Annotated in this window: 105 protein-coding genes and 1 tRNA gene (2 of these 106 only partly in view); 60 read left to right on the top strand and 46 right to left on the bottom strand. The window is 69.9% G+C overall.

From position 1 onward, the window contains the following. The 4 genes from gltX to ACMV_RS14890 form a co-directional block, all read left to right on the top strand. Positions 1 to 963, top strand: partial view of a glutamate--tRNA ligase gene (gene gltX, locus ACMV_RS14910; protein ID WP_013640949.1) — the 3' portion only. Its footprint begins 372 nt before the window's first position; only the last 963 of its 1,335 coding nucleotides appear in the window; its start codon lies off the left edge, out of view; its stop codon occupies positions 961 to 963. A gap of 930 nt (positions 964 to 1,893) precedes the next feature. After that, positions 1,894 to 2,355 carry a putative adhesin gene (locus ACMV_RS14900; protein ID WP_154653548.1) on the top strand — a complete coding sequence of 154 codons (462 nt, stop codon included), beginning with the start codon at positions 1,894 to 1,896 and terminating at the stop codon, positions 2,353 to 2,355. After that, positions 2,336 to 3,352 carry an IS1595-like element ISAcr1 family transposase gene (locus tag ACMV_RS14895; protein WP_007421341.1) on the top strand — a complete coding sequence of 339 codons (1,017 nt, stop codon included), beginning with the start codon at positions 2,336 to 2,338 and terminating at the stop codon, positions 3,350 to 3,352. Before ACMV_RS14900 ends, ACMV_RS14895 begins: the two co-directional genes overlap by 20 nt. Positions 3,353 to 3,374: 22 nt before the next feature. Beyond that, the gene (locus ACMV_RS14890) at positions 3,375 to 3,632 is read left to right on the top strand and encodes a hypothetical protein (protein ID WP_013640946.1); all 258 of its coding nucleotides are present in this window, start codon (positions 3,375 to 3,377) and stop codon (positions 3,630 to 3,632) included. On the opposite strand, the gene ACMV_RS14885 is transcribed toward ACMV_RS14890, so the two are convergent. The 3 genes from ACMV_RS14885 to ACMV_RS14875 all read right to left on the bottom strand — a co-directional run bounded on the left by ACMV_RS14885 (position 3,627) and on the right by ACMV_RS14875 (position 6,413). Continuing rightward, positions 3,627 to 3,947 (bottom strand): YdhR family protein, encoded by a 321-nt coding sequence (locus ACMV_RS14885; RefSeq protein ID WP_013640945.1) that lies wholly within the window; start codon positions 3,945 to 3,947, stop codon positions 3,627 to 3,629. The genes ACMV_RS14890 and ACMV_RS14885 overlap by 6 nt on opposite strands. Before the next feature lie 26 nt (positions 3,948 to 3,973). After that, on the bottom strand, positions 3,974 to 4,627 hold the full coding sequence (locus ACMV_RS14880) for a MarC family protein (protein ID WP_013640944.1): 654 nt from the start codon (positions 4,625 to 4,627) through the stop codon (positions 3,974 to 3,976). Positions 4,628 to 4,742: 115 nt separating this feature from the next. Beyond that, a complete protein-coding gene (locus ACMV_RS14875) occupies positions 4,743 to 6,413 on the bottom strand; it encodes a flavin monoamine oxidase family protein (RefSeq protein ID WP_013640943.1) in 1,671 nt (556 codons plus the stop codon). 163 nt (positions 6,414 to 6,576) lie between these two features. Here ACMV_RS14875 and pyc point away from each other — a divergent pair, with 163 nt between their 5' ends. Beyond that, a complete protein-coding gene (pyc, locus tag ACMV_RS14870; RefSeq protein ID WP_013640942.1) occupies positions 6,577 to 10,020 on the top strand; it encodes a pyruvate carboxylase in 3,444 nt (1,147 codons plus the stop codon). 5 nt (positions 10,021 to 10,025) lie between these two features. Here pyc and ACMV_RS14865 read toward each other — a convergent pair whose 3' ends face one another. The 7 genes from ACMV_RS14865 to ACMV_RS14835 form a co-directional block, all read right to left on the bottom strand. Further along, positions 10,026 to 11,225: a glycosyltransferase gene (locus ACMV_RS14865; RefSeq protein ID WP_012040220.1), complete on the bottom strand. Its 1,200-nt coding sequence runs from the start codon at positions 11,223 to 11,225 to the stop codon at positions 10,026 to 10,028. A 50-nt stretch (positions 11,226 to 11,275) separates the two neighbouring features. Beyond that, positions 11,276 to 11,623, bottom strand: coding sequence for a Grx4 family monothiol glutaredoxin (gene grxD, locus ACMV_RS14860; RefSeq protein WP_007423627.1), 348 nt, complete (start codon positions 11,621 to 11,623; stop codon positions 11,276 to 11,278). A gap of 33 nt (positions 11,624 to 11,656) precedes the next feature. Further along, positions 11,657 to 11,890 carry a BolA family protein gene (locus ACMV_RS14855; RefSeq protein ID WP_007423628.1) on the bottom strand — a complete coding sequence of 78 codons (234 nt, stop codon included), beginning with the start codon at positions 11,888 to 11,890 and terminating at the stop codon, positions 11,657 to 11,659. Positions 11,891 to 11,908: 18 nt separating this feature from the next. After that, positions 11,909 to 14,092, bottom strand: coding sequence for a phosphoribosylformylglycinamidine synthase subunit PurL (gene purL, locus ACMV_RS14850; protein WP_013640941.1), 2,184 nt, complete (start codon positions 14,090 to 14,092; stop codon positions 11,909 to 11,911). Next, complete coding sequence (gene purQ / locus ACMV_RS14845; protein ID WP_007423630.1) at positions 14,089 to 14,784, bottom strand: phosphoribosylformylglycinamidine synthase subunit PurQ; 696 nt, start codon at positions 14,782 to 14,784, stop codon at positions 14,089 to 14,091. Before purQ ends, purL begins: the two co-directional genes overlap by 4 nt. A gap of 67 nt (positions 14,785 to 14,851) precedes the next feature. Beyond that, complete coding sequence (locus tag ACMV_RS14840) at positions 14,852 to 15,730, bottom strand: 4-(cytidine 5'-diphospho)-2-C-methyl-D-erythritol kinase (RefSeq protein WP_013640940.1); 879 nt, start codon at positions 15,728 to 15,730, stop codon at positions 14,852 to 14,854. A 10-nt stretch (positions 15,731 to 15,740) separates the two neighbouring features. After that, the gene (locus ACMV_RS14835; RefSeq protein ID WP_013640939.1) at positions 15,741 to 17,414 is read right to left on the bottom strand and encodes a tetratricopeptide repeat protein; all 1,674 of its coding nucleotides are present in this window, start codon (positions 17,412 to 17,414) and stop codon (positions 15,741 to 15,743) included. Between the two features lie 130 nt (positions 17,415 to 17,544). On the opposite strand from ACMV_RS14835, the gene apaG reads away from it, so the two are divergent. Next, entirely contained in the window at positions 17,545 to 17,973 is a 429-nt protein-coding gene (apaG, locus tag ACMV_RS14830) for a Co2+/Mg2+ efflux protein ApaG (protein ID WP_007423598.1), read from the top strand. Positions 17,974 to 18,073: 100 nt separating this feature from the next. Next, positions 18,074 to 18,712, top strand: coding sequence for a GTP cyclohydrolase I FolE (gene folE, locus ACMV_RS14825; protein ID WP_007423597.1), 639 nt, complete (start codon positions 18,074 to 18,076; stop codon positions 18,710 to 18,712). A gap of 107 nt (positions 18,713 to 18,819) precedes the next feature. Here folE and ACMV_RS14820 read toward each other — a convergent pair whose 3' ends face one another. Both ACMV_RS14820 and ACMV_RS14815 read right to left on the bottom strand, forming a co-directional pair. Further along, the gene (locus tag ACMV_RS14820) at positions 18,820 to 19,803 is read right to left on the bottom strand and encodes an aldo/keto reductase (protein WP_013640938.1); all 984 of its coding nucleotides are present in this window, start codon (positions 19,801 to 19,803) and stop codon (positions 18,820 to 18,822) included. 84 nt (positions 19,804 to 19,887) lie between these two features. Next, complete coding sequence (locus ACMV_RS14815; RefSeq protein WP_041665427.1) at positions 19,888 to 20,220, bottom strand: hypothetical protein; 333 nt, start codon at positions 20,218 to 20,220, stop codon at positions 19,888 to 19,890. A 239-nt stretch (positions 20,221 to 20,459) separates the two neighbouring features. On the opposite strand from ACMV_RS14815, the gene ACMV_RS14810 reads away from it, so the two are divergent. Continuing rightward, positions 20,460 to 21,767, top strand: a complete 1,308-nt coding sequence (locus ACMV_RS14810) for a lytic transglycosylase domain-containing protein (protein ID WP_013640936.1) — start codon at positions 20,460 to 20,462, stop codon at positions 21,765 to 21,767. A gap of 124 nt (positions 21,768 to 21,891) precedes the next feature. On the opposite strand, the gene folD is transcribed toward ACMV_RS14810, so the two are convergent. Together folD and ACMV_RS14800 are read right to left on the bottom strand one after the other, a co-directional pair. Further along, entirely contained in the window at positions 21,892 to 22,731 is an 840-nt protein-coding gene (gene folD / locus ACMV_RS14805) for a bifunctional methylenetetrahydrofolate dehydrogenase/methenyltetrahydrofolate cyclohydrolase FolD (protein WP_013640935.1), read from the bottom strand. An 8-nt stretch (positions 22,732 to 22,739) separates the two neighbouring features. Further along, entirely contained in the window at positions 22,740 to 23,045 is a 306-nt protein-coding gene (locus ACMV_RS14800) for a YggT family protein (protein ID WP_007423795.1), read from the bottom strand. Positions 23,046 to 23,162: 117 nt separating this feature from the next. Here ACMV_RS14800 and ACMV_RS14795 point away from each other — a divergent pair. The 12 genes from ACMV_RS14795 to ACMV_RS14740 all read left to right on the top strand — a co-directional run bounded on the left by ACMV_RS14795 (position 23,163) and on the right by ACMV_RS14740 (position 39,364). Beyond that, positions 23,163 to 23,238: transfer RNA gene (locus tag ACMV_RS14795), tRNA-Ala, on the top strand. A 32-nt stretch (positions 23,239 to 23,270) separates the two neighbouring features. Then, positions 23,271 to 24,518 carry a transcription antitermination factor NusB gene (locus tag ACMV_RS14790; protein ID WP_012040211.1) on the top strand — a complete coding sequence of 416 codons (1,248 nt, stop codon included), beginning with the start codon at positions 23,271 to 23,273 and terminating at the stop codon, positions 24,516 to 24,518. Between the two features lie 279 nt (positions 24,519 to 24,797). Beyond that, a complete protein-coding gene (locus ACMV_RS14785) occupies positions 24,798 to 25,130 on the top strand; it encodes a helix-turn-helix domain-containing protein (protein WP_012040210.1) in 333 nt (110 codons plus the stop codon). Between the two features lie 7 nt (positions 25,131 to 25,137). Then, positions 25,138 to 25,881 (top strand): TlyA family RNA methyltransferase, encoded by a 744-nt coding sequence (locus ACMV_RS14780; protein WP_013640933.1) that lies wholly within the window; start codon positions 25,138 to 25,140, stop codon positions 25,879 to 25,881. A gap of 105 nt (positions 25,882 to 25,986) precedes the next feature. Next, positions 25,987 to 27,177, top strand: a complete 1,191-nt coding sequence (locus ACMV_RS14775) for a phosphoserine transaminase (RefSeq protein ID WP_013640932.1) — start codon at positions 25,987 to 25,989, stop codon at positions 27,175 to 27,177. Positions 27,178 to 27,180: 3 nt separating this feature from the next. Further along, on the top strand, positions 27,181 to 28,767 hold the full coding sequence (serA, locus tag ACMV_RS14770; protein ID WP_012040207.1) for a phosphoglycerate dehydrogenase: 1,587 nt from the start codon (positions 27,181 to 27,183) through the stop codon (positions 28,765 to 28,767). 213 nt (positions 28,768 to 28,980) lie between these two features. Beyond that, positions 28,981 to 30,141, top strand: a complete 1,161-nt coding sequence (locus tag ACMV_RS14765) for an efflux RND transporter periplasmic adaptor subunit (protein ID WP_013640931.1) — start codon at positions 28,981 to 28,983, stop codon at positions 30,139 to 30,141. A gap of 4 nt (positions 30,142 to 30,145) precedes the next feature. Further along, positions 30,146 to 33,295 (top strand): efflux RND transporter permease subunit, encoded by a 3,150-nt coding sequence (locus tag ACMV_RS14760; RefSeq protein WP_013640930.1) that lies wholly within the window; start codon positions 30,146 to 30,148, stop codon positions 33,293 to 33,295. A gap of 74 nt (positions 33,296 to 33,369) precedes the next feature. Next, positions 33,370 to 34,806: a pyridoxal phosphate-dependent decarboxylase family protein gene (locus ACMV_RS14755; RefSeq protein ID WP_013640929.1), complete on the top strand. Its 1,437-nt coding sequence runs from the start codon at positions 33,370 to 33,372 to the stop codon at positions 34,804 to 34,806. 75 nt (positions 34,807 to 34,881) lie between these two features. Then, complete coding sequence (locus tag ACMV_RS14750; RefSeq protein WP_013640928.1) at positions 34,882 to 37,689, top strand: molybdopterin oxidoreductase family protein; 2,808 nt, start codon at positions 34,882 to 34,884, stop codon at positions 37,687 to 37,689. After that, positions 37,686 to 38,429, top strand: a complete 744-nt coding sequence (locus ACMV_RS14745) for a 4Fe-4S dicluster domain-containing protein (RefSeq protein WP_013640927.1) — start codon at positions 37,686 to 37,688, stop codon at positions 38,427 to 38,429. The genes ACMV_RS14750 and ACMV_RS14745 overlap by 4 nt, the downstream gene beginning before the upstream one ends. Further along, positions 38,426 to 39,364, top strand: a complete 939-nt coding sequence (locus ACMV_RS14740) for a dimethyl sulfoxide reductase anchor subunit family protein (RefSeq protein ID WP_012040203.1) — start codon at positions 38,426 to 38,428, stop codon at positions 39,362 to 39,364. Before ACMV_RS14745 ends, ACMV_RS14740 begins: the two co-directional genes overlap by 4 nt. Here the strand turns inward: ACMV_RS14740 and ACMV_RS14735 are convergent. From ACMV_RS14735 to ACMV_RS14725, 3 genes are read right to left on the bottom strand one after another with little or no spacing between them, the layout of a single operon-like run. Next, on the bottom strand, positions 39,346 to 40,122 hold the full coding sequence (locus ACMV_RS14735; protein ID WP_231295290.1) for a metal-sulfur cluster assembly factor: 777 nt from the start codon (positions 40,120 to 40,122) through the stop codon (positions 39,346 to 39,348). The two genes, ACMV_RS14740 and ACMV_RS14735, sit on opposite strands and share 19 nt — an antisense overlap. Beyond that, positions 40,122 to 41,138 carry an amidohydrolase family protein gene (locus tag ACMV_RS14730; RefSeq protein ID WP_007422390.1) on the bottom strand — a complete coding sequence of 339 codons (1,017 nt, stop codon included), beginning with the start codon at positions 41,136 to 41,138 and terminating at the stop codon, positions 40,122 to 40,124. Before ACMV_RS14730 ends, ACMV_RS14735 begins: the two co-directional genes overlap by 1 nt. Before the next feature lie 58 nt (positions 41,139 to 41,196). Then, positions 41,197 to 42,240, bottom strand: coding sequence for an NAD(P)-dependent alcohol dehydrogenase (locus ACMV_RS14725; RefSeq protein ID WP_012040201.1), 1,044 nt, complete (start codon positions 42,238 to 42,240; stop codon positions 41,197 to 41,199). 260 nt (positions 42,241 to 42,500) lie between these two features. Here ACMV_RS14725 and ACMV_RS14720 point away from each other — a divergent pair, with 260 nt between their 5' ends. Then, positions 42,501 to 44,351, top strand: a complete 1,851-nt coding sequence (locus ACMV_RS14720) for a sigma-54-dependent Fis family transcriptional regulator (protein ID WP_013640926.1) — start codon at positions 42,501 to 42,503, stop codon at positions 44,349 to 44,351. Here the strand turns inward: ACMV_RS14720 and ACMV_RS14715 are convergent. Beyond that, the gene (locus tag ACMV_RS14715; RefSeq protein ID WP_013640925.1) at positions 44,295 to 45,707 is read right to left on the bottom strand and encodes a DEAD/DEAH box helicase; all 1,413 of its coding nucleotides are present in this window, start codon (positions 45,705 to 45,707) and stop codon (positions 44,295 to 44,297) included. The genes ACMV_RS14720 and ACMV_RS14715 overlap by 57 nt on opposite strands. A gap of 236 nt (positions 45,708 to 45,943) precedes the next feature. Further along, positions 45,944 to 46,171: a hypothetical protein gene (locus ACMV_RS14710; RefSeq protein ID WP_012040198.1), complete on the bottom strand. Its 228-nt coding sequence runs from the start codon at positions 46,169 to 46,171 to the stop codon at positions 45,944 to 45,946. 172 nt (positions 46,172 to 46,343) lie between these two features. Here ACMV_RS14710 and ACMV_RS14705 point away from each other — a divergent pair, with 172 nt between their 5' ends. Genes ACMV_RS14705 through ACMV_RS14695 form a run of 3 tightly spaced genes read left to right on the top strand, consistent with a single transcriptional unit; the run spans position 46,344 to position 49,565 of the window. Further along, entirely contained in the window at positions 46,344 to 48,293 is a 1,950-nt protein-coding gene (locus ACMV_RS14705; protein ID WP_013640923.1) for a DUF6600 domain-containing protein, read from the top strand. Positions 48,294 to 48,334: 41 nt separating this feature from the next. After that, positions 48,335 to 48,925, top strand: a complete 591-nt coding sequence (locus ACMV_RS14700; RefSeq protein ID WP_007423419.1) for a hypothetical protein — start codon at positions 48,335 to 48,337, stop codon at positions 48,923 to 48,925. Positions 48,926 to 48,935: 10 nt separating this feature from the next. After that, positions 48,936 to 49,565 carry a DNA-3-methyladenine glycosylase family protein gene (locus ACMV_RS14695; protein WP_013640922.1) on the top strand — a complete coding sequence of 210 codons (630 nt, stop codon included), beginning with the start codon at positions 48,936 to 48,938 and terminating at the stop codon, positions 49,563 to 49,565. On the opposite strand, the gene ACMV_RS14690 is transcribed toward ACMV_RS14695, so the two are convergent. Further along, entirely contained in the window at positions 49,549 to 50,184 is a 636-nt protein-coding gene (locus ACMV_RS14690) for a class I SAM-dependent methyltransferase (RefSeq protein ID WP_013640921.1), read from the bottom strand. The genes ACMV_RS14695 and ACMV_RS14690 overlap by 17 nt on opposite strands. A gap of 110 nt (positions 50,185 to 50,294) precedes the next feature. Here ACMV_RS14690 and rpmE point away from each other — a divergent pair, with 110 nt between their 5' ends. The 10 genes from rpmE (at position 50,295) to rsmA (ending at position 60,254) form a co-directional block, all read left to right on the top strand. Next, positions 50,295 to 50,522, top strand: coding sequence for a 50S ribosomal protein L31 (gene rpmE / locus ACMV_RS14685; RefSeq protein WP_007422773.1), 228 nt, complete (start codon positions 50,295 to 50,297; stop codon positions 50,520 to 50,522). 202 nt (positions 50,523 to 50,724) lie between these two features. Next, complete coding sequence (locus ACMV_RS14680; RefSeq protein WP_007422774.1) at positions 50,725 to 51,186, top strand: Hsp20 family protein; 462 nt, start codon at positions 50,725 to 50,727, stop codon at positions 51,184 to 51,186. 106 nt (positions 51,187 to 51,292) lie between these two features. Continuing rightward, entirely contained in the window at positions 51,293 to 51,922 is a 630-nt protein-coding gene (locus ACMV_RS14675) for a flavin reductase family protein (protein WP_007422775.1), read from the top strand. 4 nt (positions 51,923 to 51,926) lie between these two features. Further along, a complete protein-coding gene (gene pdxA / locus ACMV_RS14670) occupies positions 51,927 to 52,904 on the top strand; it encodes a 4-hydroxythreonine-4-phosphate dehydrogenase PdxA (protein ID WP_013640920.1) in 978 nt (325 codons plus the stop codon). Beyond that, positions 52,901 to 53,626 carry a pyridoxine 5'-phosphate synthase gene (locus tag ACMV_RS14665; RefSeq protein WP_013640919.1) on the top strand — a complete coding sequence of 242 codons (726 nt, stop codon included), beginning with the start codon at positions 52,901 to 52,903 and terminating at the stop codon, positions 53,624 to 53,626. The genes pdxA and ACMV_RS14665 overlap by 4 nt, the downstream gene beginning before the upstream one ends. 37 nt (positions 53,627 to 53,663) lie before the next feature. Then, positions 53,664 to 54,788, top strand: coding sequence for an LPS export ABC transporter permease LptF (gene lptF, locus ACMV_RS14660; RefSeq protein ID WP_007422778.1), 1,125 nt, complete (start codon positions 53,664 to 53,666; stop codon positions 54,786 to 54,788). Then, positions 54,785 to 55,915 carry an LPS export ABC transporter permease LptG gene (gene lptG, locus ACMV_RS14655; protein ID WP_012040191.1) on the top strand — a complete coding sequence of 377 codons (1,131 nt, stop codon included), beginning with the start codon at positions 54,785 to 54,787 and terminating at the stop codon, positions 55,913 to 55,915. Before lptF ends, lptG begins: the two co-directional genes overlap by 4 nt. Before the next feature lie 3 nt (positions 55,916 to 55,918). Continuing rightward, complete coding sequence (locus tag ACMV_RS14650) at positions 55,919 to 58,159, top strand: LPS-assembly protein LptD (protein WP_012040190.1); 2,241 nt, start codon at positions 55,919 to 55,921, stop codon at positions 58,157 to 58,159. Continuing rightward, positions 58,156 to 59,439 carry a peptidylprolyl isomerase gene (locus ACMV_RS14645; RefSeq protein WP_013640918.1) on the top strand — a complete coding sequence of 428 codons (1,284 nt, stop codon included), beginning with the start codon at positions 58,156 to 58,158 and terminating at the stop codon, positions 59,437 to 59,439. Before ACMV_RS14650 ends, ACMV_RS14645 begins: the two co-directional genes overlap by 4 nt. Next, positions 59,436 to 60,254, top strand: a complete 819-nt coding sequence (gene rsmA / locus ACMV_RS14640; protein WP_013640917.1) for a 16S rRNA (adenine(1518)-N(6)/adenine(1519)-N(6))-dimethyltransferase RsmA — start codon at positions 59,436 to 59,438, stop codon at positions 60,252 to 60,254. The genes ACMV_RS14645 and rsmA overlap by 4 nt, the downstream gene beginning before the upstream one ends. Positions 60,255 to 60,266: 12 nt before the next feature. Here the strand turns inward: rsmA and ACMV_RS21570 are convergent, their stop codons facing one another. After that, positions 60,267 to 60,824 carry a CHAP domain-containing protein gene (locus ACMV_RS21570; RefSeq protein ID WP_231844433.1) on the bottom strand — a complete coding sequence of 186 codons (558 nt, stop codon included), beginning with the start codon at positions 60,822 to 60,824 and terminating at the stop codon, positions 60,267 to 60,269. Here ACMV_RS21570 and ACMV_RS21565 point away from each other — a divergent pair. After that, positions 60,798 to 61,121: a hypothetical protein gene (locus tag ACMV_RS21565; protein ID WP_231844432.1), complete on the top strand. Its 324-nt coding sequence runs from the start codon at positions 60,798 to 60,800 to the stop codon at positions 61,119 to 61,121. The genes ACMV_RS21570 and ACMV_RS21565 overlap by 27 nt on opposite strands. Positions 61,122 to 61,487: 366 nt before the next feature. On the opposite strand, the gene ACMV_RS14630 is transcribed toward ACMV_RS21565, so the two are convergent. Next, positions 61,488 to 61,838 (bottom strand): RidA family protein, encoded by a 351-nt coding sequence (locus tag ACMV_RS14630; protein WP_007422784.1) that lies wholly within the window; start codon positions 61,836 to 61,838, stop codon positions 61,488 to 61,490. 246 nt (positions 61,839 to 62,084) lie between these two features. Between ACMV_RS14630 and radC the strand changes: the two genes are divergently transcribed. The 3 genes from radC to ACMV_RS14615 all read left to right on the top strand — a co-directional run bounded on the left by radC (position 62,085) and on the right by ACMV_RS14615 (position 66,007). Then, positions 62,085 to 62,825, top strand: a complete 741-nt coding sequence (radC, locus tag ACMV_RS14625) for a RadC family protein (protein WP_138919177.1) — start codon at positions 62,085 to 62,087, stop codon at positions 62,823 to 62,825. Further along, entirely contained in the window at positions 62,822 to 64,354 is a 1,533-nt protein-coding gene (locus ACMV_RS14620) for a YifB family Mg chelatase-like AAA ATPase (RefSeq protein WP_013640913.1), read from the top strand. Before radC ends, ACMV_RS14620 begins: the two co-directional genes overlap by 4 nt. A 282-nt stretch (positions 64,355 to 64,636) precedes the next feature. Further along, positions 64,637 to 66,007 carry a Hint domain-containing protein gene (locus ACMV_RS14615; protein WP_013640912.1) on the top strand — a complete coding sequence of 457 codons (1,371 nt, stop codon included), beginning with the start codon at positions 64,637 to 64,639 and terminating at the stop codon, positions 66,005 to 66,007. Positions 66,008 to 66,082: 75 nt separating this feature from the next. Here the strand turns inward: ACMV_RS14615 and dhaM are convergent, their stop codons facing one another. The 4 genes from dhaM to ACMV_RS14595 form a co-directional block, all read right to left on the bottom strand. Next, the gene (gene dhaM, locus ACMV_RS14610; RefSeq protein ID WP_013640911.1) at positions 66,083 to 68,329 is read right to left on the bottom strand and encodes a dihydroxyacetone kinase phosphoryl donor subunit DhaM; all 2,247 of its coding nucleotides are present in this window, start codon (positions 68,327 to 68,329) and stop codon (positions 66,083 to 66,085) included. Between the two features lie 21 nt (positions 68,330 to 68,350). Then, entirely contained in the window at positions 68,351 to 68,968 is a 618-nt protein-coding gene (gene dhaL / locus ACMV_RS14605; protein ID WP_013640910.1) for a dihydroxyacetone kinase subunit DhaL, read from the bottom strand. 21 nt (positions 68,969 to 68,989) lie between these two features. Continuing rightward, the gene (gene dhaK, locus ACMV_RS14600) at positions 68,990 to 69,991 is read right to left on the bottom strand and encodes a dihydroxyacetone kinase subunit DhaK (RefSeq protein WP_007423916.1); all 1,002 of its coding nucleotides are present in this window, start codon (positions 69,989 to 69,991) and stop codon (positions 68,990 to 68,992) included. A gap of 168 nt (positions 69,992 to 70,159) precedes the next feature. Next, positions 70,160 to 71,320 (bottom strand): TDT family transporter, encoded by a 1,161-nt coding sequence (locus ACMV_RS14595; protein ID WP_013640909.1) that lies wholly within the window; start codon positions 71,318 to 71,320, stop codon positions 70,160 to 70,162. Positions 71,321 to 71,580: 260 nt separating this feature from the next. On the opposite strand from ACMV_RS14595, the gene ACMV_RS14590 reads away from it, so the two are divergent. Further along, positions 71,581 to 72,216: a DUF5671 domain-containing protein gene (locus tag ACMV_RS14590; protein ID WP_013640908.1), complete on the top strand. Its 636-nt coding sequence runs from the start codon at positions 71,581 to 71,583 to the stop codon at positions 72,214 to 72,216. Next, the gene (locus tag ACMV_RS14585) at positions 72,213 to 72,653 is read left to right on the top strand and encodes a hypothetical protein (protein WP_007423913.1); all 441 of its coding nucleotides are present in this window, start codon (positions 72,213 to 72,215) and stop codon (positions 72,651 to 72,653) included. Before ACMV_RS14590 ends, ACMV_RS14585 begins: the two co-directional genes overlap by 4 nt. Before the next feature lie 7 nt (positions 72,654 to 72,660). Here ACMV_RS14585 and paaE read toward each other — a convergent pair whose 3' ends face one another. The 9 genes from paaE to ACMV_RS14540 all read right to left on the bottom strand — a co-directional run bounded on the left by paaE (position 72,661) and on the right by ACMV_RS14540 (position 80,710). After that, positions 72,661 to 73,755, bottom strand: a complete 1,095-nt coding sequence (paaE, locus tag ACMV_RS14580) for a 1,2-phenylacetyl-CoA epoxidase subunit PaaE (protein WP_013640907.1) — start codon at positions 73,753 to 73,755, stop codon at positions 72,661 to 72,663. After that, positions 73,746 to 74,237 carry a 1,2-phenylacetyl-CoA epoxidase subunit PaaD gene (paaD, locus tag ACMV_RS21325; RefSeq protein ID WP_012040178.1) on the bottom strand — a complete coding sequence of 164 codons (492 nt, stop codon included), beginning with the start codon at positions 74,235 to 74,237 and terminating at the stop codon, positions 73,746 to 73,748. Before paaD ends, paaE begins: the two co-directional genes overlap by 10 nt. Next, positions 74,234 to 75,010: a 1,2-phenylacetyl-CoA epoxidase subunit PaaC gene (gene paaC, locus ACMV_RS21320; RefSeq protein WP_007423427.1), complete on the bottom strand. Its 777-nt coding sequence runs from the start codon at positions 75,008 to 75,010 to the stop codon at positions 74,234 to 74,236. Before paaC ends, paaD begins: the two co-directional genes overlap by 4 nt. A 30-nt stretch (positions 75,011 to 75,040) precedes the next feature. Continuing rightward, positions 75,041 to 75,328 carry a 1,2-phenylacetyl-CoA epoxidase subunit PaaB gene (gene paaB / locus ACMV_RS14565; protein WP_007423426.1) on the bottom strand — a complete coding sequence of 96 codons (288 nt, stop codon included), beginning with the start codon at positions 75,326 to 75,328 and terminating at the stop codon, positions 75,041 to 75,043. 10 nt (positions 75,329 to 75,338) lie between these two features. Beyond that, positions 75,339 to 76,325, bottom strand: coding sequence for a 1,2-phenylacetyl-CoA epoxidase subunit PaaA (gene paaA / locus ACMV_RS14560; RefSeq protein ID WP_041665421.1), 987 nt, complete (start codon positions 76,323 to 76,325; stop codon positions 75,339 to 75,341). A 102-nt stretch (positions 76,326 to 76,427) separates the two neighbouring features. After that, positions 76,428 to 77,207, bottom strand: a complete 780-nt coding sequence (locus ACMV_RS14555) for an ATP-binding cassette domain-containing protein (protein WP_013640904.1) — start codon at positions 77,205 to 77,207, stop codon at positions 76,428 to 76,430. Next, on the bottom strand, positions 77,207 to 78,289 hold the full coding sequence (locus tag ACMV_RS14550) for an ABC transporter permease (RefSeq protein ID WP_013640903.1): 1,083 nt from the start codon (positions 78,287 to 78,289) through the stop codon (positions 77,207 to 77,209). The genes ACMV_RS14555 and ACMV_RS14550 overlap by 1 nt, the downstream gene beginning before the upstream one ends. A gap of 91 nt (positions 78,290 to 78,380) precedes the next feature. Further along, positions 78,381 to 79,421 (bottom strand): substrate-binding domain-containing protein, encoded by a 1,041-nt coding sequence (locus ACMV_RS14545; RefSeq protein WP_007423421.1) that lies wholly within the window; start codon positions 79,419 to 79,421, stop codon positions 78,381 to 78,383. Positions 79,422 to 79,891: 470 nt separating this feature from the next. Beyond that, positions 79,892 to 80,710 carry an SDR family oxidoreductase gene (locus ACMV_RS14540; protein ID WP_013640902.1) on the bottom strand — a complete coding sequence of 273 codons (819 nt, stop codon included), beginning with the start codon at positions 80,708 to 80,710 and terminating at the stop codon, positions 79,892 to 79,894. 221 nt (positions 80,711 to 80,931) lie between these two features. Between ACMV_RS14540 and ACMV_RS14535 the strand changes: the two genes are divergently transcribed. From ACMV_RS14535 to ACMV_RS14480, 12 genes are all read left to right on the top strand, one after another. Beyond that, positions 80,932 to 82,023, top strand: a complete 1,092-nt coding sequence (locus ACMV_RS14535) for a sugar ABC transporter substrate-binding protein (protein ID WP_012040173.1) — start codon at positions 80,932 to 80,934, stop codon at positions 82,021 to 82,023. 124 nt (positions 82,024 to 82,147) lie between these two features. Continuing rightward, positions 82,148 to 83,122: an ABC transporter permease gene (locus ACMV_RS14530; RefSeq protein ID WP_007423379.1), complete on the top strand. Its 975-nt coding sequence runs from the start codon at positions 82,148 to 82,150 to the stop codon at positions 83,120 to 83,122. After that, the gene (locus tag ACMV_RS14525) at positions 83,119 to 83,892 is read left to right on the top strand and encodes an ATP-binding cassette domain-containing protein (protein WP_007423380.1); all 774 of its coding nucleotides are present in this window, start codon (positions 83,119 to 83,121) and stop codon (positions 83,890 to 83,892) included. Before ACMV_RS14530 ends, ACMV_RS14525 begins: the two co-directional genes overlap by 4 nt. Before the next feature lie 45 nt (positions 83,893 to 83,937). Beyond that, positions 83,938 to 84,711, top strand: coding sequence for an SDR family NAD(P)-dependent oxidoreductase (locus tag ACMV_RS14520; protein WP_007423378.1), 774 nt, complete (start codon positions 83,938 to 83,940; stop codon positions 84,709 to 84,711). Between the two features lie 27 nt (positions 84,712 to 84,738). Continuing rightward, positions 84,739 to 85,629 carry a 2-dehydro-3-deoxygalactonokinase gene (locus ACMV_RS14515; protein ID WP_007423377.1) on the top strand — a complete coding sequence of 297 codons (891 nt, stop codon included), beginning with the start codon at positions 84,739 to 84,741 and terminating at the stop codon, positions 85,627 to 85,629. Continuing rightward, positions 85,617 to 86,237 carry a 2-dehydro-3-deoxy-6-phosphogalactonate aldolase gene (locus ACMV_RS14510; RefSeq protein ID WP_013640901.1) on the top strand — a complete coding sequence of 207 codons (621 nt, stop codon included), beginning with the start codon at positions 85,617 to 85,619 and terminating at the stop codon, positions 86,235 to 86,237. The genes ACMV_RS14515 and ACMV_RS14510 overlap by 13 nt, the downstream gene beginning before the upstream one ends. Before the next feature lie 102 nt (positions 86,238 to 86,339). After that, positions 86,340 to 87,254 (top strand): SMP-30/gluconolactonase/LRE family protein, encoded by a 915-nt coding sequence (locus ACMV_RS14505; protein WP_007423375.1) that lies wholly within the window; start codon positions 86,340 to 86,342, stop codon positions 87,252 to 87,254. 84 nt (positions 87,255 to 87,338) lie between these two features. Further along, positions 87,339 to 88,463 (top strand): sugar ABC transporter substrate-binding protein, encoded by a 1,125-nt coding sequence (locus tag ACMV_RS14500; protein WP_012040168.1) that lies wholly within the window; start codon positions 87,339 to 87,341, stop codon positions 88,461 to 88,463. Beyond that, complete coding sequence (locus tag ACMV_RS14495; protein WP_013640900.1) at positions 88,460 to 89,941, top strand: sugar ABC transporter ATP-binding protein; 1,482 nt, start codon at positions 88,460 to 88,462, stop codon at positions 89,939 to 89,941. Before ACMV_RS14500 ends, ACMV_RS14495 begins: the two co-directional genes overlap by 4 nt. Next, positions 89,931 to 90,929, top strand: a complete 999-nt coding sequence (locus ACMV_RS14490; protein WP_012040166.1) for an ABC transporter permease — start codon at positions 89,931 to 89,933, stop codon at positions 90,927 to 90,929. The genes ACMV_RS14495 and ACMV_RS14490 overlap by 11 nt, the downstream gene beginning before the upstream one ends. Next, positions 90,926 to 91,876, top strand: a complete 951-nt coding sequence (locus ACMV_RS14485; protein WP_007424627.1) for an ABC transporter permease — start codon at positions 90,926 to 90,928, stop codon at positions 91,874 to 91,876. The genes ACMV_RS14490 and ACMV_RS14485 overlap by 4 nt, the downstream gene beginning before the upstream one ends. After that, a complete protein-coding gene (locus ACMV_RS14480; protein ID WP_013640899.1) occupies positions 91,873 to 92,820 on the top strand; it encodes an SMP-30/gluconolactonase/LRE family protein in 948 nt (315 codons plus the stop codon). The genes ACMV_RS14485 and ACMV_RS14480 overlap by 4 nt, the downstream gene beginning before the upstream one ends. Positions 92,821 to 92,859: 39 nt before the next feature. On the opposite strand, the gene ACMV_RS14475 is transcribed toward ACMV_RS14480, so the two are convergent. Then, the gene (locus ACMV_RS14475) at positions 92,860 to 94,788 is read right to left on the bottom strand and encodes a methyl-accepting chemotaxis protein (protein WP_012040165.1); all 1,929 of its coding nucleotides are present in this window, start codon (positions 94,786 to 94,788) and stop codon (positions 92,860 to 92,862) included. Between the two features lie 379 nt (positions 94,789 to 95,167). Between ACMV_RS14475 and ACMV_RS14470 the strand changes: the two genes are divergently transcribed. The 7 genes from ACMV_RS14470 to ACMV_RS14440 all read left to right on the top strand — a co-directional run bounded on the left by ACMV_RS14470 (position 95,168) and on the right by ACMV_RS14440 (position 100,702). Further along, positions 95,168 to 96,223: a sigma-54 interaction domain-containing protein gene (locus ACMV_RS14470; RefSeq protein WP_041665126.1), complete on the top strand. Its 1,056-nt coding sequence runs from the start codon at positions 95,168 to 95,170 to the stop codon at positions 96,221 to 96,223. Next, positions 96,213 to 97,562 (top strand): hypothetical protein, encoded by a 1,350-nt coding sequence (locus tag ACMV_RS14465; protein WP_012040162.1) that lies wholly within the window; start codon positions 96,213 to 96,215, stop codon positions 97,560 to 97,562. The genes ACMV_RS14470 and ACMV_RS14465 overlap by 11 nt, the downstream gene beginning before the upstream one ends. A gap of 250 nt (positions 97,563 to 97,812) precedes the next feature. Next, complete coding sequence (locus tag ACMV_RS14460) at positions 97,813 to 98,409, top strand: hypothetical protein (RefSeq protein WP_013640897.1); 597 nt, start codon at positions 97,813 to 97,815, stop codon at positions 98,407 to 98,409. A 93-nt stretch (positions 98,410 to 98,502) separates the two neighbouring features. Then, positions 98,503 to 98,898, top strand: coding sequence for a hypothetical protein (locus ACMV_RS14455; RefSeq protein WP_007422629.1), 396 nt, complete (start codon positions 98,503 to 98,505; stop codon positions 98,896 to 98,898). 57 nt (positions 98,899 to 98,955) lie between these two features. After that, complete coding sequence (locus ACMV_RS14450) at positions 98,956 to 99,711, top strand: C39 family peptidase (RefSeq protein WP_007422630.1); 756 nt, start codon at positions 98,956 to 98,958, stop codon at positions 99,709 to 99,711. A gap of 39 nt (positions 99,712 to 99,750) precedes the next feature. After that, complete coding sequence (locus ACMV_RS14445; protein WP_007422631.1) at positions 99,751 to 100,404, top strand: hypothetical protein; 654 nt, start codon at positions 99,751 to 99,753, stop codon at positions 100,402 to 100,404. Further along, positions 100,382 to 100,702, top strand: a complete 321-nt coding sequence (locus ACMV_RS14440) for a hypothetical protein (RefSeq protein ID WP_013640895.1) — start codon at positions 100,382 to 100,384, stop codon at positions 100,700 to 100,702. The genes ACMV_RS14445 and ACMV_RS14440 overlap by 23 nt, the downstream gene beginning before the upstream one ends. A gap of 69 nt (positions 100,703 to 100,771) precedes the next feature. Here the strand turns inward: ACMV_RS14440 and ACMV_RS14435 are convergent, their stop codons facing one another. The 6 genes from ACMV_RS14435 to ACMV_RS14415 all read right to left on the bottom strand — a co-directional run bounded on the left by ACMV_RS14435 (position 100,772) and on the right by ACMV_RS14415 (position 106,365). Further along, a complete protein-coding gene (locus tag ACMV_RS14435) occupies positions 100,772 to 101,701 on the bottom strand; it encodes an SDR family oxidoreductase (RefSeq protein WP_013640894.1) in 930 nt (309 codons plus the stop codon). Positions 101,702 to 101,752: 51 nt separating this feature from the next. Continuing rightward, positions 101,753 to 101,923, bottom strand: a complete 171-nt coding sequence (locus tag ACMV_RS20915) for a hypothetical protein (protein ID WP_013640893.1) — start codon at positions 101,921 to 101,923, stop codon at positions 101,753 to 101,755. Next, positions 101,920 to 102,789: a MaoC/PaaZ C-terminal domain-containing protein gene (locus ACMV_RS14430; protein WP_007422634.1), complete on the bottom strand. Its 870-nt coding sequence runs from the start codon at positions 102,787 to 102,789 to the stop codon at positions 101,920 to 101,922. Before ACMV_RS14430 ends, ACMV_RS20915 begins: the two co-directional genes overlap by 4 nt. A 374-nt stretch (positions 102,790 to 103,163) precedes the next feature. Continuing rightward, positions 103,164 to 104,021 (bottom strand): FAS1-like dehydratase domain-containing protein, encoded by an 858-nt coding sequence (locus ACMV_RS14425; RefSeq protein WP_013640892.1) that lies wholly within the window; start codon positions 104,019 to 104,021, stop codon positions 103,164 to 103,166. After that, a complete protein-coding gene (locus ACMV_RS14420) occupies positions 104,018 to 105,166 on the bottom strand; it encodes a CaiB/BaiF CoA transferase family protein (RefSeq protein WP_012040154.1) in 1,149 nt (382 codons plus the stop codon). Before ACMV_RS14420 ends, ACMV_RS14425 begins: the two co-directional genes overlap by 4 nt. Beyond that, positions 105,166 to 106,365, bottom strand: coding sequence for an acyl-CoA dehydrogenase family protein (locus ACMV_RS14415; protein WP_013640891.1), 1,200 nt, complete (start codon positions 106,363 to 106,365; stop codon positions 105,166 to 105,168). The genes ACMV_RS14420 and ACMV_RS14415 overlap by 1 nt, the downstream gene beginning before the upstream one ends. A 162-nt stretch (positions 106,366 to 106,527) precedes the next feature. On the opposite strand from ACMV_RS14415, the gene ACMV_RS14410 reads away from it, so the two are divergent. Then, complete coding sequence (locus ACMV_RS14410; RefSeq protein ID WP_007422638.1) at positions 106,528 to 107,151, top strand: trimeric intracellular cation channel family protein; 624 nt, start codon at positions 106,528 to 106,530, stop codon at positions 107,149 to 107,151. Between the two features lie 8 nt (positions 107,152 to 107,159). Here ACMV_RS14410 and ACMV_RS14405 read toward each other — a convergent pair whose 3' ends face one another. The 4 genes in view from ACMV_RS14405 to ACMV_RS14390 are tightly spaced (at most 39 nt apart) and all read right to left on the bottom strand, a layout consistent with a single transcriptional unit that may run on beyond the window. Beyond that, positions 107,160 to 108,152 carry a class II aldolase/adducin family protein gene (locus tag ACMV_RS14405; protein WP_013640890.1) on the bottom strand — a complete coding sequence of 331 codons (993 nt, stop codon included), beginning with the start codon at positions 108,150 to 108,152 and terminating at the stop codon, positions 107,160 to 107,162. Next, entirely contained in the window at positions 108,149 to 109,636 is a 1,488-nt protein-coding gene (locus tag ACMV_RS14400; protein WP_013640889.1) for a glycerol-3-phosphate dehydrogenase, read from the bottom strand. The genes ACMV_RS14405 and ACMV_RS14400 overlap by 4 nt, the downstream gene beginning before the upstream one ends. Beyond that, a complete protein-coding gene (locus ACMV_RS14395) occupies positions 109,633 to 110,301 on the bottom strand; it encodes a class II aldolase/adducin family protein (RefSeq protein ID WP_007422608.1) in 669 nt (222 codons plus the stop codon). Before ACMV_RS14395 ends, ACMV_RS14400 begins: the two co-directional genes overlap by 4 nt. Positions 110,302 to 110,340: 39 nt before the next feature. Further along, positions 110,341 to 111,239, bottom strand: the 3' portion of a protein-coding gene (locus ACMV_RS14390) for a 2-hydroxyacid dehydrogenase (RefSeq protein ID WP_007422609.1). 151 nt of this gene lie beyond the right edge of the window; 899 of the gene's 1,050 nt are visible here — the last part of the coding sequence; its start codon lies beyond the right edge, outside the window — the gene reads right to left on this strand; its stop codon occupies positions 110,341 to 110,343.

Genomic DNA, 111,239 nt, shown 5'->3' with positions numbered 1-111,239 from the left:
AGCCTGACGGCCGAGCAGCGCGCGGCGGCGGAGGCGGGCGGCAAGCGGCCCTATTTCCGGTTCAAGCTGTCGGACGGGGCGGTGGCGTGGAACGACCTGGTGCTGGGCCGGCGGGAGGTGGTGCTCGGCACCGTGTCCGACCCGGTGCTGATCCGCGCCGACGGTACGCCGCTCTATACGTTCACCTCGGTGGTGGACGATCTGGAGCTGGGGGTGACGCATGTGATCCGCGGCGAGGATCATGTGACCAACACGGCGGTGCAGATCGACCTGATGCGCGCGCTGGAGCCGCGGCGGGCGGTGCCGGCGTTCGGGCATCTACCGCTGATTTCGGACGTGACGGGCGAAAAACTGTCGAAGCGGGCGGGGAGCGTTTCGGTGCGGCAGTTCCGGCGCGACGGGATCGAGGCGATGGCGCTGGTCTCTTACCTGGCGAGGCTGGGCAGCCGGCGCGACCCGGAGCCGCTGACGCTGGAGGAGCTGGCGGGGACGTTCGACCTTGGCGATTTCTCGCGCGGGGCGCCGCGCTTCGATCCGAAGCAGTTGCTGGCGCTGAACCGGCGGGTGCTGCATGGGCTGCCTTTCGAGGCGGTGGCCGAGCGCCTGCCCGAGGGGTGCGGAGCAGAATTCTGGATGGCGGTGCGGGGGAACCTGGACCTGCTGTCGGAGGCGCGGCTGTGGCGGGAGGTGGTGAGCGGCGAGATCGAGACGCCGTCGCTGCCGGAGGCGGCTTCGCTGCTGCGCGCCGCGTTGGAGGCGTTGCCGCCGGAGCCGTGGGACGAGACGACCTGGAAGGGATGGACCGGGGCGGTGGCGGCGGCGAGCGGGGCGCGGGGCAAGGCGCTGTATCTGCCGTTGCGGCTGGCGCTGACCGGGGAGAGCCACGGGCCGGAACTGGCGGCGCTGCTGCCGCTGATCGGCCGGGCGCGGGCGGCGGCGCGACTGGAACGCGCCGCGGGGTAATCGGCGCGCGCGGATGCGTCCGGCGGCGGGGCCGTCGGGCGGGCGGAAAACGGATGGCTTGCCCGGTCAGGCGGGCGCGGGCGGGGCGCGCGGGCGGCGGAGCGGATACGTGCCGGGCCGGGCGGTGCGGCCGGGTCGGCGGGTCGGCGGCGACCGGGGCGCCGGGTGCGCGGGGGCGGCGGGCGCGAGATTGCGGTGCGGGGAGCAAAATCCCGAGGGTGCGGCAGAGCGGGCGGAGGATGCGGCCGAGCCGGGGTTCGGCGGCGATGAGGGCGCGGGTTTCGGGTTCGGCGAGGAAGGCGCGGAGTTGCGAGGCGGCGGCGGTGGCTTCGGGCACCGGGGCGAGCAGCCAGCCCCGGCGGCGCGGCAGGTCCGGCGCGCTGCGGGCGCGGGCCGGGCGCGGGGTGTGCGGGCGCGGGCGCGGCGGCGGGGCGCCGGCGGCGAGGCGGGCGAAGCGGGCGACGGCGCGTTGCAGGCGGGACCAGAGCAGGACGGTCAGGGCGTGCGGGTCGGCGAAGGCCGAGCCGCGACGCGACGTTTCGCGCACGAACGCCCCGTTAGCGCCGCGCCTCGCGACTGCGGCGCAGAGGCCTTGGATGATCGCGGCGAAGCGGGCGGCCAGGTTCATGCGGCGCAGAAGACCATGGAGGGGCGGGGGTGGGCAATCGTTTTTTCTCCGCATCGGTTGTGTGACGCGGGACACTTGTCGGCACTGCGGGTCAAGGTAAAAATCATATGTGCGATGAACCCGTTTCGCTGTCGCTACCATCGGCCGCTCGGCGCGAACGAGTGCTCCGGCCGTCACCACCCGGCTTTTGGTTTCGCGAATAGCCTAGATAAAGGCGTCAGATTTTCAATATTCGTTCAATTTCTGCCGGCTTGACCGGAAGGGAGTTTCAGATCGTGGGCATTTTTGATTCGAAGACGAAGATGACCAAAGTCACCGAGCGGGGAGGGCTCGACATCTACGAACTCGGCGATCAGCTATATTATTTCAAGCCCAAGATCGGGACGAATACGTGCATCATCACCGCCCATGGCGGACATACGGTGCTGACGAAGACCAACATTTTCACCGTACCCAGCAATACGGTGCTGCGGTTTTACTCCGAAGATACATATTCGGTTGTCGACCCCGGATTCAGCAGCTTCTACCACAGCGTCGGCGCCGTGAAAGAACTCGTTAGCGAGGGCGAATCATGTTTCGACTACATCCTGACCAAATATCAGGGCAAGGGCAACAACGAGATGGGGGAGACATATGACTCCATCGCCCAAACCATCAATCAAAATTTTAAAGACTATAATTTTTTGGACGATCGAATCTTGCCTATCCGGTTGACTCCCATACCTACTAGATCTAGTGTTGGGCATGGATGTCCTGGCCCGTGAAGACCTGCCGTTCCCGCAGTCTCTGCCGGAATTCCAGCGTATTTTCCCGAACGACGCGGCCTGTGCCGCCTATCTCGAAAGCGCCCGCTGGAATGGAGGGTTCGCCTGCCCAAGGTGCGGCGTCGTTGGCGAGCCGTTCCGTTTCGAGGCGCGCCCGGGCGTTCTGCGCTGCCGGGCCTGTCGCAAAGACGTAAGCCTGATGGCTGGGACCGTTATGGAACGCAGTCACACGCCGCTGTCGACTTGGTTCTGGGCGGCTTACTTGATCGCCAGCCAGACGCCCGGAATGTCGGCCGTCCAATTTCAGCGGCAACTCGGCCTGTCGCGCTACGAGACCGCCTTCGGCATCCTTCATAAGCTGCGCGCCGGGATGGTGCGCCCCGAGCGCGACAAGATTGGCGACACGCCGCAAGAACACGTCGAAGTGGATGAAACGTGGGTTGGAGGACGAACCCGAGGCGATGGACGGGGTGTCCATCACAAGGTTCTCGTCGCCTGTGCCGTGGAGGTGCGCCACCGGAAACCGGGAACCAAGCTCGACAATCGGAAAGACGGTCGCTACGCGGGACGCGTTCGTCTCGCTGTTGTCCCCGACCGTAGCGCCAATTCGCTCTGCGGATTCGTCGAAAACGCCGTTGCTCCCGGATCGCTGATCGTTACCGACGACTGGAGCGGCTATGCCGGTCTCGGAAGGCGCGGGTTCGACCACCATGCAATCGCCGAATGCGGCGACCCGGAGGTGGCAGAAGAATTCCTGCCGATCGTCCACTTGGTCTTTACCAACCTGAAGACCTGGATCAACGGCATCCATCACGGGGTCAGCGCCAAACATCTACAAGCCTACCTCAATGAATTCACGTTTCGGTTCAACCGGCGCCTCTATCCCTTCAACGCGTTCCGCTCGCTGCTCGGAATCGCGGGTAGGGCAGCCGCACCAACCTTTGACGAGCTTTATTCCGGGGAATGGACACACCCTACATTTAGTGGGTGTGGGTAACAACCGGATAGGCAAGGATCGAATGAAGGTGGCGGACAAATCTTCTTCCGCATATGCCAAAATGCATAAGAGCAAATACAGCCACAAGTTTTCGTCCGTCCTGACCGTCAGAAACCGCATGTTCAAGTCGGACATGACACTGTCGACCGCGCTCGCCGAGGTGAAGAAGATCGATCCCGAAATCCTCGTGTTCGACTGCCTTTTCTGTCGTTCGACAATGTTCGGCGGCAAACAGCACGTGAACCTGGTTAGCAACACGGCCAAGTCACAAAATCTATGACGGCTCCGCCCTCGGCGCCCCGGCGCTCTGCGCCTGCACGAGGTTGACCAGATCGAAAATTTCCCGGCGGATCTCCGTCGCCGCGTAGGCGGCGGGGATCGAGGTGGCGAGGGGGCTGGCGCGGTAGGCTTCGAGGGCGGCGCGGGTTTCGAAGATGTAGATGCCGCAGATGTCGCCGCTGAGCGGGTCGAGGCCGAAGGATTTCTGGACGAGGCCGGGCACGGCGGCGAAGTCCGCGGCGCGGGCGTTCATGCGGCGGACGAGTTCGTCGGCCGGCAGGGGCGAGGAAATCCGGACGGAGAGGATGGCGCGCATGGGGCTCCTGTGCGGTTCGCGGGGCCTCAGGTGAGGCCGGGGAGCAGGATCTTCAGGCCGGCGGTGACCATGCCGACGGCGATGGCGGCGAGGATCATGCCCATCAGGCGGGTCATGACCACGCGCATCCGGGCGGAGAGCAGCCGGCCGATCGAGGCGGCGAAGTAGAGGACGACGATCAGCACCGCGAGCAGCAGCGCGGTGATCAGCCCGAGGGCGACGTATTCCGGCACACCGCGGGCCTGCCCGGCATAGATGATCAGGGTGGCGATGGTGCCGGGGCCGACCACGAGGGGGAAGGTCATCGGGTAGAAGGCGATGCCGCCCTCGGCGTCGTCCGCCGCATCGGCGGCGGAGTCGGCGGATTTCTCGTGGTCGCCGCGCTCGTGCGCGGTGATCGGGTGGCCGTTCAGCATCGAGAAGGCGATGCCGAGCAGGACCAGGCCGCCGGCGACGCGGAAGGCGTCGATCGAAATGCCGAAGAAGCCGATGATCGCGTTGCCGGCGACGGCGATGACGATGCACATCACCGTGCTGTAGGTGCCGACCTGCAGGGCGATCGACCGCTGTTCGGCGACGGTGCGGTCCGCCGTCATCGACAGGAAGATCGGCAGGGTGACGAAGGGGTTCATGATGGCGAAGAACGCCCCCAGGAACCGCGCGGCGAAGGCCAGATCCATGTTTTTGCTCCGTTCTCCGTGGCGCGCCGGCCCCTGATGCCGGGCGCGGAGCGTCACGTAGGGGCGGCGGGAGCTTATGTCAGCGGCGGATGACGGGATGGTGAGCGGGGCGGCGTCATTCGGGGAGCTCGACGGGGGCGAGGGCGGCGAAGGATTCGGCGGGGCCGGGATTCGCCGCCGGTGCGGCGCCGCCGAGATGACGGACGATGCCGCCGACGGCGTTGAGCGCGGTCTGCACCGCCCCCTCGGCCCAGGCCGGGGTGAAGGAGATTTCGTCGCCGGCGAGGAAGAGGCCGCGCTGCTCGGGCGGCAGGTCGTCCTGCATGAAGTGGCAGTACATGCGGCGGTTGTAGCGGTAATGGCCGGGGAGCGCGCCCTTGAAGGCGCCGAGGAAGCCGGGGTCGGCCTCCCATGAGATGGTGACGGGATCGCCGATGATGCGGGCGGGCAGGTCGACATCCGGGTAGATGGCGGAGAGGGCGCGGAGCATGAGGGCGACGCGGCGCTCCGGCGGCAGGGGAAGGACCTTCAGCGCATCGCTCATCCAGGAATAGGAGAGGCAGATGACGGCCGGGCGGTCCGGCCCGTTGTCGAACAGGTAGGTGCCGCGGGTCAGACGGTCCGACAGGGTGCAGGACATGCGATAGCGGTTGGTGACGGGGTCGCGGTCGCGCCAGAAGGGGCGGTCGACCATCACGAAGGTTTTCGAGGACTGCATGTAGCGGGTGCGGTCGAGCGCCATCCACAGTTTCTGGGAGAACAGGCGCTCGTCGGTCTCGATCGCGGTGGTGAGCAGCCAGGTCTGGCAGGTGGAGAGGACGGCGGCGTAGCGGCGCTCGTGGCCCCAGCGGTCGGTGACGGCGATGGCGCCGTCGGGCGCGCGGGCGAGGCGGGCGACGCCGGGGCGCGGCGCGCCGTTGTGCAGCGCCGACAGCGTGGTGCCGGCGGGCCAGTGGACGAGGCGCGACGGCGCGTGGGCCCAGAGGCGGCGGGGCAGCTGCTCGACACCGCCGATGACGAGGCGCTGGTCGTCCTCGAGCTCGGTGAGGACGACGCGGAGGATTTCGAGCATGGAATTCGGGAAGTCGGAATCCCAGCCGCCGGTGCCGAAGCCGACCTGGCCGAAGACCTCGCGGTGGTGGAAGGACAGGCGGGCGAAGGCGGGGCTGGAGGCGACGAAATCGTAGAAGGTGCGTTCGTCCCAGGCGGCGACGATGGGGTTCCACAGCGATTTCAGGGCGGCGACGTCGCGCGCGCGGAGGGCCGCCTGCAGGGCGGCGAAGCCGGATTGCTGCTCCAAAGCCTCGGCCCAGGCGGATTGCACCTCGGCGAAGAAGGGCGGCAGCGGGCCGGTGCCCTCGATATAGGTCGTGGTGCCCTCGAGGTCGATCACGGTGCTCGGCGAGGCCGGCGAGAGCGGGTTCGGGAAGGGCGCGGTGTCGAGCCCGACGAGGTCGAGATAGTGGTAGAAGCCGCGCGACGAGGTGGGGAAGCGCATGCCGCCGAGTTCGGCGATGACATCCTCGGCGCCGGCGAAACGCTCGGAGCGGAGGCGGCCGCCGAGACGGCCCTGCTCGTAGAGGACGGGGCGGAGGCCGAGCTTCATCAGCTCGTAGGCGGCGACGATGCCGGCGATGCCGGCGCCGATGATCGCGACCTCGGCGCCGTGCGCGGCTTCGGGCAGCGCGCCGAGGCCGGCGGGGTGGGACAGCCAGTCGTCATAGGCGAAAGGGAAATCGGGGCCGAAACAGGTAACGGCGGGTGCGGTCGTGCGCGGCTGGCTCATGGACTCCTCTTCCCTCGCGGTGATCGGGCCGGTTGTCGCGCAGAACGGGCGCGGGGTGAAGCGGGGGGCGATTTTTGCCGCAGCGCACAAAAAGCCTTGCCCTCGCGGCGAGGTGACCATAGGGTCCGGGGGTCAAAAAAAGTTACAAAGGGGGTACAGGGCGGTGCAGACATTCAGGCGGCTGCTGGTGGCGAACCGGTCGGAGATCGCGATCCGGGTGTTCCGGGCGGCGACCGAGCTCGGGATTACCACGATCGGCATCTATGCCGAGCAGGACAAGCTCTCGCTGCACCGCTTCAAGGCGGACGAGGCCTATCTGATCGGCGAGGGGATGGGGCCGATCGAGGCGTATCTGTCGATCGAGGAGGTGCTGCGCGTCGCCGAGGAGGCGAAGGCGGACGCGATCCATCCGGGCTACGGGTTCCTGTCGGAAAATCCGGAGTTCGCCGAGGCCTGCGCGGCGCGGGGGATCGCGTTCATCGGGCCGGCGCCGCGGACGATGCGCACGCTGGGCAACAAGGTGGCGGCCAGGCAGCTCGCGGAGAGCGTCGGCGTGCCGGTGATGCCGGCCTCGGCGCCGCTGCCGCGGGATGCGGCGGAGATCGGGCGGATCGCCGCGGAGATCGGCTATCCGGTGATGCTCAAGGCCTCCTGGGGCGGCGGCGGGCGCGGGATGCGGCCGATCGAGGGCGCGGAGGGGCTGGCCGAGCAGGTGGAGACGGCGCGGCGCGAGGCGCTGGCGGCGTTCGGCAATGACGAGGTGTATTTCGAGAAGCTGGTGCGGCGGGCGCGGCATGTCGAGGTGCAGATCCTCGGCGATTCGCACGGCAATCTCGTGCACCTGTTCGAGCGGGACTGCACGATCCAGCGGCGGCACCAGAAGGTGATCGAGCGGGCGCCGGCGCCGTATCTCGACGCCGCGACGCGCGAGGGGCTGTGCGCGGCGGCGCTGGCGATCGGCCGGGCGACCGATTACCGCAACGCCGGGACGGTGGAGTTCCTGCTCGACCGCGAGACCGGGCGGTTCTATTTCATCGAGGTCAATCCGCGCATCCAGGTGGAGCACACGGTGACCGAGGTGGTGACCGGGCTCGATATCGTGAAGGCGCAGATCCGCATCGCCGAGGGCGGGCGGATCGGGCGGCCGGACGAGACCGGGATTCCGGCGCAGGAGGCCATCGTGCTCGACGGGCACGCGCTGCAATGCCGGATCACCACGGAAAACCCGGAGAACAATTTCATTCCGGATTACGGACGGATTTCCGCCTATCGCGGGGCGTTCGGATTCGGCATCCGCCTCGATGGCGGGACGGCCTATTCGGGCGCGGTGGTGACACGCTTCTACGACGCGCTGCTGGAGAAGGTGACGGCCTGGGCGCCGACGCCGGAGGAGGCGATCGCGCGGATGGTGCGGGCGATCCGCGAGTATCGCATCCGCGGGGTGAGCACCAACCTGCCCTTCCTGGAGGCGCTGCTGACGCATCCCGCGTTCCGCGCCGGGGATTACACCACGCGGTTCATCGACACCACGCCGGAGCTGTTCGCCCTGCCCCGCCGGCGCGACCGGGCGACGCGGCTGCTGCGCTACATCGCCGACGTGACGGTGAACGGGCACCCGGAGACGCGGGGGCGGCGGCGGCCGGCGGCGAGCGCGCGGCGGCCGGAGGTGCCGCGGCTGGCGGCGGCGCCAATCGAGGGGACGAAGCAGGTGCTGGAGCGGCTCGGCCCCGAGGGGTTCGCGCAATGGATGCGCGAGCAGACCCGGGTGCTGGTGACCGACACGACGATGCGCGACGCCCACCAGTCGCTGCTGGCGACGCGGATGCGCAGTTACGACATCGTCGCCGCCTCGCCCGCCTATGCCGCCGGGCTGCCGGGGCTGTTCTCGCTGGAATGCTGGGGCGGGGCGACGTTCGACGTCGCCATGCGGTTCCTGACCGAGAGCCCGTGGGAGCGGCTGCGCGAGATCCGCGAAGCGGTGCCGAACATCCTGTTGCAGATGCTGCTGCGCGGGGCGAACGGGGTGGGCTACACCAACTATCCCGACAACGTGGTGCGGCATTTCGTGCGGCGCGCGGCGGCGGGCGGGATCGACCTGTTCCGGATCTTCGACTGCCTGAACTGGGTGGAGAACATGCGCGTCGCCATCGATGCGGTGCGCGAGAGCGGGCGGCTCGCCGAGGGGGCGATCTGCTATACCGGCGACATTCTCGACCCGGAGCGGGCGAAATATTCGCTGAACTACTATGTGGGGCTGGCGAAGGAGCTGGAGGCGGCGGGCTGCCACATCCTCGCGATCAAGGACATGGCGGGGGTGCTGAAACCCTCGGCGGCGGGCGTGCTGGTGCGGGCGCTGAAGGAGGCGGTGGGGCTGCCGATCCATCTGCATACGCATGACACGTCGGGGATTTCGGCGGCGACGGTGCTGGCCGCGGTGGAGGCCGGGGTGGACGCGGTGGACGCGGCGATGGACCCGATGTCCGGCCTGACCTCGCAGCCCTGCCTCGGCTCGCTGGTGGAGGCGTGGCGGCATACCGGGCGCGACGCCGGGCTCGACCCGGTGGCGATCCGCCAGCTCTCGTTCTACTGGGAGGCGGTGCGGGCGCAGTATGCCGCGTTCGAGAGCGACCTGCAGTCCGGCGCGTCGGAAGTGTATCTGCACGAGATGCCGGGCGGGCAGTTCACCAACCTGCGCGAGCAGGCGGCCTCGATGGGGCTGGCCGAGCGCTGGCACGAGATCGCCCGCGCCTATCGCGACGTGAACATGATGTTCGGCGACATCGTGAAGGTGACGCCGTCGTCGAAGGTGGTGGGCGACATGGCGCTGATGATGGTCAGCCAGGGGCTGTCGGTGGGCGACGTGCTCGACCCGACGCGGGAGATCGCGTTTCCGGCCTCGACCATCGAGATGCTGCGCGGCGATCTCGGCCAGCCGCCGGGCGGATGGCCGGAGGCGTTGCAGGCGAAGGCGCTGCGCGACGAGGCGGCCTATACCGTCCGCCCCGGCTCGCTGCTGCCGCCGGCCGATCTCGACGCGATGCGCGCCGAGGCGGAGAAGCGCTGCGGCGCCAAGATCGACGAGGACGAACTCGCCGCCTATGCGATGTATCCCGACGTGTATGCCGCCTATCGCAAGGCGCGGGGGCATTACGGGCCGGTGGCGGTGCTGCCGACGCCGGTGTTCTTCTACGGGATGGAGCCGGGCGAGGACATCGCCGTGGATATCGAGCCGGGCAAGCGGCTGGTGATCCGGCTGCAGACGCTGACCGAGACCGACGATGACGGCGATGTGCGGGTGTTCTTCGAGCTGAACGGCCAGCCGCGCATGGTCAAGGTGCCGAACCGGGCGGCGACGCCGACCCGCGCGCACCGGCGCAAGGCGCAGGACCAGGCCGAGGGCGAGATCGGCGCGCCGATGCCCGGCGTGATCGCCAGCGTGCTGGTGGCGGAGGGCCAGGCGGTGACGCAGGGCGAGGCGCTGGTCGCGATCGAGGCGATGAAGATGCAGACGCGGATTTCCGCACCGCGCGACGGGCGGGTGAAGGCGCTGCACGTCAAGCCGGGCGACGCGGTGGACGCGAAGGACCTGCTGGTCGAGATCGGGTAGTTCCCTCAGACGGTCAGCAGCGCGTCCAGCGGCGCGAAGACGGTGGCCGGGGCGTAGTGGCGGCTTATGTAGCCGAGCGCGTCGGCATCCTCGCCGCCCTGGGCGAGGGCGGCGAGGATGGTGGCGCCGAAATTCGCCGCCGTGTCGGCCACGTGAACCGGCAGCACGTCATCCGGCGCGAGGCCGGCGCGGGCCTCCTGGGTGGCGACCGTCCAGAGTCCGTGGCGGGCATAGTCGAGCAGCTTGACCTTGAGACCGGAGCCGGTGCGCAGCGGGGCGATGGCGAGGGCGGCCTCGTGCAGCACCGGCGCGAGGTCGGGCACGCGGCCGAGGCGGCGGATGCCGGCCGGCAGGCGGCCGAGGGCGGCGCCGCAATCGCCCGCGAGATCGAGACGCAGGCGCGGCCGCGCGCCGCGCAGCCCGGGCCAGACATCGCGCAGGAACCAGCGCAGCCCGTCGAGATTCGGCAGGTTGTCGGAGCCGACGAAGACCAGCCGGTCGGGCGCGCGGGCGATGCCGGGCGGGCGGGGCTGCGGGGTTGCCGGCATCGGCACGGTGAGGACGCGGCGCGAGGGGCACATGCGGCGGAGCAGGGCGGCTTCCTCGGGCTGGATCGCGACCAGGGTGCCGGCGCGGGCGAGCAGCGCGGCCTCGTCGTCGCGGCCGAGTTCGGCGGGGGCGACGCGGTAGCCGGCGAGGCGAAGCGCGGCGTGGCGGCGGTGGAACAGGTCGTGCGTCAGCAGCACCGAGGGGATGCCGGCGAGGGCCGGTTCGTCGAGCAGGCGGGCGCGGAAGATGGTGTCGATCAGGATCGCGTCGGGCCTGGCGGCGGCGAGGCGCGCGGCGATCCAGCCGGCTTCCGCCGGGGTGATGGCGGCACCGAGCACGACATCGTTGGCGCGGCGGCGCGGGACGGCGGCGGGGGCGAGGCGGCGCATCAGGGCGGCGGCGGCGGCGCGCGGCTCGGCGGCGAGGAGGGTGCGGCCGAGGCGCACGAGGCGCGGGCCGGACACGGCGCCGGCGCCGGGCGGCAGGCGCATCACCGGCCAGGGCAGGCGCGGCCGGGTGAGATAGAGATCGACCGTGTGCCCGGCCTCGCGCAGATGGGCGATCAGCGCGTGATTGTAGGCGAGATGGCCGGCGGCACCCGCGCGCGGCCACTCGTCGGTGACGAAGCCGAAGCGGCGGCGGCCTTCACGCGGCATGGCCGCAACCTCCCGGTCGGCGCGGGAGAGTCACGCCCCGCCGCAAGCGGTCAGGCGCCGGTCCTGGCGATCCCGTTCTGGTCGAACAGCGTCTGCAGCTCGCCGGACTGGAACATCTCGGTCACGATGTCGCAGCCGCCGACGAACTCGCCCTTGACGTAGAGCTGCGGGATCGTCGGCCAGTTGGAGAACTGCTTGATGCCGTCGCGCAGCTCGGGGTCCTCGAGCACGTTCGCGGTCTTGAAGGGCACGCCCATGTGGGTGAGGATCTGCACCACGCGGGCGGAGAAGCCGCATTGCGGGAACATCGCCGTGCCCTTCATGAAGAGCATGACGGGGTTTTCCTCGACGGCGGTCTTGATGCTGGCGAAGGCCGGATTTTCGGTGGCCTGGCTCATGGGATGTCTCCTGGGGAAAAAGGGCGCCGGGCGTTACTCGGGCGCCGAGGTCTGCAGCGCGAGGGCGTGCAGCACGCCGCCCATCCGCCCTTGCAGGGCGGCATAGACGAGCTGGTGCTGGCGCACCCGCGAGAGGCCGCGGAACTGCTCGCTGACGACGGTGGCGGCATAGTGCTCGCCATCGCCGGCGAGGTCTTCCACGGTAATCCGCGCGTCCGGCAGGGCGGACTTGATCATGTCCTCGATTTCGGCGGCCGACATGGCCATGGGGAGTGTCCTCGTCGTTCAGGCGAACCAGCGCGCGAAGAAGGCTTCGTGCGCGGCACGGATTTCCGACAGTGATATGGCGATGCCGTCCGGGCCTGTCAAATGATCGCCACCGCTGCGGCCGAGGGGGCGGGCGGGGATGCCGGCGGCGGCGGCGGCGGCGATCAGGGCGGCGCCATCCGCCGTCGCCGCGACGTAGCGGGCCTGGTCCTCGCCGAACCAGAACGCGTGCGGGGCGATGCCCGCGGGGATCGCGGCCAGGGCGATGCCGGTGTCGCCGGCGAGGGCCATTTCGGCGAGGGCGACGAGCAGGCCGCCATCCGACACGTCGTGGCAGGCGGCGATGGCGCCGGCGCGGATTCTGCCCCGGATGAAATCGCCGTTGCGCTTCTCGGCCGCGAGGTCGAGCGCGGGCGGCGCGCCATCCTCGCGGCCAAGGATTTCGCGGAGGAAGAGCGAGGCGCCGAGTTCGCCGCTCGTCTCGCCGATCAGCACGAGGTCGAGGCCGGGGGCGAGGGCGATGCCGGTGGCGGCGGCGCCGTCGTCGATCACGCCGAGGCCGCCGATCGCCGGGGTGGGCAGGATCGCGGTGCCCTCGGTCTCGTTGTAGAGGGAGACGTTGCCGGAGACGATCGGGTAGTCGAGCGCGCGGCAGGCTTCGCCCATGCCGCGGATGGCGGCGACGATCTGCCCCATGATCGCGGGCTTTTCCGGGTTGCCGAAATTCAGGTTGTCGGTCACCGCGAGGGGGGTGGCGCCGGTCGCGGTGATGTTGCGCCAGGATTCGACGACGGCCTGGGCGCCGCCGGTCTCGGGGTCGGCGGCGCAGTAGCGCGGCGTGCAGTCGGTGGTCAGCGCCAGGGCGCGGCGGCTGCCCTCGATGCGGACGATGGCGGCGTCGGCCTGGCCGGGGCGGCGCAGCGTCTGCCCGCCGACGGTGCCGTCATACTGGTTCCAGATCCAGGCGCGGGAGGCGAGGTCGGGGCAGCCGATCAGGGCGAGCAGGGCGGCGCCCGGCGGGAGCGGGCTGTCGACCGGGCCGAGCGGGGCGGGTTTCGCGGGTTCCACCCAGGGGCGCTCGTAGAGCGGCGCCTGGTCGGCCAGCGGGGCGAGCTCGATATCGGCCTCGACCCGGCCCTGGTGCTTCACCACGATGCGGCCGGTGTCGGTGATGCGGCCGATGACGGCGAAGTCGAGCTCCCATTTCTCGAAGATGGCGCGGGCCATGGCCTCGCGGCCGGGCTTGAGGACGATGAGCATGCGCTCCTGGCTTTCGGAGAGCATCATCTCGTAGGCGGACATGCCGGCCTCGCGCTGGGGGACGGAATCGAGGTCGAGCTCGATGCCGACGCCGCCCTTCCCCGCCATCTCGACCGAGGAGGAGGTGAGGCCGGCGGCGCCCATGTCCTGGATCGCGACGATGGCGTCGGTCGCCATCAGTTCGAGGCAGGCCTCGATCAGCAGCTTCTCGATGAAGGGATCGCCGACCTGCACGGTGGGGCGCTTTTCCTCGGCGTCGGCGCCGAATTCGGCGGAGGCCATGGTGGCGCCGTGGATGCCGTCGCGCCCCGTCTTCGAGCCGACATAGACGACCGGGTTGCCGATGCCGGCGGCCGCCGAGAGGAAGATGCGGTCCTGCGCCGCGATGCCGACGGTCATCGCGTTGACCAGCGGATTGCCGTTGTAGGAGGGGTGGAAATTGGTCTCGCCGCCGACGGTGGGCACGCCGACGCAATTGCCGTAGCCGCCGATGCCGCGGACCACGCCATCGACCACCCGCTTCGTCACCGGCAGCGACGGATCGCCGAAGCGCAGCGCGTTGAGGTTGGCGACGGGGCGCGCACCCATGGTGAAGACGTCGCGCAGGATGCCGCCGACGCCGGTCGCCGCCCCCTGGTAGGGTTCGATGAAGCTCGGGTGGTTGTGGCTCTCCATCTTGAAGATCGCCGCCCTGCCCTCGCCGATATCGACCACGCCGGCATTCTCGCCGGGGCCGTGGATGACCCAGGGGGCGGTGGTCGGCAGCGTTTTCAGCCAGATGCGGGAGGATTTGTAGGAGCAGTGCTCGGACCACATGACCGAGAAGATGCCGAGCTCGGTGAGCGTCGGCACCCGACCCATGATGGCGAGGACGCGGTCGTATTCCTCGGCGGCCAGACCGAAGGAGCGGGCCAGCGCGGCGTCGATCACGGTGGGGTTCATGCCGCCCTCCCGATGGCGTTGAGACTGTCGAACAGGGGTTTGCCGTCGGTGCCGCCGGTGGCCGGGTCGACCAGGTTTTCCGGGTGCGGCATCAGGCCGAGAATGCGCAGGCCGGGCGCGTAGATGCCGGCGATGTTGCGGGCGGAGCCGTTGAGATTGGCGGCCTCGGTCGCCGCACCGGTCGCATCGACATAGCGGAAGGCGACCAGCCCCTCGCCTTCCAGGCGGTCGAGCGTTTCGGGATCGGCGATGTAGTTGCCGTCGCCATGCGCCATCGGGGCGCGGAAGACGGCGCCTTTTTCGTATCGGCCGGCGAAGACGGTGTCGTTGCGCTCGACGCGGAGGCGGCAGTCCATCGAGAGGAAGCGCAGCCCGGCATTGCGCAGCAGCGCGCCGGGGAGGAGCTGCGCCTCGGTGAGGATCTGGAAGCCGTTGCAGACGCCGAGCACGTAGCCGCCGCGCTTCGCGTGCTCGACCACCGCGCGCATCACCGGGGACTGCGCCGCCATCGCGCCGCAGCGCAGGTAGTCGCCATAGGAGAAGCCGCCGGGGATCACCACGAGGTCGAGCCCGGCGAGGTCGGTCTCGCGGTGCCAGACGAGGCGCGGCCTGGCGCCGAGGCTCGCCTCCAGGGCGATGGCGATGTCGCGTTCGCGGTTGATGCCGGGGAAGAGGATGATGCCTGCGCGCATGGTTCGTGCTCCGTCTTGCCGCGTCTTGCCCGTCCCCGCCGGGGGATGCAACCGGGGCGGCGCGGGTTCAGCCCTGCGCCGGCGCCATCTGCCCGGCCCCGCCCCAGCACCACCAGCCGTCGCGGGCGAGGCCGGCGGCGGCGCGGCGGGCGGCCTCGGCATCGGGGAACAGGCCGAAACAGGTGGCCCCCGAGCCGCTCATCCGCGCCAGCAGGCAGGAGTCGGCGGCCGCGATCGCGGCGAGGACATCGGCGATGACGGGGGCGAGGGCGATGGCGGGGGTTTGCAGATCGTTGCCGAGGCGGGCGAGGTCGGCGGCCATGCGCCCGGCGGTGGGCCAGGCCGGGGGCAGGTCGGCTTGCGGGGAAAATTCGCCGGCGCGGGCGCGGAAGATCGCCGGGGTGGAGACCGCGACGCCGGGATTGACCAGCACGAGGCCGAATTCCGGCAGGTCGGGCGCGGGGGCGAGGATTTCGCCGATGCCGGACATCCGCACCGGGCGGCGGGCGAGGCAGACCGGGACGTCGGCGCCGAGGGCGAGGGCGAGATCGGGCGGGATGGGAAGGTTCCAGCGCGCCGCGAGCAGGCGCAGCGCCGCCGCGGCATCCGCCGAGCCGCCGCCGATGCCGGAGGCGACGGGCAGGGTCTTGACGAGGCGGAAGGCGGCCTCCGGCGCGCGGCCGGCATGGGCGGCGAAGCGGGCGGCGGCGCGGAGGACGAGATTGTCCCCCTCGCCCGACAGCGCCGGCGCAAAAGGGCCGTCGACGGCGAGGGACAGGCCGGCGGCGGGGGCGAGCGACAGCGTGTCGCCCACGGGCGGGAAGACCACCAGGCTGTCGAGCAGGTGGTAGCCATCGGCGCGGCGGCCGGTGACGTGCAGATGGAGGTTCACCTTCGCGCAGGCGAAGCCGGGCGCGCAGGCGAAGCCGGGGGAAGCGTCGGTCATGTCCGGTCTCTCAGCGGGCGGCGGCGGCCTTCAGCCGTGCCTCGATCCGCGCGCGCTGCTTCGCGTCGGGGTGCAGGGAGAGCGCGCGCTCCCACTGGTGCTCGGCGGCGAGGCGGTGGCCGGCGGCGGCGAAGATGTCGGCGAGGTGGGCGTTCACCTCGGCATCGTCCGGGGCGAGATGGACGGCGTGGATCTGCGTCTTCATCGCCTCGGCGATCTTGCCCTCGCGCAGGAGGACGTAGCCGAGACTGTCGACGATGGCGCCCTCGTTGGGATCGACGGTGAGGGCCTGGCGGAGCATCCGCTCGGCCTCGGCGAGGTGCTCGCCGCGCAGCGCCCAGGAATAGGCGAGGTAGTTGAGCACGTAGGGCTGGCCGGGCGCGAGGGCGAGCGCCTCGCGCAGGTCGGACTGGGCGGCCTTCCACTGCTTCGCGTGGTCCTCGGCGATGGCGCGGGCGTAGAACAGCGCCCAGGCCGAGGCGGGCAGCGGCATGCCGGCGCGGCCAATCGCCGCGGTGGAGAGGCGGATGGCGGCCGCGTTGTCGCCGGCGGCGCGCTCGATGTCGGCGGCGAGGGCGAGCGGCTCGGTGGCGCGCGGATGCGCCTTCGCCAGGGCGGCGAGCGCGGGCAGCAGCGACTTGCCCTTGCCGAGGCCGATCAGGATGCCGGTGCGTTGCAGCAGCGCGGGGGCGTAGAGCGGATCGTCCGGCGCGATGCCGGCGAGCAGGGCGGCGGCCGCCTCGGGGCGCTTGTCCTGCATCGCATCGGTCGCGGCAAGCATGCGGGCGGCGGTGAGGTCGGGCCGCAGATCGAGCGCGAAGCGGAGCAGGATGCGGCGCAGCAGCGGGTCCTGCCGGCCGCCGACGGTGCCGGCGAGGGTGAGATAGGCCTCGGCGATGCCCTGGCGGGGGGTGTCGACGACCGGGCGGCGGGCGGCGCGTTCGAGCGCCGGCAGGGCGATGCGCAGCTCGGGGTGGGAGGCGACCAGTTGCAGCAGCAGGGCGCGGGCGTGGCCGGGATGGCCGGCGCGGTCGGCGAAGCTGGCCAGGGCGAGGGCGAGACGCAGGTTGGGCTGGCCGATGCCGAGCGTGGCGAGGGCGTAGAAGCGGGCGGCCTGGGCCTCGCGCCCGGCCATGTCGGCGATCAGCGCGGCGTTGAGCCGGTAGATCGGCGCGAAGGGGCCGGGGTGCGCGGCGGCGCGGTCGAGCCGGCCGATCGCGGCGCCGTATTCGGCGTCGCCGGCCTCGCACCAGGCGAGCAGGACCGGGCGGATCAGGCCGGTGAGCCCCTCGGCCGGCAGCGCGGCGAAACGGGTGGCGGCCTGCTTCCAGTCCCCCGCCTTCGCCGCCGCGTCGCCCAGCGTCATGACGGCGAGCGGATCGCCGGGCAGGCGGGCGGCGAGGCGCGCGGCGTCGGCCTTGCCGGCGAGCAGGGCGCTGAGGAAGCTCTGGCCGGCGAGGCGGGCATTGTCAGGGTCGGCGGCGAGGGCGGCGGCGAAGTAATGCGCGGCGGCCGCGTTGTCGCCGGTCTGGGCGGCATAGGCGCCGGCCATGGCGGCGCCATAGGGCGCGGAGACCGGCGGCAGCGCGGCGGCGGCCGGCGCGGCGGCGGCGAGGCACAGGGCGAGCGCGCCGAGGGCGCGGCGCGGCGCGCGGCGGAGGGCCGCGATGGGAAGCCTTCTCATGCGGCCTTCCTACTCCCGATCCGGCGCGCGGTCACGCCCGCCGGGCGGCCGGCTTGTCGTCGGGGATGGCGGGGACTACAAAAACGTGAAGAGGGGCCGGAACCGGCCCGCAACGACGAGACGTCCACGCATGACCAGCCACCGCCCCGACCCGACCGGCGCCCTGTTCGTCAACGAGGATGCACGCATCAGGGTGAGCATCCGGGCGATCTTCCTCGAGGACCAGTCCCGTCCGGAGGAGCGGCATTTCGTCTGGGCGTATCAGGTGCGGATCGAGAATGTCGGCCAGGTGACGGCGCAGCTCATGATGCGGACCTGGACGATCACCGACGGCAACGGCCATGTCCAGCACGTTCACGGCCCCGGCGTGGTCGGCGAGCAGCCGGTGCTCGACCCCGGCGACGCCTTCGAATACACCTCCGGCACGCCGCTGGAGACGCCCTCGGGCTTCATGACCGGGATCTTCCACATGGTGGCGGTGGACAGCGGCGAGGAATTCGACGTGCCGACGCCGGGCTTCAGCCTCGACAGCCCACACGCGGACCAGCGGCGGCACTGAGCCCGCCGGCGGGTTGCCAGTTTCGCACCCCCGACCATATCAGCGTCGAGGCGGGTGGCCGGGCGACGGCCGGATCCGCGCAGGACATGGAGACACGCACGTGGACATTCGCACGCCGCCGGACCAGCTCGACACCACCCTGGAGGACGGCCGCCCCAGCCGCGAGGACGCGGAGGCGGCGATCCGCACGCTGATCCGCTGGGCCGGGGACGACGCCGACCGCGAGGGGGTGCGGGACACGCCGGCCCGCGTCGCCCGCGCCTACGAGGATTTCTTCCGCGGCTATGGCGAGGACCCGGAGGCCATTCTCTCCCGCACCTTCGAGGAAACCGAGGGCTATGACGAGATGGTGCTGCTGCGCGACATCCGCGTGGAATCGCATTGCGAGCACCACATGGTGCCGATCATCGGGGTCGCCCATGTCGCCTACCTGCCGAACCGGCGGGTGGTGGGGATCAGCAAGCTCGCCCGCGTGGTGGACGCCTATGCGCGGCGGCTGCAGATCCAGGAGAAGCTGACGGCGCAGATCGCCAACACGATCAACGAGGTGCTGCAGCCGCGCGGCGTCGCCGTGGTGATCGAGGCGGGGCACGAATGCATGTCGACCCGCGGGGTGCACAAGCCGGGCGTGTCGATGGTGACCAGCCGGATGCTCGGCGCGTTCCGCGACGACCCCTCGACGCGGCGGGAGTTCCTCGCGATGATCCAGGGACGGCGCTGCACCGGCTTCGAGACCTGACCCCGTCGCGCCGCCGCAGGGGCGGCGCGCTTGCCTGACCCCCTCGCGCCGCCGCATGGGCGGCGCGCTAATCTGATCCTGTCGCGGCGCCGCCGGGCGGCGCGCGCTCAGTGGCCGAGGGTCGCCATCTGCTCGGGGACGTGGCGGGCGCCGGCGGCGGCGCCGGGCGGGACCGCGCGGGCGAGCCGGCCGAGATCCTCGGCGGAGAGCGGCACGTCGAGCGCGCGGATGTTCTCGTCGAACTCGGCGAGGCCGGTCGGGCCGGGAATCGGCACCACGTCGCTGCCCTGGGCGAGCAGGAAGGCGAGCGCGAGCTGGGCCGGGCTGCAGCGCAGGCGGTGCGCCATGTCCTCGACGATGCGGACGAGGGCGACGTTGCGGTCGAAATTCCCGGCGAAGAAGCGCGGCTGGTTGCGGCGGACGTCGCCTTCGGGCAGGTCGTCCGGCTCGTGCAGGGTGCCGGTGAGCAGGCCGCGGGCGAGCGGCGAGGCGGCGATGAAGCCGATGTTGAGCTCGCGCAGGCAGGCCAGCGTGCCGGCCTCGGGGTCGCGGGTGAGGAGCGAGTATTCGCTCTCGACCGCGGCGAGCCGGTGGGTGGCGTGGGCGCGGCGGATCGAGTCGGGCGACGCCTCGGACAGGCCGAGGAAGCGCACCTTGCCCTCGGCGACGAGGCGGGACATCTCGCCCACCGAATCCTCGACCGGGATGGCGGGATCGACGCGGTGGAGGATCAGCAGGTCGATCACCGGGGTGGCGAGGCGGCGGAGGCTGGCCTCGACGCCGGCGCGCAGATGGGCGGGCGAGCCGTCGATGCCGAGAAAGGCGCCGTCGGCGCCGCGGCGGATACCGGACTTGGTGGCGAGGACGACACGGTCGCGCACCGGGGCGAGGGCGCGGCCGACCAGGCGCTCGTTGGCGCCGAGACCATAGACATCGGCGGTGTCGAAGAAGGTGACGCCGCGATCGACCGCGTGGCGGAGCAGCGCCTCGGCGGCGGCGGAATCGGGTGCCGCGGCGGACTCGGTCAGCCCCATGCAGCCGAAGCCCATGGCCGAGACCACCAGCGATCTGCCCAGCCTGCGTTCGTTCATCGCCTGTCCCCGAGGGTTGCGGCCGCCGCGGCGCTCCGGTGAGAGTGTGGGGAGAGCGGACCGGCTTGGCAAGCGGAAACGCGCTCAGCGCGAGGCGGGCACCAGGCGCGCCGGATGGCGGAGGACGCGCACGCGGGCGCCGCGCCGCAGGGTGGGCGGACCCGGCTCGACCACCGAGACCACGCTGCCATCGGCGAGGCGGACGATGTATTCGGCGGCCGGCGCGGCGGAGGGGGCGGTATCGACGCCCAGCGCGCCGAGCACGATGCGGCGGGCGCCGGGCGCGACCGGGCGGACCGCGACCACCGTGCCGGCGAGGCCGGCGGCGCGCGGCGGCGCGGGCGGCGGCGGCGCGGCGCAGCCGGCGAGCAGGAGAAAAAGGCCGATCGCACGGGCGGGTGGCGGGAGACGGGTCATCGCGGGATCTCCGATGCGCGGATGCGCGGTGATTTGCAGAATCATGTTGCCTTGAAATCGCCGATAAGTTAAGCGGTTATGAGACGAATTTCATGTGCCGGGCGAGGCTGCCGGCGCAACGGAGCGGCTGGCCGCCCCAACCCCCCCGGGCGGATGCCACGCGCCGCGCCGAACTGCGATGGGAGACACGTGTTGAACGCTGCGTTCCACCCCGCCCCGCTCCGCGCGAGCCGTCCGCGATGACCGCGAAGCTGCGACACGCCTGGCGATTCGCCGGACTCTCCGCCCTCGCCCTGCTGGCCGCCTGTTCGACCCGGCAGACCAATCTGAGCCCGAGCCAGCTCGCGGCGCGCTATGCCGCCAACGCGCCGGCCGATTACCGCCCGCCGGGACCGCCCGGCGACCCGTGGGGGCCGTATATCGAGCAGGCCTCGGCGCGGTTCGACGTGCCGGCGAAATGGATCCGCGCGGTGATGCATGTCGAGTCGGGCGGGCACGAATACATGAACGGGCATCTCACCGTCTCCAGCGCCGGGGCGATGGGGCTGATGCAGCTGGAGCCCGAGACCTACCAGGAGATGGCGGCGCGCTACGGGCTGGGGCCGGACCCGTTCAACCCGCTCGACAACATCATGGCGGGGACGGCGTATATCCACCAGATGTACGAGATCTACGGCTCGCCGGGCTTCCTCGCCGCGTATAACGCGGGGCCGGGGCGGCTCGACGACTATCTCGACTACCGCCAGCCGCTGCCGGCGCAGACGCGGCACTATGTGGCGATGATCGCGCCGCAGATCGCCGGCGTGTATCCGGCCGGGCCGTCCGAGGCGGAGGCGGTGGCGATGAACCAGCTGCCGACGCGGATTCCGGCGGGCATCCGCCCGGCGGACGATGGCGGCGAGACCTCGCGGCTGAACCAGGCGCAGATCGCGATGCGGCAGACGGCGCCGACGCTGCCCGCGCCATCGCCGGCGCCGGCGCCGGTGCGCGTGGCCGCGCTCGCGCCGCCCGCCGCGGTGGAGCCGCAGGCCGTGCCGGTGGCGGTGGCCACGCGGTCCATGCCGCCGGTTCGCCGGCCGCACGGGTTCGGCGGGTTCTCGCTGATTCCCTCGGCCGAGGCGGCGACGCCGGTGATGGACGGGCCGCCGGTGACCCGGCAGGCGACGCCTTCCATCCGCACCGCGAGCGCGCTGGCGCCGCGCGCGGTGGCGGCGCCGCGCCCGGCGACGATGCGCCTCGCGGCAGCGCGGGCGCCGGTTGCCGCAGCACCGCAGCCGACGCGGCAGCTCGGCGGCGGGCGCTGGAGCATCCAGGTCGGCGCCTACGACACCCCGGCGCACGCCAAGGCGGCGCTCGGCATCGCCGAGCTGAGCGCGGTGGCCATGCTGATGAAGGGGCAGCCGGTGGTCGAGCCGATCTCGACCGCGCGGGGCCGGTTCTACCGGGCGCGGTTCGTCAACCTGCCGCACAGCGCCGCGGTGAGCGCCTGCCGGCAGTTGCAGGGCGGGCCGACCGGCTGCGCGGTGCTGTCGCCCGACGCGGGATAACCGCGTCCTACAGATCGAGGGTTAACCGCGTCCTACAGATCGAGGGATAACCGCGTCCGGCACGACGCGGGGTGAGGCGCCCTCGCCCGTTCGCGGGTGGCCGCGCCGGCGCCGGAGCAAAAACTCAGCGGCGGGCGGCGGCGGCGATCAGGGTGTTTTCGAGCAGGCAGGCGATGGTCATCGGCCCGACGCCGCCGGGGACCGGGGTGATCGCGCCGGCGACGGCGGCGGCCTCCGCGTAGGCGACGTCGCCGACCAGCCCGCCCGCCGCCGTGCGGTTGATGCCGACATCGATGACCGTGGCGCCGGGGGAAACCCAGTCGCCCTTCACCATTTCGGCGCGGCCGACCGCGGCGATCAGGATTTCGGCGCGGCGGCATTCGGCGGCGAGGTCGCGCGTGCGGGAATGGGCGATGGTGACGGTGGCGTCGGCGGCGAGCAGCAGGGCGGCCATCGGGCGGCCGACGATGTTGGAGCGGCCGAGCACGAGGGCGCGGGCGCCGCGCGGGGCGATGCCGGCGGCGGCGAGCAGCTTCATCACGCCGCGCGGGGTGCAGGGCACGAGGAAGGGCGTGCCGAGCGCGAGGGCGGCGACATTGTCGGGGTGGAAGCCGTCGACATCCTTGGCCGGGTCGATCGCGCGGATCACCGCCTGCGGGTCGATGCCGGCCGGCAGGGGCAGCTGGACGAGGATGCCGTCGACCGCGGGATCGCGGTTGAGGCGGGCGATCAGGGCGAGCAGCTCGGCCTGGCTCGCGCTCGCGGGCAGGCGGATGGTCTCGCTGGCGAAGCCGGCCGCCTTCGCGGCGCGCTCCTTGTTGCGGACATAGACCTGGCTCGCCGGGTCCTCGCCGACGAGGACGACGGCGAGGCCGGGCGCGTAGGGCAAGGTGGCGGCGCGGGCGGCCACCTCGGCGCGCAGGGCGGCGGCGACCGCCTTGCCGTCGATGACGCGGGCCGCCATCGGGGCGCTCACTGGTAGCCCATCGCGGCGAGGTGGCCGTAGAGCCCGCCGAGGAAGATCTGCAGCGCGCGCAGCAGCAGGAAGCCGACGATGAAGGAAATGTCGATGCCGCCGATCGCGGGGATGAAGCGGCGGAACGGCGCGAGGAAGGGCTCGGTCGCGCGGAAGAGGAAATCCTCGATCCGGTAGACGATGTGGTTGCGGGTGTCGAGCACGCCGAACGCCATGAGCCAGCTGAAGATCGCCGCCGCGATCATGATGTAGATGTAGATCTGGATGGCCTCGTCGAGGAACCAGAAAACCGCTCCGAGCATCGTAACCCTCCTTGGCTGGTGCCCGGGTTAGCGAAGCACGGCGTTTCGCGCAACGTGACAAGGCGGACGAGGTGGCTTGACTTCCGGCTCAGGGTGCGCGATTGGCCGCGCAGGGATGGGGCTGTAGCTCAGTTGGGAGAGCGCCTCGTTCGCAATGAGGAGGTCAGGGGTTCGATTCCCCTCAGCTCCACCATCCCGCTTCTTTCCCCAGGTTGAATGGTGCGCATGACGAAGACAGGGGGCGATCCGACCCGCGATGCGGCGTTCGCGCTGCTGTCCGCCGTGCTGGACCGGCGCGCGCCGCTGGACGCGGCGCTGGCCGGGCTCGCGGACATCGCACCGCGCGACCGGGCGGCGGCGCACCGGATCGCGGCCGCGGTGCTGCGGCGGCTCGGCAGCCTCGACGCCATTCTCGAACCCCATCTGCGGCGCGCGCCGCCGGCGCCGGTGCGGCATATCCTGCGGATCGGCGCGGCGCAGCTCGCGCTGCTCGGCGCGCCGGCGCACGCGGCGGTGAGCACGGCGGTGGGGCTCGCGCATGCGCGCGGGCTCGGCAAGTTCGCGGGGCTGGTGAACGCGGTGCTGCGCAAGGTGAGCGCCGACGGGGCGGCGGCGCTGGAGGCGCTCGATTCGCCGCGGCTGGACACGCCGGCCTGGCTCTGGGCCTCGTGGGGGGCGGCGGCGCGGGCGATCGCCACCACGCACCAGGGCGAGGCGCCGCTCGATCTCACGCTGAAGGACGGGGCGGCGGTGCCGGAGGGCGGCGAGCGGCTGCCGACCGGATCGGTGCGGCTGCCGGCGGGCACCGACGTGACCCAGCTTTACGGCTATGCCGCCGGCACGCTCTGGGTGCAGGACGCGGCGGCCGCCCTGCCCGCGCGGCTGCTCGGCGACGTGGCCGGGCGGCGGGTGCTCGATCTCTGCGCGGCGCCGGGCGGCAAGACCGCGCAGCTCGCCGCCGCCGGCGCGGCGGTGACCGCGCTCGACCGCGACGCGCGCCGGCTGGCGCGGCTGCGGGAGAATCTCGACCGGCTCGGCCTCGCGGCGGAGACGGTGGCGGCGGACGCGCTGGACTGGCGGCCGGCGCAACGCTTCGACGCGATCCTGCTGGATGCGCCGTGCTCGGCGACCGGGACGATCCGCCGGCACCCGGAGATCCTGCATCTGCGGCGGCCACGCGACATCGAGACCTGCGCCGCATTGCAGGACCGGCTGCTCGACGCCGCGGCGGCGATGCTCGCGCCGGGCGGGACGCTGGTCTACGCCGTCTGCTCGCTGCAGCCGGAGGAAGGCGCCCGGCGCATCGAGGCGGCGTGCGGGCGGCTCGGGCTGCGGCGCGCGCCGCTCGGCGCGGCGGAATTGCCGGGGCTGGCCGAGGCGGTGACGCCGGCGGGCGACCTTGCCACCCATCCCGGAATGTGGGCGGAGCGCGGCGGCATGGACGGGTTTTTCGCGGCAAGGTTGCAAGGCTGAGTCTGTCAGCCTGACTACCAGCGCAGGTTGCTTTTTCGCCCGACGAAGTTTCTTCATTTGTTAACGCGGCGGCCAGACGCGCGTCATGATCCGGCATGTGTTGCGGAGCAACATGTCATTGCCTCGGAAAATCTCAATTTTTGATTTTTGAGACAGATGAGACATGATAACGGACCCATCAGGAGGCCTGACAAAAAAAGTTATTATTCGTCACGTTTTTTTTGTCAAATCCCTTAACGGCGGCTGGCGCGACTCCCGGCACGTCTTTATGTTGACACCATGGCACCGAAGAAACAGACGCCCCCGGAATCGGTCGGGCAACGAATCCGCGCCTTGCGCCTTGCGAACAATCTCACCCAGGACGAGTTTGCCGCGCAGCTCGGCGTGTCGCGCTCGGCGATCGCGCAGTGGGAAACCGACCGGGCCGGGCAGGTCCGGGAAAATCTCGAACGGATTTCGAAGGTGCTCGGCACCTCGATCGCCTATCTGGTCTCGGGGGAGACCGGGTCGCTGCAGGGCGACGAGCTGGCGCTGATGCGGCTGTACCGCGCCTGCGCTGCGGAGGACCGGCAGATCCTGCTGCGCACCGCGAAGCGGCTCGCCCGCGGCTGAGACCGGCGTGGCGCGCGGCCGGGCCGATCTCGCCCTCGTCGCGCGCGGGCATTTCGCGAGCCGGGCGCGGGCGCAGGAGGCGATCCGGCGCGGCCTGGTGAGCGCGGGCGGACGGACGATCGGCAAGCCGGGCGAACTGGTGGGCGACGACGAGGCGCTGAGCGTGGCCGATGCCGGCGCCGCCTGGGTCTCGCGCGGGGCGCTGAAGCTGATCGCCGCCCTCGATCATTTCGGATTGTCACCGGAAAACCGGATCTGCCTCGATATCGGCGCCTCGACCGGCGGGTTCACCGAGGTGCTGCTCGCGCGCGGCGCGGCGCTGGTGCACGCGGTGGATGTGGGCCACGGGCAGATGGCCCCTGCCCTGCGCGAAGATGCGCGGGTGCGTCTGCATGAGGGGGTGAACGCGCGCGACCTGTCGGCCACGGGGATACCGGGCGGACTCGGTGCGGTTGTGTGCGACGTGAGCTTCATCGGGCTGCGCAAGGTGCTGCCCGCGGGCCTCGCGCTGTGCGGGAAGGACGCCTTCGCGGTGGCGCTGATCAAGCCGCAATTCGAGGCGGGGCCGGAGGCGGTCGGCAAGGGCGGGATCGTGCGCGATGCCGCTGTGCATGAACGTGTGTGCGGCGAGATCGGCGACTGGTTCGCGCAGATTCCCGGCTGGCGGGGGCTCGGCATCATCCCCAGCCCGATCGAGGGCGGGGATGGCAATCGCGAATTCCTGATTGCAGCCATGAGGGACGCGCGCTGAGGCGGCGCACGGTTTTGCTTGCGGCGGCGCGAAAAGCCGGATACATCCCGCGGCGGGTCACGCCCCCCCACCGGGGCGCTTATCTTCTGCAAGGGAGACCATCTGATGGCAGACGCCGCCGCGGCCGCGCACGCGAAGCCGCATACTCGCCCCCACAATCCGAATTTTTCCTCCGGCCCCTGCGCCAAGCGGCCCGGCTTCACGCTCGAGGCGCTTTCCGGCGCGATGCTCGGCCGCAGCCACCGCGCCAAGGAGCCGAAGGCGAAGCTCGCCGAGGTGATCACCCGCTCGCGCGACATTCTCGGCCTGCCGTCCGACTGGCGGCTCGGCATCGTTCCCGCCTCGGACACCGGCGCCGTCGAGATGGCGCTGTGGTCGATGCTCGGCGCCCGGCCGGTCGACGTGCTGGCGTTCGAGAGTTTCTCCGAGGCCTGGGCGACCGATGTGCTCAAGCAGCTCAAGCTCGCCGACGCGCGGGTGCTGAGCGCGCCCTATGGACAGATTCCCGATCTTGCCGCCGTCGATTTCAGCCATGACGTGGTGCTGGCCTGGAACGGCACGACCTCGGGCGCGCGGATGCCGAACGGCGACTGGATTCCGGCGGATCGTGAAGGGCTGGTGATCGCGGACGCGACCTCGGCCGCGTTCGCGATGGAACTGCCCTTTGAAAAACTCGATGTGGTGACCTGGTCCTGGCAGAAGGCGCTGGGCGGCGAGGCGGCGCACGGGATGCTGGCGCTTTCGCCGCGCGCGGTGGAGCGGCTGCTGACCTACAAACCGGAGCGGCCGCTGCCGAAGATTTTCCGCCTGACCTCGGGCGGCAAGCTGATCGAGGGGATTTTCGCCGGCGAGACGATCAACACCCCGTCGATGCTGGCGGTGGAGGACGCGCTGGACGGGCTGCGCTGGGCCGAGGGCATCGGCGGGCTCAAGGCCATGATTGCGCGTTCGGAACGGAATCTCGCGGCGATCGCGCGCTGGGCCGAGGGCAATGCGCGGGTGGAGTTCCTCGCCGCCGATCCGGCGATCCGCTCCTGCACGTCGATCTGCCTCGTCATCGCCGCGCCGTGGTTCGCCGCCCTCGATGCCGAGGCGCAGGCGAAGGCGGCGAAGCGGGTCGCCGCGCTGCTGGAGGCCGAAGGTGTCGCCCATGACATCGGCGCCTATCGCGACGCGCCGCCGGGGCTGCGGATCTGGGGCGGTGCGACCGTCGAGACCGCCGACATCGAGGCGCTGCTGCCCTGGATCGACTGGGCGATCGACGCCGTTCATTCCGACATTTCCGCGAAGGCCTGAGACATGCCCAAGGTTCTGATCAGCGACAAGCTTTCTCCCGCCGCCATCGACATCTTCAAGCGGCGCGGCATCGACGTGACGGTGAAGACCGGGCTCGCCCCGGCGGAACTGCGCGAGATCATCGGCGAATTCGACGGGCTCGCCATCCGCTCGGCGACCAAGGTGACGCGCGAGCTGCTGGACGCGGCGACCAACCTGAAGGTGATCGGCCGCGCGGGCATCGGCGTCGACAACGTGGACGTGAAATCGGCCACCGCGCGCGGCGTGGTGGTGATGAACACGCCCTATGGCAACGCCATCACCACCGCCGAGCACGCGATCGGCCTGATGTTCGCGCTGGCGCGGGAACTGCCGGAGGCCTCGGCCTCGACCAAGGCGGGGAAGTGGGAGAAGAACCGGTTCATGGGCGTCGAGCTGACCGGCAAGACGCTCGGCCTGATCGGGGCGGGGAATATCGGCTCGATCGTCGCCGACCGCGCGCTCGGGCTGAAGATGCGCGTGCTGGCCTATGACCCCTACCTGACCGAGGCGCGGGCGACGACGCTCGGCGTCGAGAAGGCGGATCTGGACACGGTGCTGGCGCGGGCGGATTTCATCACCCTGCACACGCCGCTGACCGAGCAGACGCGCAACATCCTCTCGCGCGAAAGCATCGCCAGGACCAAGCCGGGTGTGCGCATCATCAACTGCGCGCGCGGCGGGCTGGTGGACGAGGCGGCGCTGTACGACGCGCTGAAATCGGGCCATGTGGCGGGCGCCGCACTCGACGTGTTCGAGGTCGAGCCGGCGAAGGAAAGCCCGCTCTTCGCGCTGCCGAACGTGGTCTGCACCCCGCATCTGGGGGCGGCGACGACCGAGGCGCAGGAGAACGTGGCGTTGCAGGTGGCCGAGCAGATCAGCGATTTCCTGCTGACCGGGGCGGTGACGAACGCGATCAACATGGCCTCGGTCTCGGCCGAGGACGCGCCGAGGCTCAAGCCCTACATGGAGCTTTGCCAGCTGCTCGGCAGTTTCGCGGGGCAGCTCACCGAGGCGCGGCAGGGCGTGATCCGCAAGGTCGGCATCGAATACGAGGGCGCGGCCGCGCATGTGAACCAGCGCCCGCTCTCGGCGGCGCTGTTCGCCGGGCTGCTCGCGCCGATGATGGAAGGTGTGAACATGGTCAACGCGCCGGTCTTCGCGCGGGACCACGGGATCGAGCTGGCGGAGACGGTGTTCGACCGCGACTGCGAATACCAGACGCTGATCCGCGTTTCGGTGACGACGGACGAGCAGACGCGCACCGTGTCGGGCACGCTGTTCGGCGGGGCGAAGCCGCGGCTGGTCGAGGTGAAGGGCATCAAGGTCGAGGCGGATTTCGGCCGGCACATGCTCTATGTGACCAACCGCGACAAGCCGGGATTCATCGCCCAGTGCAGCGCCATTCTCGCCGAGAAGGGCATCAACATCGCCACCTTCCATCTCGGCCGGACCGAGAAGGGCGGCGATGCGGTGTGCCTGATCTCGATCGACGAGACCCTGCCGGACGACGCGCTCGCCGCGATCCGCGCGCTGCCGCAGGTGATGCAGGCGACGCAGATTTCGTTCTGATACCGATATATTAACAACGCCGGAGGCTCCCGCAAAACCGGCTGGCGGAACGGGGTCGCGCAATTGACGGCGCGGCCCCGTCTCCATTATTGAGAGGCAGGACAGGAGTCTTGCCGTTCCTGCGCGAAGCGGGGTTGCGGCGGCGGCGTCCGCGCCGATCTCTCTCCTGTCGTCCGCGCCCGAATCCATCCGCGCCACACAAAGAGGAACCGCATGCGCCGATCGCTTCATGCCACGGCCTGCCGCGCCGCCGGCTTCGTGACCGTCCTTGCCCTCGGCATCGCCGGGGCGCGGGCCGCAGCACCGCCGCCGGTGGTCAGCGTCGTCGTCGTGAAGCCGCAGAAGGTCTACCAGCAGGACAGCTTCATCGGGCGGATCCAGGCGGCGCATATCGTCAATCTCGTGCCGCGGGTGACCGGGTATCTGGAGAAGCGCCTGTTCCGCCAGGGGGCGGAAGTGAAGAAGGGACAGCTGCTCTACGTGATCGAGCCGGGGCCGTACCAGGCGGCGTTCGACCAGGCGAAGGCGAATGTCGCCGACGCGCAGGCGACGCTCGACAACGCGGAGCTGACGCTGGAGCGCGCGGCGCGGCTGCTGCACACGCCGGCCGGACAGCAATCGACCTACGACGACGACAAGGCGGCGGCGGAAAGTGCGGCGGCGAAGCTGCAGGCCGCCGAGGCGGCGCGCGAGACCGCGGCGATCAACCTCGCCTATACCCAGATCCGCGCGCCGCTCGACGGGCGGATCGGCGCGAGCGCGGTGAATATCGGCAATGTCGTCGGGCCAAATACGGGAACGCTCGCCACCGTGGTGAGCCAGAACCCGATGAACATCGTGTTCTCGATGCCGACGCGCGATGCGATCCGGCTGCGCCAGCGGCTGGCGACGCAGGGCGGGCTCGCCGGCGTGGTGCTGCGGGTGAAGCTGCCGGACGGGCGGATGGACCGGCAGGAGGGCACGCTCGACTTCACCAGCAACCAGATCAGCCAGTCGACCGACAGCCTCGCGATGCAGGGGACGATTCCGAACCCGGTGATCAAGGGGCTCGGCAATGCGCGCACCAGCGACCGCGAGCTGACCAGCGGCGAGTTCGTCACCGTGATCGTGCGCAGCCGCACGCCGGAGGACAAGATCGTGCTGCCGCGCGACGCGGTGCTGGCCGACCAGGTGGGCGACTATGTGCTGACCGTCGGCAAGGACGGCAAGGTGGCGCGCGCCGACGTCAAGCTCGCCTCGACCACGCCGGCGACCGCGACGATCGCGAGCGGGCTGGCCATCGGGACGAAGGTGATCGTCGATGGCGTGGAGAAGGTGCATCCCGGGGTGAAGGCGAACGCGAAGGTGATTGCCTCGCCGGTCGCACAGGGCTGAGGCCGTGATCCCCTCCTTCTTCATCGACCGGCCGCGCTTCGCGATGGTGATCGCGATCGTGATCACCATCGCCGGCATCATCGCGATGACGCGGATTCCGGTGGCGCAGTTCCCCTCGATCGTGCCGCCGGCGGTGCAGGTGACCGCGACCTATCCCGGCGCCTCGGCGCAGGTGGTGAACGACACCGTGGCCGAGCCGATCGAGCAGCAGATCAACGGGCTGAGCGACGAGATCTATTACTCCTCGACCACGGCGAATGACGGCTCCTACAACCTGACCGTCACCTTCAAGCTCGGCAGCAACCCGGACATCGACACCGTCAATGTCACCAACGCGGTGCAGCAGGCGCTGACCCAGCTGCCGGCCGAGGTGCAGAAGGAAGGGCTGACGGTGCGCAAGCGCTCCGCCTCGGTGCTGGAGTTCATGTTCTTCTACAGCCCGGACAACAAGCTCACGCCGCTGCAGATCTCGAACTACGTGAAGATCAACGTGCTCAACCCGCTCGGCCGCGTGCCGGGGGTGGGCCAGGCGTTCATGTTCGGCGAGCAGGACTATTCGATGCGGGTGATCTTCAGCACCGCCCGCCTCGCCCAGCTCGGGCTGACGCCGGCGGACCTGATCAGCGCGATCCAGGACCAGAACACCCAGGCGCCGGTCGGCACGATCGGGCTGATGCCGATCGCCGGCAAGCAGCAATACCAGCTCTCGGTGCAGACCGAGGGGCGGCTGACATCGGCCCGGCAGTTCGGCAACATCGTCATCCGCGGCAACAGGGACGGCTCGCTGCTGCGGCTGAAGGACGTGGCGAAGATCCGCCTCGGGCCGCAGAGCGAGAACCAGGTCGACCGGATCAACGGGCATCCCGGTGTCGCCATCGGCGTGTTCCTCTCGCCGGGGGCGAACGCGGTGGCGACCTCGGGGCGGGTGTCGGCGGAGATCGCCCGGCTCTCGAAGCGGTTTCCGGCCAGCCTCGCGAGCAAGACGGTCTACAATTCCAGCAGCTTCGTCTCGGACACGATCAGCGAGGTGATCAAGACGCTGGCCGAGGCGTTCGCGCTGGTCGTGCTCGTGGTGTTCTTCTTCCTCGGCTCGTGGCGGGCGGCGCTGGTGCCGACGATCGTCGTGCCGATCGCGCTGCTCGGCAGCTTCGCGTGCATGCTCGCCCTCGGCTATTCGGCGAACACGGTGACGCTGCTGGCGCTGGTGGTGGCGACCGGACTCGTGGTGGATGACGCCATCGTCGTCGTCGAGAATATCGAGCGGGTGATGGCGGAGCGGCCGGAGCTGTCGCCGCGCGAGGCGGCGAAGGTGGCGATGGCGCAGATCCAGGCGCCGATCATCGCGATCATGCTGGTGCTGCTCTCGGTGTTCGTGCCGACGGCGTTCATCCCCGGCCTGTCGGGCCTGCTGTTCACCCAGTTCGCGGTGGCGATCAGCACGGCGATGCTGATCTCGGCGCTGAACGCGCTCACACTGTCGCCGGCACTCTGCGCCATCCTGCTGCGCCGGGGCGAGCACGGGCACGGCATCATGGCGCGCGTCCTCGATTTCATCGAACGGACGCGGGCGGGCTACAGCCGGCTGATCGGCCGGCTCGTCGCGCGCTCGGTGCTGGGGCTGATGGTGATCGTCGCCTTCGGGGTGGCGGCGTTCCTGCTCGCGCGGATCACGCCGGGCGGGTTCCTGCCGGACGAGGACCAGGGCGCGCTGTTCATCCAGGCGACGCTGCCGCCCGGCGCCTCGCTGCAGCGGACCGACGCGATGGGGCAGAAGCTGGCGAAGATGATCCACACCCTGCCGCAGGTGCAGGACGTGATCGCCATCAACGGCTACTCGATCCTCGACTCGGCGACCGAGCCGAACGCGCTGTTCATGGTGGCGCACCTGAAGCCGTTCGCGCAGCGGCCGGGGCCGAAGAATTCGGTGCAGGCGGTGATCCGCAAGATCTTCGCGATGGGCTCGCAGGTGCAGGGGGCGAACATCGTCGCCTTCAACCTGCCGCCGATCATCGGGCTGTCGACCAATGGCGGCTTCACCTACGAGCTTGAGAACGTCGCCGGCGCGAGCCAGCAGAAATTCAATTCGGTGCTCAAGGGGCTGATCGTCGCGGCGAATTCGGACCCGAAGCTCGCGCATGTGTTCAGCACCTACGCGGCGAACAACCCCTCGGTCTATCTCGATATCGACCGCGCCAAGGCGCAGGCGCTCGGCGTGCCGATCTCCTCGATCTTCCAGGCGCTGCAGGCCTCGCTGGGCGGGTTCTACGTCAACCAGTTCAACATGTTCGGCCAGGTCTGGCAGGTGAACATCCAGGCCGCCTCGGCCGACCGCGACACGCGCGCCGCGATCTGGCGGATCTATGTGCGCAGCGATTCCGGCAAGATGGTTTCGCTCCGCTCGCTGGCGACGGCGCACACGCGGCTCGGCCCGCAGATCGTCAGCCGCTACAACGACTCGCTGGCCGCACCGGTGTTCGGCTCGCCGGCGCCGGGCGTGTCGTCCGGGGCGGCGCTGGCGGCGATGGACCGGATTTCCGCCCGCGTGCTGCCGGCCGGCTTCTCGTATGACTGGACCAGCACCGCCTATCTGCAGCAGCAGGCCAAGGGCCAGGCGGCCTATGTGTTCATCCTGTCGCTGATCTTCGCCTACCTGTTCCTGGTGGCGCTGTACGAGAGCTGGATCATTCCGGTGCCGGTGCTGCTCTCGGTCGTGGTCGGCGTGTTCGGGGCGATGCTCGGCATCGTGCTCGGCGGGCTGACGATCGACCTCTATGCCGAGATCGGGCTCGTCGTGCTGATCGCGCTGGCGGCGAAGAACGGCATCCTCATCGTCGAGTTCGCCAAGGAGCGGCGCGAGGAGGGCATGGGCATCCGCGAGGCGGCGGTGCTGGGTGCGCGGATGCGGTTCCGCGCGGTGATGATGACCTCGATCGCCTTCATCTTCGGGCTGCTGCCGCTGGTGGTGGCGACCGGGGCGGCGCAGATCACCAGGCGGTCGCTGGGCACGCCGGTCTTCGCCGGGATGATCTTCGCCAGCGGCATCGGCATCTTCGTGATCCCGCTGCTGTACGTGACGTTCGAGACGCTGCGGATGCGCGTCTCGCGCCCGGCGCGCGAGCGGCAGAAGGAAATCGCCGTCACCGGGGACGACTAGGCGGCGCGGGCGGGCTTTACCGGGTTATGTTTGGCGGGCTTTACCGCCCGCGCCGGCGCGCATAAGCAGCGTTCATGGCAACGCTTGATCCCGAGGACTGGTCCGAGCTCCGCGCGCTGGGGCACCGGATGATCGACGACATGTTCGACCGGCTGGAAGGGCTCGGCGCGGCGCCGGTCTGGCAACCGATGCCGGACGCGGTGCGCGCGGGGTTCCGCGCCCCGGTGCCGCGCGAGGGGAGCGGCGCCGCCCGCGCCTATGACGCGTTCGCGGCGCGGATCGCGCCCTATGCCTCGGGCAATACGAGCCCGCGCTTCATGGGCTGGGTGCAGGGCGGCGGCAACGCGGTGGGGATGCTGGCGGAACTGCTGGCCGGCGGGCTCAACGAGAATTGCGGCGGGCGGGACCATGTCGGGCTCGAAGTCGAACGGCAGGTGGTGGCCTGGGCGGCGGAGCTGCTCGGCCTGCCGGCGGCGACCGGCGGGCTGATGGTGACCGGATCGTCGATCGCGAATTTCATCGCCCTGCTCTGCGCGCGGCGGGCGCATTGCGGCGCGGCGGTGCGGCAGGACGGGCTCGGCGGGCGGCGCCTTACCGGCTACGCGCAGGCGGGGGTGCATCGGTGCGTGCCGGGCGCGTTCGACATGGCCGGGCTCGGCGGCGCGGCGCTGCGGCGGGTGGCGCTCGGCGCCGACCGGCGGATCGACCTCGCGGCGCTGGAGGCGGCGATCGCCGCCGACCGGGCGGCGGGGGCGGAGCCGTTCATGATCGTCGGCACCGCGGGATCGGTCGATGTGGGGGCGATCGACGATCTGGCCGCCCTCGCCGCGATCGCCCGGCGGGAGGGGATGTGGTTTCACGTCGACGCCGCGTTCGGGGCGCTGGCGGCGGCCTCGCCGGCGAGGCGGGAGCTGGTCGCGGGGATCGGCGAAGCGGATTCGGTGGCGTTCGACTTCCACAAATGGGCGCAGGTGCAATACGATTCCGGCTGCATCCTGGTGCGCGACCGGCAGCTGATGCTGAATGCCTTCGCGCAGGATGCCTCGTATCTGACGACGACGGCGCGGGGGCTTTCGGGCGGCGCGCCCTGGCCGTGCGACATGGGGCCGGATCTCTCGCGCGGGTTCCGGGCGCTGAAGGTGTGGATGACGATCGAGGCCTATGGCACCGCGGCGCTGGGCGGCATCGTCGATGATTGCTGCGCGCTGGCGGCGCGGCTCGCGGCCTCGGTGGATGCGGCGCCGCGGCTTGCGCGCCTCGCGCCGGTGCCGCTCAACATCGTGTGTTTCCGCTACGATGACGGCGGCGCGGAGCTGGACGCGCTGAACGCCGCGATCGCCGCCGACATCCAGGAGAGCGGGCGTTACGTGATCTCGACCACGACGATCGACGGGGTGCGGGCGCTGCGGGCGGCGATCGTCAATCACCGGACGAGGGCGGCGGATATCGACGGGCTGGCGGCGGCGGTGAGTGCCGCGGGGGACGCCCGCAGGCACGAACCGATCGGTTGAACCGATCAAACGGATCGGTCAGGGACGATGGCCTGAAGCGGTGCGGGGCGTCATAAATCCGGGCGGAGAACTGCCATGCCCGAAGACAGGATTGCCTATCACGCGCCGGTCGGCGACGAGGTTGCCCACACCACCTGTTACATGTGCGCCTGCCGCTGCGGCATCAAGGTGCATCTCAGGGACGGGAAGCTGCGCTACATCGAGGGCAACCGCGACCATCCGATCAATCGCGGCGTGCTGTGCGCGAAGGGATCGGCGGGGATCATGTCGGTCACCTCGCCGGCGCGGCTGCGCTCGCCGCTGAAGCGGGTCGGCCCGCGCGGGGCGGGCGAATTCGAGGCCATCGGCTGGGACGAGGCGATGGCGATCGTGACGGCGCGGCTCGCGGGCATCCGCGCCAGCGATCCCCACCGCCTCGCCTTCTTCACCGGGCGCGACCAGTCGCAATCGCTGACCGGGCATTTCGCGCGGATGTTCGGCACGATGAATTTCGCCGCCCATGGCGGGTTCTGCTCGGTCAACATGGCGGCCGCCGGACTCTATTCGGTGGGCGGCGCGTTCTGGGAATTCGGCGAGCCGGACTGGAACCATGCGAAGCTGTTCCTGCTGTTCGGCGTGGCGGAGGACCACGATTCCAACCCGATCAAGCTCGGCCTCGCCAAGCTGAAGGAGCGGGGGGCGAAGATCGTTTCGATCAACCCGGTGCGGACTGGGTATTCGGCGATCGCCGACGAGTTCGTCGGCATCACGCCGGGGACCGACGGGCTGTTCATCATGGCGCTGATCCACTGCCTGCTGGCGGAGGGGGCGGTCGATACCGAGTTCCTGGTCCGCTACACCAACGCGCATCACCTGGTGATCGACGCGCCGGGCGCGGCCGATCACGGGCTGTTCGCGCGCGGCGCGGATGGCGCGGCGCTGGCCTTCGACCGCAAGGCGGGCGCGCTGGCGCGGGCGGATGCGACCGGGACCGACCCCGCGCTGCTCGGGACGTTCACGCTCCCCGACGGGCGGCGGGCGCGGCCGTCGTTTGCGATTCTGGCGGAGCGTTATTCGGCGGCGGAGTACGCGCCGGAGGCGGTGGAAGCGCGCTGCGGCATCGCCGCGGCGACGATCCGCCGGCTGGCCGCCGAGATCGCCGAGATCGCCTTCCGCCAGCCTGTCGTCATCGAGCAGGCCTGGACCGACACCGACGGGCGGCGGCACGAGACGATGACCGGGCGGCCGGTGGCGATGCACGCGATGCGCGGGATTTCGGCGCATTCCAACGGGTTTCACACCTGCCGGGCGCTGCATGTGCTGCAGATGCTGATCGGCGCCGTCGATACGCCGGGGTCGTGGCGCTACAAGTCGCCGCACCCGAAGCCGATTCCGCCAGGACCGGGCCCGGCGGGACGGGCGCATGACGGGCGCGGCGCGCTGACCGGCAACGTGCTCGGCTTTCCGACCTCGCCGGACGACCTGCTGGTGGATGACGCGGGCGAGCCGCTGCGGCTCGACCGGGCGTTCTCGTGGGAGGCGCCGCTCGGCATTCACGGCATGATGCACATGGCGATCGCCGAGGCGCATGCGGCCGGGCGGGCGCGGGTGGACACGCTGTTCCTCTACATGGCGAACATGGCGTGGAACTCGGCGATGAATCCCGGCGAGACGACGCGGATGCTGACCGACCGCGACGAGGACGGCGAGTATCGGATTCCGTTCGTGATCGTCGCGGATGCGTTCGAATCCGAAACGGTCGCCTATGCCGACCTGGTGCTGCCGGACACGACCTATCTCGAACGCTATGACTGCATTTCGCTGCTCGACCGGCCGATCGGCTCGGCGCACGGGCCGGCGGATGCGATCCGCGTGCCGGTGCTGAAGCCGGACCGCGACGTGCGGCCGTTCCAGGACGTGCTGATCGACCTTGCCGGACGGCTCGGCCTGCCGGATTTCGCCGAGGCGCCGGGCAAGCCGCTCTACGGTTCCTATGCCGATTACATGGTGCGCCACCAGCGCAAGCCGGGCGTGGGGCCGCTGGCCGGATTCCGCGGGGCGGACGGCAACGCCTTCGGCCGGGGCGAGCCGAACCCCGAGCAGATTTCACGCTACATCGCCAACAAGGGGTTCGCGCGGTACGACCTGCCGCTGGAGCAGCTTTACTACAAGCACGCGAACCGGGCCTATCTGACGGGTGCCAAGGAGATGGGGCTGATCGACGACGACAGCCAGATCGTTCTCAATCTCTATAGCGAGCATTTGCAGAAATTCCGCCTCGCCGCCGAGGGGCACGGGGCGGTGCAGCCGCCGGAGCGGCTGCGCGCGCGCATCGCCCGGTTCATGGACCCGCTGCCGATCTGGTACGAGCCGATCGAGCAGACCATGACGGATATGAAACAGTTTCCGATCCACGCGATCACGCAGCGGCCGATGTCGATGTATCATTCGTGGGGATCGCACAATGCGTGGCTGCGGCAGATCCATTCGGAAAACCGGCTCTACGTGCATCGCGACCTCGCCGCCGCACAGGGGCTGGAGGATGACGATTGGGTCGAGGTGGTTTCGCGCACCGGGCGGCTGAAATGCCAGATCCGCATCATGGACGGGGTGAACCCGCACACGGTGTGGACGTGGAACGCGATCGGCCGGCGGAGCGGGGCGGTGGCGCTGGCGCAGGACGCGCCGGAGGCGGTGCGCGGCTTCCTGCTCAACCACGTGATCTCGGAATATCTGCCGGCGGGGGATGACGGGGCGCGGCTGTCGAATTCCGACCCGGTGACCGGACAGGCGGCGTGGTTCGACCTTACCGTGAGGCTTGAACCCTGCGAGCCGGAGACGATCGCGGAAACCCAGCCGCGGATGGCGCCGGTGGCGTTGACGACGAAGGGAGCCGGGCGATGACATCGCTGCCGCAGATTCAGCCGGGCGCCAAGCGGCTCGGCCTCGTGATCGACCTCGATACCTGTGTCGGCTGCCATGCCTGCGCGGTGAACTGCAAGGAATGGAACACCGAGGGGCACCACGCGCCGCTGCCGGATTACGATCCGCATGGCGCGGACCCGGACGGGGTGTGGTTCAACCGCATCCATTCCTACGAGGCGGAGGGCAGCGGCGGGTGCGGCAAGACGGTGAATTTCCCGCGCTCGTGCCTGCATTGCGAAAATCCGCTCTGCGTCACCGTCTGCCCGACCGGCGCCTCGTACAAGCGGGCCGAGGACGGGATCGTGCTGGTGAACACGGATATCTGCATCGGCTGCAAGCTGTGTTCCTGGGCCTGCCCCTATGGCGCGCGGGAATTCGACGAGCATGACGGGGTGATGAAGAAATGCACGCTCTGCATCGACCGGATCTATAACGAGTCGCTGCCCGAGGCGGAGCGCGAGCCGGCCTGTGTGGCGACCTGCCCGTCGCGGGCGCGGCATTTCGGCGATCTCGCCGATCCCGGGAGCCGGGTGTCGAAACTGGTGGCGGAGCGCGGCGGCGTCGACCTGATGGCGGAGCTGGGCTACCGGCCGACCAACAAGTATCTGCCGCCGCGGCAGACGCGCATCGAGACGCGGCCGGTGGAGATGCCGGCATCGGCGCCGGGCGGGCTGGGCGGCGCGCTGCTCGCCCTCGTGGACAAGGTGCTTTCGCGATGACCCCGGCAAGTTCGGTCCTGCTGCTGACCACCCTCACCGGCTTCGGCTACGGGCTGCTGGCCTGGCTCGGGATTTTCTGCGCCGCCGGGGCGCTGCCGGAGAGCCCGTGGTTCGGGCCGGTGGCGGTGGTGATCGCGCTCGGCTTCGCCGGCGCGGGGCTGGTCGCCTCGACGCTGCATCTCGGGCGGAAGGAACGCGCCTGGCGGGCGTTCAGCCAGTGGCGGTCGTCCTGGCTGTCGCGCGAGGGGGTGGCGGCGGTGGCGACCAACGCGCCGGCGCTGGGCTTCGCGGCGTCATGGGCGGCGCTGGGCGCGGCCGCGCCGCTGACGATCGCCCTCGGGCTGGTGGCGGCGGCGATGGCGCTGGGGACGGTGTTCTGCACCGCGATGATCTATGCCTGCCTGAAGCCGATCCGCCAGTGGCACAACCGCTTCACCGCACCGCTCTACCTGCTGTTCGCCGCGTTCTCCGGCGCGCTGCTGCTGGCGGCCCTGCTCGGGGTGTGGACCGGGACGGCTACGGCCGCCGCGGCGCTGGCGGTGGTGTTCGCGATCGGCGCGGGCGTGGCGAAGGCGGCCTACTGGCGCTTCATCGACGCGCAGGGGCCGCTCGCGACGCTCGCCTCGGCGACCGGGCTCGCCGAACTCGGCACGGTGCGCGCCCTCGACCGGCCGCATTTCACCGAGAACTACGTGCTGCGGGAGATGGGCTACCAGATCGCCCGGCGGCACGCCGCACGGCTGCGGCGGATCGTGCTGGTCCTCGCCTTCGCCGCACCCGCGGTGCTGGCCGCCCTCGCGCTGGCGGGCGCGATGCCGGCGGTGGCGGCGCCGCTGGCCGCCCTGCTCGCCGGCATCGGCCTGTTTGCCGAGCGCTGGCTGTTCTTCGCCGAGGCCACGCATGTCTCGGCCATCTATTACGGCCGCGCCGTCTGATCGCTGCCGGCGACGCCCTGGCGGATGAAGTCGGCGAGGCCCGGCTCTTCCGGCAGGGTTGACGGCGCCTCGCCATAGCGGGCGGCAAGCAGGCCGCGGCAGAGCGCGCCGTTGAACTCGGCGTTCAGCCCGACGCGGCGGATGTGGCGCAGATAGACGCTCAGCGTTTCATGCATGATCCGCTCGCCGGCGCTGGTGACGAAGGCGAGATCCTCGCCGCCGGCAAGCGGGCGGCGGGCGAGGTAGCGGGCGCGCAGGGCAGGCCCCTCCCCGTCCAGCGCCAGGCGTTCGAGACCCTCGACCGTGAGATCGAGGAAGGCTTGCGCATCGTGGCCGGCGGCGAGCAGGTGGCGGAGCAGCGCCTCCTGCCGGCGCTCGAAGGATTTCAGGCCGAAATGCCGGCGGATGCCGGCGAGGTTCTCGCCCGCCTCCTGCGGGAAGGCATCGGCGAAATCCTTGCCCTCGGCGACGCCGTTGTTGATCTCGTCGATGAACATGTGCTCGTCGAGCCGGACATCGGCGCGCGTGACCCAGGGCAGGGCGGCGACGGCATCGCGCATGTCGGCGGCCATGAGGTAGGAGAAATTGGCGGCGCACCAGTAGGTGGGCAGGCGGAAGCCGACGCTGACGGCGCCGTCCTCGGCGATGTCGATGCCGGTGACGAAGCCGAGCTCGACCACGCTCTCGTCAAGTTCCGGATCGGTCACCTGATCGAGAGCGGCGCGCACCTCGTCGGTGCGCGCCTTGAGCATGGACATCACGCGGCCACCGGCGCCATCCGGCCGAGCTTGGCCTTCTGGGCGGCGATGTCGACCCCGTAGAGCCGGGCGGCGTTTTCGCCGAGGATCTTCTTCTTGCCCTCGAGCGTGAGCTGCTTGCCGGTCTCCTTCACCAGCTCGTCGGGGATCTCGAAGCTCATGAAGCGCTCGACCAGCCAGCGCGGCGTCCAGATCCCGTAGTCGGAGCCGAAGAGGATCTTGTCCTCGCCGAGCCAGAACAGCAGTTCGGACATCACCTTGGCGAAATAGCCGGGGCGCGAGTGGATGAAGGGCAGCACCACGGCGAGGCCGCCATAGACGTTGCTCTCCTGCACCGCGATCCAGCAGAAATCGTCGAGGCGCGGCAGGCCGCAATGCTCGACGATGAAGTTGAGGTTGGGGAAGTCGGTGGCGCAATGGTCGATGTCGGCGACGTCGAAGGCGTCGCGGTCGAGCGGGATGATGGTCGGGCCCTTGTGGACGTGGATGTTCTTGATCCCGAGCTTCTCGCAGCGTTCGAGATACTTGTAGGCGGCGGGATCGGAGAGCTTGTAGCCGCGGCTGTCGCCCTTCCATTCGGCGGTGTAGAGCTTCACCCCCTTGATCTTGTGGATCTCGGCCATGGCTTCGAGGGCTTCGAGCCCGCCCTCGCCGTCGCGCGGGTCGAAGGCGCCGTTGAGGATGAAGCGGTCGGGGTAGCGGGTTTTCAGCGCCGCGTTCTGTTCGAGCGTGTTGAAGCCGGTCTTGTAGAAATCCTTGAGGTAGGTGGGCTGGAAGATCGCCATGTCGTCCGGCCCGTCGATGAACAGGTCCTGCACCATCTGCTCGGCGCCGTATTTGGCGAATTTCTCCGGCGTCCAGAGCTGCTCCGGCGGGGAGAGCGAGGCGTGGTAGCCATAAAAGCAGTCGATGAATTGCTTGCCGTGAATGTTCCTGATGTTCTCGGGGCTGGCATCCCAGAGATGGACGTGGCCGTCGATGATGAAGATCTCTTCGCCGTCTTTGGTGGTATACACTGGATCCGTTTCCTTCCTTCGGATTTGACGTGGTGAGCGCTGGTTTTTTTCGCTTCGTTCAGGGAATCAGCACGGCGCGGCCGCGGACCTTGCCGTGATGCAGGTCGTGCAGGGCGGCATTGGCCTCGTCCAGCCGGTATTCGCGGGTGGCGAGGGTGACCTTGCCCTGGTCGGCCAGCGCCATCAGCTCGATCAGCTCGGGATAGGTGCCGACGAGATTGCCGACGATGGTCTTTTCCGAGGTGATCATGTCGATGGTGGGAATGTCGATCTTCCCGCCGTAGCCGACGATGTAATAGTAGCCGCCGTCGCGCGTCATCGCGAGGCCTTTCGCCACGGCGTCGCCCTCGCCGACGAAGTCGATCACCGCCTCGGCGCCCTTGCCGCCGGTCAGGCGCATCACCTCGTCGAGCTCGGAGCCGTCCGCCTTCACCGCGAAATCGGCGCCGCATTCCTGGGCGAGCTGCAGCGCCATGTCGGCGCGGTCGACGATGATGATCCGGGCGGCGCACATCGCGCGCAGCACCTGGATGCCGATATGGCCGAGGCCGCCGGCGCCGATCACCACCGCGAACTGGCCGGGCAGCAGGTGGCGCGAGGCCTTCTTCGCGGCGCGGTAGGCGGTGAGCCCGGCATCGGTATGCGGGGCGACGTCCTTCGGCGCGAGCGATTTCGGCAGCTTGATGATCGAGCGCGCGCCGGTGCGCAGCAGCTCGGCATAGCCGCCATTGCAGTTGATGCCGGGGAATTCGCTTTCCTCGGCGTGCATGTCGTCGCCGCGGCGGCAGGCGAGGCAGTGGCCGGAGGTGATCAGCGGATGGCAGATCACCGGGTCGCCCTTCTTCAGGTGGGTGACGGCGGAACCGACCTCCTCGATCCAGCCGGCGTTCTCGTGGCCCATGATGTGCGGGAACTTGAGATCGACCTTCGAGCGCCAGACGCCCTCGATGATGTGCAGGTCGGTCCGGCAGACGCCGGCGCCGCCGATGCGGACGATGACGTCGGTCGGGTTGCGGATCTGCGGTTCGGGCACGTCCTCGTAGGTGACGAAGTCGGGTGCGGTGAGCTTTTCGTCGTATCCGTGCAGCACGGCGGCTTTCATGGCGCGGTTCCCCCTGGTTCCTTGGTGAGGGGGATGCTGCATCGATCGTGCCAGCGCGCGGAGCGGCGGGATTCCGCGGGCTTCGCCAAAGGGACGAGGCCGTTCATGTTCCATTCCGCAACAGCGACGGAAAACAAGTGTTCCGTTGCGGCCCGTGCCCGTATAACCTCCATATTGGAAAAGGGTCCGCTGAAGACCAGTTGAAGCATCTGGCGGGTTGCCCGACGCGGCCCGGATGGCAAAAGGCTATCGGAGGAAACATGCTGGCGCATCGTGCCACCGACTCCCGTCTTGCGCAGGCGCGCTCGCTGCTCGAGCTGGGGCGCGCCATTCCGGCAGGGTTGCTGGCCGCGCCCATCGCCGCGAGCTGGCGGCGCTGCCTCGATGCCGGGCTGGACCCGCATCATCCGCCGAATGTCGGGCGGATCGAGCAGCACGAGCTCGAACGCCACCGCGCGGCGCACGAAACCGCAAGGCGCCTCGCCCGCGCCGAGATGCAGGCGCTGCACCGCCAGCTCGGGCGGGACAGTTTCGTGCTCGCCTTCGCCGACCCGGACGGGGTGCTGATCGACTCGCTGGTGAGCGAGGGGCGGCGCGGCGACATCGAGGCCTTCGGCATCGTGCCGGGGACGGTGTGGGAGGAATCGCTGGTCGGCACCAACGCGCTGGGGACGGCGAGCGCCTCGCGGCAGCGGATCGCGGTGCGCGGGGCGGAACATTTCTTCACCCATCACCAGCGGCTGAGCTGCATCGCCGCACCCATCTTCCTGCCCGACCGCACGCTCGCGGGCGTGCTGGACGCGACCTGCTTCAGCGAGGCCTATGCGCCGAACGCGCGCGCCATCGTCGCCCTCGCCGCGGCGGAGATCGAGGCGCGGCTGTTCCGCGCCCGCCTCGCCGGCAAGCGGCTGCTCGCCATCCACGGAAGGGCCGAGTTTCTCGACACCGCCTATGCCGGGCTGCTCGCGCTCGACGCGGCCGACCGGGTGGTGGCGGCGAACGACCAGGCGCGGTTCATCCTGGCCGGGCTGCCGGAGCCGATCGGCGCGACCTTCGGCGCGCTGTTCGCGCCGGCCGAGCTGCGGCCGGGGGCGGCGGGCACGCTGACCGACCGCGCCGGGCGGCTGTTCCACGCCAGGCTCGACCAGCCGGAGACGGCGCGGCCGCGCAAGATCGCCCCCGCGCAGGGCGTGCCGGCAGCGGACGCGCCGGTGGCCGAGGACCCGGCGGCGCGGGCGGCGCTCGACATGGCGGCGCGGGCGGCGGCGCGCGGCATGCCGGTGCTGATCCGCGGGGCGACCGGCACGGGCAAGGAGGTGGCGGCGCGCTACGCGCATCGCGCCTCGGGGCGGAGCGGGCGGTTCGTCGCGGTGAACTGCGCGGCGATTCCGCCGGACCTGATCGCCGCCGAGCTGTTCGGCCATGTCGAGGGCGCGTTCACCGGCGCGCGGCGCGGCGGGGCGGCGGGCCTCGCGGTGGAGGCGGATGGGGGAACGCTGTTCCTCGACGAGATCGGCGACCTGCCGCTGCCGCTGCAGGCCGCGCTGCTGCGCTTCCTCGACGATTTCTCGGTGCGGCCGGTGGGCGGCGGGATGCCGCGTCTGGTCGACGTGCTGCTGCTGACGGCGACCAATGTCGATCTCGGCGAGGCGGTGGCCGCGGGACGGTTCCGGGCGGACCTGTATTACCGGCTGGCGATCGCCGAGATCACCCTGCCGGCGCTGCGCGAGCGCAGCGACATCCGCCCGCTCGCGGCGCACCTGCTCGAACAGGTGGCCCCGGGCACGCGGCTTGAGCCGGCGGCGGCGTCACGCCTCGCGCGGCACGATTTTCCCGGCAATGTCAGGGAGTTGCGCAACGTGCTGGCGCGCGCCGCGCTGACCGGCGAGAAGGTGATCGGCGAGGAGACGATCGCCGCCCTGCTGCCGGCGGAGACGGCCGCGCCGGCCGCCGCCGGACAGTCGGTGCTGCGCGACGTTCAGGCGAGGCGGATCGAGGCGGCGCTGCGCGCGGCCGGCGGCAATATCAGCCGCGCGGCGCGCGCGCTCGGCGTGTCACGCAACACGATTTACCGCGCGATCGGACGAACGCCCCCGACCGCCGCCGGCTGAGCGGCCGCGGCCCTGCGGCTTGCCGCCGGCCTTGGCGTGGGCGGGCTTGCCGTGATGGGCGTTGCCGCCGCCATGACCATGGCCCTGACCGTGGTGGCCGCCGCCGTGACCGCCGCCATGGCCGTGGCCGGCATGCGCGGCCTTGGGCGGGCCGTTGCGCTTGGGCATCTGCCCCTGGCGGGCGACCTGGTTGCGGGCGCGGAGGAGATGCGGCGGCGCGAGGCCGCGCACCGGCTGGGCGCCGCCGGGGACGAGATGGCGGCCGATCAGCGTCTCGATATCGCGCAGATAGGGCAGCTCGGAGGGCTCGACCAGCGAGATCGCCACACCCTCGGCGCCGGCGCGGGCGGTGCGGCCGATGCGGTGGACGTAGGATTCCGGCACGTTCGGCAGCTCGAAATTCACCACATGCGAGACGTTGTCGACATCGATGCCGCGGGCGGCGATGTCGGTCGCGACGAGCACGCGGATGCGGCCGGAGCGGAACTGGTCGAGCGCGCGCTCGCGCTGGCCCTGGCTCTTGTTGCCGTGGATCGCGGCGGCGCCGATGCCGGCATCCTCGAGATGGCGGGTGACCTTGTCGGCGCCGTGCTTGGTGCGGGTGAAGACGATGGCGCGCTCGACCGCGACATCGGCCAGCAGCCAGGCGAGCTTGTCCTTCTTCTCCTCGGGGGCGAGGAGGAGCACCTGCTGGTCGATCCGGTCGACCGGCTTCGATTCGACGCTGACCGCGACCTCGCGCGGGTCGCGCAGGAATTCGCCGGCCAGCGCGCGGATCGGCTTCGGCATGGTGGCCGAGAACATCACCGCCTGGCGCTGGCGGGGCAGCTTCGCCATGATCTGGCGGATCGCCGGGATGAAGCCGAGATCGAGCATCTGGTCGGCCTCGTCGAGCACCACGGTTTCCACCGCATCGAGGCGGATGACGCCGGCGGCGACATGGTCGAGCAGGCGGCCGGGGGTGGCGACCAGCAGGTCGACCCCGGATTCCATGCGGCGGGCCTGCGGGCCGGGCTTGGCGCCGCCGATGACGACGGCGACCGAGGGACGGGTGAACTTGCCGTAGGTGCGGGCGGCATCGGCGATCTGGGTGGCGAGCTCGCGGGTGGGGGCGAGGACCAGGGCGCGGCAGGCGCGCGGCGCCGGGCGGGCGCGGTTCGCCGCGATCCGGTGCAGGATCGGCAGCACGAAGGCGGCCGTCTTGCCGGTGCCGGTCTGGGCGATGCCGACGAGGTCGTGGCCTTCGAGCATCACCGGGATCGAACGGGCCTGGATCGGGGTGGGGGTTTCATAGGACTGCTCGCTGATGGCGCGCAGCAGGGGCTCGGCGAGGCCGAGGGTGGTAAAATCGGTCAAGACAGCGCTTTCGTCGCGGCTCCTTCGGTGCGAGGGAGCGGCACAAGGGTGGCAGGAAGCTTCGTAGACGAGCCGCCCAGAGGGTGCGCGCCCCGCATGGAACGCGCCTGCCGGCGGATGGCGGCGCCAGGGCGCGGCCGGCCGGTGAACAGAGCCGGCGGCCATCGGGCCGCATCTACGAGCGCTGTTCGTCAGCGCGGGATATAGGCGCTCAGCCGCCGGGTTGGCAAGGGCGGTCAGTGATGCCAGCCGCCATGCCAGCCTTCGTCGTCATCGCCATGCCACCAGCCGCCGCCGATCGTGACGCCGCCATAGACCACCGGCGGCGGGGCATAGGGATAGGTGTAGTAGCCGCCGCCATAGCCGGCGCCGTAGCTCGACGGATAATAGACGCATCCGCCGAGGGCGAGCGCCGCGCCGGCCGCCACGGCCGCGAGCAGCATCCTGCGCAAATTCGGTCTCATCGTCGTTCCTTGCATCGTCTTTCGCATATTGTGCCGATCGGTATGGCGGCCATGGGGCCAATTCGTGCCAAAATTGTAACGTGATGAGGAGCCGCCTTTTTTCCGACGCCGGCAGGCCGAACTTGCGCCAGAGAGCCGTGCGACCGGCGGAATGCGACTTCAGGAGGGCATGATGCGCAGGCAGTTCGCGACGTTGTTTCATATTGCATGGCTGCTCGCCGCCCTGCTCGCCGGGACGACGGCGACGGCGCGGGCCCAGGCGAACGGCGCGCCGCCCGCCCGCGTCGGCCAGATCGCGCGGATCGAGGGGGCGGTGTCGTTCGCCCGGGCCGGCGGCGAATGGGAGCCGGCGACGCCGAACTATCCGCTGATCGGCGGCGATACGCTCTATGCGGAGCCGGGGGCGGAAGCGGCGCTGACCTTCGGCTGGAGCCGGATCACCCTGGCGGGCGGGACCGAATTCGGGATCGCGGCGCTCGGCGAGGACAGCGCGACGCTGGATGTGCCACGCGGCGAGGCGTTTCTCGATCTGCGCTACCTGGCGCCGGGCGAGACCTGGCGCATCCGCACGCCGCGCGGGGTGGTGACGATCGGCCAGGACGGGCGCTACGCGATCAGCGCCGGGGACGCGGCGGCGCCGACGCGGATCGGCGTGATCGACGGCGCGGCGGAGGTGACGGGCGATGGCGGGTCGCTCCGGCTCGGGCCGGGGGAGACGGCGCGCCTCGCCGGCGCGACACCGGTGCGGGCGATGCGCGGACCGCTCGAGACCGACCCGTTCATCGAGCGGATGCTGGCGGAAGCCGCGCCGCCCGCCCCGCCCGGCGCGCCGGCGGTGGTGACCGGCATGACCGGGGCGGGCCTGCTCGCCGCCTATGGCAGCTGGGGTGACGTGCCGGATTATGGCGCGATCTGGTATCCGCGGGTCGGGCCCGGCTGGGCGCCGTACCGGCACGGGCACTGGGCCTATGTGCCGCCCTGGGGGTGGACCTGGATCGACGACGCGCCCTGGGGCTTCGCGCCGTTCCATTACGGACGCTGGCTGCACAGGCATGGACGCTGGGGCTGGCTGCCCGCGCCGGTGCCGGTGCCGCCGCGCGCCCCGCCGGTCTACGCGCCGGCGCTGGTCGCGTTCTTCAACGTGGCGCCGGGGATTTCGGTGGGGGTGGGGCTGAACGGCGGCGCGGTCGGCTGGGTGCCGCTGGCGCCGGGCGAGCCCTTTCTGCCGTGGTACAGCTGCCCGCCCGCCTATGTGGAACGGCTGAACCGGTTCGACGTGCGGGATCCGGCGCGGTATCGCGACCCGCGCGCGCCGGGCTTCGCGGCGGAGCGCCATCCGGCGCGGCTGGCGAACCGGATGGCGGCGACGCTGATCGGGCCCGAGGCGCTGCGGCGGGGCGACGCGGTGGGGCGGTTCGGACATCCGGCGCCGGAACGCGCGCTGGCGGCGGCGCGGCCGATGCTGCCGGGCCGGACGGCGCCGGCCTATGGCGGTTTCCTGCGGATGCCGCTGGAGCCGGCGCGGCCGGCGCCTGCCCCCGCGCGGCCGGCGATGGCGCCGGCACCGGGACGGCCGGGCGTCCCGGCGGCGCCGGGGGTGCCGGGCTCGCCGCCCCGGGCGATGCCGGCGCCGGGCATCGCCGTGCCGAGCTACAGGCCGGCGCCGCGCGCGCCGGAGCAAAACCGGTTCCAGCCGCAGCGCCCGCAGATGCAACCGCGCCCACCCGCGCCCGCCGCGCCGCAGCGCCGGGCGCCCGAGCAAAACCGGTTCCAGCCGCAGCGACCGCAGATGCAGCCGCGTCCGCCCGCGCCCGCCGCGCCGCAGCGCCGGGCGCCGGAGCAAAACCGGTTCCAGCCGCAGCGCCCGCAGATGCAACCGCGCCCGCCCGCGCCAGCCGCGCCGCAGCGCCGGGCGCCGGAGCCAAACCGGTTCCAGCCGCAGCAGCCCCAGACGCGCCCGCAGACGCCGCCGCGACCGCCCGCCGCGCCGCCGCGCCGGATGCCCGAGCAAAACCGGTTCCAGCAGCAGCGCCCGCAGATGCAGCCGCGACCGCCCTCGCCCACCGCGCCGCAGCGCCGGGCGCCGGAGCAAAACCGGAACCGGCAGGAGGGCGCGTCATGATGCGCTATCGGGTGCCGGGCCGGTTGTGGTAGGGTCGGATCATGGCCAGCCGGATCGATGACAGGACTGCCTGGGCCGCGCGCCGCCGCCGGCGGCTGCGGATGGCGGAGGACGTGCTGCTGCTGCCGCTGGCGCTGCTGGTCGAGTTTCTCGATCGGGTGGTGTGGAAGGGCACGAAGGCGCTGCTCGACCTGATCTCGCGGGCGCCGCCGATCGCCCGGCTGCGGCGGTTCCTGCAGGACCTGCCGCCGGTGATCGTGCTGTTCCTGTTCCTGATCCCGGAGGCGATCGACCATCTGAGCGGCTTGTGGGCGACGGTGCTGCTGGTGAAGGGCAACTGGCTGGCAGCGACGGTCGTTGCCGTGTTCATCAAGGGATTCGCGCTGCTGCTGGCGATCTGGATCTATCAGGCCTGCGAGCAGAGCCTGCTGTCGGTGCGCTGGTTCGCGCGGTTCCATCATGCCGTGCTGGAGGCGAAGGCCTGGGTGCTGCGGCGGACCGAGCCGGTGCGGCTGCGGCTGCGGCAGGCGTTGCGCAGCGTGCTGGCGCGGACGGGCAACCGGCGCCTGGCCCGGCGGTTTTCCGCCTGGCGCTGGCGCCTCGCGCGGATGGCGGGTCTGGCCCGCCGATGACGCAAGCCGGATGAGCCGCCTCGCCCGCGCCCATCTTGCCGCCGCCGATCCGGTGCTCGGCGCGCTGATCCGCGAGGTCGGGCGCTGCACGCTGGCGCCGGAGCGGGCGCGCGAGCCCTATGAGGCGCTGATTTCGGCGGTGGCGCACCAGCAGCTGCACGCCCGCGCGGCCGAGGCGATGCTGGGGCGGCTGCGCGCGCTGACCGAGGCGCCGGTGCCGGCGCCGGGGCACCTGCTCTCGCTGTCGGACGAGGCGCTGCGGGGCTGCGGGTTCTCGGCCGCGAAGGCGGCGGCGCTGCGCGACATCGCGCGGCGGACGCTGGACGGCACGGTGCCGACCAGGCGGGCCGCGGCGCGGATGAGCGATGCGGCGCTGATCGAGCGGCTCTGCACCCTGCGCGGGATCGGCCGCTGGACGGTGGAGATGCTGCTGATCTTCACGCTCGGCCGGCCGGACGTGTTTCCGGTGGACGATTTCGGCGTGCGCGAGGGCTACCGGCTGATCCACGGGCTGGAGGCGCAGCCGAAGCCGCGCGCCTTCGCCGCGATCGGCGAGGCCTATGCGCCGTATCGCAGCACGGCGGCCTGGTATCTCTGGCGGGCCGCCGACCGGGCGAAGACGATCAAGTACCAGGCCTGACCTTCGCCCGCGCCACGAGGTCGATCAGCGCGGAGGGGCCGGAATGGCCGGGGCCTTCGTCGAGCACCGCGTCGTAGCTGTCGAGCCGCTCGATCTCGAGGCCGGCGAAGGCCTCGCGGAGCATCGCCTCGGTGTAGCAATGCGCGGGATCGGACGGGCCGCCGGTGCGGTTGGCGACCTGTTCGGGCCGGTAGCCCTCGAGCAGCAGCAGGCCGCCGGGGCGCAGGGCGCGGACGAGCCGGCCGAAAAACGCCGGACGCTCGGCCGGGGGGACGAACTGCACGAAGATCGCCACCACCGCGTCGTAGGCGTGCTCGGGCCAGGACCAGCGCAGCAGGTCGGCCTGTTCGAAGGCGATGGCGACGCCGCGTTCGGCGGCGAGCTTGCGGGCGCGGGAAAGCGCGGTGGGCGAGACCTCGACGGCATGGACATCGGCGCCGTTGCCGGCGAGGAAGACGCTGTTGCGGCCCTCGCCGTCGGCCACCGAGAGCACCTTCGCGCCCGGCGCGATCAGCCCGGCATTGGCGGCGAGGAAGGCGTTCGGCGCGGTGCCGAAGATGTAGCCGCCCGCGGCGGCGTAGCGGGCTTCCCATTTCTGCTCGGGGGTCGGTTCGCTCATGCGGTGGTTTCCCTTGCGTGGTGTGGACGGTGCTTGCCACGGACGGCGCAAACCGCTAAGCGGACCCGTCACGCGGCCGGTCGGCATCGGCCAGGATCAGGAGAGTTGCGATGAAAGCCGATATCCATCCGGATTATCACGAGATCAACATCATCATGACCGATGGCACCGAGTACAAGACCCGCTCGTGCTACGGCAAGCCCGGCGACACGCTGCGGCTCGATATCGACCCGAAGTCGCACCCGGCCTGGACCGGACAGCAGCGCGTGCTCGACACCGGGGGCCAGGTGGCGAAGTTCAACAAGCGCTTCGCCGGGATCGGCGCCCGCAAGAAGTAAGCGTCCCCGCCGCGGCAGACCTGCAACGCGCCCCGCCGCCTTCGGCCGGGCGCGTTTTCGCATGCGCGCGGGTCTTGAAGCGGCGGCGGCGAATACCTTTATCCTCGGACAGGAAGGATGCCTTCGGGGTTCTTCCGGCACTGCGGGCTGGTCCGTCGGACAGCCCGGTTCACTGGACCTTGCTTGACCGAGGAGGTTACTCATGACGCTCGATTTTTCCCCGCTTTTCCGCACCGCCATCGGCTTCGACCGGCTGCAGCAGCTGCTTGACAGCGTGCCGGACGGCAACGCCACCGCCTATCCCCCCTACAACATCGAGAAACTCGGCCCCGAGGACTACCGCCTGACCATGGCGGTGGCCGGATTCCGCGCCGAGGACCTCGACATGACGGTGAAGGACAACACGCTCATCATCACCGGACGGATCGCCGAGGGGGCGAGCAAGGGCGAGGTGCTCTATCGCGGCATCGCCTCGCGCGCGTTCGAACGGCGCTTCGTGCTGGCCGACCACATGGTGGTCGATGGCGCGGCGCTGGAGAACGGGCTGCTGCACGTGGCGCTGAAGCGCGTGATTCCCGAGGCGCTGAAGCCGCGGAAGATCGCCATCGGCACCGGCGCCCCGGCGGCCACGCCCGTGATCGAACAGGACAAGGCGGCCGCCTGACCTCGCCGCCATCCCCGACACCCCGCGCCGCAGGGCGCGGGGTTTTTCATGGGCGCCCCCGGCGGCGCGCATGGACAGGGGCGGCGGAAGCGGCGATGATCAAGCCATGCTGTTCGACCTCACCAAACTGAAACCGGAGGACCAGTACAAGCTGCTGGCCTCGACCGTGGTGCCGCGGCCGATCGCCTGGGTGGTGACGCTGAATCCCGAGGGCCGGCTGAACGCCGCGCCGTTCTCGTTCTTCAACGTCTTCGGCGCCGGGCCGCCGATCCTGTGCCTCGGCATCGGCGCGCGGCGGCCGGGCGACCCCAAGGATACCGGCGAGAACATCCGCCTGACCGGGGAATTCGTGGTCAATCTCGTCGCGCACGAGAACGCCGAGGCGATGAACGTGACCGCGATCGAGTTCGGCCCGGAGGTGGACGAGCTGGCCGAGGCGCGGCTGACCACCCTGCCCTCGGAGAAGATCCGCCCGCCGCGCATCGCCGAGAGCCCGGTGGCGATGGAGTGCACGCTGCATTCGATGATCGAGTTCGGGCCGGACCGCGCGCTGGTGATCGGCCAGGTGCAGGCGATGCATGTGCGCGACGACGCCGTGCTGAACCCGGAGCGCTGCCATATCGACACGCCGAAGCTCGACCTGATCGGCCGGATGCATGGCGGCGGCTGGTACGCGCGGACCACGGAACGGTTCGACATGCCGCGGATTCCGGTCGGGAACTGGCCGCGCGACTGACCGGATGGCGATGAGCGACGCCCCGATCGCGCTGACCATGGGCGACCCGGCCGGGATCGGCGGGGAGATCGCCGCCGCCGCCTGGCGCGACGCGCGGGAGCGGCTGCTTCCGTTCGCGCTCATCGGCGATGCGGACTGGGCGGCGGGATTCGGCGTGCCGGTGGCGCGGATCGGGCGGATCGGCGAGGCCGCTTCCCGGTTCGGCGCGGCGCTGCCGGTGCTGGACGTGAAGCTCGCGGTGCCGGCGATTCCGGGGCGGCCCGACCCGCGCAACGCCGCCGCGGTGACCGGGGCGATCGAGACCGCGACGCGGCTGGCGCTGGCCGGCGAGGCGGCGGCGGTGGTGACCTGCCCGATCGCCAAGTCGGTTCTGTATCAGGCGGGATTTCCGCATCCCGGCCATACCGAGTTCCTCGGCGCGCTGACCGGCGTGGCAGCTCCGGTGATGATGCTGGCCTGCCCCGGCCTGCGGGTGGTGCCGGTGACGGTGCATGTGTCGCTGCGGCGGGCGATCGAGACGCTGGAGACCGGCGCCATCGTCGCCGCCGGGCGGAGGCTGGCGGCGGCGCTGACGCGGGATTTCGGGGTGGCGGCGCCGCGCATCGCGGTGGCGGGGCTCAACCCGCATGCCGGCGAGGCGGGGGCGATGGGCGACGAGGAGCTGACCATCATCGCGCCGGCGATCGCGGCATTGCGGCAGGCGGGCATCGACGCGTTCGGGCCGCTGCCGCCGGACACGATGTTCACCCCGGCGGCGCGGGCGGGTTACGACGCGGCGCTTTGCATGTATCATGACCAGGCCCTGATCCCGCTCAAGACGATCGACATGGAGAACGGCGTGAACGTCACCCTCGGCCTGCCCATCATCCGCACCTCGCCCGACCACGGCACCGCCTTCGACATCGCGGGGACGGGGAAAGCGCGGGCGGAAAGCTTGATCGCGGCGCTGCGGCTGGCCGGCGAGATGGCGGGGCGGCGATGAGCGCCCTGCGGCTCGGCGTCAATCTCGACCATGTGGCGACGCTGCGGAACGCCCGCGGCATCGCGACCCCCGACCCGATCCGCGCCGCGCGGATCGCCATCGAGGCGGGGGCGGACGGGATCACGCTGCATCTGCGCGAGGACCGGCGGCATATCCGCGACGCCGATATCCGCGCCGCGCGGGCGCTTTCGGTGCCGCTCAACATGGAGATGGCGGCGACCGACGAGATGGTCGGCATCGCCTGCGGGCTGAAGCCGCATGCGAGCTGCCTGGTGCCGGAGCGGCGGCAGGAGGTGACGACCGAGGGCGGGCTGGACGCCGCCGGAACCGCCGAGTCGCTGGCCCCGCGCATCGCGGCGCTGCGGGCGGCGGGAATCCGCGTCTCGCTCTTCGTCGATCCCGATCCGGTGCAGCTGGAAGCCGCGGCACGGTTGGGCGCGCCGGTGGTCGAGCTGCATACCGGCGCCTATGCCGAGGGGCGGGCGGGCGAGCTGGACCGGCTGCGCGCCGCGGCGGCGCGGGCGGCGGCGCTCGGGCTGGAAGTGCATGCCGGGCACGGGCTGAACTATGACAATGTCGGCCCGATCGCGGCGCTGCCGGAGGTGCGGGAGCTGAATATCGGCCACTTCATCGTCGGCGAGGCGGTGTTCGTCGGCCTGGCCGAGGCGATCCGCCGGATGCGCGCGATCATGGACGCGGCGCGACGGCGTACGCAGCGTTAACTTGCCATTGACCCGGCGCGCCGCCAAAAGACCGGCGATGCTTTCCTTGCTGACCCCGACCCGGCTGGACCGCTACGTGTTCCGCCAGCTCCTCATCGGGCTGGCGGTTTCCACGCTCGGGCTCGTCGCGCTGGTGTGGCTGACGCAGTCGCTGCGCTTCATCCAGCTGATCATCCAGCACGGGCTGTCGCCGGTGGTGTTCCTGCACCTGACCGGGCTGCTGGTGCCGAGCTTCGTCGCGGTGATCCTGCCGATCACCTGCTTCATCGTGATCCTGTTCGTCTATGCGCGGCTCGCCGCCGACCGGGAGCTGACGGTGATGCGGGCGAGCGGCATGTCGGACGCCGCGATCGCGCGGCCGGCGCTGGCGCTGGCGATGCTGACGATGCTGGCCTGCTGGGGGCTGAACGTGTGGCTGGTGCCCTCGACCCTGGCGCGGTTCACCCATTTCGAGTCGATCATCCGCAACCAGGTCGCCGCCTTCCTGCTCGAACCCGGCGTGTTCACGCCGATTCCCGGGCATATCACCGTTTACGTGCAGCGGCGGGACCACGACCAGGTGCTGCACGGCATCGTCATCCAGGACGCGCGGCAGAAGGGCGAGCCGGCGACGATCCTCGCGCGGAGCGGGCGGCTGATCGACGGGCCGGACGGACCCGAGGTGCTGCTGCTCGACGGCTCGCGCGAGCAGGTGGACCCGAAGACCGGGCGCCTCAATATCCTGAGTTTCCGGCGCAATCTCATCAGCCTCGCCAAGCCGACCGGGGTGACGCGGAAGCTCGCGCCGAAGACCTCGGAGGCGACGATGACGCAGCTGTTCCACGCCGGCGCCGCGCATGTTCCCCCGCCGGTGCAGCGGCGCTGGCGCGAGGAGGCGTGGCGCCGGATCGCCTCGCCCTTCGCCGTGCTGTCCTATGCGGTGATCGCGCTGCTCAGCGTGCTGCGCAGCCCGTTCCGCCGGCAGGGCGGGGCGGCGGCGCTGGTGGCGGCGGTGTTCATCGTGATGGGGCTGGTGGCGCTGGAACTCGGCACCGAGAACCTGGCCGCCCGGCAGAACGGGCTGATCCCGCTGATCTTCGCGGTGACGCTGGGGCCGGCGCTGGTCGGGCTCGCGCTGCTGCTGCGCGGGCGGCGGCGGCGGGCGCGGACGGTGCCGGCATGATCCGCCTGCGGGCCTGGCGGCCGCCGCTGACCCTTTCGCTCTATATCGGCCGGCGCTTCCTCGGCGCGGTGGTGGCGATGCAGGCCGGGCTGACCGCGATCGGCGCGCTGTTCGACTTCCTCGACCTGCTGCGCCAGTCGGCCGACAAGCCGCAGGCGACGTTCTGGCGGATGCTGGCGCTGGAGGTGCTGCGGGTGCCCTGGCTCGGCATGCAGATCCTGCCCTTCGCCGTGCTGCTCGGCGGGATCTTCGCGTTCTGGCGGCTGACCCGGAGCTCGGAACTCGTGGTGGCGCGGGCGACCGGCACCTCGGTCTGGCAGTTCCTCGCCGTGCCGGTGGCGGGGGCCGCGCTGATCGGCGTGCTCGCCACCACGGCGGGCAGCCCGATCTCGGCGATCATGTTCGCCCGGGCGGAGGTGCTGTATTCGACCTATCTCGGCGTGGATTCGGGGCCGCTCTCGCTGCAGGGCGGGCAGCTCTGGCTGCGCCAGGCGGACGATGCGGGGGGCAAGGGCGGCATCGCGATCCTGCACGCCGACGCGGTTCACCTGCACGGCAAGGTGCTGACGACGGGGCATATCACCGTGCTGCGGCTGACCGCGCAGACCACGCTGCAGGAACGCATCGAGGCCGCGCGGGGCCAGCTGGAGCCGGGCGGCTGGCGGCTGGAGAGCGCGCGCATCCTGACGCCGGACGGAGAGCCGCGGGCGGTGAGCGCGCTGCGGATTCCGACGACGCTGACGGTGGGCCGCGTGCAGGAGAGTTTCGCGAGCCCCAGCGCGCTGTCGTTCTGGGCGCTGCCGGGCTTCATCCGGCTGCTGCGGCGCTCGGGCTTTTCGGCGACCCAGCACGAGCTGGCGTTCCAGAGCCTGCTCGCCCTGCCGCTGCTCTGCGCGACGATGGTGCTGGTGGCGGCGGGATTCTCGATGCGGCCGTCGCGCCGGGGCGGGGCGATCCAGATGATCGGGGCTGGCGTCGGCTGCGGGTTCCTGCTGTTCATGCTTTCTGAGGTGGCGGCACAGCTCGGCAAGTCGGGCGCGCTGCCGGTGGGGCTCGCGGCCTGGGCGCCGGCCGCGGCCGGGCTGATGCTGGCGCTTGCCTTGTTGCTTCATCTGGAGGATGGCTGAAGCATGAACGACGCCCAGCAACGCCGCCACGCGCGGCTCCGCCGACGGATCGGGATCGGGATCGCCGGCGCGATGCTGGCGGCCCCGCTGGCGCGCGCGCAGATGGGCGCGCTGGTCGCCGGACCGGAAACGCCGGTCTCGAATTCCGCGCCGGTCACCTTCCTGGCCGACCGCGTTTCGTACGATCACGGCACCGGCGTGGTCACCGCGAGCGGCCATGTCGAGGCCTGGCAGAACGGCCATCTGCTGCAGGCGGACCGCATCGTCATCGACCGGCGTAACGACACGGCGGTGGCCAGCGGGCATGTCGTGATGATCGAGCCGGACGGCGCGGTGGTCTTCGCGCGGCACGCCACCCTCTCGCAGGGGATGAAGAACGCCGTGCTGCACGACGTGGCCACGATTCTCGCCGAGAACGGGCGGATGGTGGCGAACGGCGCGCGGCGCTATGGCGGGGTGATCGAGGAGCTCTCGAAGCCGATCTATTCCACCTGCAATCTCTGCAAGAGCAACCCGAAGGCAGCACCGCTGTGGCAGATCCGCGCGCGCCAGGCGGTGGAGGACCTGCAGCACCGGGTGATCGAGTATCACGACGCGCAGCTCGAGATCTACGGCGTGCCGGTGTTCTGGCTGCCCTATCTCTCGCAGCCCGATCCCTCGGTGAAGCGGCAGAGCGGCCTGCTGATTCCCGGCTTCGGCGGCTCGACCCATATCGGCAGCTTCGTCGCGATTCCGTATTTCTGGGACATCAGCAAGAGCCAGGACCTGACGATCGTCCCGATCATCGCGACCAAGGCGGGGCCGGTGCTCGACCTGAAATACCGCCAGGCGTTCAACGACGGCAAGCTGAACATCAACGTCTCGGGCGGGCGCGACCGCTATGCCGACAAGGGCGGGATTTCGGATTCGATCTTTTCCTCGGGCACGTTCGACCTCAATCGCAACTGGCGCGCCGGGTTCAGCTACAACCACACCTCGACCGCGCAGTATCTGAACGATTTCCGCTACCTGCCGAACGAGGCGTTTCTCGCCTCGAACGCCTGGCTCGAAGGGTTCGGGCGCGGCTCCTATGCGAAGATCGAGGCGGAGACCTATCAGGGCCTGGTCGCCTCGATCAGCCAGAACCGGCTGCCGATCGTGCTGCCCTATGCCCGCTACAGCTATGCCGGCGCGGCGGATTCCTGGGGCGGGCGGTTCTCGCTGACGGCGAACGCGTTCAACATCTTCCGCCAGTCCGGCACGCAGACGCGGCGGGTCGCGGTGATCGCGAATTACGACCTGCCGCGGCAAGGGCCGGACGGGCTGCTGGTGGATGCGCGGCTGCGGCTGATCACCGCCGGATATTCGGCCGACAAGCTCAACCAGCAGCCGAACTATTCGCCGATCACCACCTCGCAGACGGCGCGGGCCATCCCGATCGGCGCGGTGTCCTTCGCCTGGCCGCTGGAGCGCGACGCCGGACGCTGGGGCACGCAGGTGATCGAGCCGCGGGTGCAGCTCGTGGCGGCGCCGGTCTACGGGCTCGGGCAGACCCGCACGATTCCGAACGAGGACAGTCTCGACTTCCAGTTCTCCGACGCGAACCTGTTCAGCCTGCAACGCTTCGGCGGCATCGACCGCTTCGCCGGCGGCGCGCGGGTGGACTATGCGCTGCAGGGCGCGTGGTACCTGCCGGGCGGCGCCTATGCGAGCGGGCTGGTGGGCCAGTCCTATTCCTTCGAGACCTCGAAGCTCTACCCGCCGGACAGCGGGCTGGGCGGGCATGAATCGGACGTGGTGGGCCGGGCGACCGTCGCGCCGGCGCCCTGGTTCAGCCTGACCTATCGCACGCGGCTGTCGCACCGGGACCTGTCGACCCAGATGATCGACAGCTACGCGACCTTCGGGCCGAAGAGCTTCAACGTCTCGGCCGGATATTTCTACAGCACCACCAACTCCTATTACCTGTTCACCCAGCCCGGCCCGCCGCCGCCGCAATATTTCCAGGCCCAGCGCGAGGTGACGCTCGGCGTGTCGACCACGCTGGTGCCGCACTGGTCGCTCACGGCGGGGGTGCAGCGCAACCTCGCCACCGGGCAGTTCGACAACGCCTCCATCGGGGCGGTATGGCAGAACGAATGCACCGCGGTGAACATCGACTTCTACCGCAACTTCACCTCATACAACTACGATCACGGCACGACGACGCTGCTGATCACCGTCACGCTCAAGACACTCGGGAACATCGGATTCAGCGCCCTATGAAATCGTTCGTCTCTTACGCGGCCCTGATCGGCCTTGCCGCGGGCCTGCTCGCACCCGGCGCGCCGGCGCGCGCGCAGACGGTCAGCATCGCCGCCGTGGTGAACGGCACGGTGATCACCAATGCCGATGTCGCGGCGCGCACGCGGCTGTTCGCGCTCTCCGCCGGACTGCCGACCACTTCGGCGACGTTGCAGCGGCTGAAACCGCAGATCACCCGCGAGCTGATCGACCAGGCGCTGCAGCTGCAGGCGATCGAGCGGAACAAGGTGGTGGTGCCGGAGGCGAAGATCGCCGCCGCGCTGAAGCGGGTGAACGAGGCCAATCACCTGCCGCCCGGCTCGCTGCAGAAGAAGCTCGCCGCCGCCGGCATTCCGCTCTCGACGCTGGTGAGCCAGTTCCGCACCCAGATCGGCTGGACCGACGTGCTGCGCAAGAAGCTCGGCCCCGACCTGCGCCCGACCGCGGCCGACATCGCCGCCGAGGAGGCGGCGATGAAGAAGGAGATCGGCAAGACGCAGTACCACATCGCCGAAATCTTCATCCCCGTCGAAAATCCGGCGGATGTGGCGAATGCCCGGCGTTTCGCGGATGTGGTGATCAGGCAGCTGCGCGCGGGCGCGCCCTTCCCGGTGGTGGCGGCCCAGTTCAGCCAGAGCCAGAGCGCGCTGACCGGCGGCGACCGCGGGTGGGTGCAGCCCGACCTGCTCGACCCCGCGGTGCGCCGCATCGTCGAGAAGATGCCGGTCGGGGCGATCAGCGACCCGGTGCGGGTGGCGGGCGGCTTCGAGATCGTCAACCAGCTCGGCATCCGCCAGTTCGGCGTCGGGCAGCGGACGACGCTGTCGATCCGCCAGGTGTTCCTGCCCTTCACGAAGCCCTTCGCCGGCGGCCAGCCGGATGCGCAGCAGCTTGGCGTGCTGCAGCATGCCAACGCGCTGCGCGGCACGCTGCATTCCTGCGCCGAGGTGGAGGCCGCGAACGCGGCGGCGGGCAGCGTGCAGAAGTCCAATCCGGGGCCGGTCGACCTGACCACCGTGCGGCCGGCTGCGTTCCGCAAGCTGCTGTCCTCGCTGCCGCTCGGCCAGCCGAGCGAGCCGCTGGTGTCGAGCAGCGGCATCGCCATCGTCATGGTCTGCAAGCGGGAGACCAGCAAGATCGGCCTGCCGGGGAAGAAGGCGATCGAGGAGATGCTGATCAACCGCCGGGTGTCGCTGGAGGCGCAGCGGCTGATGGACACGCTGCACCGCGACGCCGAGATCCGGATTTTCGCCACCCCGTGACACAGGGAGCGCCGCCGCTGCGCGAGGTGATCGCGCGGCACGGGCTGTCGGCGAAGCGCGCGCTGGGGCAGCATTTCCTGCTCGACCCCGACCTGCTCGCGCGGATCGCGCGGCTGGCCGGGCCGCTGGCGGGTGTCAACGTTATTGAGGTGGGGCCGGGGCCGGGCGGGCTGACGCGCGCGCTGCTGGCGAGCGACGCGGCGGGGGTGACCGCCATCGAACTCGATCCGCGGGCGGTCGGCGCGGTTGCGGAACTCGCGGCGGCGGACCCGGGGCGGCTGCGGGTGGTGGAGGGCGATGCGCTCGATCTCGACCTTGCGGCGCTGGTGCCGGCGCCGCGCGCGATCGTCGCCAACCTGCCCTACAATGCCGGCACCGCGATGCTGCTGCGCTGGCTGCACCAAGCGGCGTGCTTCCGCTCGATGACGCTGATGTTCCAGCGTGAGGTGGCGGAACGGATCGTCGCGGCCCCTGGCAGCCCGGCCTATGGACGGCTGGCGGTGCTCGCGGCGCTCACCGTGCGCGGCGCGATCGTGCTGACGCTGCCGCCCGGCGCGTTTTCACCACCGCCCAAGGTGGACTCGGCCGTGGTCAGGCTGGTGCCGCACGAGGACCAGCTCCAGCCGGCGCTGCTCGCGAAGGTGGGGCGGGTGACGGCGGCGGCGTTCGGGCAGCGGCGGAAGATGCTGCGGGGGTCGCTGAAGGCGCTGGGCGGCGCGACGCTGGCCGAAGCGGCGGGGATCGATCCGTCGCGCCGGGCGGAGACGCTCACGCCCGCGGAATTTCTCTCGCTCGCCCGGCTGCTGCCGGACTGACGCCGGGACGGCTCAGCGCAGGGTGCGGTTCGGCGCGGTCAGGCGGATCTTGTGGACCACCGGCGCCTCGGCCACCTCGGTCCCGCCATTGCTGGCGTAGACGACATTGGACGGCGCCTGGTTGTAGATGAAGCCGTAGGTCGGATAGACCGTGCCGAACGAGCCGTTGCCGAGCGCGACCTTGACCTCGGACCAGTTGTTGTTCGGCGATACGTCGATGACCGGGACGTTGCGGCTCACGGTATCGGGGATCCAGTTGGCCTGGTCGACCAGGATTTCGCGGCTGTTGATCACCTTGGCAACGACGGCGACATGGCCGAGCGGCATGCGGCCGGTCGGGCGGAAGTTGAGCACGGCGCCATCCTCGGGGCGATAGCCGCGGGCGTAGCGGCCGGCCGCCTCGGCCCACCAGAGGAAGGCATCGCCCTTGATGTCGATATGCGAGACTTCGCGCGCATAGGGCACGCACCAGAGATAGCTGGTGCGGCGGACGAGATGGCGCGGATAGCGATAACGCCGGACGGCCGGGCGGCGCTCGACGACGTGGCGGACGACGACGTGATGTTCCACGCGCGGATGCTCGACGTGACGGTAGACCACATGGCGCACCGGGGCGCGGTGCTCGACGATGTGGCGCGCGACGACGTGATGATCGACGACATGGCGGACGGGGGCGCGGTGGACCGGCTCATGCCGGTAGACGACATGGTGGATGGGGGCGTGGCGCACCGGTTCGTGGTGGTAGACGACGTGGCGCACGGGCGATTTCACTCGGTGGACGACGCGCGCGGGAGCGGTATGTTCCGTCTTTGCATGGCCGACATGCGCGAGAAGGAAGGCAACGAAAACGCCGCCGCAAAACCGTGATGTTTCCTTCAATCGCGTAACGCCTGCCCACATGCCCCGTTCGCCTTCTTGTTCCGCGCGCCCCTTCCGGACACAAAAAAACCACAATCCAATCAAGCCAATGCCGGATTTTGCTCAGTCAGCGCAGTAACCGGACCGAGCTTTTTGCCGACTCGGGTCTTTGTTTCAAGCCACGAATGGCTTGCATTCCTGTTACGGGGGGACTGCGGTGAACGCAACCCTCGGACTGGGCAAAAATGTCACGCGCGAGGAAAATTTAATGTTTCGCGGCGACATGGGGCGGACGTTACGACGAACTTCCTAACGCCGGATGAAGATCGAGATTTCATCCGGCGCGAATGGCGGAAAATGTTTACGCGGCCGGGGTCAGCGGCAGGCGACGACCATGATCTCGACCAGGTAGCGCGGATCGGCGAGCTTCGCCTCGACGCAGGCGCGGACCGGCGCGCCGCCTTCCGGCAGCCAGGCCGACCAGACGGCGTTCATCGCGCCGCGGTCGTCGATCGATTTCAGCCAGATCTGCGCCTGCAGAAGGCGCGTGTTGTCGGTCCCGTGCTGTTCGAGCAGCGCGTCGATCTGGGCGAGAACATCGCGGGTCTGGGCGGTGATGTCGCCGGCCGGGTCCGCCGCGACCACGCCCTGGGTGTAGACGAAGCCATGATATTCGACGGCTTTCGAGAGGATTTCGTTCGCTTCGGTGCGGATGATGCGGCTCATGAGGGTCTCCGGGACGGAATGGCGGCAGCCGGCGGCGGCCGTGCGCTGTTCTATCTGCGCGGCCGCGTGGGGCGCAAGCCACGGCGATGACGCTGGACAAGCCGGCGGGTGGATCGGTAGTATTCAACCTTGGCGAGTATCTGAGATGGAGTTTTTCTCCTTTTGCTTGAAAATCTATTCCGCGCGATGCGCCGGCACGGCGGCGAGCCATTCCCGGAAGCGGCCCCGCTTCCGGGGCGGCGCGGGATGGCGGAGCGCGGCGGGTTCGACCACGCGCCGGCGGCCGATGCGCCCTTCTCCAGCACCGGGCCGCAGGGCCATCGCGGCCGGATGCGCGAGAAGCTGCTCGGCCGCGGCGCCGAGGCGCTGGCCGATTACGAGCTGCTGGAAATGCTGCTCTTCCTCGCCTTCAAGAAGGGCGACACCAAGCCGCTCGCCAAGGCGCTGATCAACCGGTTCGGCTCCTATGCCGCCGTGCTCGCCGCCGAGCCGGACGCGCTGTTCGCGACACCGGGGCTCGGGCAGCACAGCGTGGCGGCGATCAAGCTCGTGCAGGCCTCGGCCATCCGCCTCGCCCGCGCGGAGCTGGCGGACGCGCCGGTGCTGAACAACTGGGAGCGGCTGATCGATTACCTCACCATCGCGATGGCGCGCGAGCCGGTGGAGCAGTTCCGCGTGATCTATCTCGACAACCGCAACCGGCTGCTCGCCGACGAGGTGGCCTCGCGCGGGACGGTGAACCATACCCAGGTCTATGTGCGCGAGGTGGTGCGGCGGGCGATCGAGACACGGGCGACGGCGCTCATCCTCGTTCACAACCACCCGAGCGGCGACCCCTCCCCCTCGCGCGACGACGTCGAGATGACGCGGGAGGTGCAGCGCGCCGTCGCCCTGCTCGACATCACGCTGCATGACCATGTCATCATCGGCAAGGCGGGGTGGCTGAGCTTCCGCCGCGAGGGATTCCTCTCCGGGGCGGCGGCGTGAGCATCACCCGCATCCAGAGCTTCGCCTTCGCCGGGATCGAGGCGCAGCCGGTCGAGGTGCAGGTGCAGATCGCCGCCGGGCTGCCGGTCTTTCTCGTCGTCGGGCTGGCCGACAAGGCGGTGGCGGAATCGCGGGAGCGGGTGCGCGCGGCGCTGACCGCGATGGGCCTCGCGCTGCCGGCGAAGCGCATCCTCGTGAACCTGGCCCCGGCGGACCTGCAGAAGGAGGGCAGCCATTTCGACCTGCCGATCGCGCTCGGCGTGCTGACCGCGATGGACGTGCTGCCGGCGGAGGAGATGGCGCGGTTCGCGGCGATCGGCGAGCTGTCGCTCGACGGGCGGCTGGCGCCGGTGGCCGGGGTGTTGCCGGCGGCGATTGCCGCGGGGGCGCGCGATCTCGGCCTGATCTGCCCCGCGGCGCAGGGGCCGGAAGCGGGCTGGGCCGGCGAGATCGGCGTGCTGGCGCCGGCCGACCTGCTCGCGCTGATCAACCATTTCCGCGGCGAGGCGCTGCTGGAGCCGCCGCCGCGCGGGCGGTTCCAGGCACCTTCGCGCCAGCCGGACCTCGCCGATGTGCGGGGGATGGACGGGGCGCGGCGCGCCCTCGAGATCGCCGCGGCGGGGCAGCACAACCTGCTGATGATCGGCGCGCCGGGGGGCGGGAAGTCGATGCTGGCGGCGCGGCTGCCTGGGCTGCTGCCCGATCTGACGCCGCGCGAGGCGCTGGAGGTCAGCATGGTTCACTCGGTCGCCGGGCTGCTGAGCGAGGGGCGGCTGGTGACGCGGCCGCCGTTTCGCGAGCCGCACCACTCGGCGAGCATGGCGGCGATCGCCGGCGGCGGCAACCGGGCGCGGCCGGGCGAGATTTCGCTGGCGCATCGGGGCGTGCTGTTCCTCGACGAGTTTCCGGAATTTCCGCGCGCGGCACTGGAGGCGCTGCGCCAGCCGCTGGAGACCGGGCGGACCACGGTGGCGCGGGCGGCGGCGCATGTCACCTATCCGGCGCGGTTCCAGCTGGTCGCGGCGATGAATCCGTGCCGCTGCGGCCACCTGTTCGATGCCGCCCGCGCCTGCGGCCGCGCGCCGCGCTGCGGGGAGGACTATCAGGGGCGGATCAGCGGACCGCTGCTCGACCGCATCGATCTCGTGGTGGAGATCGCGCCGGCGAGTCCGGCGGAGCTGATGCGCGCACCGCCGGGCGAGCGGAGCGAGACCGTGGCCGCGCGGGTGGCGGCATGCCGGGCGATCCAGCGCGCGCGGCAGGGCGAGGGCGTGGGCAACGCGGACCTCGCCGGCGACGCGATCGCGCTCGATGCCGCGGCGCGGGCGCTGGCGGAACAGGCGGCGGACCGGCTGCACCTCTCGGCGCGGGGGCTGACGCGCATCCTGCGGGTGGCCCGGACCATCGCGGACCTGGCCGGCGTGGACGTGGTGCGGCGGGAGCATGTCGCCGAGGCGATCGCCTATCGGCATCGCCAGCCCGGCCGGGCGGCGCCGGCACGGCGACTTGCGGCACAGGCGGGGGACTGAGCGGTTTCCGATCCGGACGGATCGGATGAATGATCCTCTCCGATGACTAACCAAGCATCCTCATCCGAACGGGTGTTTTCGTCTGATCGGATGGTGCTCTAACGACGATGGGCAGGGCCGGGCCGACGCATCGCACGGTCCGGGGGACTGCGTTACCCGAGTGTATGAGCTGGCACCAACAATAAACTTGCACCGGCAACATTCTATGGATTAAAGAAGGGTAACTTCGCTGATTTACTGTATTTATCTTTAGATATAATATAATTTTTGAGGTGTTTCATCATGTCCGGACAGGAAACTTTTACATATACCTTTACCGACGGTTCATACACAGACACGGTCAACGTGACGATCTCGACAACGATCGCCACGATCACCAACCCCCAGAACATCGGTGTCGTTAGCGGCGAGGGGTATCCCGTCTTGTCGATCAGCGGGACCTGGGAAGGCAACACAATCACCGGGATGGTCGGAAACAGCGGGCAAGTTCAGGTAGGCCGCGGCGTACTTTTCGACAACGCGATTTTCCCGGGCACGACGTCCGGCGGCGGCTACGGCGGATATAATGGCAATACGCAGGGACTCGATGTACACGGGCTGGAATTCAGTTTTTCCGGCGGTATCGAACAGACTGACGTAAATCTCTATACGCAGCAGGGTGTATTCTATGACATACAAGGTCAGAATACTAACCAAATTACGTTCGATGGCGTGACGCCGTCCTTGTCGTCGCTTGGTTCGAATGCGTGCTTTGCCGAGGGCACCCGGATTGCGACGACGCGCGGTGGCGTCCCGGTCGAGGAACTGGCGAAGGGAGACGCCGTCCTCCTGCATGGCGGCGGGACGGCGCCCGTGGTGTGGATCGGACATCGCACGATCGAACCGGGTCGCCATGCGAGGCCCGACGCGGTGCAGCCGGTGCTGATCGGCGCTCATGCGATTGCGGATAACGTGCCGGCGCGCGACCTCGTCGTTTCGCCGGATCATGCGTTCTATTTCAACGGCGCGCTCATCCCGGCGAAAGCGCTCGTCAACGGCATGACGATCCGGCAGGTCGAGCGGCGCAGCGTCACCTATTACCATGTCGAACTACCGGCGCACGCGATCCTGCTGGCCGAGAACATGCCGGCGGAAAGCTACCTTGAGACCGGCAACCGCCAGGCCTTCGAAAATGGCGGTGCCGCCATCGCCCTGCATCCGGAGTTCGCGCAGCCGCTGCGCGAGGCGGCAAGCTGCGCCCCCTTCGCCGAGCATGGCGCGATCGTCGAGCAGGTCCGGACGCGGATCCTCGAGCGCGCGGGACTCGAGACGACGGACGACGCGCAGCTTCGCGTCGAATACCGCGCCGACGGCGCCGCGATCATCACGTCGCGCAGCGCGGTTCCCGCCGAGGTCACGCCCGATCCGCGCGACCGCCGCCGGCTCGGCGTCAAGATCGGCGGTTTGATGGCGGGCGACGAACCGGTGGCGCTCGATCATCCGGCACTGGCCGAAGGGTGGCACGGCGTGGAAGCCGATGGCCGCTGGACCGATGGCGCGGCGCTGGTGCCGGCGAGCTTGCTCAAGGGCCGCGTTCTGACCGTGACGCCGCTGAAAGCCGGTCTGCGCTATCCGGTGATGCAGCAGGCGGCGGAGACCAGGCTGACGGCCTGACCGCATCCCGCCCCTCGCCCGGAACGGGGTAAGGGGCGGGCCGAGCGTCGGCCCCGTGGTCCGGGTGCGCGGATGTCAGGATGCGCTGGCGGAAAACGCCGCGCGGAGGGCGCTGAGCCGGGCGGCGCCCATCGAGAGCTTGCGGATGCCGGCCTCGACCAGGAGGCGGGCGGTCGACGGATCGCCGGCGGCTTCGCCGCAGACGGAAACGGGGACCGCCCCGGCATCGCGGCAGACCCGGGCACAGAGGCCGATGACCGCCGGATGGCCGGCATCGGCGAAGCCGGGGAGATCCTTGTGGCCGCGATCGGCGGCGAGGACGTATTGCGTGAGATCGTTGGTGCCGATCGAAAAGAAGTCGCTCGCCGCCAGCAGGTCCGGCACGGTGAGGGCGGCGGCGGGCACCTCGATCATCGCGCCGAGCGGCGGCGGCGAGCAGCCGACATCGCGCGCGGCGGCGGCGAGCAGGTCGCGTATAGCGCGCAACTCGGCGGCGAAGGTGACCATCGGGACCATGATCCGCAGGTCGTGCCCGGCGCCGGCGCGCAGCAGGGCGCGCAGATGGGCGGCGCAGAAATCCGGCCGGCGCAGCAGCGCGCGCACGCCGCGCACGCCGAGGGCGGGATTTTCCTCCGACGCCAGGGCGAGGAAGGGCACCGGCTTGTCCGCCCCGGCATCGAGCAGGCGGACCACGACCGGACGGCCCCGGAACGGCGCGATCATCGCGCCGACGCGGGCTTCCTGCTCGTCCTCGCCCGGCATGTCGGCGCGGCCGAGGAAGAGCATTTCGGTGCGGGCGAGGCCGACGCCGAAGGCGCCGGCGCGGGCGGCGGCGGCGGCATCGGCGGGGCCGGCGACATTCGCCCAGAATTCGAGCGCCTCGCCGCCGGGAAGGATGACGGAGGCGGGACCCGGCGCGAGGAGGTCGGCGGCGCGGAAGCGGGCTTCGGTCGCGGCGTCGGGCTCGGCGACGAATTCGCCGGTCGCGCCGTCGAAGGCGGCGCGGGACGGCGGCGGATCGAGCGCGACGCCGCCCAGGGCGGGAATGCCGGCGGCGCGGAGCAGGATCGCGGCGTGGCTGGTGGGGCCGCCGCGCCGGTCGAGCACGCCGAGGATGGTGGGCGGCAGGCTCGCGGCCTCGGCGGCGGTGAGTTCGTCCACCGCGATGATCGCGGGCTTGGCCGGCAGGTCGAGGCCGAAGCCGCCGAGCAGTTCGCGGAGCACGGCATCGCCGGCCTCGCGCAGGTCGCGCGCGCGGGCGCGGAGATAGGGGTCGTCGAGCGCCTCGTGGCTGGCGGCGGCGGCGGCGATGGCGTCGCGCCAGGCGGCGGCCTCGTGGCGGCCATCCGCCTCGATCGCGGCGCGGGCGGGGCCGATCAGCGCCGGGTCGGCGAGCAGGGCGGCCTGGGCGGCGAGGATCGGGTTGCCGGCGAGCGCGGCGCGGGCGGCGGCCAGCGCTTCATCGAGCCGGGCCAGCGCCGCAGCGCGGTCCGCCACCGTGGTTTCGGGCACCGCCGGCCGGGCGCGGCCGACGGCGACGACCGGGCCGGCGGCGCGGCCGGGGGACATCGGCACGAATCCGCCGGATGACGCTTTCGACGGGGTTTCGGCGTGGGGTTCCGCCGGGCGCTCGGCGAGGATGGCGGCGAGGGCGGCGGCGGCGGGTTCGGCCTCGGGGCCGGAGGCCTCGATCGTCACCTCCGTGCCGCCCTTCGCGCCGAGCGCCATCAGCGCGGTCGGGCTGTCGAGCGGGGCGACGCGGCCGTTGTGGCGGAGGCGCAGCGTGGCGTCGAACCGGGCGGCGGCCTCGACACAGCGCGCGGCGGGGCGGAGATGCAGGCCGTTCGGATCGGCCAGCGTGACCGCGCGGGTGAGCGTGGCGGCTGGCGGCGGCGGCGCGGCGTGTTCTTGGGTGCCGAGCGCATCCTGTTTCGGCGCGAGCCCGGCCAGCGCCTCGGCGGCGACGCGGTCGGCGGCCTGCCCGGCGGCGGCCGCCACACCCGCCGCCAGCGCGCCCTCGACGAACGGGGCCGGGGCGAGGTGAAGCCGGGCGCGCAGGGCATCGTCCGCGAGGTCGCGCGCCATTTCGGCGCTGAGTACGGCGCTGCCGAGATCCATCAGCACGACGATGCCCTCGCAGCCGGCCAGTTCCTCGCAGGCGGCGAGGATGGCGAGCGGGTCGGTGCCGAGTTCGGCATGGTCCGGCCCGGCGCCGGCGGCGATGGCGAGGGCGAGGCGGTCGCCGGTCATCTGCCGGACGAGTTCGGCGGTGGCGCGGGCCAGCGCCGCGCTGTGCGAGACGAGCAGGAGGCCGGTTGCCATGACGCCGCGCGCCGGGGCCGCTCAGCCGGCGGCTTCGGCGAGGGCGGCGAGCAGCATCGCCGACGAGGTCGCCCCCGGATCGACATGGCCGATCGCGCGTTCGCCGAGATAGGAGGCGCGGCCCTTGCGGGCGACCAGCGGGGCGGTGGCCTCGGCGCCCTCCCGCGCGGCTGCGGCCGAGCGGGCGAGCGCCTCGGGCAGGCTGGCCGCCGCTTCGAGGGCGGCGACGGCGGGGGTGAGCGCGTCGATCATCGTCTTGTCGCCGGGGGCCGCCTTGCCGCGGGCGACCACGCCGGCGACGCCGGCGGCAAGCGCGGTGTGCCAGCCGGCGGCGTCGAGCGTGGCGCGGCCGGCGGCGGCCTTGGCCATCTCGACGAAGAGAGTGCCGTAGAGCGGGCCGGAGGCGCCGCCGACGGTGCCGATCAGCGTCATGCCGACGGTGCGGAACAGCGCCGCCGGATCGGCGGGCGTGCCGAGCTTCGCCATGACGGCCTTGAAGCCGCGGGCGAGGTTGGCGCCGTGATCGCCATCGCCGATCGCGGCGTCGAGATCGGAGAGGTAGCCCTGCTGCGCCTCGATCGCGGCGGCGGCGCGACCGAGCCAGGCGGTGAGGAGCGGAACGTCGAGCTGGTCGGCCATGCGCAATCCCCCCTGCCCGCCTCAGGCGCCCCAGCGCAGCGCCGGGGTGACGACCGGCGCGTCCCAATGACGGATCATGTCGTCGGTCAGGCGCAGCAGGGTGATCGAGGTGCCGGCCATCTCGAGGCTGGTCATGTAGGGGCCGACCAGCGAGCGCGCGACGGTCAGCCCGTGGCTTCGGGCGATCTCCGCGGCCTTGCGGTAGAGGATGTAGAGCTCGACCAGCGGCGTGCCGCCGAGGCCGTTGACGAAGAGCAGCACCTTGTCGCCCTGGCGGAACGGCAGGTCGGCGAGGATGGGTTCCATCAGCATTTCGGCCACACGGTCGGCCGGTTCGATGGGGATGCGCTTGCGGCCGGGCTCGCCATGGATGCCGATGCCGTATTCCATCTCGCCCTCGCCGAGGGTGAAGCTCGGCTTGCCGGCATGCGGCACGGTGCAGGGGCTGAGCGCGACGCCCATCGAGCGGGCGGCGCCGTTCACCTCGCGGCAGAGGGCGGCGACGCTGGCGAGGTCGGCGCCGGCCTCGGCGGCACCGCCGCAGATCTTCTCGGCGAGGATTGTGGCGCCGACGCCGCGGCGGCCGGCGGTGTAGAGACTGTCCTGCACCGCCACATCGTCATCGATCACGACGGCGGCGACGTCGAGCCCCTCCTCCTTCGCGAGGTCGGCGGCCATCTCGAAGTTCAGCACGTCGCCGGTGTAGTTCTTCACGATATGGAGCACGCCGGCGCCGCCATCGACCGCCCTGGTGGCGGCGAGCATCTGGTCCGGCGTCGGGCTGGTGAAGACCGCGCCGGGGCAGGCGGCATCGAGCATGCCGCGGCCGACGAAACCGCCATGCATCGGCTCGTGACCGGAGCCGCCGCCGGAGAGCAGCGCCACCTTGCCGCGCACCGGGGCATCGGCGCGGGTGATGAAATCGGGATCGGTGTGGACACGGATCAGATCGGGATGCGCGGCGGCCATGCCGGCCAGCGCCTCGGCCACCACGTTTTCCGGCGCGTTGATGAATTTTTTCATGAAATCGTCCCCCGTATTGGCATTCTTGATGGAAAGGCGCGGCTGGCGGGCCCCGGAGAACGCGGACGAAGAACCGGATACGGGACCGGCGCGCCCCATCGGCGATGGGGGCGCGCCGGCAACGTTAGTCGAGGCGTCGGGCGATGGCGAGTCCCGGCCGGGACCCGGTCAGACCATGTCGGCGGTCAGCGCGTCCTCCGGAATGGCGCCGCGCAGCAGGCAGGGGGCGGCGAAGAGCGCGCGGCTGGCGGCACCCCGCAGCGTCATCGCCGCGACGATCACCCAGAGGGCGGCGAGGCTCGCCGTCATCGCCACGGCGGCGATGTGGAACAGGGCGAGGTGGGTCTGCCCGGCGAGGGCGAAGGTGGTGGCGGCGTAGACGCCGAGCGGGAAGGTGAAGCCCCACCAGCCGAGATTGAACGGAATGCCGCCGCGCAGGTAGCGCAGGGTTGCGAGCACCGCGAAGGCGAGCCACCAGACGCCGTAACCCCAGAGGATGACGCCGCCGATCAGGCCGATGCCGCGCGCCGCATCGGCGAGCCCCGGCAGGCCGAGCGGGGCGAGCGCGCCCTGCGCATCGGCGCCGAGCAGGAGCAGGCCGAGCGCGCCGGTGCCGATCGGCCCCAAAGTGAGCCAGGACGAGGGCGCCATGTCGCGATGCGGCAGGCGGTGCAGCACGAGGCGGAGCAGCAGGACCGCGACGATGCCGAGCGCGACCGGCACCGAATAGGCCCAGAGGGCGTAGGACAGGATGTCGACCAGCAGGGCGAGATGCGGGTTGCCGAGATGCGGAACGATCTGCGCGCCGCTCGCCGCCGCGACCTCGGCGGCGACGACCGGCAGCAGCCAGACCGCCGTCATCCTCTCGATCGCGTGGTCCTGGCGGATGACCATCAGGAAGGGCACGCCGATGCCGATGACGAGCGACAGCGCCACATCCGCCCACCAGAGCGCGGTGGCGATGCCGACCGCTTCCGGCCCGAGCGGGGCGAGGCCGAAGGCGATGAAACCGTTGATGATGGTGGCGAGGCCCATCGGGATGGTGCCGAGGAACATCGACATCACCGAATGGCCGAAGATGCGCGCGGCCTCCCGCGGGTAGAGCAGCCAGCGCGCGGCGTAGAGCAGGGTGAAAAGGGTGAACAGCACGATGTTCAGCAGCCAGAGCGCCATCGCCGGGCGATGCAGGCCGGGCAGCTGGTTGAGGTCGAGCGCGAGGATGCCGGTGCCCATCGTCGCGGCGAACCAGTTAGGCGTGAACTGGCGCACGATGGCGAGCAGGTCGGTGCGGCGGGCGTGAATGAAACGGGCGAAGCCTTGGGTGAGCATGGAAGCCTCCAGATGAATGCCGGGGGACGGAGCGGAGCCCGCGCGCCGGCGTTGCGTCTTTAATGGGGCCTTGGCGGATGATCTTCTATACAGATTGGATTGATTAAATTGATCGTATGAAGTGAACATTTGCGCGCTCCCCTCGCCGAAAGGCGGAGCGCGATTGCGCCGAACGGATGATCGCGGCTTGAGCGGGATCATCGGCATGTCGCGCGCCGGCGGGCAGGCTGGGGGCCGTCCCGCAACCGGGAGGCCGGATCATGGACCGCCAGCTGCTCGACTTCACCCGCCGGGCCCTCGCCGCCGGCGCGGCGCGCGCGGAGATTGCCGCGGCCCTGCGCGCGGCCGGCTGGCAGGACGCCGATATCGGCGAGGCGCTGCGCGCCTTCGCCGAGGTTCCGTTTCCGGTGCCGGTGCCGCGGGCGCAGCCCTATCTCTCGGCGCGCGAGGTGTTCGTCTACCTGGTGGTGTTCGTGGCGCTCTATACCGCCGCCTACAATGCGGGCGCCCTCGCCTTTCACCTGATCGACCACGCCTTTCCCCGGCGGATCGGCAGCCGGATTTATGTAAGCGCCACGCTGCTGCGGGACATCAGGTGGAACATCTCGGCGATCCTGGTCGCCTACCCGGTCTTCGTCGTGCTGTTCCGCCGGATCAACCGGGCGATCGCGCGGGACCCGGCGCGGCGGGGATCGCGGCCGCGCCAGTGGCTGACCTACCTCACGCTGTTCATCACCGCGCTATGGCTGGCCGGCGACGTGATGGCGCTGATCTACAACGCGCTGGGCGGCGAACTGGCGGTGGCGACCCTGCTGAAGCTCGCGACGGTGGCGGTGATCGCCGGCGGCATGTTCGGCTATTTCCTGCGCGACGCGCGTGAGGCGGCGGCGCCATGAGGCCGGGCGGCGCCAGCCTGTTCGCGGGCAGCCTCGGACTCGCCGCGCTGTTGCTGGTGATCGCGGGGTTTCTCGTGATCGGCTCGCCGGAGCATATCCGCCGGCAGCAGGCCGACCAGATGCGCAGCCTGCAACTCGGGATACTGTCGGGCGAGATCGCCGCCTACCGGCGCGGCCACGGCGCGCTGCCGCAGCGGCTCGAGGAGCTGGAACCATCCCCCGGCTATGGCGCGGTGCCGCTGACCGATCCGGAGGGCATCCCCTTCGAATACAGCGTGACCGGGACCGACAGCTACGAACTCTGCGCGCATTTCGCGCTCTCGACGCTGGACGAGCGGGCCAGCCAGGAGGCGGGGTTCCAGCATCCGGTCTTCGGCCGGCACGCCAGCGGGCGGCAATGCTTCAGCCTGCATGCGACGGCGGCGGGCCAGAAGTGATGCGGCGCTACAGCGCGTCGAAGTCGACGGTGACGCGCGGCGTAAGCGGACGGGACTGGCAGGTGAGGATGAAGCCGGCAGCGGTTTCCCACGGCTCCAGCGCGTAGTTCACGGCCATGTCGGCCTCGCCATCGGCGAGGCGGGCGCGGCAGGTGGAGCACATGCCGCCCTTGCAGGCGAAGGGCATGTCGAGCCCGGCGCGGAGCGCGGCGTCGAGGATCGTCTCGCCCTCGGCCACCGGCACCTCGCGGCGCTTGCCGTCGAGGATGATGGCGGCGCGATGGGCGGACGGGGCGCCGGGCGCGACCGGCGGTCGCGGGCGCGGACGGCCGCCTTCGGCGGAGACGAAACGCTCGGTGTGAAGGCGCGCGGGGGGCAGGCCGAATTCGGCGAGGACGCCGGCGACCTCGTCGATCATCGTGGCGGGTCCGCAGACATGGGCATGGGCGATCTCGGCCGGCGGCACCATGGCGGGCAGCAGGCGGCGCACGCGCGCGCCGTCGAGCCGCCCGTTCAGCACGGGAAGATCCTGTTCCTCGCGCGACAGCACGTGCAGCACCGAGACGCGGCCGAGATGGCGGTCCTTCAGCGCGGCCAGCTCGGCGCGGAACAGCGCGTCGGCGCCGGTGCGGTTGCCGTAGAAGAAGTGAAAGCGGCTCGCGGGCGAGGCGGCCAGCACGGCGCGGGCGACCGGCAGCACCGGGGTGATGCCGGACCCGGCGCAGAAGGCGACATGCAGGCCGGCGGGTTCGGCCAGGGCGGCGGCGCCGAAGCGGCCGGTCGGCGTCATCACGTCGACCGGGTCGCCCGGCCGCAGCGCCTCGTTCACCCAGGTGGAGAAGCGCCCGCCATCGACGCGCCGGACCGCAATGCGCAGCTCGCCATCCTCCGGCACCGTGCAGATCGAATAGGAGCGGCGCAGTTCCTCGCCCGCGATCGTCGCGCGCAGGGTGAGATACTGGCCGGGGGCGAAGCGGTAGGCGCCGGCGAGCGCCGGCGGCACCGCGAAGGACAGCGAGACGGTGTCCGCCGTTTCGCGCCGGAGATCGGCCACGCGGAGGCGGTGGAATTTCGGCGCGGCGGCGGGTTCGGTCAGTGGCATTTGAAATGCTCGAAGGGCTCGCGGCAGGCGCGGCAGCGCCAGAGCGCCTTGCAGGCGGTAGCGCCGAAGGGGGCGAGCTCCTCGGTTTCGGCGCTGCCGCATCGCGGGCAGGGCAGCGGCAAGGCGGCGAAGCGCGGGCGGCGCGCGGCGGCTTCCGGCGGCGGGGCGATGCCGTATTCGCGCAGCGCGCGCCGCGCCGCGGCGGTCATGAAATCGGTCGTCCAGGCGGGCGAGAGCACGGTGTTCACGCGCGGCCGGCCGAAACCGGCGGCCTCGACGGCGCGGATGATTCCGGCGGCGATCTCGGCCATCGCCGGGCAGCCGGAATAGGTCGGCGTGATGTCGATCTCCGCCGTGCCGCCGACGATGCGGACATCGCGGAGAATGCCGAGATCGGCGATGGTGAGCACCGGCAGTTCGGGATCGGGCACGGCGCCGGCGACGCGGCGCAGGCGGGCGAGGGACGGCTCGGGCGCGCTCACCACGAGGCCCCGGGATAGCTGCGCTGGAGATGCTGCATTTCGGCGAGCAGCCGGCCGAGATGCTCGGAATGCCGGCCCTGGCGGCCGCCCTTCTGCATCCAGCCGGACTCGGGCAGGGCCAGCGTGGCCTCGGCGAGGATCTCGGCGAGGGCGGCGCGCCAGGGGTCGCGCAGGGTGGCCGGATCGGGGGCGATGCCCGCCTCGACCAGCGCGGCCTCGTCCGGCTCGGCCTCGAACATCTCGCTGGTGAACGGCCAGAGCGCCTCGACCGCCGCCGCGGCGCGGGCATGGCTTTCCGCCGTGCCGTCGCCCAGGCGGATCAGCCATTCCGCCGCGTGGCGCAGGTGGTAGGCGGTTTCCTTTTCGGCCCGCGCGGCGAGGGCGGCCAGCGTGGGATCGGCCGAGCCGGCGAGCGCCCGCCACCAGAGATCGGCGAAGGCGGAGAAAAACACCTGGCGCGCGATAGTGACCGCGAAATCGCCGTTCGGCTGTTCGACCAGCAGCAGGTTGCCGAAGGCGCGCTCGGGCCGGAGATAGGCGAAATCGTCCTCGTCGTGGCCGGCCGCCTCGACATCGGCGGCGTAGGCGTAGAGCGCGCGGGCCTGGCCGATGAGGTCGAGCGCGATGTTCGCCAGCGCCATCTCCTCCTCCATGCTGGGCGCGCGGCCGCACCATTCGGACAGGCGATGGCCGAGGATCAGCGCGTCGTCCGCCCGGCGGAGCAGGAAACGGACCAGCGGGGTCTCGCGGACGGTGATGGAGGTGGTGGACATCGGGCTCTCCGGGGCGCGGCGTGCCGGCCGTCACATGTGGCCGACCTCGTCGGGCACCTCGTAGAAGGTCGGGTGGCGGTAGATCTTCGAGTCGGCGGGCTCGAACAGCATGCCGGCCTCGGCGGGGTCCGAGGCGGTGATGGCGGCGGAGGGCACCACCCAGATCGACAGGCCCTCGCCGCGGCGGGTGAAGAGATCGCGCGCGGCCTGGAGCGCCAGGGTGGCGTCGGCCGCGTGCAGCGAGCCGGCGTGGCGATGGGCGAGGCCGTTGCGGCTGCGGATGAAGACTTCCCAGAGCGGCGTCGGCGTTTCCGGCATCGTCCCGTCCTCAGGCGGCTTCCGCGCGGGCGCGGCGGGCGGCGAAGGCGAGCGCGGCCTCGCGCACCCAGGCGCCATCCTCATGCGCCTGGCGGCGGGCGGCGAGGCGCTCGCGGTTGCACGGGCCGTTGCCGGCGATGACCTGGCGGAACTCCTCCCAGTCGATCGCGCCGTGCTCCCAATGGCCGGTGGCGGAATCGTAGCGCAGCGCGGGATCGGGGATCGACAGGCCGAGGACATGCGCCTGCGGCACCGTGGCGTCGACGAACTTGCGGCGCAGTTCGTCGTTCGAGAAGCGCTTGATCTTCCAGCGCATCGAGCTGTCGGAATGGGCGCTGGCGGCATCCGGCGGGCCGAACATCATCAGGCTCGGCCACCACCAGCGGTTCAGCGCGTCCTGCGCCATCTCGCGCTGCTCCGCCGTGCCGCGCGCGAGGGTGAGCATGATCTCGTAGCCCTGGCGCTGGTGGAAGGATTCCTCCTTGCAGACGCGGATCATGGCGCGCGCGTAGGGTCCGTAGGAACAGCGGCAGAGCGGGATCTGGTTCATGATCGCGGCGCCGTCGACCAGCCAGCCGATCGCGCCGATATCGGCCCAGCTCAGCGTCGGGTAGTTGAAGATCGAGGAATATTTCGCGCGGCCGGCGAGAAGCTGGTCGACCAGTTCCTCGCGCGTGGCGCCGAGGGTTTCGGCCGCGGCGTAGAGATAGAGCCCGTGGCCGCATTCGTCCTGCACCTTGGCGAGCAGGGCGGCCTTGCGGCGCAGCGTGGGGGCGCGGGTGATCCAGTTGCCCTCGGGCTGCATGCCGATGATCTCGGAATGGGCATGCTGGGAGATCTGCCGCGTCAGCGTGCGCCGGTAGGCGGCGGGCATGAAATCGTTCGGCTCGATCCGTTCATCGGCGTCGATCCGCGCCTGGAAGCGGGCGAGCCTGTCGGCATCCTCGGGCGCGGCGGACGCGGATTCGGAAGGCTGGTTCAGGGCCTGGGTATACATCGGGACGTCCTCGGTCAGCGCCTTTCGGCGCGTTTCGGGGATATATATCACATAATTTTCAGGCTCAAGAATATTCTGTGATATGTCGTCCCGATCTCCGGTTCAGGCCGCGGGGTCGAGCACCGCCTCGGGCGTGCGCGCGCCGGTCATGTAGGCGACGGCGTCGGACATCGAATGCGTCTTCGGGTCGATCACGCAGAGCCGGCGGCCGAGACGATGGATGTGGACGCGGTCCGCCACCTCGAAGACATGCGGCATGTTGTGGCTGATCAGGATGATGGGGATGCCGCGGGCCTTCACGTCGAGGATGAGTTCGAGCACGCGGCGGGATTCCTTGACGCCGAGGGCGGCGGTCGGCTCGTCGAGGATGATGACCTTGGAGCCGAAGGCGGCGGCGCGGGCGACGGCGACGCCCTGGCGCTGGCCGCCGGAGAGGGTTTCCACCGCCTGGTTGATGTTCTGGATCGTCATCAGCCCGAGATCGGAGAGTTTCTGGCGGGCGATGCGCTGCATCTCGGCATGGTCGAGCTTGCGGAAGACCTTGCCGAGCAGGCCCGGCTTGCGCAGTTCGCGGCCCATGAACATGTTGTCGGCGATCGACAGGCCGGGCGCCATCGCGAGCGTCTGGTAGACGGTCTCGATGCCGGCGGCGCGGGCGGCGATCGGCGAGGCAAAGCGCACCGGCCGGCCCTCGAGTTGGATCTCGCCCTCGTCGACCTGGATGGCGCCGGAAAGCGCCTTGATCAGCGAGGACTTGCCGGCGCCGTTGTCGCCGATGACGGCGAGGATCTCGCCCGGATGAAGGTCGAAATCGCAATGGTCGAGAGCCGTGACCCGGCCATACCGCTTGACGAGGCCACGCGCCTTGAGAACGGGTTCCATCACACCGCCGCCTTTCTGATCCACTGGTCCACCGCGACCGCGACGATGATCAGCGCGCCGATCATCAGGTAGGTCCATTGCGGGTCGGTGCCATACATGTTGAGCCCGAGGGTGAAGACGCCGACGATCATGGCGCCGAAGATCATGCCGAGGATCGAGCCGCGGCCGCCGAACAGCGAGATGCCGCCGATCACCACCGCGGTGATGCTGTTGATGTTCTCGAACTGGCCGGAATTGGGCGAGATCGCGCCGATGCGGCCGATCAGCGCCCAGCCGGCGATGGCGCAGACGACGCCGGAGAGCGTGTAGACGCCGATCAGCATCCGCCGCACGTTCACCCCCGCCAGGGCCGCGGCATCGGGATCGTCGCCCACGGCGTAGACGTGCCGCCCCCAGGCGGTGTGCCGCAGCACATAGGCGAAGAGCAGGACGAGGCCGATCATCAGCACGACGCCATAGGTGAAGGTGGCGCCGTTGGCGCCGCCGATCACGAAGGTGTTGCCGAGATACTGCAGCAACGGCGCCTTCAGCGAGATCTGCGCCGCGCCGATGGTCTGGTTGCCGGAATAGAGGTAGTTCGCCGCCAGCACGATCTGCCACATGCCGAGGGTGACGATGAAGGGCGGCAGCTTCATGCGGGCGACCAGCACGCCGTTGCACCAGCCGACCGCGGCGCCGAAGGCGAAGCCACAGAGAATCGAGACCTCGGCGGGCAGGCCGTAACTGAAGGAACACTGGCCCATCAGCACCGAGGACAGCACCATGATGGCGCCGACCGAAAGATCGATCCCGGCGGTGAGCACGACGAGCGCCTGGGCGACACCGACGATGCCGGTGATGGTCACCTGCTGGAGGATCAGCGTCAGCGCATAGGCCGAGAAGAACCGGTGGCCGACCAGGATGCCGAAGCCGAGCAGGGAGACCAGCAGCACGATGAGCGGCGCGAGCCAGGGGGTTTCGTGCAGCAGCTGCTGCAGCCGCTCCAGCGGCGTCTTGCGGTGGCTGAATTCGGCGACCGCCTCCGATCCGGCGGTCACGATGGCCGCCTCGAAGGTGATCTCGGTGCGCTCGTTGCTCGACATGGCGTCTGCTCCATGACCGCGCCGGGAGCGCCGGCGCGGCAGTCGAAGAGGGCGGGCGGCGCCATGCACCGCCCGGGATCACGCAGGGGGCTCAGTTGCCCCAGCAGAGTTTGGCGCCCTGCGCCGGCGTGATCGAGGGAACGCCGGGAACCGGATGCGCGGTGATCAGGTTGGTGCCGGTGTTGAAGAAATCCTTGCCGGCGCTGGCCTGCGGCTTCTTGCCCGTCTTGGCGAAGGTAACGATCGCCTTGACGCCGAGGGCCGCCATCTTCAGCGGATATTGCTGCGAGTCGGCGGCGATGATGCCCTGCTTCACGCCGTCGACGCCGGTGCAGCTGCCATCGATCGCGACGATGGTGACCTTGCCCGCCTTGCCGACCGATTTCAGCGCCTGGTAGGCGCCGAAGGCCGCCGGCTCGTTGATGGCGTAGACGAGGTTGATGTTCGGGTTGCGGGCGAGCAGCGTTTCCATGCCCTTCTGGCCGCCCTCTTCCGATCCGCCGGTCTCGACATGGCCGACGATGCGCGGGTCGGGCACGTTGAACGTTTCCGGATTCTTGATCTTGTCACCGAAGCCGGCGAGGAAGCCGTGGTCGCGCTCGACATCGACGGTGGGGTGCGAGATCGACAGGTCGAGCATCGCGATCTTCGCGTCCTTCGCCTTGGCGCCGAGATGCTTGCGGGCCCAGCGGCCGATCAGCTCGCCGGCCTCGAAATTGTCGGTGGCGAAGGTCATGTCGGCGGCGCTGGTCGGGCTCAGCGCGGTATCCAGCGCGATCACCAGCAGCCCGGCCTTGCGCGCCTTCTCGACGGTGGGAACGATCGCCTTGGTATCGGACGGGGTGATCAGGATGCCCTTGGCATGATCGGCGATGCAGCTCTCGATGGCGGCGACCTGGGACTGGTTGTCACCGTCGTACTTGCCGGCATAGGTCTTGAGATCGACGCCGAGCTTCTTCGCCTCCGCCAGCGCGCCCTTGCGCATGGTGACGAAATAGGGGTTGGAGTCGGTCTTGGTGATGAGGCAGGCGCGGATCGGCGCGGCCTGGGCGGTGGCGGCGAAGCCGGCGATCGCGCCGACCGCGGCCAGCGCGATCGCCGCCTTCTGCGTGAAGCTCTTCCTGTTGGTCATTCTGGTCTCCTTTTTTTCTCAGCGTGGCCCGGCGCGGTCGGCCGGCGGGGTCCGGTCATCGGCCGGATGTCGGCCAAGGCGATGGGCGCGCCACGATGCCGCCGGCGCGATGCGTCGACACTCGCGGCGATCCCGCGAACGGACATGCAGGGATGCGGGCTGGCAGGGCGGGGTGCGCCGTCAATCGTTCCTCCTCGGTCTTGTTTTTGTCTTCCTGTCTTCGGACGTGAAAAGATTCCGGAAACAGAAAACGTTTTCATGGTCGTTTTAGGTTGTCACGCCGCCGCGATCAAGAAATTTCTGCTGGCTCAAATAAAATTTTTGCTGCTCCGCCCAACGGCCAGAATCGCGATGACCAGAGATCGCACCGGAAACAGCAAAAGATGGAAAACGATTTCAGGCTTGTGCGCGCGAAGCCGCCGGGTTGCGGGAGACCGCGCGCGAGGCGTCAATGAGCGGTGCCGGGCGGGTCAGGTCGACCAGTTGCGCGCGAAATCGCCGTAGAGCGACAGGCCGCCGCAGGCATAGAGCGTCTGGCCGGTGACGTAGCTCGCCTCGTCCGACAGCAGGAAGGCGGCGACCGCGGCGATTTCCGCGGCCTCGGCCGGGCGGCCCATCGGGATGTGCGCCTCGACCACGCGGCGGCGCTCGGGATCGCCGGTCCAGCCGGCGTTCATCGGCGTGACCGTGGCGCCGGGACCGACCGCGTTCACCCGCACGCCGCGCCCGGCGAATTCGAGCGCGAGCGTGCGGGTGAGGTTGCCGATGCCGCCCTTCGCCGCCGAATAGGACAGGAAGCCGGGCTTTGGCACGATTTCGTGAACCGAGGAGATATTCAGGATCGCGCCCGACCCGCGCTGCGCCATATGGCCGATGACCCGCGAGGAGAGATGGGCGACGGCCAGCAGGTCGACCGCGATGACGCGGTCGAACCGGTCCATGTCGAGCGCGTCGCTCGGCTGTTCGACCTGGATGCCGGCATTGTTGACGAGGAGCGAAAGATGGCCGGCCCGCGCGATGGCGCGCGCCGCGATCGCCTCCATCGCGGCGCGGTCGGCGACATCCGCCGCCTCGGCGTGATGGCTGGCCCCGGGGCCGGCGCGGCGGAGTTCGGCGAGCGTGTCCGCCGCCGCATCGTCGCCGGGCAGATGGGTGAAGGTGACCGACGCCCCCTCCGCCGCAAGGCGCAACGCGATCGCCCGGCCGATGCCGGACGCCCCGCCGGTGACGAGGGCGAAGCGGCCCGCGAAACGCGCGGCCTGCCCTTGTGCCGAATCTGCCTTTGTCATGCCGACGTCCTCCCGCGCATGAGTGGTGTCCGGCGACGTTAGTCCGCGCCCCGCACGCCGACCACCCCCGGCGGGCCGGTTCGGATAAACGATTTATATTCGCAATGTTTCAGATGTCCTCCAACAAAGTCGCGAGGCGTCGCGGGGGCACGATTTCGCTGATTGCGTTTTTATTGAGGGTCAACTAAATATAAACGGCAATCTTCTCAGGGAGGAAGCCGATGACAAAGAAGATAGAAGATCAGGTCAGTGACATTGTCGCGTCCCGCCTGCCGCGCCGCGCGGTTGCGCAGGGGGTGACGTTCGGCGCGGCGGCGGCGATGCTCGCCGCGGGGGCCCGCACCGCCGAGGCCGCCGGCAAGGATCCGTTTCCGACGCACAAGCGCTGGAAGTTCGTGTTCGTCAATCACGTCACCACCAACCCGTTCTTCGTGCCGACCCAGTACGGCATCCATGACGCCTGCCGCCTGCTCGGCTGCGAGTGGCAGTGGACCGGATCGCAGACCTCGAACGTCGCCCACATGGTGAACGCGATGGACGCGGCGATCGCCGGCAAGGCCGATGCGATCGCGGTGCCGCTGGTCGACCCGACCGCGTTCAACAAGCCGACGGAACGCGCGCTGGAGGCGGGAATCGCCGTGTTCTCCTACAATGCCGACGCACCGGCCGGCTCGGGGAACAAGCGCCTCGCCTATATCGGCCAGGACCTGTTCCTCGCCGGCTACCAGATGGGCGAGAAGATCGTGAAGCTCGTCGGCTCCGGCGAGGTCGCGCTGTTCATCGCAACACCCGGCCAGCTCAACATCCAGCCGCGCATCGACGGCGCCGCGGCCGCGATCAAGAAGCTCGGCAAGAACATCACCTATCATGAAATCGCGACCGGGCCGACGGTGAACGAGGAACTCTCGAAGATCCGCGCATATTATCTCGGTCACCAGCACGTGAAGGGCATGTTCGCGGTGGATGCCGGCTCGACCCAGGGCGTCGGCGAGGTGATGAAGCAGTTCGGCCTCGCCAAGAAGGGCGTGCATGGCGGCGGCTTCGACCTGCTGCCGAAGACGCTCGACCTGATCAACAGCGGCGATCTCGACTTCACCATCGACCAGCAGCCCTACCTGCAGGGCTTCTACACGGTCATGGAGATGTTCATGTTCCTCGCCTCCGGCGGACTGGTCGGGCCGGCCGAGATCAACACCGGCCTGAAATTCGTGACCAAGGGGGCGGTGAAGCCGTATCTCGACACGCATACGAGGTACGAGGGCAGCTCGTCGAAGGCGCAGATCGTGCCGCGCCACGGGCCGATCGCGGGCTGATGCCGCGCCGGCGCGGCGGGCGGCCGGCGTCCCGCGGGATGCGGCCGGCACCGCGCCGGACCTCCACCCTTCACCCATAAGGCCGGCCTGCGCGCGGGGCGGCGCCTGAGATCAGGGGAACGGCATGAGCCAGTCCACAAGTTTGCGCCGACACGGCTCCCGCCTGTTCGCGCTGCGCGAGGCGAGCATTCTCGTCGTCGCCATCCTGCTGTTCGCGTATTTCGCGATCAGCAACGACAATTTCCTCTCCGGCCCGAACCTGCAGACGCTGTCGCAGTTCATTGCCCCGGCCGCCATCATCGCCTGCGGCGAGATCATGCTGCTGATCTGCGGCGAGATCGATCTGTCGGTCGGCCAGGTCTTCGCGCTCGCCCCGTTCATCATGGCGTTCAGCGTGAAGGCGGGGCTCGGCCTGTTCGTCGGCATCGTGCTCGCGCTGCTGGTTTCCGCCGTGGTCGGGCTGATCAACGGCGGCATCACGGTGCTGCTGCGCGTGCCCTCCTTCGTCACCACGCTCGGCACGCTGTTCCTGATCAACGGCTTCACCCTGACCATCTCGCGCGGCTATCCGGTGAACACGCCGGGCGGCACGGCGATCGCCAACATCTTCGGCGCGGCCGGCTACAGCGAATTCCTCTGGGCGCTGCTGATCGTGGTGATCATGCACATGGTGCTGCGCCACCGGCGCTGGGGGCTGCACACGATCGCGGTGGGCGGCAACCTGACCGGGGCGACCGAGGCGGGCATCAACGCCGCGCGGATCAAGGTGGGCAACTTCGTGCTCACCAGCGTGCTCGGCGGCATCACCGGCCTGCTGGAAGCGTTCCGCATCGGCTCGACCGATCCGCTCGCCGGTGGCACCAACGTGATGTTCCTCGCCGTCGCCTCGGGCGTGATCGGCGGCACCAGCCTCGCCGGCGGCTCGGGCACGATCATCGGCGGGCTGCTCGGCGCCACCGTGCTCGGCGTGCTGCAGGACGGCTTCACCCTCGCCGGCATCAACGCCTTCACCTTCGACATGATCATCGGCGCCGCCATCCTGATCGCGATGGTCGCCAATATCCGGGTCCAGGGCATGCGCAAGGGAGGACGGCGATGAGCGCCACCGTGAACGGAGCGGCGCCGGACGCGCTGCGGGCCGAGAACATCGTCAAGTCGTTCGGCGCGGTGACGGCGCTGTCGGGCGTGTCGCTGCACGTGAAGCGCGGCGAGGTGCTCGGCATTCTCGGTGACAACGGCGCCGGCAAGTCGACCCTGATGAAGATCATCACCGGCTTTCACAAGCCGACCGCCGGCCAGCTTTACGTGCAGGGCGAGGCGGTGGATCTCGCCTCGGTCGATCATGCGCGGGCACTCGGCATCGAGTGCGTGTATCAGGACCTCGCGCTGGTCAACACGCTGCCGATCTATCACAACATGTTCCTGAACCGCGAGCTCAGGACCCCGCTCGGCATGCTCGATCACAAGACGATGCGCCGGCGCGCGGCGGAGGCGCTCGAGGATATCGGCGTCAACATCCCCTCGGTCGACGAGGAGGTGGAGATGCTCTCGGGCGGGCAGCGGCAGGCGATCGCGATCGCCCGCGCGGTCTATACCGATGCCAAGATCCTGCTGCTCGACGAGCCGCTCGCCGCGATGGGCGCGCGCGAGGCCGGGCTGATCATCGACCTGATCCAGCGCCAGCGCGCCCGCGGCGACATCTCGATCATCATGATCATGCACAACTATGCCCAGACCCTGGAGATTGCCGATCGCGTCATGCTGATGCAGCATGGCGAGGTGACGTTCTCGGGGGCGGCGCGCGACACCTCGGTCGAGGAACTGCTCGAGATCGTGCGGCGCGAATACCGCGCGGCAAGGGCGCGCTGACGCCCTGAGCCGGCGACGATACATCACGACGGAAGAAGGATCATCATGACCGCACACGCCAACGCAATCTATCCGAGCCTCAAGGACCGGGCGGTGTTCATCACCGGCGGCGGCGGTGGCATCGGCGCCTCCGTCGTCCAGCACTTCGCCGAGCAGGGCAGCCGCATCGTCTTCGTCGACATCGACGCGGCGGGCGGCCAGCGCGTGGTCGAGCAGGTGATGGCGAAGGGTCATGCCGCGCCGCATTTCTTCCAGTGCGACCTGCGCGACATCGAGGCCCTCAAGGCCGCGATCGCGAAAGGGGCGGAAGCGGTCGGCCCGTTCACCGTGCTGGTGAACAACGCCGCCCATGACGAGCGCCACCCGACGATGGACGTGACGGTGGAATATTGGGAGGACCGGCTGCAGGTGAACCTGCGGCACCAGTTCTTCGCCGCCCAGGCGATCATCCCGATGATGAAGGCCGCCGGCGGCGGCGCCATCGTCAATTTCGGCTCCAGCAGCTGGCACAAGGGCCAGGGCGGCATGCCGGCCTACGTGACCGCCAAGGCCGGCATCGAGGCGCTGACGCGCAGCCTCGCGCGGGATTTCGGGCCGGACAACATCCGCGTGAACTGCGTGGTGCCGGGCTGGATCATGACCGAACGGCAGATCGAGAAATGGCTGACGCCGGAAGGCGAGGAAACGCTGATGAAGCAGCAGTGCCTCAAGCAGAAGCTGACGCCCGCCGATGTCGCGCGGATGGTGCTCTGGCTCGCCGCCGACGACAGCCGCATGGTGACCAGCCACAATTTCTTCGTCGACGCCGGGTGGATCTGAGCGGCACGGGCGGATGACCGGCCGCCGATGATCGGGCTCGACTGGGGGACGACGCGGCTGCGCGCCTTCCGCATCGCGGAGGATGGCGTGGTCCGCGACGTGCGGCGTGCCGATCGCGGCGTGCTGAGCGTGAAGCCGGGCGGCTTCGCCGACACGCTGCGCGACATCGCCGGCGACTGGCTGGAGGCCGGCGAGCGGCGCGTGCTGATCGCCGGCATGGCCGGCAGCCGCCAGGGTTGGCAGGAAGTGCCGTATCTCGACTGTCCGGCGGAGTTCGGCGCCATCGCCGCCGCGGCGCGGCCGGTGGCGTTCGACGCGGCGGAGGTGTTCATCCTGCCCGGACTTGCGGCGCGGGACGAAGCGGGAGTGCCGGAAGTGATGCGCGGCGAGGAGACGCAGATCGTCGGCGCCGCGGACGGCGACGCGCGCCGGCTCGTCTGCCTGCCGGGGAGCCATTCGAAATGGGCCACGGTGGCCGCCCGGCGGATCGAGGGGTTCCGCTCCTACATGACCGGCGAGGCGTTCGCCGCGATCGGCGGGGCGACGATCCTCGCGCAGACGATCGAGGCCGGCGCGCCGGACCCGGCCGCCTTCGCCGACGGCGTTGCCCGGGCGGGCCAGCCGGGCGGGCTGCTGCACCATCTCTTCGGCGTGCGGACCAGGGTCCTGCTCGATGGCGTGGCGAAGACCGCCGCGCGCGCCTATCTCTCGGGCCTGCTGATCGGCCACGAGGTGCGCCACGCGCTGCCGCCGGGCGCGGCCGAGGTGACGCTGATCGGCGATGCCGCGCTGTGCGGCCTTTACCGCGACGCGATCGAATTGTGCGGCGGCGCGGCGCGAATTCATGACGCCGGGGCGGGCGATGCCGCCTGTCTTGGCCTTGCCCGGCTCGGGGAGCAGATTCCATGGCGACACTGAAAGATCATCTCGACGCCTGCCCGCTGGTCGCGATCCTGCGCGGCATTTCGCCGGACGAGGCGGAGGCGGTGGGCGAGGCGCTGGTCGGGGCCGGGCTGCGGATCATCGAGGTGCCGCTGAACTCGCCCGACCCGTTCGAGAGCATCGCCCGCCTCGCCCGCCGCTTCGGCGACCGCGCGCTGATCGGGGCCGGAACGGTGATGACGGCCGCGGACATCGCCCGGCTTGGCGGCGCCGGCGGACGGCTGATGGTCACCCCGCACGCCGATCCCGATCTCGTGCGGGAGGCCAAGCGGCACGGGCTGCTCGCCCTGCCCGGCTTTTTCACCCCGGCCGAGGCTTTCGCGCTGATCGGGGCCGGCGCGGACGGGCTGAAGCTGTTTCCGGCCGAGGCGGCGAGCCCGGCGGTGCTCAAGGCCCTGCGCGCGGTGCTGCCGCCGGCGCTGCCGGTGCTGCCGGTCGGCGGCGTATCGCCGGAGACGATGGCGCCCTGGCGCGCCGCCGGGGCGATGGGATTCGGCATCGGCTCCGGGCTCTATCGCCCGGGCGATGACGCCGCCGCGGTGCGCGAAAAGGCGGACGCGTTCATCTCTGCGCTCAAGGCCTGACCGGGCCGCGCCCCCCTCTGGTCTTCGCGGCGTTTGTCTTTTATCGTTTGACGGCAAGGGCCGGAGAAGCCGGCCGCAACGAAGAGGGGGAAGGGCGCCGCCATGTCCGAGGCTTTTCACGTCTATGACGAACGCTTTCGTTCGATGCTGCTGTTCAATGCGGCAATCGAGAAAATCGCCACGGGCTTCCGCTGGGCGGAAGGGCCGGTGTGGATCGGCGAGCAGAACTGCCTGCTGTGGAGCGACATTCCGAACGACCGGATGATGCGCTGGACGACCAACGGGACGGTCGACGTCTATCGCGCGCCGGCGCGGCACACCAACGGCCATACCCGCGACCGCCAGGGGCGGCTGATCAGCTGCGAGCATGGCGGCCGCTGTGTCAGCCGCACCGAATACGATGGCTCGGTGACCATCCTGGTCGACCGTTTCGAGGGCAAGCGGCTCAATTCGCCCAACGACGTCGTCGTGAAATCGGACGGCACGATCTGGTTTACCGACCCCGATTACGGCATCTGGAGCGACTATGAGGGCCACCGCGCGGAGAGCGAGATCGGCGCCTGCAACGTCTATCGCTTCGATCCGGCCAGCGGTGCGCTCGGCATCGTCGCCAGCGATTACGAGCGGCCGAACGGCATCGCGTTCAGCCCGGATGAATCGAAACTCTATGTCGCCGATACCGGCATGACCCACCGGCCCGATGGCCCGCATCACATCCGGGTGCATGACGTGATCGACGGCGCGCGGCTCGGGCCGGGCAGGGTCTTCGCGGAAATCCCGAACGGTTTCGCCGATGGCTTCCGGCTCGACGAGCACGGCAATGTCTGGTCGAGCTGCGGCACGGCGAACGGCGTTGCCGTCTTCGCGCCGGACGGCACGCCGCTCGGCAAGATCGACCTGCCGGAGGCGACCAGCAACCTCGTGTTCGGCGGACCGAACCGCAACCGCCTGTTCATGACGGCGACGAGCTCGGTTTATGCGCTCTACGTCGCAGTACGCGGCAACAAGACAGTGTAACTGCACCTTTATTTCGTTTGTCAGCCACCGGGAAGTGCTGTATCGAACCGATAATAAACCGTCCAGAATGAAGGGAGGATGTTCATGGAATTCGACAACCAGACCGCTGATCCGATCGGCGGCCTCGATCTGACGGGCGCAACGCGCCGCACGCTGATCACCGGCCTCGCGGGCGGGCTCGGCCTGGCGGCCCTGCCCCGCTTCGGCCTCGCCAACGGCCGCAAGCTCAAGATCGCGCTCTCGAACTCGTATATCGGCAACGAGTGGCGCATCGAGATGGTCAACCTCTTCAAGGCGGCGCTGCAGATGGAGCCGTACAAGAGCGAGATCGAAGGCTCCTACTACAACTCCGGCAACAACGTCTCGCAGGAAAGCCAGCAGATTTCCGGCATGATCGCCGAGCGGGCCGACGCCATCCTGGTCGACGCCGCCTCGCCGACCGGGCTGAACGGCATCATCCAGCAGGCGCATGCGCGCGGCATCCTCGTCGTCTCCTTCGACAATGTCGTCACCACGCCGGCGGCGCTGAAGGTGAACACCGACCAGTTCAAGTTCGGCGAAACCCTCGCCGAGTGGCTGGTGAAGAAGCTCGGCGGCAAGGGCAACGTCATCATGGTGACCGGCGTTGCCGGCACGACGGTGAACCAGCAGCGCAATCTCGGCGCCGAATCGGTGTGGAAGAAGCACCCCGGCATCAAGGTGGTCAGCCGCTTCGCGGGCGACTGGGATTCGGCGACCGCGGAGAAGAACACCGCCTCCGTGCTGCCCTCGCTGCCCAAGGTCGACGGCATCTGGTGCCAGGGCGGAACCGACGGCGTGCTGAAGGCGTTCATCGCCGCCAACCGTCCGCTGCCGCCCACCGCCGGCGAGGCCGAGAACGGGTTCCGCAAGTTCATGGTCGGCTACATGGGCCACAAGGTCGATGGCCTGTCGATCGGCCAGCCGCCCTATCTGGTGCTCGTCGCCCTTGAACTGGCGCGCCAGGTGCTGAACAAGAAGTATCCGCGCAAGGACATCACCATTCCGTTCCCGTTCGTGACTGACGCGACGGTGAAACCCGGCGTGACGGTGTTCCCCAACCTGCCGGACAGCTTCTTCGCCGACTTCACCGACAGCGGACCTGACGCGGTCGTGAAGGTCTGCGTCGATGCCGCGCTGCATGGCAAGCCCTGCGGCGGCAAGCTGACCGTTCACCTGCCCAAGGCATGACCGCGCCCGCAATCGCGGCGCGTGGCATCAGCAAGTCGTTCGGCGGCGTCAAGGCCCTTACCAGGGCCTCGATCGCCGTCGCACGCGGCAGAGTTCATGCGCTGGTGGGCGAGAACGGCGCCGGCAAGTCGACCCTGATCAAGATTCTCGGCGGCCGCATCCCGCCGGATGAAGGCACGGTGGAAATGGCCGAGGCCGGGCTGCGCGTCGGCACCGTGTTCCAGGAACTGACGCTGCTGCCCTTCATGACCGTGGCGGAAAACCTGCTGCTCGGCCGCGAACCGCGCACCGGGCTTGGCCTGATCGACCGGGCCGCGATGCCGGCGATCGCCGAGGCGGAACTCGCCGGACTCGGGATCACCCATATCGACACCCGCGCCCTTGCCGCCGATATCTCGCTCGCCGAGCGACAGATCATCGAGATTGCCCGGGTCATCATGTCCGAGCCGCAGGTGCTGCTGCTCGACGAGCCGACCTCGGCGCTGGTCGAGCGCGAGGTGGCCTGGCTGTTCGGGCAGATCCGCGCGCTGCGCGAGAAGGGGGCGGCGATCGTCTTCACCTCGCACCGCTGGGGCGAGATCACGAGCATCGCCGACGAAATCACCATTTTCCGCAACGGCACCGATGTCGGCACCTTCACCTCGATCGCCGAGGACGAGGCGATCACGCTGATGACCGGCCAGAAGCTCGATGCGGTCTTTCCGCCGCGCGACGCCCCGCCGGCGGCGCCGGCGCGCCTCACGCTGCGCGGCGCGCGGGCCGAGGGGACCGGGCTGCTCGATCTCGACCTGCATCCGGGCGAGATCCTCGGCATCGGCGGCCTCGCCGGGCACGGCCATCGCGCCCTGTTCTTCGGCCTGTTCGGCGCGCCAGGCTTCCGCGAGGGGCGGGTCGAGATCGACGGCAAGCCGGTGCGCATCGCCTCGTCGCGCGACGCCATGCGCGCCGGCATCGCGCTCGTGCCGGAGGACCGCAAGAGCGAGGGGCTGTTCCTGTCGCTCTCCGTGCGCGACAATTTCACTCTGCCGATCCTGCGCCGGCTCTCCCGTTTCGGCATTCTGCGGCTGGGGGCGGAGCGCGCGCTGGTGGCTGAAAACATCCGGCGGCTCGCCGTGCGGACGCCCTCGGCGGCGCAGCGCGTCGGCGCGCTGTCGGGCGGCAACCAGCAGAAGGTGCTGCTCGGCCGCTGGCTGATGACGCAGTCGCGCATCCTGCTGCTCTACGACGTCACCCGCGGCGTCGATGTCGCGACCAAGCACGAGATCTATGAACTCGTCGCCGGGCTCGCGCGCGAGGGCTATGCGATCCTGTTCTATTCGTCGGATGCCGAGGAACTCGCCCATCTCTGCCATCGGGTGAAGGTGATGCGGCGCGGCGCCTTCGTCGCCGAGATTGCGGCGGCGGACCTGTCCGCGGAGGCGATCGTCGCCGCCGCCATGCGTGAATCCGGTCAGAAAGAGGTGCCCAATGCCGCCTGACGCCACGGCCGCCGCGCTGCCGCGCGGAAGCCGCCTCGGCCACACGATCGCCCAGAATATCGGGCTGATCCTCGCCTGCGCGATCCTGATCCTCGCGGTGTTCGGCTTCGCGCTGATCTACGGGATCGAACAGCATCGCCTGCCGGGCAATTTCGAGCTGACCTCGGCCGTCAACTCCGCCATCCCGCTGGTCTTTGCCGCGGTCGGGCAGAGTTTCGTGGTGCTGACCCGCGGAATCGACCTCTCGGTCGGCGGTGTCGTCGATCTCGCCAATGCGATGGCCGCCGTGACCATGGGCAAGACGCTTGGCAGCGCGCTCGGCTGGTCCGCGATCATCCTGATGACGGGGGCGGCCTGCGGGCTGGTGAACGGGTTGCTGGTCGCGTTCGGCCGGTTGCCGCCGATCGTGGTCACCCTGGCGACCCTGTCGATCTTCCAGGGCCTGGCGATCCGCGTCCTGCCCGAGCCGGGCGGCGCGATCCCACCCGCCTACACGAACCTGCTGGTCAACCCCAACGGGCCGTGGGCGCTGGTCTACATCCTGGTGCTGGGCCTGGGCTGGGCGGCGTTCCGGCGGTCGCGCATGGGCGTGGATCTCTATGCGATCGGCAATGACGAGGCCTCGGCCTCGGCGCTGGGCGTGAACGTGCTGCGCACCAAGATCATCGCCTATGTGCTCGACGGCACGCTGGGCGCTGCGGCCGGGCTGTTCCTTGCCGCCTCGGCCACAGCGGGCGACGCGACGACCGGCAACTCCTACACGCTGTCATCGATCGTCGCGGTCGTGCTCGGCGGTATTTCGCTGTTCGGCGGACGCGGCTCGGCGATCGGCGCGATCGCCGGCGCCTTCATCACCACCCTCATCGTCAACATCCTGTTCTTTGGTCACGTGAACCCGCTCTACCAGTCCTTCTACGAAGGCGTGTTCCTGATCATCGCGGTCGTGCTGGGCGGCGCCATCGGCGGCGCGATCAGGCGGCGGCGATGAGCGCGCTCTCCGTCGACACGCGGCGCATCCTCTATGCGATCGCCGCCGCCATCGCCCTGTTCCTGATCGGCGAAGCCGCCCATCCCGGCTTCCTGTCCGGCGGCAGCGTTTCCTCGATCCTGGTGATCGCCTCCTTCGTCGGCCTGGTGGCGGCGGGGCAGTGCTTCGTCATCCTGATCGGCGGCATCGATCTTTCGGTGCCCTGGGTGCTCAACGCCGCGGCGATCCTGCTCACCACCACCTCGCTCGGCAAGAACGCCGCCGCGCCGGAGGCGATCGTGGTCGCCCTCGGCATGGGGCTGCTCGTCGGCGCCGCGAACGGGATCGGTGTTGCCTTCCTCGGCATTCCCGCGGTGGTGATGACTCTCGCCATGAACGGCATCGTCGAGGGGCTGACCCTCGGGCTGACCGGCGGCTTCACCTGCTCGTCGTGCTCGTCCTACGCGCCGCCGGCGATCCAGACCCTGGCGCATGGCACCCTGCTCGGCATTCCCGACGCGCTCTGGCTCTGGGCGGTGATTACCGCGCTGGTGAGCGGCGCCCTCGCCGTGACGCGGTTCGGACGCGCGACCTACGCACTCGGCACCAACCCGCTCGCCGCGACCCTCGCGGGGATCGACGCGCGGCGGATGACGATCCTGCTCTATGCATTGTGCGGCGGGTTCGCGGCACTCGGCGGCGTCATGCTGGTGGGCTTCGGCGGGCAGGCCTCGCTCGGGCTGGGCGATCCCTACCTGTTCACCTCGATCGCCGCGGTGGTGATCGGCGGCGTGAACATCCTCGGTGGGCGCGGCAATTATCTCGGCGTCGCCGCCGGCGCGGTCAGCCTGACCGTGCTGGTCTCGGTGCTGCTCGCGCTTTCGATGCCCGATTATGTCCGCAGCATCGCCTATGGCGTCGTCATCCTCGCGCTGCTGCTCGCCTATGGGCGGGAGAAGGAACGGTGAGCGCCTGGCAGCCGGCCGGGTGCTACCCCGATCCGGCGATCCACACGCTCTCGCCGTCCTTCGCGCGCTACCGGCTGTTCAACGCGGCGGTCGAGCGGCTGGCCGAGGGATGCCGCTGGGCCGAAGGGCCAGTCTGGTTCGGCGATGGGCGCTTCCTGCTGTGGAGCGACATTCCGAACGACCGGATGCTGCGGTGGGATGAGACCGATGGCAGCGTCAGCGTGTTCCGCCAGTCCTCGGGCCATGCCAACGGCAACACCCGCGACCGGCAGGGCCGGCTGATCACCTGCGAGCATGGCGGGCGGCGTGTCATCCGCACCGAGATCGATGGCAGCATCACCGTGCTGGCGGACGGATTCGGCGGGCGGCGGCTCAATTCGCCCAACGACGTCGTGGTGAAATCCGATGGCAGCATCTGGTTCACCGATCCGCCGTTCGGCATTGCCGGGTGGTATGAGGGGCATCGCGCCGTGGCGGAGCTGGCCCCGGCGATCTACCGAATCGACCCGGTGACGGGCACTGTCACTATGGTGGCCGACGACATCGCGGGACCGAACGGACTGGCGTTCTCGCCGGATGAGAGCCGGCTTTACGTCGTCGCCTCGCGATCGGAGCCCCACCGCGCCATTCACGTGTTCGACGTGGTGGACGGAAGCCGCCTTGCGAACAACCGGCGGCTGATCGATGCCGGCCCAGGCGGCACGCCGGACGGCTTCCGCGTCGATATCGATGGCAATCTCTGGTGCGGCTGGGGCATGGGCGACCCGGCGCTTGACGGGGTGATGGTCTTCGATCCCGAGGGAACGCCGATCGGCCGCATCGCCTTGCCGGAACGCTGCGCCAATGTCTGTTTCGGCGGGCGGCACCGCAACCGGCTGTTCATGGCGGCGAGCCGGAGCATCTACGCGCTCTACGTCAACACCCAGGGCGTGCGCGGCGGCTGAAACCCCCGCCATCGTCCCGATGGCGGGGATGGTGGTGGTTCAGAAATCTTCCCAGTCATCGGCGTCGGCACGGCCTGGAGCCGCCGGGAGAGCCGCGAGGACGGCCGGTCTTGGCGCGTGACGCGGCGCCGGCCTTGCGGGCGCGGCAGGGCGCGGCTTCACCGGTCGCGGCGCCGTGTCCACGACGCCACCGAGATCAAACCGTGCGATGAGGCTGGCAAGCTGTTCCGCCTCCTGCGCGAGGTTATGGCTGGCGGCGGTGGATTCCTCGACCATGGCGGCATTCTGCTGCGTGGTCTGGTCCATCTGGCCGACGGCGGTATTCACCTGCACCAGGCCGGTCGACTGCTCCTGCGCCGAGGCGGCGATTTCGCCGACGACGCCGTTGATCTCGCCGATCTGGGCAACGATCCGCTCCAGCGCCCGGCCGGTCTGCCCGACCAGGTCGACCCCCGCGACCACCTGCTGGTTCGATGCGGAAATCAGCGTCTTGATCTCCTTGGCCGCGTCGGCCGAACGCTGCGCCAGCGCGCGCACCTCGGAGGCGACCACGGCGAAACCGCGCCCCGCCTCGCCGGCCCGCGCCGCCTCGACACCCGCGTTCAGCGCCAGCAGGTTGGTCTGGAAGGCGATCTCGTCGATCACGCCGATGATGTTGCCGATCTGCTTCGACGACGCCTCGATCTCGCCCATCGCCTGCACGGCCTGGGACACCACGGTGCCGCCGCGCTGGGCGTCGTGCTGCGCCGTATCGACGACACCGCGCGCATGGACCGCGGCCTCCGCGGTCTTGCGCACCGTCGCGGTGATCTCTTCGAGTGCTGCGGCGGTTTCCTCGAGGGTGGCGGCCTGCTGCTCGGTGCGGCGCGAGAGATCATCGGCGGCCGAGGAAATCTCGTTCGTTCCGGAGCGGATCGCCGACGTGTTGGCGGCCACAACGCGCATCGCCTCCTGCAGGCGGTCCATCGCAACATTGAAATCGTTGCGAAGACGCTCGTATTCGGACGAGAAGGCCTCGTTCAGGCGGAAGGTGAGCCGGCCGGCCGCCAGTTGTTCGAGGCCGCCGGCGACGGCATCGAGAACAAGGGCCAGCTGCTTGGCGGCGGCCTCGCGTTCGGCATCGGCGCGGGCGCGCTCGGTCTCGCGCTGGCGGGCGAGCGCCGCGGCCTCGGCCTCCAGCCGCGCCTTCTCGATGCCCGCCGACTTGAAGATCTCGACCGCGCGCGCCATTCCCCCGATTTCGTCCTTGCGGTCGGTGAACGGCACGAGGGCCTCGAAATCTCCCCGTGCGAGTTGGGTCATCGCCGCGGTCATCGCCCGCAGGATCGAGCTGATCTTGCGCTGGATGAGATACATCACGATGAGGAACAGCGCGAAGATCGGCACGAAGATCGCGGCGAAACGCGAGACATTGCGCCAGAACTCGGCGTTGATGTCGTTGATGTAGGCGCCGGTGCCGATGTACCAGCCCCAGCCGGGGACCTGGCCCATGAAGGAGATCTTGGGCTCGGGTTTCGTCGATCCAGCCTTGGGCATGTAATAGTGGCCGAAGGCAGGGTGCCCCGCGCGGATCGAATCGATCATGACCCGGTCGGTGTAGTGGCCGAACATGTCCTTCGCATCATAGCGGTCGGTGCCGATCAGGGCCTTGTCGACATGCTGAAGGCCGATGCCCTTGCGGCTGTCCACGAAATAGTAGTCGCCATGATCGAACCGGGCGGCGCCGAGCGCCTTGAGCGCGAGCGCCTTCGCCTGCGGCTGCGGCATGGATCCGCTCTCCGCCATCTTGACGAAGCTGCTGGTGATGTTGACGGCATCACTGACAAGGGCGCGGATTTCCGCCTTTCTGCCCTGCATTCCGATCTGGTAGGAGGCAAGAAGCCCGAGAACCATGGCGATAAGCGTCATCACGATGCCGAACGCACCGAGCGCGGCAAACTGGTAACGGATCGAAAGCTTGTTGAGCACTGCATGCCTCCACAGACGCGTCGCGCATGCATGCCAGCTCTTGGTTAAAGAACCGTTTTGCCCGATCGGGAAGGCGAAAAAAAACCGGACCAGTGCGTCAGATTTTCATTCATATGCAGAAATTGCAATATATTTCATTGGCCCATGAAATAGAAAAGTCTCGTTTTTTAAATCTTGGCGCATCATCCAGAAGAATAATAACGATAGGTACTATTTCGACGGAAATGACCTTTTCAACAAAATTTCTGGTTGTATTTTTAAAGATTATTTTCTATCAGTATATTCTGGATCATATCGTAATATTTTTAATACATTCTGCAATAATTTCATGAGGCCGCGTTGATAGCATCCCCCCCGCGATCCACGGAGTGGGGAGGCCATGCGACATACCGCTTACGAAGGTTTCGCCGCCCGACCTGCCGAGTCCGTCTTTGGCAACGGGGCACAGGCCCATACCGGCGGTGCGGGCGGCAGAGCGGCAGCGGACCGGGTGATGGTCGGCCAGTCTCCGGCGATGCTCAGGACATTCGAGCTGATCCGGAGATTCGCACCGGTCGATGCGCCAGTGCTCATCACCGGGGAGACCGGCACGGGAAAGGAACTCGCCGCCCGCGCGATCCATGACAGGTCAAACGCCTGCGACGGCCGTTTCGTGGCGATCAACTGCGCCGCCCTGCCCGCCAGCCTGATTGCCTCGGAACTGTTCGGCTACGAGAAAGGCGCCTTTACCGGGGCCGCCGCCCGGCGGGTCGGGCTGATCGAGATGGCCGATGGCGGCTCTCTCTTCCTGGACGAGATCGGCGACCTGCCTCTCGAATTGCAGGGTCATCTGCTGCGATTCCTTCAGGAGGGGCAGATCTTCCGCCTTGGCGGACGCGAGCCGGTCAGCGTGCGCACCCGCGTCATCGCCGCCACCCATGTCGATCTCCACCGCGCGATCGAGGACGGGCGGTTCCGCGAGGATCTGTTCTACCGGCTCAACGTCCTGCAGATCGAGATGCCACCGCTGCGCGCCAGGGACGGCGATATCGAGCTCCTCGCCATGGTCGTGCTGCGCAGCGCCGTCCGCGAACTCGGCCTCGCGATCGACGGATTCTCGCCCGAGGCGCTGGCGGCGCTGCGCCGGCACGGCTGGCCGGGCAATGTGCGCGAACTGGTCTCGACCGTTCGGCGCGCCGCGGTGATGGCCAGCGGACGGCTGATCGAGGCGGCCGACCTCGCCCTGCCCGCGCCACGAGAGCCGGCACGGCAACGGGTCGCCACCGGCCCGCATGGCGCAATCGACCGCGAGGCCGTGCTCGCGGCCCTGGCACGGTGCGGCCAGAACCGCGCCAGGGCCGCGCGGGAGCTCGGGATTGCCCGCGTCACGCTTTACCGCGTGCTGCAGCGCGCGGCGACGACCGACCCAAACAGGGAGACCATTGATGAGGACTGATACCAGACGGCGCCGCCGGGCCACGGCGGCGGCGGCGCTGCTCGCGGCGACGGGATTCGCCCTGCCCGCGGCTGCGGCGCCGGCCGAGGCGGCGGGCGACGGCGCGTCGCTCGAACAGTTGCGGGCCAGCATCGCGCGCGCGGAGGCGCGGCTGGAGAAGACACGGGCCGAACTCGATCGCGAGCGCGCGGAGCTCGACCGCCAGGGCGCGCTGCTCGATGCCGAGATGCGGCGCATCAGGGGGGCGGGACCGGGACCGACCGTCGCCGCACAAAATCCCGCCGACGCCACGGCGCCCGCTGATACCGCACCGCCATCGGCGGAACAGACCTCGGCGCCGATCACCGAACCCAAGCCGAAGGAACGGCGGGAGGCGAGGGTCCTCCAGACTTCGCCGCTGCAATCGGTCGGCGGCGTGCTGACCCCGCGCGGCACGCTCGTGATCGATCCCTCGCTCGAATACGACTACTCGGCGGAAGACCAGCTGAGCCTGAACGGGTTCACCATCCTGCCCGGCATCACCTTTGGTCAGCTTCTGCTCGCGCGCGTGCGGCAGAGCGTGATCACGCCGGCGCTGACCCTGCGCTACGGCCTGACCGACCGGCTGGAACTGAGCGCCAAGATTCCCTTCGTCTACGCCTATCAGGAGACCGTCACCCAATCGATCCTGCAGCAGAGCGGCGGCGGGACGACGGTGAACGTGCTCGCCCCGAGCGCCCATGCGGCGGGACTCGGCGACATCCAGTTCGGCGCCAGCTACCAGTTCAATTCAGGCGCCGACGGCATGCCGATCCTGGTCGGAAACGCGATCTTCAAGACCGCGACGGGCACGAGCCCGTTCTCGGTGCCGGTCTACACCACCAACGATCCGAACGGCGGGATCATCTCCGGCATCCAGAAGAAGGTGCCGACCGGCACCGGGTTCTATTCGCTGGAACCCAGCCTGACGGTGCTCTACCCGACGGCACCGGGGATCCTGTTCGCCAACCTGCTTTACATCCACAATTTCGGCCGGACGGTAGAGGTGCAGGATCCTGGCGGCGGACCGCCGATTCCGGCGGACGCCAAGCCGGGCGACGCGGTGGCCGCCACGTTCGGCATCGGGTTCGCCCTCAACGATCAGACCACGTTCACGTTGAGCTACCAGCAGGAACACGTTTTCGGCGCGACGTTCAACCATGCGGCGGTGAAGGGGTCTTCCTACGATTTCGGGACGTTCAATTTCGGCGTCGGCTACCAGCTCTCGAAATCCACCACGATCAATCTCGGCGTCGGCATCGGCGCGGGCCCGAATGCGCCCGTCGCGAAGGTGCTCATCGACGTGCCGATCCGGTTCTGAGGGATCGCACATGTATCCGTATCACGCGTTTCATGAGCCGTTTCATGATACGGCGCGGCCAGCCGGCGGAATCGGGCCAGACACCATTTTTCCCTTGTTTTTCAGCCCATTGACCATGATGCGCGGATTGGCACGCGGCTTGCTGATGAATGTTCATGCAGATGCGGGATCCGCCATCCGGCCCGCGGCTGCAGGGGCCGCGGCGCGCGCAGCGACCCGGCCCACGCAACCCGAACCACAGGAGTGACCCATGCGGACTTCCCTTCTTTTCGCCGGCGTCTCGGCCCTCGCCCTCGGGCTCGGCTTTGGCGTGGCCCACGCAAACCCGCCCGGCCCCCCGAGCCCCGGCGGCTCGACAACGTCGAGCTACAACACAACCAACACGACCAACACGACCAACTCAAACCACCAGTCCTGGTCGAGCCGGACGGCCAACTCGAACAACGAGACCGAGACCAACATGGCGGCGGCGTCGTCCGGCGGCGTGGCGGCGAACAACCACAGCCTGGCGATCAGCGCCTCGCTGTCGAACTTCGCGAACAGCTACAAGACGATCTCGAACTACCACCTCGCCACCGCGACGACGAACGGCTCGGTCATGGCCGGCGCCATGGCGAGCGGCGGCGGCAGCGGCGGGCCGGGCGGCATGGACAGGACGTACGGACGGCACGGCAAAGGTTCATCCGGAGCACCGGTGGTTTCGATGAACGCCTCCCTCAACAACACGGCGAACGGCACCGGCATCGTGACGGCGCAGGTCAACGCCGGCGTGAACTCGCTGCAGCAGAACACGGTCGCGCTGTCGTCCGTGGTTTCGGGCAGTTCCAACACCTCCGTGTTCCATTGATCGGTCCGTCCGGGCCTCACGCGGCCCGGACGACATCGAATGGAACCGCCATGGTCCGGCCCGTCCGGGCCATGGCTTTCGGGAGAGAGTGCGATGGACAGGCTTGATGGCCGGACGACCGGCGTGGCGCGGCGGATAGTGCGGGTGACCGTGGCCAGCCTCGCGCTGATCGGCTGCGCGATGATCGTGGCGCCGCCTTTCGCCCGCGCGGCAGGCAATGGCGCCCCGGATACGTCGCTGCTCGGCGCGCTGAAGGGCAACGAGCTGCACGGCGCCGCCCTGGGCCGGCTGCGCGCAGGCGGCGTCGTGATCCAGAACGCCACGACCGACGGCTCCGTGAGCGGATCGGTCGGCCGCGGCGCGGTTACCGGAACGGTAAGCGCCAGCAACGCAATCAACAACAATGCCGGAATCACCACGGTGTTCCAGAACAGCGGCAACAACGCGCTGATCCAGAACACGATGACCATCAACGTGACGATGCACTGACGCCACCGCGCCGCCGCGGCCGTTTCCGCGGCGGCGCAATTTCCGAGAGGGACGACGATGACGCAGACCCCTCAGCCTCGCGACCGGACCAGGCTTTCCGGCACGCATGCGCCGGGATGCCGCGCCATTCTGGCAGCCCTCTGCCTCGCCTGCGGGATTGCCGGGCCGGCGGCCGCGGGCAATTTTCCGATCAACGGACTGAGCCTCGGTGCCGGCAGCGTCAACATGCCGATCCAGAGTTTCGAGTCGATGCGGTTCAGCCAGACGATTCACCAGGCCTATGATTTTTCCTGCGGATCGGCGGCGCTCGCAACGCTTCTGACCTATGCCTATCATCGGCCGGTGACGGAGAAGAAGGTCTTCCTCTCCATGTTCCGGAACGGCAATCGCGAGGCGATCGAGCGATACGGCTTCTCGCTGCTCGACATGAAGACCTATCTCGCGCGCGAGGGCATTCCCTCCGGCGGGTTCGACGCGCCGCTCTCGAAGCTCGCAGGGCTGCATGTGCCGGCGATCGTGCTGATCAACGACCATGGCTACCATCATTTCGTCGTTGTCCGCAGTATCGCGGAAGGCCGCGTGCTGCTCTCCGATCCGGCGGTCGGCCTGCGATCGGAGAGCGTCGCGCGATTCCGCAAGCAATGGAGCGGCATCTTCTTCCTCATCCTCAGCCAGGCGGAGATCGCACAGAAGAACTTCAACGATCCGTCGCTCTGGCAGGGGAGCCCTCCGGCGCCGACCGAGATCGCGCGCTATGCGCTGAGCCTCGCCAGGCTGCAGGAGGTGACGATCCCGATCGCGAACCGCTTCTGAAGCGGCTCGCGGCATGACGCCCACGAAAGGACCATGACCATGACCGATCGTTCCGCGATTTCGCGTATTCTCCGCAGTGCCGCGCTGCTCGGGGCCTTCACGGCCGGGGGCGCGGCATCGGCGCAGGCCGCGGGGCCATTCGCGGCGCTCGGGGCCGGCGCGGCGCTGAGCGATGCGCGCCTTGCCTCGATCCGCGGCGGATTCGACCTGACGCCGCAACTGACGGTCGACTTCGCCTACCGGCAGGTGACCACCGTGAACGGCACGGTCATCGCCGCCGTGGCGATCCCGCAAATCCATCTCGCGTTCGGCCCGGCGACCGCGGCACTTTCGCTGCCCTCGATCGCGACGACCACGACGCCATCGGTCGGCGCGACGGGTTCGGCCCCGCCGACGCCGCCCGCTCCCAACACTGCCACCCCGTCTGTTCCGACGCCCCTTCCCGCCCCGACCATGACTTCCCCGGCGGCCCTGGTGCACAGCGTCTCGAATGTCGGCGGCACCAATGTCGCGACCACCTTCTCCTCAAGCGGCATCGCCACCATCATCGCCAATACGGCGAACAATGCGCTGATTCAGAACCAGATCGCGGTGGATATCGGCACGACCGGCATGTCCACGCTGCTGACCGGCCAGGCGCATGCCATGATGATATCCCAGGCCATGACCGATGCGACGCGCAATCTCCGTTAGCGTAGCGCGGCGCGCGACCGCCCTTCTGCTCGGCTGCGGCATCGCGCTGTGGGCTGCGGGGCCTTCATATGCGGCCGGCCCCGCGGCCCCGCAGCCGGGAGATTTCGCCGGGCTACGGCTGGTTGCCCTGCCTGATGCGGCACTGGCCCGTACCACCGGCACAGGGATCGCCTCCCCGCCGGTGGTCATCCGCGTGCCGGACCGCGGCCGGGTTGCGCTCTGGGACGAGCTGACCGCCAAGCCCGGCGATCTCGGTCTGCCGGCCGGCCAGGTCACGATCACGCTCAACGGCCGTTAGAGCGTCATCCGATCCGGCAGGATCGGAAAGCGCGCGAGTGCGCCATGCCTTCCGGCGCGCTGTCGCTCGTCAGACCGGCTCCCAGGAAAACACGTCGTGGCTGCGCTCCAGCGGCGTCAGCGACGAACGCAGCGCGGGAAATGCATGATCGCGGAGCAGTTCCGGCGTCCATCCGCCATCGCGCTGCACGGAGCGCAATGGCCGGCTCTGGCTCATCACGAAGATCTCGTTCCGGCGGATGGTGAAAACCTGGCCGGTCACGTCGCGTGCCGCGTCCGAGGCGAGAAAGACGGCGAGCGGCGCATTATGCTCGGGATTGATTTGCTGAAGGCGTGCCATGCGAGCCCTGTCATCCTCCGTTTCGGCGCGGAACGCGCTGGCCGCGCGCGTCCAGGCGAAAGGCGCAACGGCATTGGAACGGACATTGTAACGTTGCATGTCGATCGCGATCGACCGCGACAGGCCGACAATGCCGAGCTTCGCCGCCGCATAGTTCGCCTGACCGGCATTGCCGATCAGCCCTGACGTGCCGGTCATGTGCACGAAGGCGCCGGATTCCTGGCGGCGGAAATGTTCGGCGGCGGCACGGCTGACGAAGAAGCTGCCGTTCAGGTGAACGCCGACCACCGAAAGCCAGTCCTCCGGCGTCATTCGGTGGAAGATTGCATCGCGCAGGATTCCGGCGTTATTGACCACGATGTCGAGGCGACCGAAAGCGTCGAACGCGGTCTCGACGATGCGGCGGGCAGAGTCCCAACGGCTGACCGTCTCGCCACAGACGACGGCACGGCCGCCGCCCGCCTCGATGATCAGCTTCGTCTGCTCGGCCGGAACCGAGGAGCCGCCTTCGCCGGCCAGCGAGACGCCGATATCCGCGATCACCACAGCGGCGCCGGCGGCGGCCATCGCGACTGCAACGGCGCGGCCGATACCGCTGCCCGCCCCCGTGACGATGGCGACCCGGCCTTCCAACATCGGCGCTGCGTGCATCTCGTTCATGGTCCTCTTGCGCGTCACCGGCGACCGCCGCGGAATGGCGGGCCGGATCGTCTATTCACCGCGGAATGCCGCCGCCCTCTTTGCGAAGAAGGCTGCGCGGCCCTCGCGATGATCGGCGCCGAGAAGCTGCGCAGCCTGCATGCCGGCCTTCCAGGCGAGCGTCGGCATGAGCGACGAGCCGTCGAGGATCTTCTCGCGCGGCGGGGCGACGGCGCGAGTCACGGCGACGCGCCAGCCTCGGCAAATCGCGCGAGACCGTGGTTGACGATCATGACATTGCGCTCGGCCACGCGGGCGCGGAACGATCCATCGCGCCAGATCTCGGTGCGGATCGTCTCGCCGGGCAGGACGGGGGCGGTGAAGCGGAGCTGGAGCTCGCGGAAGCGGGTCGCATCGTAATCGCCGAGGGTCCGCAGCAGCGCATGCGCGACCACGCCGAGGGTGCACAACCCATGCAGGATCGGCCGCTCGAAACCGGCGGCCGCGGCCACGGCGGGGTCGGCATGCAGGGGATTGTCGTCGCCGTTGAGGCGATAGAACAGCGCCTGTTCCGGCCGGGTCGGCAGTTCGACGACGAAATCCGGCGGGCCGCCCGGCACCGGCGGCGGCCGCCGCACCGGGCCGGTGGGGCCACCAAAACCGCCGTCGCCGCGCAGGAACGTGGTGCTGCGAGCCGTGGCGTAGAGCGCGCCACTCGCCGCATCCAGAACCTGCTTTTCCATGTAGAGCAACGCGCCGCGGCCGGCCCCCTTGTCGACCAGGCCGGTCACCCGTGTGCGCCCGACGATCTCGCCCTCGACGGGCAGCGGCAAATGCTGCTCGAGCGCCTGTTCCCCATGCACGAGACGGACCGCGTCGACCCCGATGCGCGGATCGGTCAGCCAGAATCCCGGATGCCCCAGCACGAGCGCCATCCAGGGCAGAGCGTGCAGCTGGCGGTGTTGATCGACAAAGTCGAGCTGGCGCGGATCGGTCGGATCCTGCGCCATGCCGACCGACAACGCATAAAACGCGACGTCACGGGGCGTAACGCGTTGCCTGATATCGGGGATCGGAAAATTCAGCAGCAATTCGGGATCGATTGTCACAATTCCTCCTCAGGTTCACCGAAACCTGCAGGCTCGGGGCAAACCGGATGTCCGGCAGCATTCCGGCATGCACGGGCAAGCAGCGCAAGGTTCCCGAATGTTAGAAATGGCCGGCGCATGTCGATTTACGTCCGCAACGACCGCGCGTCAGCGATCAGGCCGCGCTCGTCCAGGCCGTCGTATGCCGCACGCGATCCTGACGGCACCGGAACGTTCATGGGCTGTGAACCTCTTCGAGGTAGATTCCATTCCGGATAGCATCCGAACTCATGAATGACAATCGGAATGGCGCCGGAGCTTCGGTTGCCCATGCTGTTCGGCGCGACGCTGCTTCCCGCACGTCGCGGCCATGCGGAGCATGTCGCATGACCGCTTTACCAGTCGGCGGATGCTTCCATCGTGCTTGTGCCCGTGCCGGTTTCGGTCCGCAGCGCGAGGCCCGTGCCGGCCCGCCGCGCGACGAGCCGGAAGGGCATGAAGTCGAACAGCGGGCTGAGGCCGCGAAACGTGAAATGCCGTGGCGCGGCGCCGCCAATCTCTGCGGCGAAGTCGAGCAGCAGCGTGGCCTGCAGCGGGCCGTGGACGATCAGGCCGGGATACGATTCCGCCTCGCGCGCGTAGGATCGGTCGTAGTGGATGCGATGGCCGTTGAAGGTGAGCGCCGAATAGCGGAACAGCGTCACCGGGCCGGCCTGCATGTCGCGATGCCATTCGGCATCCTCCGGCGGCGGGCCCAGCGGCACGGGTTCGGCAGGTGGCGCACCACCGCCCGCTGCCGCGCGGTAGACGATGTCGTGCCGTTCGGTCAGGGCGAGGCCGCGTGGCGAGACGATCTCGTGATCGACGGCGACGAAGCAGAGCGGGCCGGCGCGCCCCTCCTTGACCACGACATCCGCGATGCGCGAGCGGCGCTCCACCTCGTCGCCCACGCGCAGCCGGTCGGCGAAGCGCAAGGTGCCGCCGGCCCACATCCGGCGCGGCAGCGGCACGGGCGGCAGGAAGCCGCCGCGCGCGGGGTGACCATCCGGCCCGAGGGCGGCGGTGATCGCGGTGGGCGGGGCGAGGCACCAATGGATTGCGAGCGGCGCGGGATCGCCGGCGCGGGGCGCGGGATCGTCGCGGTCGAATGTCGCGGCGAATTCGCGGACGAGGCGGGGGGCGACGACATCGCGCGCGGTTTCGGTGCGGCCGATCCAGGATTTGAGGTGATCGATATCGAGCGTCATCGTCATGGCGCGGGCTCCGGAGGCGGGGACAATCCGAATTCGGCGAGAACTGTCTCCGTGTGCTCGCCGATCGCGGGGATCGGGCCGTAATCGCGCGCCGCGCCGCGCAGGATCGGCGCCGGCGCGGGCAGCGACACCGGCCCCGCGGCGCTGCCGACCGCGATGCGGCGCAGATGAGGATGGCGGACGAGGGCGGCCATGTCATTCAGTTCGGCGAAGGCGATGCCGGCCTCCGTCAGCCGCGCGATCAGCGCCGCCGCCGGCAGCGCTGCGAAGACCGCGCCCACCGCCGCATCGGTGTCGTGCCGGTGCCGCACCCGCGCGACGTTGTCGGCGAAGCGGGGGTCCTGCGGCATGTCCGGCATCAGCAGCACGTCGCGGCAGAAGACGCGCCATTCGCGCTCACTCTGGATCGAGATCAGCAGCTGCCGGCCATCCTTGGCAGCAAAAACGCCATAGGGCGCGATCGAGGGATGGGCGAGCCCGACGCGCCGGGGCGGGTTTCCGGCCTCGGTGTTGAGCAGAGGCACAGCCAGCCAGTCAGCCATCACGTCGAACATCGAGATCCGGATATCGGCCCCCTCGCCGGTCCGGCCTCGGGCGATCAGCGCTTCGAGGATCGCGGCGTGCGCGGTGGCACCGGTCGAGATGTCGACCACCGAAATGCCGACCCGCGCCGGCTCGCCCGGCCCGCCGGTGATCGAGGCGAGGCCGGATTCAGCCTGGATCAGCAAGTCGTATGCCTTGCGGTCGGCGAGCGGGCCGTCATCGCCGTAGCCGGTGATCGAGCAGCAGATCAGGCGCGGATGGCGGCGCCGCAATGTCTCGACCGGCAGGCCGAGCCGGTCGAGCGCGCCGGGTTTCAGGTTCTGCACGAGCACGTCGGCCCGGGCGATCAGGGCGGCGAGTTGGTTCACCGCCGCCGGTTGCCGCAGATCGAGCGCCACGGATTCCTTGCCGCGGTTGAGCCAGGCGAAATAGGAGCTGCCGGCGGGCGTGGCCTCGTCGTAGAAACGGGCGAAATCACCTTCCGGCCGCTCGATCTTGATCACCCGCGCCCCGGCATCGGCGAGGCGCGACGTGCAGAACGGGGCGGCGACGGCCTGCTCGATGGCGACGACGAGCAGGCCCGCGAGCGGCAGGTCCGGCATCAGTAGGACCTCGGCAGGCCGAGCACATGTTCGGCGAGATAGGAAAGGATCAGGTTCGTCGAAACCGGCGCGACCTGGTAGAGGCGGGTTTCGCGGAACTTCCGCTCGACATCGTATTCCTCGGCAAAGCCGAAGCCCCCGTGCGTCTGAACGCAGACTTCCGCCGCCTCCCACGAGGCTTCGGCGGCGAGCATCTTGGCCATGTTGGCTTCGGCTCCGCAGTTCTGTCCCGCCTCGAACAGCGCGGCGGCGCGATGGACCATCAGTTCCGCCGCGCGCATCCGCGCATAGGCTTTGGCGATCGGGAACTGCACGCCCTGATTCTGGCCGATCGGCCGTCCGAAGACAACGCGTTCCTTCGCGTAGGCGGTCGCCTTGTCGATGAACCACTTGGCGTCGCCGATGCATTCGGCGCCGATCAGGATGCGCTCGGCATTCATGCCGGAGAGGATGTAGCGGAAGCCCCTGCCTTCCTCGCCGATCAGGTTTTCCGCCGGCACGCGGACATTGTCGAAAAACACTTCGGTCGTCGCATGATTCATCATCGTGCGGATCGGCCGGATGGTCAGGCCCGCCTGCCGCGCCTCGCGCATGTCGAGCAGGAAGACCGAAAGCCCGTCGGTGCGTTTCTGCGCCTGCTCGCGCGGCGTGGTGCGGGCGAGCAGCAGCATCAGATCGGAATATTCGGCGCGCGAGGTCCAGATCTTCTGGCCGTTGACGACATAATGGTCGCCCTCGCGCCGGGCGGTGGTGCGCAGCGCCGTGGTGTCGGTGCCGCTGGTCGGCTCCGTCACGCCGAAGGCCTGCAGCCGCAGTTCGCCGCGGGCGATCTGCGGCAGGTAGCGCGCCTTCTGCGCCTCGCTGCCATGCCGCAACAGCGCGCCCATGATATACATCTGCGCATGGCACGCCGCGCCGTTGCAGCCGGCATGCTGCACCTCCTCGAGGATCGCCGCGGCGGCGGACAGGCCGAGGCCGGAGCCGCCATATTCCTCGGGGATCAGCGCGGCGAGCCAGCCGCCCTCCGCCAGGGCGCGGACGAAGGCTTCGGGATATGTCCCCTCACGGTCGAGCTCGCGCCAGTAGGCGCCGGGAAAGCCGGCGCAGAGCCGCGCCACTTCGGCACGGATGGCGGCGTGCGGGTCGTCGCCGGAGACGGTCTCTGGATGATCGGCGGGGCCGGCAGACGGACGGGTCAAATGCTTCCTCCACGGTGGGCTATGCAGCGGGCTGCACCATGGACCATGGTATCCCGATCTGAAAATAGCTAAGTCTGCCGCCATTTCCATCCTAACGTCCGCCGGTGCCAACGTGATTCCTCGCCCCTCCTGCCGCTTCCGCCCTGCTCCCGGATCCCGCGCGTGAGCCCGGGGGGGATCGTGCATCCGCTGGTGGCCGGGCTCGACATGACCGGCACGCTGGTCTTCGCGATGAGCGGGGCGGCGCGCGGCGTGCAGGAGCGGATGGACGTGTTCGGCGTTCTGGTGCTCGCCTATGTCACCGCGGTTTCCGGCGGCATCCTGCGCGACGTCATGATCGGCGCGGTGCCGCCGGAATCGGTGGCGAGCTGGCACAATCTTGCCCTGGCGCTGGCCGGCGGGCTGTTCGTGTTCGCCTGTTTCGGCCTGTTCAGGCGGCTATCGCATCCGGTGCTGTTCTTCGATGCGATCGGGCTCGGCGTGTTCGCGGTGGCCGGAACGCAAAAGGCGCTGGACTACGGAATCAACTGGCCGATGGCGGCGATTCTCGGCATGGTCAGCGCGATCGGCGGCGGCATGGTGCGCGACGTGCTGACCATGCGGGTGCCGACCGTGCTGCACGCCGATATCTACGCCGTCGCCGCCCTGGCCGGCGCGCTGGTGGTGGTGGCCGGCGCTGCCCTTGGCATCGCCCAGCCGCTTGCCGCCTGGAGCGGGCTCGCGCTCTGCGTGTTTCTGCGGATGATGGCGATCTATCGGGGCTGGCGGCTGCCGGCGGCGCGCTGACGCCAGGCTCAGGATGCCGGGCGCTGCAATGTCTTGCGATAGGCTTCCGCCTCCCAGCCGAGCAGCGCGGCCTCCTCGTCGGCGCTCAGCACGCTCAACGCCGCACCTGCCGGCACGAGGCGGGCGACATCGGCGATGCAGCGGGCCATTGCCCGGGCGGAGGCCGAGGCATCGCGCCGCAGCAGCGCGCCCGCGCCGGGCACGAGCACGAGCGGTGCGCCGGTTTCGACCCGCTCCGGCACGCCTGGGCCGAGGAAGATGACATGGTCGGGGTAGAGCGAGCCGGCGCGGGCGACGGCGAGACTTGCCGGGTCGGCGCCGAGCGTGGCGATCTCGGGCGGCGCGGCTTCGTAGCCGGAGCCTGCCGCGGCGCGCGCGAGGGCGGCGTCATCGGCGGGCGCGAGCGGGCGCGCCGCGGCGGCGAGCCGGGCGCGCACGGTCTCGATCAACGCCACGGCACCATCGACCGTTTCCGCACCGACGGTCAGCCCGTGATTGCCGAATACATAGATGGCACGGCCGGGCCGCGCCATCACGCCATCGGCCAGCGGCTGGCCAGGGCGGACATAGGGGACGAAGCCCCAGTCGAGCCCCGCGAGCGCGCCGGCGAGCCGGGCTTCGGCATCGGCGCGCACGGCCGCCGCGATGGTCGCAACGCAATGGACGTGCAGAACCACCCGGTGCGGCATCATCGCGTGCATCGCCGTCTCGATCGAGGGGCGCAGCACACCGCCGCCGATCAGGAAGCGTTTCGCATTCTCGACATCGCCACCCTCGCCATAGGCTGCGCGCAGCGCAACGAAATCGACCGGCACCATCACGTCCTGCCGAGCGGCATCCGCCAGCCACTGGCCGGAAGCCTTGATCCACATCGCCCCGCCGAGCTTGATCGAGGTGTTGCCGCCGGCGGCCTGCACCAGCAGCGGATCGGCGCCGATCCGCGCCGAGGCGGCGACGAGTTCGGCAAGCGCCGGATCGTCCCGGCCGGGCGCCGCGCTCATGCCGCCACCCAGGCGGCGAAGGCCTCGCGCTCGGCGGTGGTCATGTGCAGACCATGCTTGGTGCGGCGATCCAGATAGTCGTCCGCCTCGCGCGCCCATTCGGCGCGGCGCAGATAATCGGCCTCGCATTCGTAGAACAGCCCGCCGAAATGCCGGCCGAGGCCGGCAAGATCACCCGCAGCACCGATCACGTCGGTGGCGCGGGTGCCGTAGAGCCGCGCGTAGTGATGGGCGAGGGTTTCGGGCAGAAAGGGCTTGGCGCGCCGGAACTCCGCAAGGAACCGGTCGAAATCGGCGCCCTCCATGTCGCCGCCCGGCAGCGGTGCCGCGCCGGTCCAGGGGGCCCGCATCGCGGGGAGGAATTTCTGCAGCCGCTCCAGCGCGTGCTCGGCGAGCTTGCGATAGGTCGTGATCTTGCCGCCGAACACCGACAGCAAAGGCGCCTCGCCCGGTTGCTCGTCGATATCGAAGACATAGTCGCGCGTCACCGCCGAGGGGTTCGCCGCCTTGTCGTCATATAGCGGGCGGATGCCGGAGAATTCGGCCACGATATCGTCTTCGGTGAGCGGCCGCTTCATGTAGCGGTTGACGGCGCGCAGCAGATAGGCGCGCTCCGCCGCATCGATCGCGACATCTTCGGCGGCGCCGTCATAGGGAATGTCGGTCGTGCCGATCAGGCAGAGATCGTCCTCATAGGGATTGACGAAGATCACCCGCTTGTCGTCGTTCTGCAGGAGATAGGCCTGCGGACCATCCCAGAACTTGCGGACGACGATGTGGCTGCCCTTGACCAGGCGCACCTTCGCCGGCGTGTTCAGCCCGATCACGCCCTGCATGACTCCGGCAACCCACGGACCAGCGGCGTTGACCAGGACGCGGGACGTCACCGCTTCCGTCGCGCCATCGGCGGCGCGCAGGGTCACGTGCCAGACCCCGCCCTCGCGCCGGGCCGAGGCGGCCGCGGTGCGCGGGCGCACGGCGGCGCCGCGTTCCGCGGCATCGAGCGCGTTCAGGACGACCAGCCGCGCGTCATCGACCCAGCAATCGGAATATTCGAAGGCCCTGGCGTAGTCCGCGCGGATCGGCGCGCCCTCGGGCGCGCGGCGCAGGTCGAGCGGGCGGGTGCCGGGCAGCTTCTCGCGCCCGCCGAGATGATCGTAGAGAAACAGGCCGAGGCGGATCATCCAGGCCGGGCGCTGCTCCGGGCTGTGCGGCAGCACGAAGCGCATCGGCCAGACGATGTGCGGCGCGGCGCGCAGCAGCACCTCGCGCTCGATCAGCGCCTCGCGCACCAGGCGGAACTCGTAGTATTCGAGATAGCGCAACCCGCCATGCACGAGCTTGCCCGAGCGCGACGACGTGCCCTCGGCGAAATCGCCCTTCTCGCAGAGCAGGGTTTTCAGGCCGCGGCCGGCGGCATCGCGGGCAATGCCCGCGCCGTTGATGCCGCCGCCGATGACCAGGAGATCGTAGTCCGCATTCATGCGGCATCGGCTCCGGCGTCATCCTGCAGGCCGTAGCCGGAGAACTGGGCCAGCGTTGCGTCGATGTCGGCGGCGCTGAGGATGTGCGGCTTGCCGAGCACGAGCGCGTGGTAATACTGCCGCGAAATGGTTTCGAGCTCGACCGCGCGCCACATCGCCTTGTCGAGATTTTCGCCGAGCACGATCATGCCGTGATTGGCGAGCAGGCAGCCCATGCGTCCTTCCAGCGCCTTCAGCGCATGCACCGAAAGCTCCTTGGTGCCGAACGTGGCATAGGGAGCGCAACGCACATCGACCCCGCCAAAGGCCGCGACCATGTAGTGGCAGGCCTCGATGTCCCGCCGGGCGATGGCGAGCGTGGTGGCGAAGGTGGGGTGGCTGTGGACGATCGCGTTCACTTCAGGCCGGGCGCGCATGATGTCGAGATGGAAGCGCCATTCGGTCGAAGGTTTCAGCTTGCCCGTCCAGGCGCCGTATTCGCCCTCGATCGGCATGGCGGCGATCATGTCGGGCTCGATCAGGTGATAGGGCGTGGCGGAGGGCGAGATCAGCATCGTGTCGCCGTGGCGGACGCTGATGTTGCCGGACGTGCCCTGGTTGATGCCCAGCGCGTTCATCTGCTGGCAGGCGGAGATCAGGGCCTTGCGAAGGTCGAGGTCGCTCATGTCGGGGGAGCCTTTCAGTCTTTGTCTGTTAACGGGACGTCAGCAGGGATTGAGCGGCGGCTCGCCGGCGAGAAAGCGGCGCAGTTCCTCGGCGGCGGCCTCGGCGGCGATCGTTACGGTCTTCACCGAGGCGCCGGCGATGTGCGGCGTCAGGGTCACGTTCGGCAGGTCGAGCAGGCCCCAGTCGGCCGGGACCGGTTCGATGCCGAATGTGTCGAGCGCCGCGCCCGCGAGATGGCCGCGCCGCAGCGCGTCCTCGAGCGCCGCATAGTCAAGCAGCGGGCCACGCGCGGTGTTGACCAGATAGGCGCCTGGCTTCATGACCGCGAGGCGGGCGGCGTTCATCATCCCGGTCGTCTCCGCCGTCACCCGCGGATGCAGGGTGACGACATCCGATTCGGCCAGCAGCGTTTCCAGCGAGGCCGGCGCGACACCATCGGCAAGATCCGCCGCAGCGAGCCCGACATAGGGATCATGCACCAGGATGCGGCAGCCGAAGGGCTTGAGCAGGCGGACGACGCGGGTGCCGATCTGACCATAGCCGATGATGCCGACGGTCATTTCCGACAGCTCGCGGCCGGTGAGGTCGGCGCGGTAGAGATCGCCGCGCCAGTCGCGCCGGCGCAGCGAATCGTGCCCCGCGCCGATCAGCCGGGTCTGCGCGAGGATGGCGCCGATGGTGAATTCGGCAACGGCGCTGGCATTGCGGCCCGGCGTGTTGACGACGCGGATCTGGCGCAACCGGGCGGCTTCCATGTCGATATTGACCGGCCCGCCGCGCGATACCGCGATAAGCCGCAGATGCGTCATCCGCTCCAGCATCTGCGCGGAAACCGGGGCGAGATGGGTGACGAGGATTTCCGCATCGCCCACGAAGGCGGCGATCTCGTCCGGATCACCCTGGTATTCCTTCAGCCCGTCCATGCCCGGCTTCGCAT

Origin of the sequence: Acidiphilium multivorum AIU301, from assembly GCF_000202835.1 — a bacterium.
In the GTDB taxonomy this organism is placed as follows: domain Bacteria; phylum Pseudomonadota; class Alphaproteobacteria; order Acetobacterales; family Acetobacteraceae; genus Acidiphilium; species Acidiphilium multivorum.
Note: the sequence above shows the minus strand (reverse complement) of the source record. Positions and strands in the feature narration are given on the sequence as shown.

Excerpts from the sequence above, each read along its gene's own strand:
- ACMV_RS14900 (WP_154653548.1), top strand. The coding sequence starts at position 1,894 with ATGACCAAAGTCACCGAGCGGGGAGGGCTCGACATCTACGAACTCGGC.
- ACMV_RS14895 (WP_007421341.1), top strand. The coding sequence starts at position 2,336 with ATGGATGTCCTGGCCCGTGAAGACCTGCCGTTCCCGCAGTCTCTGCCG.
- ACMV_RS14890 (WP_013640946.1), top strand. The coding sequence starts at position 3,375 with ATGAAGGTGGCGGACAAATCTTCTTCCGCATATGCCAAAATGCATAAG.
- ACMV_RS14885 (WP_013640945.1), bottom strand. The coding sequence starts at position 3,947 with ATGCGCGCCATCCTCTCCGTCCGGATTTCCTCGCCCCTGCCGGCCGAC.
- ACMV_RS14880 (WP_013640944.1), bottom strand. The coding sequence starts at position 4,627 with ATGGATCTGGCCTTCGCCGCGCGGTTCCTGGGGGCGTTCTTCGCCATC.
- ACMV_RS14875 (WP_013640943.1), bottom strand. The coding sequence starts at position 6,413 with ATGAGCCAGCCGCGCACGACCGCACCCGCCGTTACCTGTTTCGGCCCC.
- ACMV_RS14865 (WP_012040220.1), bottom strand. The coding sequence starts at position 11,225 with ATGCCGCGTGAAGGCCGCCGCCGCTTCGGCTTCGTCACCGACGAGTGG.
- grxD (WP_007423627.1), bottom strand. The coding sequence starts at position 11,623 with ATGAGCCAGGCCACCGAAAATCCGGCCTTCGCCAGCATCAAGACCGCC.
- ACMV_RS14855 (WP_007423628.1), bottom strand. The coding sequence starts at position 11,890 with ATGGCCATGTCGGCCGCCGAAATCGAGGACATGATCAAGTCCGCCCTG.
- purL (WP_013640941.1), bottom strand. The coding sequence starts at position 14,092 with ATGAACCCCACCGTGATCGACGCCGCGCTGGCCCGCTCCTTCGGTCTG.
- purQ (WP_007423630.1), bottom strand. The coding sequence starts at position 14,784 with ATGCGCGCAGGCATCATCCTCTTCCCCGGCATCAACCGCGAACGCGAC.
- ACMV_RS14840 (WP_013640940.1), bottom strand. The coding sequence starts at position 15,730 with ATGACCGACGCTTCCCCCGGCTTCGCCTGCGCGCCCGGCTTCGCCTGC.
- ACMV_RS14835 (WP_013640939.1), bottom strand. The coding sequence starts at position 17,414 with ATGAGAAGGCTTCCCATCGCGGCCCTCCGCCGCGCGCCGCGCCGCGCC.
- apaG (WP_007423598.1), top strand. The coding sequence starts at position 17,545 with ATGACCAGCCACCGCCCCGACCCGACCGGCGCCCTGTTCGTCAACGAG.
- ACMV_RS14820 (WP_013640938.1), bottom strand. The coding sequence starts at position 19,803 with ATGAACGAACGCAGGCTGGGCAGATCGCTGGTGGTCTCGGCCATGGGC.
- ACMV_RS14815 (WP_041665427.1), bottom strand. The coding sequence starts at position 20,220 with ATGACCCGTCTCCCGCCACCCGCCCGTGCGATCGGCCTTTTTCTCCTG.
- ACMV_RS14810 (WP_013640936.1), top strand. The coding sequence starts at position 20,460 with ATGACCGCGAAGCTGCGACACGCCTGGCGATTCGCCGGACTCTCCGCC.
- folD (WP_013640935.1), bottom strand. The coding sequence starts at position 22,731 with ATGGCGGCCCGCGTCATCGACGGCAAGGCGGTCGCCGCCGCCCTGCGC.
- ACMV_RS14800 (WP_007423795.1), bottom strand. The coding sequence starts at position 23,045 with ATGCTCGGAGCGGTTTTCTGGTTCCTCGACGAGGCCATCCAGATCTAC.
- ACMV_RS14790 (WP_012040211.1), top strand. The coding sequence starts at position 23,271 with ATGACGAAGACAGGGGGCGATCCGACCCGCGATGCGGCGTTCGCGCTG.
- ACMV_RS14785 (WP_012040210.1), top strand. The coding sequence starts at position 24,798 with ATGGCACCGAAGAAACAGACGCCCCCGGAATCGGTCGGGCAACGAATC.
- ACMV_RS14775 (WP_013640932.1), top strand. The coding sequence starts at position 25,987 with ATGGCAGACGCCGCCGCGGCCGCGCACGCGAAGCCGCATACTCGCCCC.
- serA (WP_012040207.1), top strand. The coding sequence starts at position 27,181 with ATGCCCAAGGTTCTGATCAGCGACAAGCTTTCTCCCGCCGCCATCGAC.
- ACMV_RS14765 (WP_013640931.1), top strand. The coding sequence starts at position 28,981 with ATGCGCCGATCGCTTCATGCCACGGCCTGCCGCGCCGCCGGCTTCGTG.
- ACMV_RS14755 (WP_013640929.1), top strand. The coding sequence starts at position 33,370 with ATGGCAACGCTTGATCCCGAGGACTGGTCCGAGCTCCGCGCGCTGGGG.
- ACMV_RS14750 (WP_013640928.1), top strand. The coding sequence starts at position 34,882 with ATGCCCGAAGACAGGATTGCCTATCACGCGCCGGTCGGCGACGAGGTT.
- ACMV_RS14745 (WP_013640927.1), top strand. The coding sequence starts at position 37,686 with ATGACATCGCTGCCGCAGATTCAGCCGGGCGCCAAGCGGCTCGGCCTC.
- ACMV_RS14740 (WP_012040203.1), top strand. The coding sequence starts at position 38,426 with ATGACCCCGGCAAGTTCGGTCCTGCTGCTGACCACCCTCACCGGCTTC.
- ACMV_RS14735 (WP_231295290.1), bottom strand. The coding sequence starts at position 40,122 with ATGTCCATGCTCAAGGCGCGCACCGACGAGGTGCGCGCCGCTCTCGAT.
- ACMV_RS14725 (WP_012040201.1), bottom strand. The coding sequence starts at position 42,240 with ATGAAAGCCGCCGTGCTGCACGGATACGACGAAAAGCTCACCGCACCC.
- ACMV_RS14720 (WP_013640926.1), top strand. The coding sequence starts at position 42,501 with ATGCTGGCGCATCGTGCCACCGACTCCCGTCTTGCGCAGGCGCGCTCG.
- ACMV_RS14710 (WP_012040198.1), bottom strand. The coding sequence starts at position 46,171 with ATGAGACCGAATTTGCGCAGGATGCTGCTCGCGGCCGTGGCGGCCGGC.
- ACMV_RS14705 (WP_013640923.1), top strand. The coding sequence starts at position 46,344 with ATGCGCAGGCAGTTCGCGACGTTGTTTCATATTGCATGGCTGCTCGCC.
- ACMV_RS14700 (WP_007423419.1), top strand. The coding sequence starts at position 48,335 with ATGGCCAGCCGGATCGATGACAGGACTGCCTGGGCCGCGCGCCGCCGC.
- ACMV_RS14695 (WP_013640922.1), top strand. The coding sequence starts at position 48,936 with ATGAGCCGCCTCGCCCGCGCCCATCTTGCCGCCGCCGATCCGGTGCTC.
- ACMV_RS14690 (WP_013640921.1), bottom strand. The coding sequence starts at position 50,184 with ATGAGCGAACCGACCCCCGAGCAGAAATGGGAAGCCCGCTACGCCGCC.
- rpmE (WP_007422773.1), top strand. The coding sequence starts at position 50,295 with ATGAAAGCCGATATCCATCCGGATTATCACGAGATCAACATCATCATG.
- ACMV_RS14680 (WP_007422774.1), top strand. The coding sequence starts at position 50,725 with ATGACGCTCGATTTTTCCCCGCTTTTCCGCACCGCCATCGGCTTCGAC.
- ACMV_RS14675 (WP_007422775.1), top strand. The coding sequence starts at position 51,293 with ATGCTGTTCGACCTCACCAAACTGAAACCGGAGGACCAGTACAAGCTG.
- pdxA (WP_013640920.1), top strand. The coding sequence starts at position 51,927 with ATGGCGATGAGCGACGCCCCGATCGCGCTGACCATGGGCGACCCGGCC.
- ACMV_RS14665 (WP_013640919.1), top strand. The coding sequence starts at position 52,901 with ATGAGCGCCCTGCGGCTCGGCGTCAATCTCGACCATGTGGCGACGCTG.
- lptF (WP_007422778.1), top strand. The coding sequence starts at position 53,664 with ATGCTTTCCTTGCTGACCCCGACCCGGCTGGACCGCTACGTGTTCCGC.
- lptG (WP_012040191.1), top strand. The coding sequence starts at position 54,785 with ATGATCCGCCTGCGGGCCTGGCGGCCGCCGCTGACCCTTTCGCTCTAT.
- ACMV_RS14650 (WP_012040190.1), top strand. The coding sequence starts at position 55,919 with ATGAACGACGCCCAGCAACGCCGCCACGCGCGGCTCCGCCGACGGATC.
- ACMV_RS14645 (WP_013640918.1), top strand. The coding sequence starts at position 58,156 with ATGAAATCGTTCGTCTCTTACGCGGCCCTGATCGGCCTTGCCGCGGGC.
- ACMV_RS14630 (WP_007422784.1), bottom strand. The coding sequence starts at position 61,838 with ATGAGCCGCATCATCCGCACCGAAGCGAACGAAATCCTCTCGAAAGCC.
- radC (WP_138919177.1), top strand. The coding sequence starts at position 62,085 with ATGGCGGAGCGCGGCGGGTTCGACCACGCGCCGGCGGCCGATGCGCCC.
- ACMV_RS14615 (WP_013640912.1), top strand. The coding sequence starts at position 64,637 with ATGTCCGGACAGGAAACTTTTACATATACCTTTACCGACGGTTCATAC.
- dhaM (WP_013640911.1), bottom strand. The coding sequence starts at position 68,329 with ATGGCAACCGGCCTCCTGCTCGTCTCGCACAGCGCGGCGCTGGCCCGC.
- dhaL (WP_013640910.1), bottom strand. The coding sequence starts at position 68,968 with ATGGCCGACCAGCTCGACGTTCCGCTCCTCACCGCCTGGCTCGGTCGC.
- dhaK (WP_007423916.1), bottom strand. The coding sequence starts at position 69,991 with ATGAAAAAATTCATCAACGCGCCGGAAAACGTGGTGGCCGAGGCGCTG.
- ACMV_RS14595 (WP_013640909.1), bottom strand. The coding sequence starts at position 71,320 with ATGCTCACCCAAGGCTTCGCCCGTTTCATTCACGCCCGCCGCACCGAC.
- ACMV_RS14590 (WP_013640908.1), top strand. The coding sequence starts at position 71,581 with ATGGACCGCCAGCTGCTCGACTTCACCCGCCGGGCCCTCGCCGCCGGC.
- ACMV_RS14585 (WP_007423913.1), top strand. The coding sequence starts at position 72,213 with ATGAGGCCGGGCGGCGCCAGCCTGTTCGCGGGCAGCCTCGGACTCGCC.
- paaE (WP_013640907.1), bottom strand. The coding sequence starts at position 73,755 with ATGCCACTGACCGAACCCGCCGCCGCGCCGAAATTCCACCGCCTCCGC.
- paaC (WP_007423427.1), bottom strand. The coding sequence starts at position 75,010 with ATGTCCACCACCTCCATCACCGTCCGCGAGACCCCGCTGGTCCGTTTC.
- paaB (WP_007423426.1), bottom strand. The coding sequence starts at position 75,328 with ATGCCGGAAACGCCGACGCCGCTCTGGGAAGTCTTCATCCGCAGCCGC.
- paaA (WP_041665421.1), bottom strand. The coding sequence starts at position 76,325 with ATGTATACCCAGGCCCTGAACCAGCCTTCCGAATCCGCGTCCGCCGCG.
- ACMV_RS14555 (WP_013640904.1), bottom strand. The coding sequence starts at position 77,207 with ATGGAACCCGTTCTCAAGGCGCGTGGCCTCGTCAAGCGGTATGGCCGG.
- ACMV_RS14550 (WP_013640903.1), bottom strand. The coding sequence starts at position 78,289 with ATGTCGAGCAACGAGCGCACCGAGATCACCTTCGAGGCGGCCATCGTG.
- ACMV_RS14545 (WP_007423421.1), bottom strand. The coding sequence starts at position 79,421 with ATGACCAACAGGAAGAGCTTCACGCAGAAGGCGGCGATCGCGCTGGCC.
- ACMV_RS14540 (WP_013640902.1), bottom strand. The coding sequence starts at position 80,710 with ATGACAAAGGCAGATTCGGCACAAGGGCAGGCCGCGCGTTTCGCGGGC.
- ACMV_RS14535 (WP_012040173.1), top strand. The coding sequence starts at position 80,932 with ATGACAAAGAAGATAGAAGATCAGGTCAGTGACATTGTCGCGTCCCGC.
- ACMV_RS14530 (WP_007423379.1), top strand. The coding sequence starts at position 82,148 with ATGAGCCAGTCCACAAGTTTGCGCCGACACGGCTCCCGCCTGTTCGCG.
- ACMV_RS14525 (WP_007423380.1), top strand. The coding sequence starts at position 83,119 with ATGAGCGCCACCGTGAACGGAGCGGCGCCGGACGCGCTGCGGGCCGAG.
- ACMV_RS14520 (WP_007423378.1), top strand. The coding sequence starts at position 83,938 with ATGACCGCACACGCCAACGCAATCTATCCGAGCCTCAAGGACCGGGCG.
- ACMV_RS14515 (WP_007423377.1), top strand. The coding sequence starts at position 84,739 with ATGATCGGGCTCGACTGGGGGACGACGCGGCTGCGCGCCTTCCGCATC.
- ACMV_RS14510 (WP_013640901.1), top strand. The coding sequence starts at position 85,617 with ATGGCGACACTGAAAGATCATCTCGACGCCTGCCCGCTGGTCGCGATC.
- ACMV_RS14505 (WP_007423375.1), top strand. The coding sequence starts at position 86,340 with ATGTCCGAGGCTTTTCACGTCTATGACGAACGCTTTCGTTCGATGCTG.
- ACMV_RS14500 (WP_012040168.1), top strand. The coding sequence starts at position 87,339 with ATGGAATTCGACAACCAGACCGCTGATCCGATCGGCGGCCTCGATCTG.
- ACMV_RS14495 (WP_013640900.1), top strand. The coding sequence starts at position 88,460 with ATGACCGCGCCCGCAATCGCGGCGCGTGGCATCAGCAAGTCGTTCGGC.
- ACMV_RS14490 (WP_012040166.1), top strand. The coding sequence starts at position 89,931 with ATGCCGCCTGACGCCACGGCCGCCGCGCTGCCGCGCGGAAGCCGCCTC.
- ACMV_RS14485 (WP_007424627.1), top strand. The coding sequence starts at position 90,926 with ATGAGCGCGCTCTCCGTCGACACGCGGCGCATCCTCTATGCGATCGCC.
- ACMV_RS14470 (WP_041665126.1), top strand. The coding sequence starts at position 95,168 with ATGCGACATACCGCTTACGAAGGTTTCGCCGCCCGACCTGCCGAGTCC.
- ACMV_RS14465 (WP_012040162.1), top strand. The coding sequence starts at position 96,213 with ATGAGGACTGATACCAGACGGCGCCGCCGGGCCACGGCGGCGGCGGCG.
- ACMV_RS14460 (WP_013640897.1), top strand. The coding sequence starts at position 97,813 with ATGCGGACTTCCCTTCTTTTCGCCGGCGTCTCGGCCCTCGCCCTCGGG.
- ACMV_RS14455 (WP_007422629.1), top strand. The coding sequence starts at position 98,503 with ATGGACAGGCTTGATGGCCGGACGACCGGCGTGGCGCGGCGGATAGTG.
- ACMV_RS14450 (WP_007422630.1), top strand. The coding sequence starts at position 98,956 with ATGACGCAGACCCCTCAGCCTCGCGACCGGACCAGGCTTTCCGGCACG.
- ACMV_RS14445 (WP_007422631.1), top strand. The coding sequence starts at position 99,751 with ATGACCGATCGTTCCGCGATTTCGCGTATTCTCCGCAGTGCCGCGCTG.
- ACMV_RS14440 (WP_013640895.1), top strand. The coding sequence starts at position 100,382 with ATGCGACGCGCAATCTCCGTTAGCGTAGCGCGGCGCGCGACCGCCCTT.
- ACMV_RS14435 (WP_013640894.1), bottom strand. The coding sequence starts at position 101,701 with ATGAACGAGATGCACGCAGCGCCGATGTTGGAAGGCCGGGTCGCCATC.
- ACMV_RS14425 (WP_013640892.1), bottom strand. The coding sequence starts at position 104,021 with ATGACGATGACGCTCGATATCGATCACCTCAAATCCTGGATCGGCCGC.
- ACMV_RS14420 (WP_012040154.1), bottom strand. The coding sequence starts at position 105,166 with ATGCCGGACCTGCCGCTCGCGGGCCTGCTCGTCGTCGCCATCGAGCAG.
- ACMV_RS14405 (WP_013640890.1), bottom strand. The coding sequence starts at position 108,152 with ATGAGCGCGGCGCCCGGCCGGGACGATCCGGCGCTTGCCGAACTCGTC.
- ACMV_RS14400 (WP_013640889.1), bottom strand. The coding sequence starts at position 109,636 with ATGAATGCGGACTACGATCTCCTGGTCATCGGCGGCGGCATCAACGGC.
- ACMV_RS14395 (WP_007422608.1), bottom strand. The coding sequence starts at position 110,301 with ATGAGCGACCTCGACCTTCGCAAGGCCCTGATCTCCGCCTGCCAGCAG.